This is a genomic window from Streptomyces tyrfis (assembly GCF_037034285.1).
GTDB lineage: Bacteria > Actinomycetota > Actinomycetes > Streptomycetales > Streptomycetaceae > Streptomyces.
In genome coordinates, this window is the sequence record NZ_JBAGJZ010000031.1 from 1 (window position 1) to 103,144 (window position 103,144).

The window sequence follows — 103,144 nt, forward strand, 5'->3', positions numbered from 1 at the left end:
CTGGATGTGCGGTTCGTAGAACCGACGATATGGCACTCAGTACCCTCTGTAAAGGAACGCGGTGCCAGAAGAGGGGTTTTGGTGCTACGTTCCCCGCATGACTGACGCACGCAGACCCGCGAAGAAGGCCCCGATGCGGGAGGTGCTCGCCGAGGCCGCCTTCCAGCTGTTCCTGGAGCGGGGCTTCGAGCGGACCACGGTGGACGACATCGTGAGCCGGGCCGGGGTCGGGCGACGGTCGTTCTTCCGCTACTTCCCCTCGAAGGAGGACGCGGTCTTCCCGGACCACGAGCGCTGCCTCGCGGACATGACCGCGTTCCTGGCGGCGGTCGGGGACGCGGATCCGGTCGACGCGGTGTGCGACGCGGCCCGGTTGGTGCTGCGCATGTACGCGGCCAACCCCGAGTTTTCCGTCCAGCGCTACCGGCTCACCCGGGAGGTGCCCGGACTGCGCACCTATGAACTGTCCGTGGTGCGCCGGTACGAGCAGACGCTGGCCGGCTACCTCCGCGGCCGTTACGGCGAGGCGGAGGACGGCGCGCTCCGCGCCGAGGTGATCGCCGCGTCCGTGGTCGCCGCGCACAACAACGGGCTGCGGACCTGGCTGCGTTCGGGCGGCGAGGGGGACGCGGAGACGGCGGTGGACCACGCCCTCGGCCTGGTGCGACGGGTATGGGGGGGCGCGGCGGCCCCGGGCGCGTCGACCGCCCCGCCCGACGACGACGTGGTGGTGATGGTCGCCGCGAGGAGCACCCCGATGTGGCGCGTGGTGCAGCAGATCGAATCGGCCATCGGCCAGGCCTGACCGAACCGGCCTCGGGCCGGGGCCGACCGGGCCGGCCCGCGAGCCGGGGTGACGGCGCTCGCCGGCCGCGCCTCGGGCGCCCGCCGGGCGGGATCATGCCGGAGAAGACTCTTCTGGCACTGAGTGCCTTTACGGTTCTGCACTCAGTGCCTTATGGTGCGGACGCGCCGACGCGCACGCATGGCGCATCCGAGCCGAGCGCAAGGGGTCGAAGTGTCCCAGTCGTCGAATGACACCGTGCAGACGGAGCGTGAGGAAGCCGGCCTGCACTACCACCGCTGCCGCTGGTGCGGCACGGCCTCCTTCCGGAGGCTGCTGTGCCCGGTGTGCGCGTCGAGTGATCTGGAACCCGAACACAGCGCCGGTCTCGGCGTCGTCGTACGGTCCGCGGTCGTGCACCGCTACACGGACGACGCGCGCAATGAGTCCCTCGTCAGGCTCCCCGAAGGATTCGTCTTCCGCTGCCGTGTCGTGGGGGCCGCCCCGGAGCGGGTGCAGGTGGGCGCCAGGGTGCGCCCGCTGTCCGGGGGCGGACCGGACACCGGCGAGGTGGTCTTCGAACTCTGCGAACCGCCGAGGAACGACGACTGGCTCTGAGCGGCCCGTCCGACGGCGGCCGCGGCGCGGGCCGGCGGAAGCGTGCGCACGCCGCCGTGCGCCGGCGTACACCGAGCGGCCACCTTCTCGCCATGACCGGTTGGCCGGTTCCGCGGCGGATCGTGATTGGCTGGGGCCATGATGGATGAACTTCTCACCGGTATCACCGGAATCGCGGGAACCTCCGGAATCGCCGGGGACACCGGAATCGCGGGGGACATCGGCAGCGCCGGGCTCGCCGGACGGCTCACCGCCGTGGACGCGGCGATACGGGCGGCGGCGGCCGCCGAGATCATGCCTCGCCACCGGCAGCTCGCCGCCCACGAGATCGTCGAGAAGAACGGCCCGCACGACCTCGTCACCACCGCCGACCGCCTGGCCGAGGAACACCTCACCGCCTCCCTGACCGGCATCCTGCCCGGCTCCGTGGTGGTCGGGGAGGAGGCGGTCCACGCCGATCCCGCGGTGTACGACGCGCTGCGCGGCGACGCGCCGGTGTGGATCGTCGACCCGGTCGACGGCACCCGCCAGTTCGTGCACGGCGAGCCGGGGTTCTGCACCCTGGTCGCCCTGGCCCACCACGGTGAGCTCCTCGCCTCCTGGACCTACGCCCCGGCCCTGGACCAGATGGCCGTCGCGGTCCGCGGCGGGGGCGCGGCACTGAACGGGGAGCCGATACGGTCCGGCGCGCCCGCGACCGGCGCCGTCCTGACCGTGGCCACGTCGCACCCCGACTTCACCACCGACGCGCAGAAGCGGACGCTGCTGGGGCTGCGCACCGACGGCTTCGCCGCCCGGCCCTGTGGTTCGGCCGGCCTCGAATACCTCGCCGTCGCACGCGGCGAACTGGACGCCGTCGCCTTCACCTGGGAGTACGCCTGGGACCACGCGGCCGGTCTGCTGCTGGTCACCGAGGCGGGCGGCGCCCAGGCCACCGTCGCCGGCGCCCCGTTCCGCGTCGCCGGGGGCAACGCCCTGCCGTTCACGGCGGCCCGTGACGCCGCGACCGCCGAGCGGGTCCTGGAGGCCCTGCGGAACGGGGCCTGACCGGGATCGCCACCGGCCGCACCCGCCCGGCGCGGCCGTGGCCCCGGGGCCCGCGGTCCGTCGCCGGACAGCACCCGCGAGGGGGCGGCCCCGGCCGCCGGGCGGCGGCCGTCAGGTCCCCGGGCCCCGCGGACGTCACGCCCCGTCGCCGCCGTCGCCCGCCGCGAGGACCGACCGGACGTCGCGCACCAGCTCCGCGGCCCGCTCCACCGCCGCCGCGTCCAGGAGTCTCAGCGCCTCGCCGGCCCGCGCGGCGAATCCCTCGGGCGTGTCCGGCAGGGCGTCCGCCGCGGCCAGCGCGCCCTTCTCGTTCAGGCACCACACGCGGTGGTGGGCGTGGAGCGACTGGGCGAGGACGCCGAACGCGCGCGACAGGCACAGGGAGACGTGGAGCGCGTCCCCGCCGGACGCCGACTTGCGGGCGTTCGCCACCAGGAACTCGGCCTCCCACGAGGCTTCCGCCAACGCCGTGCGCAAGGGCTCCGGATAGACGGCGGTCTCCCGCTGAAGCCCCGTCAGCTCCCCTTGCGGATCGGCGAGTACGTGACAGAGCGCGACCTCGCCCGGGTAGGCGGGGGACCAGAAACCGAGCGGATGCCCCGCCTGCACTCCCACCTCGTACCGGCCGGCGCGGCAGTCCGACCACACCGCCTCCACCCGGTCCAGATCGCGCAGGATCCAGTCCACCGGCGCGTCGTCCACCCGCAGCCAGGCCCCGCCGTTCACCCAGGGCCCCCAGCCGCCGGGCCCCGCGACCTCCGCGGGCGCGCCCTGGACCTCGGCGGCCAGCGCGGTCAGCGCGGCCGTGTCGGGGACGCCGCGGTAGTAGAGGCCCAGATCCCAGTCCGAGTCCGGGCGGTGCGTGCCGCGGGCCCGGCTGCCGCCCAGGGAGACCGCCCGGATGCCGGGCACCGAGACGAGCCGGGAGGCCAGGTCCGCGATCCGGGCGGGCACGGCCGGGGCGGTCCGCGCCGTCGGAGCCCGCCGGGCGGGGGAGTTCGGTGTGTTCATGGTGCCGTGACCCTACCCACGGCCGCGCCGTCGGCGCCTCGGAATATCCTGGTGTCCTGGCCGTCGGCTGACAAAGGAGTCCGAAGGTGACGTCGATGCTCGATGCCGTCGTCGTGGGGGCGGGGCCCAATGGACTGACCGCCGCGGCCGAACTGGCCCGGAGAGGCCTCGCCGTGGAGGTCTTCGAGGCGGCCGGCACCGTCGGAGGCGGCGCCCGCACGGAAGAGCTCACCCTGCCGGGCTTTCGCCACGATCCCTGTTCCGCCGTCCATCCGCTGGGCATCGGCTCGCCCGCGTTCACCGCCATGCCGCTCGCCCGGCACGGCCTGGAGTGGCTCCAGCCCGAGCTGGCGCTCGCCCACCCGTTCCCGGACGGGACGGCCGCGCTGCTCACCCGGTCGGTGGGGGAGAGCGCCATGTCGCTGGGCGCCCAGGACGCCGGGGCGTACCGCAGGCTCGTCGCCCCGTACCTCGGCCACTGGGACACCCTCGCCGCGGACTTCCTGCGCACCCCGTGGGACGGGCTGCCGCGCGACCCGTACCGCTGGGTGCGTTTCGGCCTCGACGCGCTCCAGCCCGCGACGCTGCTCGCCCGCCGCTTCCGGGGCGCGAAGGCGCGGGGGCTGATCGCCGGGCTCGCCGCCCACGCCATCGCGCCCGTCAGCGGGGTCGCCACCGGCGGAATCGCGCTGCTCTTCGCCCTCGCCGCGCACGAGAAGGGCTGGCCGGTGCCGCGCGGCGGATCACAGGCCATCTCCGACGCCCTGGCCTCGTACGTCACCGAACAGGGCGGCACGATCCGCACCGGCATCGAGGTCAGGCGCCTCGACGAGCTCCCGCCCGCCCGGGCGTACGTCTTCGACACCTCGCCCACCGCCCTCGCCCGCATCGCCGGGCTGGGCCGCGCCTACAGCGGTTACCGCTACGGCGCCTCCTGCTTCAAGATCGACTACGCGCTGTCCGGGCCGGTGCCGTGGACCGCGCCGGAGGCCCGCCGGGCCGGCACGGTCCACCTCGGCCCCACGGCCGGCGAGATCGACGCCGCGCTGAGCGCCGCCGTCGAGGGCCGCGATCCCGGTGTGCCGTTCCTGATCACCGCGCAGCCCAGCCTGATCGACCCCTCGCGCGCGCCCGAGGGGCAGCACGTCTTCTGGGCGTACGGGCACGTCCCGGCGGGCTGGGAGGGCGACGCCACGGAGGTCATCGAGCGCCAACTGGAGCGCTTCGCCCCGGGGTTCCGCGATCTGGTGCTGGCCCGGGCGGTGGCCGGCCCGCCCCGGCTCGCGGCCCGCAACGCCAACTACGTCGGCGGTGACATCGCCTGCGGCGCGTTCGCCGGACTCCAGACGGTGATCCGGCCCAGACTCGCCCGCGTCCCCTACGCCACCGCGCATCCGGCCGTCTTCCTGTGCTCCTCGGCGACCCCGCCCGGCCCGGGAGTGCACGGCATGTCCGGCCACCACGCGGCGAAGGCGGTCTGGCGGCGGCTGCGGTCGGCGTCCTGACCGGCCGTCGGTCCCGGGCGCGGGTCCTCGCGGCGGGCCGGCGGTTCGCGCGTCAGGCCGGGGAGTGCGGCAGGGCGAGGAAGCGGTTCTCCTCCACGACTCGGTAGCCCGCGCTCGTGTACAGGTTCATCGCCACCTCGTTGCCGCCCCACACGGTGAACATCAACGCCGCGTCGCCGGCCGCGAGCGCGGCCCGTTCGCCGGCCGTCATCGCCGCCCGGCCGTACCCCTTGCCGCGCTGCCGCTCCTCGATGTGCAGCGAATAGCCGTAGGTGACCCCGGGGAGGTGACCGTGCCTCAGCCAGCCGGTGCCGATCGGCTCACCGCCCGCCTCCAGCACCAGGAACGTGTTCTCGGGCGTCGTCAGGCCCTCGGGCAGCAGCTTCGCGAAGTCGTGGTCGGACTTGCGCGCGGCCTCCTCTGCGCCCAGCGCCCCGGCCCGGACGATGCCCTGTGCGTAGGAGTCCTTCTCCGAGGCGAGCCATTCCGGGTACTCGTCCCGCGTCATGGGTCGCGCGGTGACGCCGTCGAGCGGTTTTGGCGGGGAGGCGACCGGCCGCGCCCTGACCTGGCCCTGCACGGTGTAGTCGTCGAAGGTTCCGGCGGCGGGCCCGGTGAGCCGCACGTCGACGCGGCGCGCGCCGCGCTCCGCGCACCACCTCTCGGCCCAGTCCCGGGCGGCCCGTTCGTGCCCCCGTCCGGTGTGGGGCGCGTCGACGTGGAGGTCGCCGACGCGGCCCGCCGATGTACCGTGGTCGTCGGTCATGACCACGGCGACGTACCCGATCCGGCTCCCGCCGTCCGCGATCTCGGCGACGGCCCAGCCGCCGAAGCCGGCGCGGGCGTCCTCGACCATGCGCCGCGTCGCGGCCTCCCCGAGCCCGGCGGCCGTGTACGAGGCCCGCAGGCGCTCCTCGAAGTGCCGCTGCCATTCCGCGCTGTCGTCCAGGGTGCTGAATTCCGTCATCCGGCCACACTGCCACGCCGCTCGGGACCCGGGCGCGTGAATACGCGCCGTCGGTCCGCTCCCGGCCCGGGGGCCGTGCCCCGGGCGCGGCATCATGGGCGTATGAGCACACCTGGGCCCGGGGCCGTCACCGTCACGCTGGTACGCGGCGACATCACTCAGCAGTCCGTCGACGTCATCGTCAACGCGGCGAACTCCTCGCTGCTGGGCGGGGGCGGGGTCGACGGAGCGATCCACCGGCGAGGCGGCCCGGACATCCTGGCCGCCTGCCGCGCGTTGCGGGCCTCGCACTACGGGAAGGGCCTGCCCACCGGCCGGGCCGTGGCCACCACGGCGGGGAGGCTGGACGCCCGGTGGGTGGTGCACACGGTGGGGCCGGTCTGGAGCGGATCCGAGGACCGGTCCGCGCTCCTCGCCTCCTGCTACCGCGAATCGCTGCGTGTGGCGGCGGAGTTGGGGGCGCGGACGGTGGCGTTCCCCGCGATCTCCACGGGCGTCTACGGCTGGCCCATGGACGACGGGGCGCGCATCGCCGTCCGCACGGTCCTGGCGGAGGCCGTCGCGCCGGTCGAGGAGGTGCGGTTCGTGCTGTTCGACGCGCACGCGTACGCGCGGTTCGAAGAGGTGCTGTCCGCGCACGGCTGACCGGGGCGCCGGGCCCCGGGACCGGCCGTGCGCGGTCCGCGCTCCCGGCCCCGGGGACGTGCGCCCGGCGGCGGTCAGGGGACCGGGTCGAGGAACGAGTCGAACGGGGCCGGGAGCCGCTTCCACGCCTCCGGGCCCGCCGCGTACTCGGCGTCGGTCAGCAGGCACGAGTCGAGGAGCCCGGTCATCCCGTCCCGGTCGAGGCCGGGCGAGGTGAAGACGAGGTGCTGGCAGCGGTCGCCGTGCTCGGGGTGCCAGTCGAGCGCGGCCGCGGCCCTGCGGGCCGGGGGCACCAGGTCCCAGGCGGCGTCCGGCAGCGACGCCAGCCAGGGGCCGGCGGTCTCCACGCAGAGCGCACCCCCGGCCGAGTCCCAGGCCAGCAGGGTGTCGGGCCGGTCGGCGAGCCAGAACCGGCCCCGGCCGCGCATCGCCGCGCAGCACAGATCCTCCAGCGCCCGGTACAGCCGCTCGGGGTGGAAGGGACGACGGCGACGCCAGACGAGTGTGCCGACGCCGGCCTCGTCCGCGTCCTGCGGCAGCAGCGCACAGGCGGGATGCTGGGCGGCCGCGGCCGACTCCGCGTCGAAACCGGCGAAGGCCAGACGGGCGAGTTCCACCGACCCCGCCGTTCCCTGACGCGCCGTCGGGTGGAGCTGGGAGAGGAGCGCCCGGTCGGCCGCGTCGGCGGTTCCGTCACCGGCCAGGGCGAGCACCGGCGCGTACTCCAGCTGGCGCGCCCAGGTGTCGCCGACGGTCCGCCGGTCGTTCGCGGCCGCGGCGAGCCCGGCTTCCGCCAGGTCGTCACCGTTCCCGAGATACGCCGACACCAGCGCGGGGTCCACGGCGGTGACCACCTGGGCGAGTTCGAGCGTCCGACCGCCGTGCGCGACGACGGCCTCGGCCATCGCCCGGGGCTCGACGGAGTCCCACAGCTCGACGACCGCCGTCCCGGCGAGCCCGCCGGAGGCCAGCCGTTCCAGCTCGGGGACCAGGTCCGCCCGCAGCGCGCAGCAGGCGCAGCCGTCGACCAGCGGAAGGGCGGTGCGGGACAGTTCGCCCGACGCGTCCCGGAGGACGCGCCACACCCGGCCGTCGGCGGCGTCGGACAGATCGTGGTGCAGGGCGACGCTGCCGGGGACGGCGCGCAGCAGCCCGTCCACCGCCTCCCTGCGGGCGTCGGAGTGCAGCCCGGCGACGATCACGACGGGCAACCGGGCCTGGTTCGGCATCACTTCGCCTCGCGTCGGCCGTAACGGCGCTCGAACCGCTCGACGCGGCCGGCGGTGTCCAGCACCCGGGCGGTGCCGGTGTAGAAGGGGTGGCTCGCGGAGGAGATCTCGACGTCGACCACGGGGTAGGTGCGGCCGTCCTCCCATTCGACCGTCCGGTCCGAGGTCATGGTGGAGCGGGTGAGGAAGGCGGCGCCGGCCGCCTTGTCGCGGAAGACGACGGGGCCGTACGGGGGATGGATTCCCGGCTTCATGAGATGCCTTTCCGAGGCGGGGGAGTCGAGGGGAGTCGGAGGGATCGGAGGATCGGGTGGTCAGCGCTCTTCGCGGAAGTCGACGTGGGCGCGGGCGACCGGGTCGTACTTGCGCAGGACCATGCGTTCGGGGTCGTTCCGCCGGTTCTTGCGGGTGATGTAGGTGTAGCCGGTCCCCGCGGTGGACCGGAGCTTGACGACGGGGCGCAGTTCGTTGCGTGCCATGCCGCTACTATATGGCAATGATTCCCATGTTCATCAAGCGGCTCCGCCGCGGAAAGCAGGTGCCCCCGTGTCCGCCCACTGCCAGCTGACCGGCGCCCGGCCGGGCTTCGGCAACCACATCTCCCACTCGCACCGGCGCACCTCGCGCCGCTTCGACCCCAACATCCAGCGCAAGCGGTACTGGCTGCCGAGCGAGGGCCGGCACATCCGGCTGACGCTCAGCGCCAAGGCGATCAGGACCATCGACGGCATCGGCATCGAGGCCGCCGTCGCCCGCATCCGGGCCAGGGGAGAGAGGATCTGATGGCGAAGAAGAGCAAGATCGCGAAAAACGAGAGGCGCAAGGCGGTCGTCGCGCGCCACGCCGCCCGCCGGGCCGAACTGAAGGAGATCCTCCGGCGGCCGTCCAGCACGGACGCCGAACGCCGCGCGGCGGCGGACGAGTTGCGGCGCCAGCCGCGTGACGCGAGCGCCACCCGGGTGCGCAACCGCGACGCGGTGGACGGACGTCCGCGCGGCCATCTGCGGAAGTTCGGGCTCTCCCGCGTACGCCTCCGCGAGCAGGCGCACGCCGGGCTGCTGCCCGGGGTCACCAAGTCCTCGTGGTGAGCGGGTAGTCCACGCGGCGGCGGCCGGACGTCCGGGGCCGGAGGCGGGACGGTCCCGCCCGGCGCGGGACGACGCGGTACGCGCTCCGGCCGCCGCCCGGGCCGGACGCGGGCCGGTTCCCCGCCGGCCCGACGCGCTCCGACGCCGCCGCGTACCGTCCCGCCTCCGGGCTGACAGGATCTGCGGGTGCTTCGAAACCGTGGTGGTGTCGTCCTCTCCGTCGTGGGGGCGTTGTACGGACTGTCGGCGACGGGGGACCAGTTGGCGCTCGTCGCGCTGACGCTCCGGCTGCACGACCAGGGGCGGTCGGGCCTCGCGATATCGGCCCTCGTCGTCGCGGGCGTGCTGCCGCTCGTGGTGGTCGGCCCGCTGGCCGCGCCCCTGGTCGACCGGGTGGAGAGCGGCCGTCTGATCGTCGTGGTGACGGCCCTCCAGGCCGTGACCGCCCTGGGGCTGGCAGTCGTCACCGATGTGGCCGCCACCCTCGGGCTGCTGGTGCTGCTCGGCGCGGGACTGGCCGTGGTCTCTCCCGCGCTGCTGCTCCTGGTCCCGGAGATCGTCGGCGAGGAGCACACCGCCCGGGGCTATGCCCGGCTGGAGGCGTTCCGCTCGGCCGGGAACGTGGTGGGGCCCGCGCTCGCCGGCGTTCTCGTCGCGGCCTTCGACGACCGCGTCGCCCTGGCGTGCGACGCGGCGACGTTCGCCGTCATGGCAGCCGCCTTCCTCGCGCTGCGGGTCCGGCGTCGCCCCCTGGCCGGCGCCCGCGCCGACTGGATGGCCCAGGTGCGCGAGGGGGCCGGCGTGCTGGGTGCGGACCGGCTGCTGCGCGCCGCGATCCCGGCGCTCTGCGCGGCCATCCTGTTCACCGCCGTGCTGAGCGTGGCACGGGTGTTCTTCGTCCGTGACGAGCTCGGGGCGTCCGACACGGGGTACGGCGTCCTCGTCACCGCGCACACCGCCGGCATGCTCCTCACCGCCGCGCTGATCGCTCCCCGGATCCCTCTGAGATGGCAGCCGCGCGTCCTCGTGGGGTCCGGGACGCTCATGGGACTGGCGCTCACCGTGAGCGCGGGCGTTCCGGTGTTCGCGGTCTCCCTGGCGGCCTTCGTGTTCACCGGCGTCGCCAACTCCCTTCAGGGGCTGGCCATCCGCAACCTGATCCACGCCCGGGTGCCGGCCCGGGTGCGCGGCCGGGCCTTCGCGTCCTCCGGGGCCGCGCTCAACGGCGCCAACCTCGCCGGAACCGCGCTCGGCGGTCCGGCGGTGACCCTGCTCGGCGGGGCCGGGGCGCTGGCCCTGGCGGGCGTCGGCACCCTGCTCGTGAGCGTGGCCGGGGCCCCGGCGCTCTGGCGCGGGCGCGGCGAGTCCGCCAGGCGCCTCGCCGCCGATCCGGCGCGGCCCGTCGGACCCGCGCCCGACTGACCCCGAGCGCCGGGGCCCCGAGCGCCGGGGAGCGGGACGGCGCTTGGGAGGGGAGCAACGTGGGGAGCAGAGACCGGGGGCAGAAGAGACCGGAGCGGGAGGGAGGGCAGGGCGCGTGCGAGGGACGTGCGACCCTCTCCGGTTCCCCGCGCCACGGCTCCCGCTCCGGGCTCCCGCATTCCCGGCTCCCGCACTCCCACGGTCCGGCTCCAGCTCCCGGAACCCATGGACAGCTCCCGGAACCCATGGACAAGGGACGCGGAGAAGCCCAGGCAGTGCGAGGTCGATGTCGGATTCTCGCCAGCCCGGCAGCATCCAGTGGCCCATGCTGGAGACATGCATACCGACACCGAGCGCTGCGTGCGGGCCGTGCGGTCGAAGGACGCACGCTTCGACGGCTGGTTCTTCACGGCGGTTCTCACCACCCGGATCTACTGCCGCCCCAGCTGCCCCGTCGTGCCGCCCAAGGTCGAGAACATGACCTTCTACCCCAGCGCGGCCGCCTGCCAGCAGGCCGGGTTCCGGGCCTGCAAGCGATGCCGGCCCGACACCAGCCCGGGCTCACCGGAGTGGAACGCCCGCGCCGACTCCGTCGCCCGTGCGATGCGCCTGATCCGGGACGGCGTCGTCGACCGCGAGGGCGTCCCCGGGCTCGCGGCCCGGCTGGGCTACTCCGCCCGGCAGATCGAACGCCAGCTGCTGGCCGAACTGGGGGCGGGGCCGCTCGCCCTGGCCCGCGCCCAGCGCGCCCAGACCGCACGCCTGCTCATCGAGACCACCGCGCTGCCGCTGGCCGAAGTCGCCTTCGCCGCCGGATTCTCCTCGATCCGCACCTTCAACGACACCGTGCGCGAGGTCTTCGCGCTGGCCCCGGGCGAGCTGCGCGCCCGTGCCGGCCGGTCCCCGGCGCCGGCGCCCGTCCCCGGCGCGATCGCGCTGCGTCTGCCGTACCGGGCCCCGCTCAACCCCTCCAACCTCTTCGGGCACCTCGCCGCGACCGCGGTCCCCGGCGTCGAGGAGTGGCGCGACGGCGCCTACCGCCGCACGCTCGCCCTCCCGCACGGGCACGGCGTCGTCTCCCTCGCCCCGCGCCCCGACCACATCGCCTGCCGACTGCACCTCACCGACCCGCGCGACCTCACCCTCGCCATCAGCCGCTGCCGCTGGCTGCTCGACCTGGACGCCGACCCGGTCGCCGTCGACGGACAACTGCGCGCCGACCCGCTGCTGGCGCCCCTGGTCGACACGGCTCCGGGACGCCGGGTGCCGCGAACCGTCGACGGCTCGGAGTTCGCCGTACGCGCGGTGCTCGGCCAGCAGGTGTCGACGGCGGCCGCCCGCACCCACGCGGCCCGTCTCGTCTCCGCGCACGGCGTCCCCGTCGACGACCCGGAGGGCGGCGGTCTCACCCACCTGTTCCCGACCCCGGACGCGCTCGCCGGACTCGACCCCGAGCGGCTCGCCCTGCCCCGCAGTCGCCGCACCACGCTCACCACCCTCGTCGGCGCGCTCGCGGACGGTACGCTCGGGCTCGGCACCGACGCCGACTGGGAGCGGACCCGGAGCGAACTCGCCGCCCTCCCCGGCTTCGGCCCCTGGACCGTAGAGGTGATCGCGATGCGCGCGCTCGGCGACCCGGACGCCTTCCTCCCCACCGACCTCGGCGTCCGCCGCGCCGCCGCGGAACTCGGCCTCCCGTCGACGCCCGCCGCGCTCACCGCCCGCGCGGCGGCCTGGCGGCCCTGGCGGGCGTACGCGGTCCAGTACCTGTGGACCGTCGACGACCACCCCATCAACCACCTGCCCGCATGAACCAGTTGGGACGTTCCCCCATGAGCACCACAGACACACGGGACACACTGCGGCGGCACACCGTCGTCGACAGTCCGTACGGTCCGCTGACCCTCGTCGCCACCGACGGCGTCCTGTCGGGCCTCTACATGACCGGCCAGCGCCACCGCCCGCCCGAGGAGACCTTCGGCGAGCCGGACCCACGCCCCTTCGCGGCGGCGATCCGCCAGCTGGAGGCGTACTTCGCAGGCGAACTGCGCGAGTTCGACCTGCCGTTGCGCCTGGACGGCACCCCGTTCCAGCGCAGCGTCTGGGCGCAGCTCCAGCGGATCCCGTACGGCGAGACCCGTTCGTACGGCGAACTGGCCGAGAACCTCGGGAAGCCGGGGGCCTCGCGCGCGGTGGGCCTCGCCAACGGCAAGAACCCGGTGGGCATCATCGTCCCCTGCCATCGCGTGATCGGCGCCTCCGGAAGCCTCACGGGCTACGGCGGCGGGCTCGACCGCAAGCAGCGGCTGCTGGCCTTCGAAAGGGGCGGGCGCGAGGACGCCCCGGCACTGTTCTGACATCTGACACCCGACACCTGGCGTCCGACCCTGACCTCGTCGGCACGGACGACGGGTGGCGGACGACGGGTCGCGGGGCGCGGGCGCCGGGCCGGGCCGGGAACGGTACGGGCCCGGACCCGACGCGACGCCGGGCGCCGATCAGAGCAGGATCTCCACCACGGTCCAGACCGCCAGCCCCAGCATGCAGAGGCCGCCGATCCGCTGCACCGTCTTGAGCGGCACCCGCTTCGCGATGAACTGCCCGGCCAGCAGGGCCAGCGCCGAGACCGACATCAGCGCGGCCGCGGAACCGATCGCCGTGGACCAGGTGCCGTTGCTCGCGGCGAGGTTGGCCGTGGTGATCTGCGTCAGGTCGCCCCACTCGCTGATGAAGACCGCCATGAACGCGGTCGAGTACACCGGCCAGAACCCGGTCACGGTCCTGCTGCCGGCCTCCTCCTCGTCGTCTCCGCCACCGGCGCGCAGCAGCATGAACGCCCCGAACGCGAACAGGGCGGCCGAGACGATCTTGACGATCCAGCCCGGCAGCAGCCCGATCAGGCTGCCCGCTCCGACGGCGATCGCGACATGCACGATGAACGCCGACGACGTACCGAACCAGACGTACAGCGGACGCATGCGGGTGCCCATGGCGAGGGACGCGAACATCGTCTTGTCGGGCAGTTCGGCGAGGAAGATCAGCCCGAAGGCGGTGATGATCGCCAGGGGGTCGAGGTGCATTCCGGGTGGCTTTCTGTGAGAGCCGGGCCCCGGGCCTTCGCGAAGCGCCACGCGGGCTTTCCGGAGACCACTCGGCCCGGCACGACGTCGGCACCCGCGGGGCGCGGGCGCGTCATACCTGACCGAAGGTCTCGCCCGCCCGTGGAATCCACGGGCCCGGCCACCGGGAATCCGAGGATTCCAGTGTGTCGACGACCGGTTCGCGGGGCTACTCCCCTTCGCAGCCGCCCACTGTACCCCACCGGCCGTCGGGGAGCACGGGTGTTCGATCGGACGGTGGCGCCGGTACAGTCCCCGTTGATCACCGAGTCGTCCCCGGAGGCGTCCCCGCATGAGCCCGCGCACCCGCGAGCCCGTCCCCGGCCGGGGCGCGCCCCGGCCCACCGTCAGCGTCTGCCGCGGCTGCTGCTGCGGTACGCCGAAGATCCCGGACGTGGACCACGCCGGCCAGCTCGCCGGGCTGCGCCGGGAGCTCGCGGAGGCGGCCGCGGTCCGCGTCGTGGACTGCCTGGACGCCTGCGAACAGGCCGATGTCGTCGTCGTGCAGCCCTCGGCGCGCGGGCGCGCGGCCGGCGGACGCCCGGTCTGGCTCGGGCTCGTCAACGACCCGGACGCGGTGTCCGACATCGCCGCCTGGGTGAGGGCGGGCGGGCCGGGACTGGCGGACCCGCCCGAGATCCTCGACCTGTACGCGTTCCGCCCCTCGCGCCGGGTGCGGCGGGAGCTGGAGGGCTGAGCCCCGCCGGGGGAGGACCGGGGCCGCGGGCGCGGCCGGTCAGTCCCGGGGACGCGCGTCCCCGTCCGCTCCCGGCCCCGGGGCCAGCCGGCGCAGCAGCGCGGGGAGCGCCGTTCCGATCGGTTCGCGGATGATCTCCTCGGCCAGCTCGTCGTACGGCGTGGGCTCGGCGTTCACCACGATCAGCCGCGCCCCGTGATCCACCGCGATCCCGGCCAGCGAGGCGGCGGGCTGCACCTGGAGCGTCGTGCCGACCGCGATGAACACCTCGCACGCCTTGGCGACCGCCATCGCCTGGCCCAGCACCACCGGGTCGAGCCGCTCGCCGAACATGATCGTGGCCGACTTCAGGATGCCGCCGCAGACCGCGCACGGCGGATCGGCCTCGCCCGCCTCGACCCGGGCCAGGGCGTCGGCCATCGGGGAGCGCGCGTGGCAGCGGGTGCAGACCACCTCGCGCGCCGTCCCGTGCAGCTCCAGGACCTTGCGGGCGGGGAGGCCGGCCGACTGGTGCAGCCCGTCGACGTTCTGCGTGATCACGCGCACCGGTGTGCCGGAACGTTCCAGCTCCGCGACCGCCCGGTGGGCCGCGTTCGGCTCGGCGTTCCAGGTCGCGCTGGTGCGGCGCATCTGCCAGGAACGCCGGCGGATGTCCGGGTCCGCCATGTAGAAGTCGTAGGTGACGAGCTTCTCGGCCTCCGGGTCCTTGCGCCAGAGGCCCTGGGGCCCGCGGTAGTCGGGAATGCCGGAATCCGTGGAAATGCCGGCGCCGCTCAGGATCGCGACGAGAGTCATGGTCACGAGCGTAGGCGCGGCCCGGCGACCCCCGCGAGGCCATTTCGCCCGGCGCCCCGGTCCTCGGACGGGGCGCCGGACCGCGACGCGCGCCCGGCGGGGTCCACCGGGCTGAACGGCGACGGGACGCGGCCCGTCCAGGTGTTCAGCCCGGCGCGGGCGGTCTGCCGGATGACGCCGCCGTCCTGAACGGCGCCGCTCCGCGCGACGTAGAACCGTCCGTCGTCCAGCGACACCAGCCCGTACTGGCCGTACTGTCCCGGCGCAGGCCAGCCGTACGTGCCGGTCGCCGCGTCGTGCGCGCCCGCGCGCAGCAGGGGGAGCAGCAGCCCGCGTTCCGGGGCCCGTTGGCCGCGCACCAGGCCGAGCACCGGCTTGCGCGCGCCGTCGACGGCGAACAGCGAATAGTGGGGGAAGCCGGGCTTGGCGCCCCGGTAGACGGCCATCAGCCAGTTGCCGCTGTGCCCGTCGTACTCCAGGTTCTGCACGCCGTACGTGGTGTTGCCGGTGTACGCGAAGAACTTGCCGTCGACCCGGTCCGGGCCGCTGGTGTGCGGGGCCGATTCGGACAGCGGGCGCTCATGGCTCTTCCACCGGGCGACGTCGTACTGGAGCAGCACCTGGTGGTCGTTGTCCGTGCGGCTGTCGTCGGCGTACACGCCGTAGGCGACCGTCAGCCTCCGCTCGGCCCCCGCGCCGCTCCGGTCGCCGAAGGCCGGACCGAACGCGACGCCGTCGATGCCGCTGCAGCCGTAGCGGTGGTCGGGGGTGTCGGCGGTGTCGCCGTCGAACACGCCGTCGCCGTTCATGTCGGCGGTGAAGTCCTTCACGACCTCCTTGAGGTAGACGGTCGAGACGACCCCCGTCGACTGGGCGTCCATCCCCATCCGGGTGATGCGGTCCGCGTCGAGGATCGCGATGTAGAAGGAGTTCGCCTGCTTGTACTCCAGCGAGCCGTACACCCGGCCGTCCCGCTCGTCGAAGTCCAGATCGCCGAGGTGGCCGGTGAACCCGGTGACCGAGCCGACCGGGTTGCCCCGGAGGTCGGTCTTGACCAGCAGATCGGTCATCGAGAAGTACATGAAGCCCTTGCGGCGGTCGATGGCCATGCCCTGGACATGGCCCGACTCCCAGGCCCCGCCGTCGACCGAGACCGGCAGGTCGTGTCCTTCGGCCGGAGCCGGAGCCGGAGCCGGAGCCGGAGTCGGAGCCATAGCCGGAGCCGAGGCCGCGGCCGGCCGTGCGGTCGCCGTCGGAGCCGTCATGACGACCGCCGTACAGGCGGCCACCGCGACGACCCACGCCGGCAGCCCGTCGAACCGTCCCGTGCGCTTGTGCATACGTCCCTCCGCTGTCGTGGAGTTCGGATGATGCAGGCCGAGGGCGCACCGGAGGCGACGCACACGTGAAGAGACAGATGTGCGAAGGGGCGGGGCCGGTCCGCCGACGGGCGCGAGGGGCGCGGGCGACGCGCGTGCGCACCGCGCGACGGACTCAGCAGGAAGACGCGGGAGTCACGGTGACGGACGGATGGGCTTCGCCGGAGCCGGGGACGGACCGGGTGATCCGGTAGCACTGGCCGACCGTTCCGTCGTGGCTGGAGATCAGGACGGAGACCGCCGCCGTGCCGTCTTCCCGCACCACGCTCCTGACGGTGAAGGTACGAAGCGTTCCGGTGGGGTCGAGGGCCTGCTGCACTCCGGCGCGGGTCAGCTGGCGCACACCGATCCCCTCGATCCGCTTCCCGGCCAGCCGGGACAGGGAACCGACCTCCGTGGCAGGCCTGCACGCGTCGCCGTCCCGCGCGGTCACCCGGGGCGTCCACGCGTGGCCGTGCGGGCGGCTGTAGGTGAAGTCGAGGCACCGGCTCACCGCGTCGCTCCCTCCCCCGGGAAGGACCCCCACCGTCTCGTACACGACCCGCTTGGGCAGCCGGGCCGTGAACGCGTCGCGGGACGCGTCGTAGGCGATCAGCGGGGATCCGGTGTGCTCCCATATCACGCCGGTCAGCTCGTCCACATCGCTCGTGCGGCTCGCGTCGAGCGAACGGGCCGTGTCGTCCGCCGCGTCGCGGCCTTGCCGGAGGATCGACGACACGGCTTCTTGCCTGCGTTCGCCGTTGACCTTCCCGGCGTGCCAATCGGCGTAGCCCAGCCAGGAGAGGCCGGCCGCGAGGACGAGGACCAGCGCGATCAGCATGGTCAGGCAGCCGGTGGTCATGGAGCGGTTGATCCGCTCCATGACCACCGAACCGTCCTGGTCATCGTGTGGCACTAGGAGCCCTTGTATCCGATGTCGGCCAGTTTCTGGTCCATCACGGCGGCGTAGCCCGTGGTCCCGGCGTTCTTCGGGTGGAAGGACTCGAGGCTGAGGCAGATGTCGTCTCCCGGCGCGGGGATGCAGGGCAGCTGGTTGGCCGGGTCTCCGGAGTGGAAGTCGCCGTCGCCGTTGGGGCCTGCCACGATGCGATTGATCCACTCGGCGCTGTCACAGATCCCGTGGCCCTTGAACGAGGGGATCGGGTCGGCGAAGTCCACCTTGATGCCGCTCTTCTTCAGCTCGTCGACCTTGGCCTTCTGCTTGTCCCGCATGTAGTCGGCCAGGTAGTTCAGGGAGTCGAAGTCAGCTGTCAGACAAGGCTGGTCGCTGACGATGTGAGGGTAGCCCATGAGGACGATCTGCGCGTTCGGAGCGGCGAACCGGATCTGGCCGATCAGGTCTCCCGTGTCGGTGACCGCCTGGTCGGCGTTGCCCGTGTAGTCCTTCCTGTCGCACACCCCGATCACGTAGCAGTTCTTGACGGCATTGGTGAAGTTGTCGCCGTCGTTTCCGCCGATGGTCAGCATGACCAGGGTCGTGTCCGCACTGAGCACGCCCGAGTCGATCTGAGTCTTCTCGTGATAGTTCCCCATCAGGCCCCACGCCGTCGGGTTCCCCTCGGTCAGCTGCCATGTCTTCGCGCCGGAGCAGGTGACGTTCTGCAGGTCGGCGACCATGGAGTGGTTGTCGGAGAGCTGACCGAGGGGGGTCGCCTGGAACGGCAGGAGGACCTTGCGGGCCCATGAGTTGGCGCTGCGGCGGCAGGCGTTCCAGCGGCTGGTGCCGTGCGAGGTGTCGGACTCGGGCGAGTAGCTTCCCGATCCTTCCCCGGAGGAGTAGGAGTCGCCCATGGCGACCACCATGTGCTGCGGCTTGCCCGGCAGCTTCTGGAAGGCGACCGCGGTGTAGGCCACGTCCTCGTCGGCGGTGCCGTCGTCGGTGGTGTTGGTGAGTTCCACCCGGGGCGTCCCGGTGAAGTGGTAGACGCCGAGTTCGGCCCAGGTGTTCTTGCTGTAGTGGGTGTTGAGATAGCGCTCCCGGTCACCGCCGGCCACGCCGCGGATGGTGTAGTGGGCCTGCTGGGTGTGGGCGCCGGTGTCGGGCAGGTGCACGAACACCCGGGCCCAGCCGTCCAGGTTCTGGCCGAGGGTCCAGGTTCCCTTGACCGTCATGGGCCCCTGGTCGCCGCCGAGATGGGCGGAGTCGCGGGTGTGCGCGTACCAGAAGTGGCCGTCGTATCCGCCGCCTATCTGGTACAGGTCGCCCTTCGCCTCGTACTGCCCGAGACCGGGGCCGACCGAGCCGTCGGAGTAGAACGTGAACTCGAAGCTCCCGTCGTCCGTGCCGGTCGAACCGCACGAGCCGTAGGTGCTCGTGTTGTCGGGCACGGAGTGCACGACCAGCGCGCCATCGGGGAGCCCGCTGCTGTCGCAGACCGGGGTCCCGTACTGGAGCCTGGTGCCGCGGCCCGGTTCGGCGACCAGGGTCTGGTACTTGATGTTCTCGAAGCCGCAGGCGGTGGCGCAGTCGCTCTTCCAGGTGGCGTTGGACTCGTGCCACCAGTACTGGGTGTAGCAGGCCGCGTCGGGGCAGTCGGGCGGGTTGGCGGCGTCGCAGCCGTTCTTGCTGTTGCAGAACGTGTCGAGCGACGGCGAGACGTGGGCCCGGTTGTACGTCGCGCTGCCCGGGATCGTGTAGGGGTCGACCGTGCCGTTCCAGTAGGCGGGGCGGAAGCCGGCGGAGGAGAAGCCGGACTCGCCGGGCCAGTCCTGGCGGCCGGAGGTGGCGTAGGAGTGGCCGGTGTCGATGGACCAGGCGGCCCAGCCCATCACCTTCTCCTCGTACGGCCACTTCTGAGGCTGGGCGGCGTCCTTGGCGGCGTTCGGGTTGACGTCGGTGTTCATGAAGCTCGACCGGGAGGCGGGATACGCGGGGTTGGCGGGGTTGTTGTACCAGCCGAGACCCCAGTTCCCGTTGGCGCCCGCGTCCGCCTTCTTGTTGAAGCCGAGGTTGTAGTTCCACAGAGCGGCGAACCAGTTCTCGACCCGGGACGGATCGTCGTTGTTGACGGTGATGGTCTGTCCCGACTCGTGGATCTCGTTCCACTTGTCCGCGAGGATGTACAGGGAGGCGGCGACGTTCACGGAGTAGTCCAGGGCGACCGCGCGCTGGGTGGCCGGGGGCAGGGCCGTCTCGCCCTCCTTCTCGTGCCCCGCGAGCCGCATCCCGTCGGTGACCTGCCCCACGCCGTAACCGCAGTCGGAGTTCGCCCAGTGGATCTTCCAGTACGCGGCCGGGTCGTCGCCCTTGTGGCCGTAGAAACCGGCGTAGGAGGCCAGCGGGCTGCCCATCTGGCCGGGGATCGCTCCCGGTTCGGCTTGCCACAGGTTCGACTCCTGCGCCATCACGCCGAGCAGCACGTTCGCCGGGATGCGGCCGCCGCCGGTCAGCGACGGGCGGGGGAAGAGGCCCTGCGGGTCGATGGTGCCGAGCCCGATCTGGCCGCGCCAGTCGCCCTGTGTGATCCAGTTCGAGCGCAGTTCACCGCGTACGGCCATGTCGACCGCCCACTCGACCTGGTTCGGGGTGGGCTGCAGGGCCTGGGAGCCCACGTCGTTGCGGGGCACCGAGCACCAGCGGTCGGTGTCGACCGGGTCGTGGGCCCGGGAATCGGCGTCGGCGCCGGTGAGGGCGGCGGGTGCGGCGTCGGTGAGCGCGGGGGAGACGGAGGCGCTTCCCGCATCGGCCGTGGCCGGTGCCACCGACTGGGTGAGCTTCTCCCCGGTGGTGGTGGCGGTGGACGTCACCGTGGTCGGCTCGTCGCCGGCCACGGTGTCCGGCGCGCCCGCCACGGTGTCCTCCGGTCCCGGGCCGCTCTTCGTGAAGTTCTGGCCCGCGTCCTTGATCCGGGACAGGCCGCGGCGGACGCCGGGGGTGAGCACGGGGTCGACCGCGAGGCGTCCCAGGGTGGACACATCCGTCTCCGCGGGGGCGTCGAGACGCGTGACCCCCGTGTCCTTGAGGCGCGTGGTGGACGGTTCGCCGGTGAGGAACACCCGCCCCTCGACTCCTTGACGCAGGCCGAGGTCGCCGAGCTCGCCGGAGACGATCACGGACGGCTTGCCGTGCCCGCGCCACAGCTTGGCGTGCGCGGTGGAGCCGCCCTGGTGGTCGAGGAAGGCGATGTGCCCGCCGGCAGTGGGCCGGATGTCGAACGGGGCACTGTCGGCGGTGGCGAGCGCCGTCGTCCTGCCGGCCTTGTCGATGTGGACCAGGTCGCGGCCGAGCCCGCCGATCGCGCCGTCCTCGACCGGTACCGCGCTGGTGATCTCGCCCGCGCTCACCGCCGAACCGGTCGTCCTGCCCGCCGTGTCGACGGTGACCACCCGGGTCTTCGTCCTCGCCGGGTCGTTCATGTCACGGAAGGCGGTGAACGCGGCCGTGTGCGTGACCGTGTTGCAGGACGGGTCGAAGTAGGCGAGCGACGCGGTGAACGGCAGCTTCACCACATGGCCGGTGGCGGTGTTGACGACGGCGGCGAACGCGCCGCCCTGCATCAGGTCGGGCTTGTTGGTGAACGCGCGCGGCGCGTACACGGCGGCGATGTGATCGGCGTCCATCACGCACTGGTTGCCGATCCAGGTGTCCGCGGGCACCGTCGGCTCCGACAGCGTGGCGACGGTCTTCCAGGCGTACGCCTTCGCCGAGTCGGCCACCAGGATCCTCAAGCCGTCGGCGTCGGCCGCGCCCGTCACCGCCCGGTCCTTGGACGACTTCCAGCCCGTGCCCAGTTTCTTGCCCGGGCTCTCGACCCGGGCGGGCGGCGCGGACGGCGCGGACGGTTCGGGGGACGGGTTCGGTCTCGCCTCGGCGGCGAGCGCCGGCGCGGCGGCCGGTGTCAGGCCGGTGACCACCAGTGCGGCGGTCGCCAACGCGATGGGTACGCATGCTCTGCGTCTGAGCCTCAAGTGTTCTCCAAGGTCCGAAAGAGCTGTTTGTCTGCGCGGGCTCCACGACCGCACCGGTGCGGGGGACGTCGGATCGGCGGGCCGGGGCCGTCGGGGCGCGCGTCCTGCGCCCCCTGCCTCGTCGCCCGTACGCACGACGCCGTCGGCGAATCCGCGAGCGGCACGGCCCCATGCGTCAAGGCCCGTCCACCGCCGGAATCGCCGGCGGTCATCCCCCGCGGCGTTCCTCACGCACGACCCGCTCCGCGTCCCGGTCGGCGGGAACCCCGGAAGAGGCCCCGCGGAACAGGGAAACCGAACGAGGGACGGCAGCCGGTCGGGAACACCGGCCCCGCGACGCGTTCTCGTTCCTCACGCGGGCGGCCGTCGACCCCGCACCGTTCCGCCGAGGACGCGGACGACGGACAGGACGGTGCGGCTGTCGAGCACGCCGCCGAACGACGACGCGGCACCGCCGAATTCGGTGTCGCGGTACGGGGCCGCCGTCTCCCGGGTGTCACACCACCCGGACGCCGTGCGGACACACGAGCCGTGCCCGTACGCGACCGGTGTCGGCCGTTTCGTCGGCCATGACGACCGCGGTGGCCCCGGCCGCCCTCGCGACCGGCGCCCGTCTCACGACTTTCCCGCTCACAGAAATCGCCCCCCACTGTGTCGAGTCGTCCCCGGCGAGTACCGGGATACGTGTGCGCCACGTGTGCACCGGACTTGACGGTGCGCAGACACAGGGAACGCCTCGCCGATCACCACGTCAACGGTGGCCACAGGTGGCCACAGTCGGACCATCTGCCCCATCGGCGATGAACCGGCCCGAATCGATCGCCCTCCCATTGGGGTCGGAACGGTGCGTTCGTCGCAATTGCAGTAGGTAAAGGTTGCTTAAACCTCGCTCCGGTCGGGGCGTCCCGGAACACGGCGGCCGCCGCGGCGATCGCTCGGCTGCGCGGCCGGGGAGCGGGCATGAGACGGCCCTGGGCAGCGGGTATGCGCTGCGGATAGGGTCGGTGCGGCGCGACTGCCTGTTCGAAAGCAAGGGGTTCAAGGTGGCGGACGGAGCAGTGATGGAGACCGCACGCGTGCTCGTCGCGGCGGACAAGTTCAAGGGATCGCTCACGGCCGTGCAGGTCGCGGAGCGGGTGACGGCCGGGCTGCGGCGCGTCGTCCCCGGGGTGAGGGTCGAGACCCTGCCGGTGGCGGACGGCGGCGACGGCACGGTGGCGGCCGCGGTGGCCGCCGGGTTCGAGCGCCGCGAGGCGCGGGTGACCGGGCCGCTCGGGGGTCCGGTGACCGCGGCGTACGCGGTGCGCGGCACCACGGCGGTGGTGGAGATGGCCGAGGCGTCCGGCCTCCAGCATCTTCCCGCGGGCGTGTTCGCCCCGCTCACGGCCACCACGTACGGCTCCGGCGAACTGCTGGCGGCGGCGCTCGACGCGGGCGCCCGGACGATCGTGTTCGGGGTGGGCGGCAGCGCGACCACGGACGGCGGCGCGGGCATGCTGTCCGCGCTCGGAGCCCGTTTCCTGGACGCGGACGGCAAGCCCGTCGGCCCCGGGGGCGGCGGCCTCGCCGACCTCGCCGAGGCGGACCTGTCCGGCTTGGACCCGCGTATGGCGGACGTGGACCTGATCCTCGCCAGCGACGTGGACAATCCGCTGACCGGGCCCACGGGCGCCCCCGAGGTCTACGGCCGGCAGAAGGGCGCCACCGAGGAGGACATCGCGGTCCTCGACGCCGCCCTCGCCCACTACGCGTCCGTCCTCGGCCCGGAGCACGCCCGGCTTCCCGGGGCGGGCGCGGCGGGCGGCATCGGCTACGGGGCGCTGGTCGCGCTCGGGGCCCGCTTCCGTCCCGGCATCGAGGTCATGCTCGACGTCCTCGGCTTCGCACCCGCGCTGGCCCGGGCCGACCTGGTGATCACCGGTGAGGGCTCGCTCGACGGACAGACCCTGCACGGCAAGGCCCCGGCCGGTGTGGCCACGGCGGCCCGCGCGGCGGGCGTCGAGGTCGTGGCGGTCTGCGGCCGGCTCGCCCTGACGCCGGAGGCGCTGAGCGGCGCGGGCATCAGCCGCGCCTACGCGCTCGCGGACCTGGAACCGGACCCCGCCGTCTCCATGGCCCAGGCCGGACCGCTGCTGGAGCGGGCGGCCGAGGCGATCGCGCGCGACTTCCTGCGGTAGCCCGTCCGGGGCGTGCCGTACCGCTTCGGTCCGGGGGAGCGGGTCAGGCGTCGACGCCCGGTCGACCCCCGGAAGAGGCCGTCGGCCGGTCCGCCTCACCCCTGGGCGGGCGCCGTGTCCTGCCCGTCCCCGGTGCCCGCGTCGGACTGCTCGTCGTCCGTGAGCAGATCCGCCAGGCACCGCAGCTCCACCGGCAGGTCACGGCGCCAGGCCATGGTCACGAACGGGGCGAGGACGATCATGCCGCCGTCCAGATGGGGTTTCACCGACGCCTGGACCACCGTGCCCTCCCCGCTCGGACGCAGCCGGAACTCCAGCTCCGGCGAGTGCCGGCCCAGCGGTGTCCACATCCGAGCGCCGCGGAACGCCAGATACTCGACCGGCGTGCTCGCGGTACAGGTGAGGCGGTGCGCCCGACGCCTGCCGGGGAACTTGCAGAGGTACTCGTCACCGAGTTCCGTGGCGACCGGGCCGTCGAGCACCTGATCTATGCTCGACGACCACACGGCCAGGTTCCGTGGATCCCGGAGGAAGAAGAAGATCTCCTCGGCAGGCCGGGAGACATGGACATGCGAAGACACACGGGGCATGGCTCCACCTCTTACGGCGCCCGGCCGCCCGAGGTTCGGCGTCCGGGCGCCCTCGTCGCGGTGCCGTCGCCCCTCAGCCTGCTGCTCGTCGCGAGCGGGCGCACGCTTCGGGCGACCGAAGGAGTGAATCCCGGGTTCCGGATCGCCGTCAGCCCGGAGCGCTGCCGCCGAAGTCGCCCGGACATCTGATATATGCCCCGCCGGGATCGGGAGCCCGGGCCGTGCCATGCGCCTGCCGGGGCCGGGCCCGGCTACGCGCCTGCCGGGGCCGGGCCCGGGCCGGAGACGCCGGACCCGGGCGCACGGGCCGGCGCGGGTTGCCCGCCCGCCGGGGCCGCCGCAGGCTGGAGACGTGGCTGTTCCCGCGCCCTCCTCGGCCGAGCAGTTCGGCTGGGCCGTCCGGACACCCGGTCCGATCGGCACCGGGCCGCTGGCGCGTGTGCGCCGGGCCGTGCCGGAGCCCGGGCCGGGGGAGCTGCTGCTGACCGTGGAGGCGTGCGGCGTCTGCCGTACGGATCTCCACCTGGCGGAGGGCGACCTTCCGCCGCATCGCCCGGGCGCCGTCCCCGGACACGAGATCGTCGGCCGGGTCGCGGCCCTCGGCGACGGGGCCGGACGGTTCCGGATCGGTGACCGGGCGGGCGGGGCATGGCTCCGCGGCACCTGCGGGAGCTGCCGGTACTGCCGGGCGGGCCGGGAGAACCTCTGCCCGCGCTCCGTCTACACCGGCTGGGACGCCGACGGCGGCTTCGCGGAGACGGCGGTGGTCCCGGAGGACTTCGCCTACCCGCTCCCCGAGGACCAGGACGCCGCCCATCTCGCGCCGCTGCTCTGCGCGGGCATCATCGGCTACCGCGCCCTGCGGCGCAGCGCGCTCCCGGAGGGCGGGCGGCTGGGCATCTACGGCTTCGGCGCGTCGGCCCACCTCGCGGCCCAGGTGGCCCTGGCCGAGGGCGCCACCGTGCATGTGCTGACGCGCTCGGAGAGCGCCCGCGCGCTGGCCCTGGAGCTGGGGGCCGCCTCGGCGGGCGGCGCGTACGACAGCCCGCCGGAACCGCTGGACTCGGCCATCCTGTTCGCGCCCGTCGGAGACCTGGTGCCGGTGGCCCTGGCGGCGCTGGACCGCTCGGGCACACTCGCGGTCGCCGGAATCCATCTGACCGACATCCCCGTGCTGAACTACCAGCGCCACCTCTTCCAGGAACGCGACCTGCGCAGCGTCACCTCCAACACCCGCGAGGACGGCCGCGAGTTCCTCGCCACGGCCCGGCGCGTCGGCATCCGGGTCACGGTGAGCCCGTACCCGCTGAGCGGGGCCGACCGGGCGCTGGCCGACCTGGCCGCCGACCGCGTGCACGGCGCAGCGGTGCTCGTGCCCGACTGACAGTGAGGGGCGGGGACGAGGGCGGCGGGCCCGGGCGACGATTCGCCTCAGTCCGCGTCCGGCGCGAGAGGGGCCAGCCCGGCCGCGGAGCCACGCCCGGGCGAGTTCCGGGCCGTCCGCGGCCGCCGTCGGGCAGCCCCAGACCTTCGTACCCGACCTGAGCATCTTCGCGTGCAGGCTCTGCTCCTCCGCGGAGAGGAGGAACACCAGGCCGCGACAGCGCTCGGCCAGCTCCGGGCGCAGCTGCCGCACCGACCGGACCTGATCGACCGCGCCGCGGGCGTCCCGGACCTCCGGGACCGCGGGCGGCATCCGCACCATGGCGGCGAACGGCTCGCCCCGGTCGAGCGCCTCGCCCAGCGCGCGCACGACCAGCGCGCGGGCATCGTCCCGGGGCAGGTCCCCGGCCCGGATCTCCAACAGAGGCCAGCCCGACCAGTCGACAGTCATGATTCCCCTCCACATCCGTCCAACCATCTACTTTGGTTAGGCTAACCTAATTATTGCGGACGGGTGTCCACAAGCAGAGGCGGCGACCCCCGCCCAGTACGGTTCTCCGCATGAGTTCTTCCGGTGACGAAGCAGACGACGCGCCGCGCCGCCGCGCCTGGGGCAGCCTCAGCCGCGCGCAGATCGTTGCCGCCGGCCGGGAGATCGCGCGCAGGGAGGGCATGCGGGCCCTGACGATCCGGCGGCTCGCGTCCGAGCTCGGCGCCTCGCGGATGGCGCTGTACCGGCATGTGCCGGACAAGGACACGCTGGTCGGACTCGTCATGGACGCCATCGCCGAACACGACGTCGTGTCGCCGGACCTCGGAGAGGGCCCCTGGCAGGACCGGCTGAGGCGGATCGCCGACGCCATGCGCCGGGAGCTCACCGCCTGGCCGGGGCTGCTGGACCTCCACATGACCCGCGCGCACACCGGCCCCGGCGCCCTGTACCTGGTCGAGAGCGTCCTGGACATCCTGGCCGACGCCGGTCTCGACGACGAGCAGTCCGCCCGCCACTACCTGGTCTTCGCCGACCTGGTCCTGGGCCGGCTCCACCGCGAGCTGCGCGGAGATCCCGTGGACCCGCACCGCACGGCCGCTCTCCTGGACCTCGCCGAGAAGTCCGGCGCGCATCCGAGGCTCGCCGCCGTCGCCCCGCACCTGCGCGACGCCGCGCCCCGACAGGTCTTCGAGGACGAGCTGTCCGTGCTCATCCTCGCCATCGAGGCCGCCGCCCGCTCGTCGTCCTGAGCCGCGCCCCGGCGCGGCGCGCCGGGCCGGGGCGCACCGGGCCTCGCACGCACGCGGACTTGCGAGCGGCCCCGCGCACACGCCCCGCGTACGCACGAGAGGGCCCCGGGTGCTGGGGAGCACCCGGGGCCCTCTCTCGCTGTGCGCCGACGCGCCGTGCCGTTACGGCAGCTGGGCCGCCCGCGCGTCACGGCGGTTGCCGCGGAAGGTGTTCACCCGGCGGGCCGTGGCGAAGAGCGGGATGACCGCACCCAGGACCACCTGGAGCGCGCAGCCCGTCTGGAGGAGCAGCTGGCCGCCGGGGGCGTCCAGCGCCCACGCGGCGAGCAGCCCCATCGCGGAGACGATCCAGCTGAGCATCGCCACCGCGAGGACGCCCCGCGGCTTCGGGTACTCGACCCGGCTGACCATCAGCCACGCCACCCCGACGATCGCGAGCAGCGTCGGCACGAAGGGCAGCTCCAGGAGCACGATCGAGACGACCGTGAGCGCTCCGAAGGGGCTCGGCATGCCCTGGAACATGCCGTCCTTCATGGTCACGCAGGAGAATCTGGCCAGTCTGAGCACCACCGCCAGCAGCACCACGATCGCCGCCAGCGCCGACACCCGCTGATGCGCGTCGTCCGCGACCATGCCGTACACGAGGACGAAGTACGCCGGGGCGAGCCCGAAGCTGATGAGGTCCGAGAGGTTGTCCAGCTCGGCGCCCATCGGCGAGGAGCGCAGCTTGCGCGCCACGAGCCCGTCGAAGAGGTCGAAGACCGCGGCCAGCAGCATCAGGATCACGGCCGTGGCCGCGGAGTGCCGGGCCATGCCCGTCTCGTCGCCGCCCGTGAGGTGCGGGATGAGGATCCCGGTGGTGGTGAAGTACACCGCCATGAACCCGCAGGTGGCGTTGCCGAGGGTGAGGGTGTCCGCTATCGACAGCCGCAGAGAGAGCGGCATGTCCTCGCCGGCGTCCTCCTCGGACTCCGACTCCGGCACCCAGTCGGTGCGTGTCTCCGGATCAATCACGGTCAATTCGAGTCACCCCCGCGGTAGTGGCCTGGCCGACCTCGACCGCGACCTCGACGCCCTCCGGGAGGTAGAGGTCGACCCGGGAGCCGAAGCGGATCAGGCCGATGCGCTCGCCCTGCTCCACCTTGGTGCCCTGCGGGACATAGGGGACGATGCGACGTGCGACCGCGCCCGCGATCTGCACCATCTCGATGTCGCCGAGCTCGGTGTCGAAGTGCCAGACGACGCGCTCGTTGTTCTCGCTCTCCTTGTTGAACGCGGGAACGAATCCTCCGGGGACGTGCTCGACGGAGGTCACGGTCCCGGCCAGGGGCGCACGGTTCACGTGGACGTTCAGCGGGCTCATGAAGATCGCGACGCGGGTACGTCCGTCCTTCCACGGCATGATGCTCTGCACCACGCCGTCGGCCGGGGAGATGACCCGGCCCTGCGTGATCTCGCGCTCGGGGTCCCGGAAGAACCACAGCATGCCCGCCGCGAGCGCGGTGGTGGGCACGGCCACCGCGGCCCAGCGTCCGGACCTGCGGGCCCGGGTGAGGCTGAGTGCCGCGGTGGCGACGGTCGGGAGGAGCCACGGCGAAGCTCCGCGCGCAAGGCGGACACCGCCGCGCGGTGCAGAGGTTTGGCTGTCGGGCATGGATGACCTTCGTAGCGGATGATGCCGCGCTGGCAACGGGGGACGGCGGCTTTTCCGGCGATGTTATCGGTTGCGAGCCGCAACTGGGCAAGCCAGCAGCCGAGTCGGACGGCGGGAAGGCACCGGCTGAGGATGACAGGGTGTGATCTTCTTCGCTGCCAAATCGGCTTTAAAGGGACAATCAACCCTGGAACCGGTACTCCTCGAGGAGTCGGCGCCCGATGATCATTTTCTGGATCTCGGCGGTACCTTCGCCGATCAGCAGCATCGGCGCCTCCCGGTAGAGGCGCTCGATCTCGTACTCCTTGGAGAAGCCGTAGCCGCCGTGGATCCGGAAGGCGTCCTCGACGACTTCCTTGCAGTACTCGGAGGCGAGGTACTTCGCCATCCCTGCCTCCAGGTCGTTTCGCTCCCCGGAGTCCTTTTTGCGTGCCGCATTCACCATCATGGCATGTGCGGCCTCGACTTTGGTGGCCATTTCGGCCAGCTTGAACTGGATCGCCTGGTGCTGCGCGATCGGCTTTCCGAATGTCCGGCGCTGCTGGGCGTACGAAATACCCAGTTCGAAAGCACGCTGTGCGACGCCGCAGCCACGCGCGGCCACATTCACCCGTCCCACCTCGACGCCGTCCATCATTTGGTAAAAACCTCGGCCGGTGACGCCCCCCAGAACCCGATTGGCCGGAATGCGCAGTCCGTCCATGATGAGTTCGGTGGTGTCGACGCCCCTATAGCCCATTTTGTCGATTTTGCCGGGAATGGTGAGTCCGGGGCGCACCTCGCCGAATCCGGGTTCCTTCTCGACCAGGAAGGTCGTCATCGACTTGTGCGGAGCGGCGCCCTCGGGGTGGCCTTCGTCACTCCGGCACAGGACGGCCACCAGTGAGGACGTGCCGCCGTTCGTCAGCCACATCTTCTGGCCGTTCAGGACGTAGTCCTCGCCGTCTCTGACAGCCTTGGAGGTGATCGCCGCGACGTCCGAGCCCAGACCCGGCTCGGACATCGAGAACGCGCCCCTGACCTCGCCCAGGGCCATCCGCGGCAGGAACGCGTCCTTCTGCTCCCGGGTGCCGTGCTGCTTGAGCATGTAGGCCACGATGAAATGAGTGTTGATGATGCCCGACACGCTCATCCAGCCGCGCGCGATCTCCTCGACGCACAGCGCGTAGGTGAGAAGGGACTCGCCCAGACCGCCGTACTCCTCGGGAATCATCAGCCCGAACAGACCGAGTTCCTTGAGGCCCTCGACGATGTCGGCCGGATATTCGTCGCGGTGTTCCAGCCCGGTCGCGACCGGAAGGATCTCCTTGTCGACGAAATCCCGCACGGTGGAGACGATTTCCTGCTGGACATCGGTGAGGCCGGTGGTCCGGGCGAGTCGGGTCATGACTGCTTCTCCGCGTTCTTCTGCGAGGGCTTCGGGGACTGCTGCGGGGCCGGGGCCGGCTCGGGGCGGCCGGGCTGCTCTCCGCCGCGCTCCTTGGTGTACGTCTCGGTGGGGACCATCACCTTGCGGCGGAATACGCAGATCAGCGTCCCGTCCTGCTTGTAGCCCCGGGTCTCCACGTACACGATTCCGCGGTCGCTCCGGGACTTCGAGGGGGTCTTGTCCAGAACGGTCGTCTCGCCGTAGACGGTGTCGCCGTGGAAGGTCGGCGCGACGTGCTTCAGCGACTCGACCTCCAGGTTGGCGATCGCCTTTCCGGACACGTCCGGGACCGACATGCCCAGCAGCAGCGAGTAGACGTAATTGCCGACGACGACGTTCTTCCCGAAATCCGTCGTCCGTTCCGCGTAATTGCTGTCCATGTGCAAAGGGTGGTGATTCATGGTCAGCAGACAGAACAGATGGTCGTCGTACTCGGTGACCGTCTTCCCGGGCCAGTGCTTGTAGACCGCGCCGACCTCGAACTCCTCGAAGGTGCGTCCGAACTGCATCTCAGGCCTCCGGAGCCTCGAACTCGGAGGTGCGCCGCATTCCGGCCGCGCGCCCCTTGCCGGCGATGACCAGGGCCATCTTGCGGCTGGCCTCGTCGATCATCTCGTCGCCGAGCATCGCCGAACCCTTCTTGCCGCCCTCCTCGGAGGTGCACCACTCGTACGCGTCGAGGATCAGCTCGGCGTGGTCGTAGTCCTCCTGCGACGGCGAGAACACCTCGTTGGCCGCCTCGACCTGACCGGGGTGGAGCACCCACTTGCCGTCGAAGCCCAGCGCCGCGGCACGGCCCGCGACCTCGCGGTACGCGTCCACGTCGCGGATCTGGAGGAACGGGCCGTCGATCGCCTGGAGGTCGTGCGCGCGGGCCGCCATCAGAATGCGCATCAGGATGTAGTGGTACGCGTCCGCGTCGTACCCCGGCGGCTGCTGTCCGACCACCAGGGTCTTCATGTTGATCGACGCCATGAAGTCGGCCGGGCCGAAGATCAGGGTCTCCAGGCGGGGCGAGGCGGCGGCGATCTCGTCGATGTTCACCAGGCCCCTGGCGTTCTCGATCTGCGCCTCGATGCCGATCCGCCCGACCTCGAAGCCCATCGTCTTCTCGATCTGGGTCAGCAGCAGGTCCAGGGCGACCACCTGCTGGGCGTCCTGGACCTTCGGCAGCATGAGGCAGTCGAGGTTCTGGCCGGCGCCCTCGACGACCGTGACGACGTCGCGGTACGTCCAGTGCGTGGTCCAGTCGTTGACCCGCACGACCCGGGTCTTGCCCGTCCAGTCGCCCTTGTTCAGCGCGTCGACGACGGTGTGCCGGGCGCCCTCCTTGGCGAGCGGCGCGCAGGCGTCCTCCAGGTCCAGGAAGACCTGGTCGGCCGGCAGGCCCTGGGCCTTCTCCAGGAACCGCGGGTTCGAACCGGGCACGGCCAGGCACGAGCGGCGCGGACGCAGACGGGAGGTGCCGTCCCGCTGGGACGTCGCCTGAGGGTGGTGGTGGGAGACGGGCGGGCGGTTGACGGCAGTCATGCGGGAACCTCCAGAGGGTCGAGCTTGTTCGCTTTCCGGATCTCGTCGACGATACGGCCGATGATCTCGGTGATGCCGAAGTCCTTCGGGGTGAAGACGGCGGCGACGCCGGCCCCCAGCAGGGCCGCGGCGTCGGCGGGCGGAATGATCCCGCCCGCGATGACCGGGATGTCCGCGGCGCCGGCCTCGCGCAGCCGGGTCAGCACGTCCGGGACGAGCTCGGCGTGCGAACCGGACAGGATCGACAGGCCGACGCAGTGCACGTCCTCCGCGAGCGCGGCCGAGACGATCTGCTCGGGCGTCAGCCGGATCCCCTGGTAGACCACCTCGAACCCGGCGTCACGGGCCCGTACGGCGATCTGCTCGGCGCCGTTGGAGTGGCCGTCCAGCCCCGGCTTGCCCACCAGCAGCCGCAGCCGCCCGCCGCCCAGGTCGGCGGCGGTCCGGGCGGCCTTCTCCCGGACCAGGGCGAGCGGCGTGCCGGCCTCCGCGGTCACCGCGACCGGGGCCGACGAGACGCCCGTCGGGGCCCGGAACTCGCCGAAGACATCGCGCAGCGCCCAGGCCCACTCCCCGGTGGTGACGCCCGCCCGGGCGCACTCCACGGTCGCCTCCATCAGGTTCTCGGCACCCGCGGCGGCCTTCTTCAGCGCCGTCAGCGCCTCGGCGGCTCGCGGCTCGTCGCGGTTCTCGCGCCAGGCGTGCAGGGCGGCGACCACCCGGGCCTCGTTGGCCGGGTCGACCGTCATGATCGCCCCGTCGAGGTCGGCGGTGAGCGGGTTCGGCTCCGTGGTCTCGTGGACGTTGACGCCGACGATCTTCTCCTCGCCGCTCTCGATCCGGGCCCGGCGGGCGGCGTGCGAGGCGACCAGCTCGGACTTCAGATAGCCGGACTCGACGGCCGCCATCGCGCCGCCCATCCGCTCGATCCGCTCCATCTCGGCCAGCGACGCGGCGACCAGCTCGTCCACCTTCGCCTCGACGACGTGCGACCCGGCGAAGATGTCCTCGTACTCCAGCAGATCGCTCTCGTGCGCGAGCACCTGCTGGATGCGCAGCGACCACTGCTGGTCCCAGGGCCGGGGCAGCCCCAGCGCCTCGTTCCAGGCGGGCAGCTGCACGGCTCGGGCGCGGGCGTCCTTGGACAGGGTCACGGCCAGCATCTCCAGCACGATGCGCTGGACGTTGTTCTCCGGCTGCGCCTCGGTCAGCCCCAGCGAGTTGACCTGCACGCCGTAGCGGAAGCGGCGCTGCCTGGGGTTCTCCACGCCGTAGCGCTCGCGGGTGACGCGGTCCCAGATGCGGCCGAAGGCGCGCATCTTGCACATCTCCTCGATGAAGCGGACGCCCGCGTTCACGAAGAACGAGATCCGGGCGACCACCTCGCCGAACCGCTCCTCGGGCACCTGGCCGGAGTCGCGCACCGCGTCCAGCACCGCGATCGCCGTGGACATGGCGTACGCGATCTCCTGGACCGGGGTGGCGCCCGCCTCCTGGAGGTGGTAGCTGCAGATGTTGATCGGGTTCCACTTCGGGATGCGGCCGACCGTGTACGCGATCATGTCGGTGGTCAGCCGCAGCGAGGGGCCGGGCGGGAAGACGTGCGTCCCGCGCGAGAGGTACTCCTTCACGATGTCGTTCTGCGTGGTGCCCTGGAGTTCGGTGACGTCGGCGCCCTGCTCCTCCGCGACGACCTGGTACAGCGCCAGCAGCCACATCGCGGTGGCGTTGATCGTCATCGAGGTGTTCATCCGCTCCAGCGGGATGTCCTGGAACAGCCGCCGCATGTCGCCCAGGTGCGACACGGGCACGCCGACCCGGCCGACCTCGCCGCGCGCGAGCACGTGGTCGGGGTCGTAGCCGGTCTGCGTGGGCAGGTCGAAGGCGACCGACAGGCCGGTCTGGCCCTTGGCGAGATTGCGCCGGTAGAGCTCGTTGGACGCCTCGGCCGTGGAGTGGCCGGCGTACGTCCGCATGAGCCACGGGCGGTCCTTCGGACGCCCGCTCATCGGCCGGCCCCGGCCACTCCGGCGGGCTCCCCGGCCCGCCGGGCCGACGCGCCCCGGCCGAGGCCGCCGGCCCGTTCCGCCGGCGTGTCCGCGCCGGGCCCGCCGGGCCGCCCCGCCGGGGCGTTCCGGAACAGGTTGATGGCGTCGAGGTGCTTCTCGCGCAGCTCGTGGTCGCGGACGCCCAGGCCCTCGCGGGGGGCCAGCGCCAGCACGCCGACCTTGCCCTGGTGGAGGTTGCGGTGCACGTCGTACGCGGCCTGGCCGGTCTGCTCCAGCGGGTAGACCTTCGACAGCGTCGGGTGGATCCTCCCCTTGGCCACCAGCCGGTTGGCCTCCCACGCCTCGCGGTAGTTGGCGAAGTGCGAGCCGACGATCCGCTTCAGCGACATCCACAGATAGCGGTTGTCGTACTCGTGCTGGTAGCCGGAGGTCGAGGCGCAGGTGACGATCGTGCCGCCCTTGCGGGTCACGTACACGCTCGCGCCGAAGGTCTCGCGGCCCGGGTGCTCGAAGACGATGTCCACGTCCTCACCGCCGGTCAGCTCGCGGATGCGCTTGCCGAACCGCTTCCACTCGCGCGGGTCCTGCTCGTGCTCGTCCTTCCAGAACCGGTAGCCCTCGGCGTCGCGGTCGATGATCGCCTCGGCGCCCATCCGCCGGCAGATGTCCGCCTTCTGCTCGCTGGAGACGACGCAGATCGGGGTGGCCCCGCCCGCCAGGGCGAACTGCGTGGCGTAGGAGCCGAGGCCGCCGCTGGCGCCCCAGATCAGCACGTTGTCGCCCTGCTTCATGCCCGCGCCGTTGCGCGAGACCAGCTGCCGGTACGCGGTCGAGTTCACCAGACCGGGCGCCGCGGCCTCCTCCCAGGTGAGGTGGGCCGGCTTCGGCATCAGCTGGTTGGACTTCACGAGCGCCAGCTCGGCCAGTCCGCCGAAGTTGGTCTCGAAGCCCCAGATGCGCTGCTCGGGGTCGAGCATCGTGTCGTTGTGGCCGTCGCTCGACTCCAGCTCCACCGACAGGCAGTGCGCGACGACCTCGTCGCCCGGATGCCAGGCGTTGACGCCGGGACCGGTGCGCAGGACCACCCCGGCGAGGTCGGAGCCGATGACGTGGTACGGCAGGTCATGGCGCCGGGCGAGCTCGCTGAGCCGACCGTAGCGCTCCAGGAAGCCGAAGGTCGGCAGCGGTTCGAAGATCGAGGTCCAGACGGAGTTGTAGTTCACCGAACTGGCCATGACGGCGACCAGGGCCTCGCCGGGCCCGAGTTCGGGCACCGGGACCTCGTCCACGTGGAGCGAGCGGCGGGGGTCCTTGTCGCGGGTGGCGAGTCCGGCGAACATCTCCGTCTCGTCCTTGCGCACGGTCACCGCGCGGTACGACTCGGGCACGGGCAGGGCCGCGAACTCGGCGGCCCGGCCCGCCGCGGAATCGTCCGACGATTCCGAGCGCGCTTGGATCGCGTCCAGGATTTCCTTCACGGTGTGCCTCCGGCGGATGCGGTGCTCAGGGAACGCGTGGGGGTCCCCGCGAGCTGAGGGGAGCTGGGTGTGGAGGTGGTGCCGTCGGTTCGGCGGGTGGGGCGGGCTCGCTCGGTGGAGCGGAAGGCTGTGCCTGTGACGCAGGCGTCCGGGCGTACGGACGTGAGGTCCGCGGGGACAGCCGGCGTACGCGAGATCCCGGTACGCCGACCGCCCGGACAACTTCAACGTATGGCACCCCGTGACAGGTGGCAAGGCACTCGGTGCCAAGAATTTCACTCACTTGTCGTGCGCCGGGCACGCATGAGCGAAATGAGGGATGTTTCGTGCGGATATGCCCGGTGAATGATCGATCAACGAGCGCCGTACAGCTGCGATCAGCGAGCGCGGTACAGGTACGGAGTCGTGGTGCTCAGGGCCACGAATCCGAGGCGCTGGAGGATCGGGCGGCTCAGCGCCGAGGCGTCGACCTGGAGGTAGTCGTAACCGCGCTCCGCCGCGATCCGGGCGCGGTGGGCGACCAGCGCCCGGTAGACGCCCCTGCCGCGCCACTCCGGGGCCGTGCCGCCGCCCCACAGCCCCGCGAAGCGGGTCCCCGGGTACAGCTCCATCCGGGCCGCGCTCACCGGCTCGTCGCCCGCCATGGCGACGACGGCGACGAGGTGGCCGGGGTCCTCGGCCAGCCTGGTCAGCACCTGATGCCGCAGCCGCGTCCCGTCCGTGCCGAACGCCCGGTCATGGGCGCGGACCATCAGCTCCACGTCGTCCGCGTCGCGCACGGGATGCAGCCGGACGCCCTCCGGGAGCTCCGCCGCCGTCGGGAGGTCCGCGACCGGGGCGACCATCAGGGTCTCCGGCTCCTCCGCCTCGAAACCCGCCGCGAGCAGCCGCTCCGCCAGGTCCGCCGGCCGGTCGTGCGCGTACAGCTTCCACTCGAACTCGTCGAGCCCGACCGCCGCGCAGTGCGCCGCCTGCGCGGCGATCGCGGCGTCCGCCCGTCCGGCGTCGAGGTCCGGAGCCGACCAGACGACGGTGCCCCAGCCCTCGGCCGGGTCGGTCATCCGTACGACGTCATCGGTGCGCTCTACGCGGACACCGGGGCCGTCGGGGCGGGCGTGCTCGCGCATCTCGCGGTCGAAAAGGGTCAGAAGTGCATCACGATCAAGGTTCATCCGCACACCACAGCACCGGGAGACGGGCGCGGCAACCCAATTCGGCGGGGCGGAGGAGCGGGGCCCGGCCCCGGCGGGCGACGGCCTGGGTCCCGGTCCCCTCCGCCGCGCCCTCAGCGGTCCTGGAGCGCCTGCTGGATCGTGCGCATCACCTCGTCGAGCGGCGCGTCGGTCCGCGCCACCGCGACCAGCACCTCGCCCTCGGCGGACACCGAGGCGGCGGGCTGCCCGGCCGGCTCGCCGCCAGCGATCCGGCCCGCCCCGATGCCGGTGCCGAACGTCTCGCGGACGATCGCGAACGCGTGGTCGAGCTGGGCCTCCACGTCGCCCTCGCCGCCCGCCCGCAGCCAGCGCCGCAGCACATGGTTGTGCGCGGTGACCACGGCGGACGCCGCGACCTCGGCGAGCAGCGGGTCGTCGCTGCCCACCTCGTGGTCGCGCTCGTCGAAATGGCCCAGCAGATAGCGCGTGAACAGCCGCTCGTACCGGGCCACCGAGGCGATCTCGGCCTCGCGCAGGGTCGGCACCTCCCGGGTCAGCTTGTAACGGGCCACGGAGACCGCGGGCTTCGCCGCGTACATCTTCATGACCTCCTTGATGCCGCGGCAGACGGTGTCGAGCGGGTGCTCGTGCGCGGGGGCGGCGTTGAGGACGGCCTCGGCCCTGACGAGGGTGTCGTCATGGTCCGGGAAGATCGCCTCCTCCTTGGAGCGGAAGTGCCGGAAGAAGGTGCGCCGGGCGACTCCCGCGGCCCCGGCGATCTCGTCGACCGTCGTGGCCTCGTATCCCTTCGTCGCGAAGAGTTCCATCGCCGCGGCGGCCAGCTCGCGGCGCATCTTGAGCCGTTGGGCGGCGGCGCGGGTGCCGGCGGCGCTCTCCTGCGGATCGGGTGCGGCGGAGACGCGGGGGGACCTGACGGGCTGGGACATGGTGTGAACGTACTGCATCGACGCGGGTGGGCGCGCCCGCGGGGGCGGACCGCCCGGAGGATCGAGCAGTCCGCCCCACCCGGCGTCCGGCCCGGCGGGCCCGCCGGGCTTCGCGGCGCCGCGCATGGCCGGGTCCGCTCAGCGCCGGGCGTGTTCGCGGAAGCCGCGCCCCGACTTGCGGCCGAGACAGCCCGCGGCCACCAGGTGTTCGAGCAGCGGCGCCGGGGCCAGCCCCGGGTCGCGGAACTCGTTGTGCAGCACCTTCTCGATGGCGAGCGACACATCGAGCCCGACGACGTCGAGGAGCTCGAACGGGCCCATCGGGTAGCCGCCGCCCAGCTTCATCGCGGCGTCGATGTCGTCGAGGCTGGCGTAGTGCTCCTCGACCATCTTGATCGCGTTGTTGAGGTACGGGAACAGCAGCGCGTTCACGATGAACCCGGCCCGGTCCCCGCAGTCCACCGGGTGCTTGCCGATCGCGCCGCACACCTCGCGGACGGTGGCGCGGACGTCGTCCGCGGTCAGCACCGTGCGGACCACCTCGACCAGCTTCATCGCGGGCGCCGGGTTGAAGAAGTGCATGCCGACGACGTCCTGCGGGCGCGCGGTGGCCCGCGCGATCGCCACGACGGGCAGCGAGGAGGTGGTGGTGGCGAGCACCGCGCCCGGCCGGCAGACCTTGTCCAGCGTCCGGAACAGCTCCTGCTTGACCGCGAGGTCCTCGGCGACCGCCTCGACCACGAGATCGGCCTCGGCCAGGGCGTCCGGCGAGCCCGCCGGCGCGATCCGGGCCAGCGCAGCGTCCCGCGCCCCGGCGGTCAGCCGCCCCCGGGACACGGAACGCTCCAGGGAAGCGGCGACGCGGGCCTTCGCCGCCTCGGCCTTCGCCTCGCCCCGGGCGACGAGCACCACGTCGTGGCCGGCCTTCGCGAAGACCTCCGCGATGCCCGAGGCCATCGTCCCCGAGCCCGCGACGCCCACCGACCGCACCGGCCGCCCGGCGACCGCCGCCCCGCCCTCCCCGGGGGTCAGCGCGTCCGGCACCGCCGTCCGGCTGCCGGGACCCGCGTACGTGTAGAAGCCGCGCCCCGCCTTGCGGCCGGTCAGCCCCGCCTCGCCGAGCTGCCTCAGCACGGGGGCCGGGGCGTGCAGCCGGTCGTGCGAGGAGGCGTACATGGCCTCCAGCACGGTGCGCGCGGTGTCGATCCCGATCAGGTCGAGCAGGGCCAGCGGGCCCATCGGCAGGCCGCAGCCCAGCCGCATCGCCGCGTCGATGTCCTCGCGGGAGGCGTAGTTCGCCTCGTACATCGCCGCGGCCTGGTTGAGGTAGCCGAACAACAGCCCGTCGGCGACGAAACCCGGCCGGTCGCCGACCGCGACCGGCTCCTTGCCCAGGCTGCGGGCGAGCGCGGTGACCGCCTCGACGGCCGGGGGCGCGGTCAGCACCGAGGAGACCACCTCGACCAGCCTCATCGCCGGGGCCGGGTTGAAGAAGTGCAGCCCGAGCACGCGCTCGGGGCGCAGCGACTCGGCGGCCAGCCGCGTCACCGACAGCGCGTTGGTCCCGGTGGCGAGGATCGCGGTCGGGGAGACGATCGCGTCCAGCTCCCGGAACACCTCCTGCTTGATCTCGTACGACTCCGGCACGACCTCGACGACCAGCTCCGCGCCGGCGGCGGCCCGCAGGTCGTCGTGTGTGCGGAACCGGGCGAGGATCGCGCCCCGTTCCTGCTCCGTGATCCGGCCGCGCCGCACCGCGCGCCCGGTCGCGTCCTCCAGCGCGGCGACGGCCCGGCGGGCGGCCGCCGCGTCGATGTCGATGCCGATGACCTGATGGCCGGCGCGGGTCAGGACCTCGGCGATTCCGGTGCCCATGGTGCCGAGGCCGACGACGGCGATGGTGTTGAGCGGGATGTCCATCACGGGACTCCAGGGGGTGAGTGACGACTGAGAGAGGGCACGGGAGCGCAGGGGAGGAACCGAACCGGCGCACGGCGTGCGGGAATTGCGTGTCGTGGTGTCCGGGCCGAGGCGAAGGGCGCGCCCGGACCGGGAGGCGACGGACTCTGTCCCGGAGTCGCGTCTGGAAACCGCCGAACCGACGAGCACTCCGGGTGGCTGCGTCACCAGGCCACCGGAGCCGACGGGATCGTGTCCCGCTCATCTGAGATTAACTCGTGGGTAACGAGCGCGCCAGACCCCTCCCGTCGTGCGTCACGTCACATGCGCCCGACCCCTCGATACGGAGAGTCCCCGCCGATACGCTGACGGTCATGGACGAGGAATACCGGTCGCTGACGGACCGGTCGGCGGACGAGGCGGACGCGGCGGGGGAGTCGGCGGCGTTTCGGCGACTGCTGGCCACGGACGACGACGAGGAACTGGCCCGCGTCCTGGTGGAGCCCGAACGCCCGCTCTGGGCGCGGGAGATCGCGGCGTTCCGGCTGGGCTGCGCCGGAGACCGACGGGCGTTCGAGACACTGGTCCTGCTGCTCAACCACCGCGACCCGGAACGCTGCGTCTGCGCCGCCCACGCCCTGGCGCGCCTGGGCGACCCCCGCACGCCCCGGGCGGCCGCGGCCCTGGCGACCAACGCCCTGCGCACCGCCTACGCCCTCCACCCGGTGCGGCTGCTCACCGAGCTCCGGGCGCCGGAGTCCGTGCCGGCGCTGATGACCGCCCTGGAGCGCCTGCTGGCCCCCGGCGACCCGCACTGGCGGGTGGCGCTGGCCTGCGTGGAGGGACTGGGGCAGCTGGCCGACGAACGGGCCCGCCCGCTCCTGGAGGCGGCGCGGGCGCACCCGAGGCTCGGCGCCGCCGCCCGGGAGGCGCTGGGCCGGCTGCGCGCGGACTGAACGCGCGGCGCGCGCCGCCGGTCGTGGCCGTCCGCCCCGGCCCGGCGCGCTGTGCCGGGCCGGGCCGCGCGGGCTCGCGGCACGGGGCCGCCGGGGGCGGGCGCGTGCCGCGAGCCGGGAGTCCGCAGGTCCGGAGTCCGCGGGCCGGGAGTCCGTCGGGTCGTGGGCGCGTCAGCCCCGGAAGCCGAGCAGGCGGTGCAGGACGCCGCCCCTGGTCCCGGCCGCGGAGGCCGCCTTCGCCGCGAGCCCGGTCACCGGCGTCGGGTCGGGGGACTTGGCGCAGACCGCGTCCACCCCGGGCCGGCCGCCCCGGCCGCGCGGGACGGCGCCCTTGGCCAGGTAGTCGGCGAGATAGGTGTCCAGGCAGTCGTTGTCGCTCAGGGTGATGCCGTGGTTGCCGCCGCCCTGCTCGACGACCAGGCTGGAACCGCGCAGCATGCGGTGCATGGTGACCCCGCCCTGGTAGGGGGTCGCCGCGTCCTCGGTGGCCTGGAAGAGCAGCACCGGCGGCAGGCTCCGGTTGGACACCCGTACCGGATTCAGCGGCTCCACCGGCCAGTCGGCGCACGGCGCGTTGTACCAGGTGTTATTCCAGGTGAAGAACGGCGCCTTGGCGCCCACCCGCAGGCTGTCGTTGCGCCAGGTGTTCCACCGGCGGGGCCAGGAGGTGTCGCGGCACTGCACGGCCGTGTAGACCGAGTAGCCGTTGTCGCCCTCCGCGTCGACCGCGCCGAACCTCTGGTAAGCCTTCACGAGCGCCTTCTCGTCGTGGTCGTGCGTGTAGGCGGCGAACGCCTCGGCCAGGCGCGGCCAGTAGCCGTTGTAGTAGCCGCCGGGCAGGAAGGCGTCCTCCAGCTCGCTCGCCCCGACCTTCCCGCCGGCGGGGCGCCGCGCGACCGCGGCGCGCATCGCGTACCAGGCGCGCTCCACCCGTGCCGGGTCGTCGCCCAGCCCGTAGGCGCTGTCGTGCTTCGCCACCCACGCGGCGAACGCCTTGTGGCGGGCGTCGAAGGCGTAGTTCTGCCCGATGTTGTCCTCGTACCACACGCCCTCGGGGTCGACGTTCGAGTCGAGCACCATGCGCCGCACCCGCTCCGGGAACAGCTTGGCGTACACCGCGCCCAGGTACGTCCCGTACGAGTAGCCGAAGTAGTTGAGCCGGGACGCGCCGACGGCCCGGCGGATCACGTCGAGGTCCCTGGCGGCGCCGACCGTGTCCATGTGGGGCAGCAGATCCGGGTACTTCTCCCCGCACGCCTCGGCGAAGGAGCGGGCGCGGTCCCGGTTGGCCCGCTCGACGCCGGGCGCGCCGGGCACCGAGTCGGGGCGCGTCGGCGCGAAGAACCCGGGCACGCAGTCCAGGGCCGGCCGGCTCTTCCCGACGCCGCGCGGATCGAAGCCGATCACGTCGTACTGCGCGGCGACCGCCTTCGGCAGCGACGCGGCGACGAAGCCGGCCATCGACAGGCCGCTGCCGCCGGGGCCGCCCGGATTGACGAGCAGGGGGCCCTGGAAGGTCTTCGCGGTGTGCGGGATCCGGGACAGGGCCAGGGTGATGCGCCGGCCCGACGGGTCGTCATGGTCCAGCGGCGTGCTGACCGAGGCGCACTCCAGTCGCGGATACGCGTCGGTGCCGCAGGCGGTCCAGCGGAGCGGGGCGGTGGCGGGCCGGGGCCCGGCGTCGGCGGTCGCCGGGGGCGGGGCGGCGGTCACCAGACCGGCGACCGTCGCGCCCACGGCGAAGAGAATTCCCGGACGTTTCGTCATATGGCCTCCCGAGGTGGGGGAACACGGATGCGCGGGACGCAGTCCCCGCCGCATGCTCCCCGTATTCACGCCCGGAAGGACATGGTGTGACGAGAGTTGACCCGTTTGCCCTGTGGCGGTGTGTCTGGTATCGCCGTTTCGGGGTCGTCGCCCGGCGCGGCGCCGTCAGAGGAGGGTCAGCTGGGTCGGCTCGGAGGCGTCGGAGGCATCGGGGACGCCGGGGGCGCCGGGATGCGCGGAGTCCTTCCGGCGCACCGGCAGTCCGCGGGCCGTGCCCCGGTGCGAGGGCCCGATGCCGAACTCGGCCGCCAGCTCGTGGACATGACGGGTGATGCGCCGCTGGTACCACTTGGGGGCATAGGGGCCCTCGGCGTACAGCCGCTCGTACCGGCGCACCAGATGCGGGTGGTGCTGCCCGAGCCACCGCATGTACCACTCCCGCGCGCCGGGGCGCAGATGGAGCACGAGCGGGGTCACCGACGTCGCCCCGGCGGCGGCGATCGCCCGGACGGTGGCCCGCAGCTGGTCCGGATGGTCGCCGAGGAACGGGATCACCGGCGCCATGAGCACCCCGCAGCCGATGCCGCGCTCGCTCAGGGCGCGCACCACGTCCAGCCGCCGGGCGGGGGAGGGGGTGCCGGGCTCCACGGTGCGCCACAGCCCCTCGTCCATGAAACCGACCGACACGGAGACGCCGACGTCGGTGACCTCGGACGCCTGTCGCAGCAGGTCCAGGTCGCGCAGGATCAGCGTTCCCTTGGTCAGGATCGAGAACGGGTTCGCGTGGTCGCGCAGGGCGGCCAGGATCCCGGGCATCAGCCGGTAGCGGCCCTCCGCCCGCTGGTAGCAGTCGACGTTGGTCCCCATGGCGATGTGCGCGCCGTGCCAGCGGCCGGACGCGAGATGTCCGCGCAGCAGCTCGGGGGCGTTGACCTTGACGACGATCTGCGTGTCGAACCCGATGCCGGTGTCCAGGTCCAGATAGCCGTGGGTCCGGCGGGCGAAGCAGTACACGCACGCGTGCGTGCAGCCCCGGTACGGGTTCACCGTCCATTCGAACGGCATGCGCGAGGCGCCGGGCACCCGGTTCACGATCGAGCGGGCCCGGATCTCGTGGAAGGTGACGCCCCGGAATTCAGGGGTGTCGAAGGTGCGCGTGGTCACCGCGTCCGCGGCGAAGAGCGCGCTGTTCCCGGCCGCGGCCGGCTGCTCGGCCAGATGGTTCCAGCGCATGGACGCCTCCCTCGGTAGTACTGGCCGAGAGAATAGAACATTTGTTCCCTTGATCGTTTTCTCCCCTTCGTCCGGGAGTGCGCGCGGGCCGAGACCGGCCGCGTCCAGCCGTGGACCGAACGGGTTCCGGCCGGGTCCCGGCCGGGAACCACACCTGGTCCGGCCACGATTTTGAGCGGCGCGCCGAAGGTGATTGGCTCGGCCCACCCCCGTAAACCGAGTGCTGGAGGAACAGCCATGGCGCAGGTCGAGGCCACCACGGAGCGAGTCATCGCGGCGGACGCGGAGACGGTGTTCGACGCGCTGGCCGACTACGAGCGGACCCGGGGCAAGGTGCTGCCCGGGCAGTTCAGCGAGTACGAGGTGCGCGAGGGCGGCGACGGCGAGGGCACCCTCGTCCACTGGAAGCTCCAGGCCACCAGCAAGCGGGTGCGCGACTGCCTGCTGGAGGTCACCGAGCCCACCGACGGGCAGCTCGTGGAGAAGGACCGCAACTCCTCGATGGTCACCACCTGGACCGTCACCCCGGCCGGCGAGGGTCGGTCGAAGGCCGTCGTGACCACCGTCTGGAACGGGGCCGGCGGGATCGGCGGCTTCTTCGAGCGGACCTTCGCTCCCAAGGGCCTCGCGCGGATCTACGACGAACTGCTGAGCAATCTCGCCACCGAGGTCGAAAAGTAGCCCTCGGGCAGTACGGTCCGCCTCACCGGTTCGAGTGGTTTTACCGTCCCGTCGGTGGTGCGCCGTAGTACCCCTCACCACCTCTCACCGGGGATGACGCCCCTCGTGCGCCGTCCACGCCCCCTCGCCGCTGTTTGCCCTCCCTCGTCGCGCGGTGCGACAAAAGGTCGGCGCGGACGCGACGAGGGGAGCGGGACGTGGTGGGCGGGACGAGTCTGCTGGGGGACGACCAGGGCGGTGCGGAGACCGCCGGAGCGGTGGCGGCCGCGCCGCCCCCGCCCCCGGTCTCCGGAACGGCGGGAGGCGCGCCGGGGCCGGCCGGGGAGGGGCCGCCGGCGGGAGCGACGCCGGATCCGGCGGGGGCGGAGCGGGCCGGTGTTCCCACCGACCCGGCCGGTGTTCCCACCGACCCGTCCGGCTCGTACGGGACCAGCCCCCGCCGCATCCGGCTGATCTTCATCGGGCTGATGCTGACGCTGCTGCTCGCGGCGCTCGACCAGATGATCGTCGCCACCGCGCTGCCGAAGATCGTCGGGGAGCTGCACGGCCTGGAGAAGATGTCCTGGGCCGTCACGGCGTATCTGCTCGCCTCCACCATCGGGCTGCCGATCTACGGGAAGCTCGGCGACCTCTTCGGCCGCAAGAGCGTCTTCCAGTTCGCCATCGTCGTCTTCGTCGTCGGCTCCGCGCTGGCCGGCTGGTCCCGCAGCATGGACGAGCTGATCGCCTTCCGCGCCGTCCAGGGCATCGGCGGCGGCGGGCTCATGATCGGCGTCCAGGCCATCATCGCGGACGTCGTGCCGCCCCGGGAGCGCGGCAGGTTCATGGGGCTCATCGGCGCCGCCTTCGGTCTCGCCTCGGTCGCCGGCCCTCTGCTCGGCGGCTTCTTCACCGACCACGCCTCCTGGCGCTGGTGTTTCTACGTCAACGTCCCGTTCGGCCTGGTCACCCTGGCCGTGATCACCGTCGTGCTGAAGCTGCCCCGGCCCGCCGTGCGGCCCCGGCTCGACATCCCGGGGGCGCTGCTGCTCGCCGCGTTCTCCACCTGCCTGGTGCTGCTGACCAGCTGGGGCGGCACGGAGTACGCCTGGGGGTCCGGCGTGATCCTCGGACTCGGCGCCGGGGCCGTCGGAACGGCCCTGCTGTTCCTGGTCGTCGAGCACCGGGCGGCCGAACCGGTCATCCCGTTGCGGCTGTTCCGCGACCCGGTCTTCAACGTCACCGCGCTGGCCGGAGCGGTCGTCGGGGTCGCGCTGTTCGGGGCCGCCAGCTACCTGCCGACCTTTCTGCAGATGGTCGACGGCGCCACGGCGACCGAGTCCGGGCTGTTGATGCTCCCCATGACGGGCGGTGTCGTCGTGGCCTCCGTCGTCTCCGGGCAGCTGATCTCCCGTACCGGTCGCTACCGCCTCTATCCGATCCTCGGCGGGGCCTTCTCGGTCGTGGGGATGTGGCTGCTCTCCCGGATCGACGCCGGCACCGGGCCGTTCGGACACGGCGTCGCGCAGGCCGTGCTGGGCATCGGGATCGGGTTCGTCATGCCGGTGCTGGTGCTCGCCGTGCAGAACTCCGTACGCCCCGCCGACCTCGGCACCGCCACCAGCGCCAACAACTACTTCCGGCAGATCGGCGGCAGCGTCGGCGCCGCCGTCTTCGGCACGCTCTTCGCGGGACGCCTCGCGGACGAGCTGGCCGTCCGACTGCCGTCCGGCGCCGCGCTGCCCGATCCCCAGTCGATCACCCCGCAGCTGGTGCACGCCATGCCGCCCGCGCTGCGCGACGGCTACATCCGGGCGTACGCCGAGGCGATGCCCCGGATCTTCCTCTACCTCGTGCCGGTGCTCGCGCTCGGCCTGATCCTCGCCTTATTCCTCAAGGAGAAACCGCTGGTGTCCCACAACAGCCCCGAAACCGCCGCCGAACCGGCCGCCGGGACCGCCCCGGTCCCCGCCGCCCGCGCCGCGGACCCCGGCCCGTCCCCGGCCGTCCGCCTCCCGGGCGTGCCGGTGCGCGGCGGCGTCCAGCACCCGGACGGCACGAAGGTCCCGCGCGCGGCCCTCACCCTCATCGACGTCCAGGGCCGCCAGGTCGGACGGGGCGCGAGCGGCGCCGACGGGCGGTACGAGCTGAGCGTGCCCGGCGCCGGAAGCTACGTCCTGATCGCGGCGGCCGGCGGCCACCAGCCGCAGGCGGTCGGCGTCACCGTGGGGGAGCGGCCGGTCGAACTCGACGTGGTGCTCGGCGGGGCGGGGCGGCTCGCCGGGACCGTCGTCACCGCCGACGGCCTCCCGGTGCGCGACGCCGCCGTCACCCTCACCGATGTGCGCGGCGAGGTCGTCGCCTCCACCCGCAGCGGACGCGAGGGCGGCTATGTGATCAAGGAACTGGTGGCCGGCGAGTACACCCTCGCCGCCAGCGCCCCCGCCTTCCGGCCCGCCGCGCTGCCGGTGAGCGTGCAGGCCGCCCGGGAGACCCGGCAGGACATCGAACTCGCCGGCGGCGCGGTGCTGCGCGGTGTCGTCCGGGCGAGCGGCGGCCGGCCCGTCGAGGACGCCCGGGTCACCCTGCTGGACGCGGCGGGCAACGTCGTCGACACGCTCACCACCGGGCCGGACGGGGCGTTCCGCTTCGTGGACCTGTCCACCGGGGAGTACACGGTGATCGCCGCCGGGTACCCGCCGGTCGCCACCGTCCTGCAGGTCGCGGGCGGCGGGCGCACCGAACGCGACCTCCAGCTGGGGCACGAGGACTGACGGCCCCTTTGTCGGGGGCCTCCCCGGCGGCGGCCGTCCCCTGCAGGCCGTTCGCCGGGGCCGTTCCGCCCGGTCAGGCGTCGCCCTCGGCGGGAAACACCGCCGCGTACGCCGTCCGGAAGAGGGCGGTGACCTCCTGGCCGCTGAGCCCCTGGGACCGCGCCTCGTCGAGCCACGCGGCCAGCGAGGTCCGCAGCGGGGAGTCGGGACCCTCCTGGGGCGGGGCGAGGGTGCGGGTGATGAAGGTTCCCGCCCCCTGCCTCACCTCGGCGAGACCCGCGCGCTCCAGCTCGCGGTACGCCTTGAGCGTCGTGTTCGGATTGACCTTGGTGTCCGCCGCGACCTGCGCGGCCGTCGGCAGCCGGTCACCCGCTTCCAGCGCGCCCATCCGCAGCGCCTGTTCGACCTGCCGCACGATCTGCAGGTACGTGGCGACCCCGCTGCGCCGGTCGATGCGGAACACGACCACCGTCCTCACCCCCTTCGCACTGCCGCAACGATACGTACCGGCGCGCGTGTCATCGGAGAGGACTCCGGGACACCCGCCACACCGTGAACGCCGTGAGCGCGAGGGCGGCCGCGAGCAGGATGCCCGCCCCCGTCCACTGCATCGCCGGCATCTGGTCGAAACCGAGGTACTCCATCACATTGTTGACGATGCCGTGCTCCTTCACGCAGGCGTTCGAGGCGGCCTCGGTCTCCTCGGCGCACAGCCCCCAGCCGTAGAGACGGCCGTCGGCGGAGCCGACCCAGCGGTCCAGCTCGTACGACTCGTTGAGTCGCGCGGGCAGGTCGGCGTCGAGCGGGTAGGTGAGCATGCGGGAGGGCGCCAGCGAGGAGCGCAGCCGGTCCCAGACCAGTTCGAGGAAGAAGGAGAGGACGAAGGTGACCGCCATGGCCGGCAGGACCCGGCGCAGCAGCAGGCCGACGGTGACCCCGACAGCGGTCAGGAAGAGGCACAGGGCGGGCAGCACCGGGCCGGTGTTGTCGAAGATCGTTCCCTCCGACCACTGGCTGGGGAACACCGAGCGGTAGGGCTTCCACCACCAGGTGAAGAGCGCCGACAGCAGCGCACCCGTGACGAGCACGGCCCCGTAGCACCAGGCGAGCTTGGCCGTGACCCAGCGGCCCCGGGAGAGGGACTGGGTGGTGACCAGCCGTGCCGTGCCGTGCTCCTGGTCCGCCGCGATCAGCGGGGCCCCGAGGAAGACGGCGAGGATCACGGGCAGTGTGCCCAGGACGGTGAGGGTGAGGCTGACGCCGTCCGAGGCGAACATCGGCTGCGCCGCGTTCCCGTCCGGCCAGCCGGCCGCGTCGAGGGTCCGGGCCATCCGGCCGTGCTGGTAGACGATCCAGGCGCCGCCGAGGACGCACACCGCGGCCAGGGAGCCCAGCGCGGCCCGGTGCTGGCGCACGACGAGCCAGTTGAGTCCGGTCAGCAGGCGGCGGCCGGACGAGCGTGCGGTCCGGGAGTCGTCGGTCAGGGTGGCGCTCATGAGCGGTGGGTTCCTTCGGCCTCGAAACGGGCGCTGGGCGTGAACAGCGGGGGCGCGTCCGGCGAGCGGAGATGTGCCAGCAGCACTTCCTCCAGGCTGGGTTCGGCGACGACCCAGTCGGCCGGCAGCGGGCCGTTCGGCCGCACCAGCGCCTGGAACTGCCGTCCCTGCACGCGGTGTTCGATGACCGTGTGGGGCGCCAGCGCGGCGGCCGGGTCGCCGTCGACGGCGAGCCCCGTCACCAGCGCGTGTGCCGGAACGAGTGCGTCCGCGTCGCCGGCCATCCGGATCCTGCCCCCGGCGAGGACCAGCAGGTAGTCGCACATGTCCTCCAGTTCGGAGACCAGGTGCGAGGACATCAGCACGGTCGTGCCGCGTTCCGCGGCCTCGGACATCAGCAGGCTGCTCATGTCGTGGCGGGCCAGCGGGTCCAGATCGGCCATCGGCTCGTCGAGCAGCAGCAGGTCGGGCCGCTTGCCGAAGGCGAGCGCGAACGCCACGCGGGTGCGCTGGCCGCCGGAGAGGGTGCCGACCCGGGCCTCCATCGGGACCTGACCCGACCGCACGATCCGCTCGGCCACGGCCATGTCCCAGGCCGGGTTGAGCTCGGCGCCCATGCGCAGCGTCTCGGCCACGGTGAACCCCTTGAACAGCGGCTTGTCCTGGCCCAGGAACGCCAGCCTCGGCATCACCGCCGGATCGTCCGCCGGCACGCCGAAGACGCGCAGTTCGCCCGCCGTCGGCTGCACCTGCCGGGTGGCGATCCCCATCAGGGTGCTCTTGCCAGCCCCGTTGGGGCCGACGAGACCGCAGATGCGCCCGGCCGGCAGCCGGAACGAGCAGTCCCGCAGCGCCCAGCCGCGGTGGTAGCGCCGCCCCAGGCCGCGAGCCTCCAGCGCCCACCCGCCGGACGGGTCGTCCGAAGTGAATGCGTCTGCCATGCACTTCCCTCAATTCAACTAGTCAATTAATGGAATCATGATCTTGGCGGGGGAAGGGTGTCAAGGCGGGTCCGGAGCCGCGCGGCGACCCGCGAGATATGCCAGGAATGCGGGGCGCGCGGAGCGAAGGTCGGGGGACTCTTCGGAGGACTGGACCTCTGAACGTTGATGTGCCTCTGGTCCGGCGGTTCCGCGACGCGTAGCGTGAGCCCGCATGAAGATCTTGATCAGCGCGGACATGGAGGGCGCCACCGGTGTGACCTGGCCGGCCGATGTGCTGCCCGGCAGTCCCCAGTGGGAGCGGTGCCGGGCCATGTTCACCTCGGACGTGAACGCGGCGGCCCTCGGGTTCTTCGACGGGGGCGCCGACGAGGTGCTCGTCAACGAGGCCCACTGGTCGATGCGCAACCTCCTGCTGGAGCGGCTCGACGACCGTGTCCAGATGCTCACCGGCCGGCACAAGTCCCTCTCCATGGTGGAAGGCGTCCAGCACGGCGACGTCGACGCCATCGCCTTCGTCGGCTACCACACCGGCGCCGGTACGGAGGGCGTCCTCGCCCACACCTATCTCGCGAACTCCCTCACCGGCGTCTGGCTCAACGGCGCCAGGGCGAGCGAGGGGCTGCTCAACGCGCACGTGGCGGCGGAGTACGGGGTTCCCGTCATCCTCGTCACCGGCGACGATCTGACCTGCGCGGACGCGGAGGACTACGCGCCCCGGGCGCGCAAGGTCGCGGTGAAGGACTACGTGTCGCGGTACGCGGCGGTCTGCCGTACCCCGGCCCGCACCGCCGCGGACATCCGCGCCGCCGCCCGGGAGGCGACCGCGCTGGCCGTGCGGCACGCGCCGGCGGAGGCCGGCCCGTTCACCGTCGAGATGGAGTTCGACGCCGAGCACCTGGCGGGCGCGGCCACCGTCGTCCCCGGCGTGGCGCCCAGCGGCGAACGCCGCGTCGCCTACACCAGCGGCACCATGTACGAAGGCATTCGCACGTTCAAGGCGGTGACCACGGTCGTGTCGTCCGCCGTGGAGGAACAGTATGGCTGAGCAGGACGGACCCGGGCAGGCCGTGGACCAGCGGGCGCTCGACGAGGTGGTGACGTTCACCTCCGAACTGATCCGGATCGACACCACCAACCGCGGCGGCGGCGACTGCCGCGAGCGCCCGGCCGCCGAGTACGTCGCGGAGCGGCTGGCGGCCGCCGGACTGGAACCCGCCCTGCTGGAACGCACCCCGGGGCGCACCAACGTGGTGGCCCGGATCGAGGGCGCCGACCCCTCCGCCGACGCGCTCCTCGTCCACGGCCACCTCGACGTGGTCCCCGCCGAGGCCGCCGACTGGAGCGTGCACCCCTTCTCCGGCGAGATCCGCGACGGCGTCGTCTGGGGACGCGGCGCCATCGACATGAAGAACATGGACGCGATGGTCCTGGCCGTCGTCCGCGCCTGGGCCCGGACCGGGGTCCGGCCCCGCCGCGACATCGTGATCGCGTACACCGCCGACGAGGAGGCCAGCGCCGACGACGGCTCCGGCTTCCTCGCGGACCGCCACGCCGCGCTCTTCGAGGGCTGCACCGAGGGCATCAGCGAATCCGGCGCCTTCACCTTCCACGCCACCCCCGATCTGGCGCTCTACCCGATCGCCGCCGGGGAGCGCGGCACCGCCTGGCTGAAGCTCACCGCGCACGGCCGCGCCGGGCACGGCTCCAAGGTCAACCGGTCCAACGCGGTCACCGCGCTGGCCGCGGCCGTCGCCCGCATCGGCGAGCACACCTGGCCCGTCCGCCTCACCCCGACCGTGCGCGCCGCGCTCACCGAGATCGCCGCGCTGCACGGCATCCACCCCGACCTCGACGCCCCCGGCTTCGACGTCGACGAACTGCTCGGCAAGCTCGGACCGGCCGCCGCCCTGGTGGCGCCGACCGTCCGCAACAGCTCCAACCCGACGATGCTGGAGGCCGGTTACAAGGTCAACGTGATCCCCGGCCAGGCCGTGGCCTACATCGACGGCCGGATGCTGCCCGGCGGCGAGGACGAGTTCCGCACGACGATGGACCGGCTGACCGGGCCCGACGTCGAGTGGGAGTTCCACCACCGCGAGGTGCCGTTGCAGGCGCCGGTCGACTCCCCGACCTTCGCGAAACTCCGCGCCGCCATCGAGCGCTTCGACCCGGACGGCCACACCGTGCCGTACTGCATGTCGGGCGGCACCGACGCCAAGCAGTTCTCCCGGCTCGGCATCACCGGCTACGGATTCTCGCCGCTGAAGCTGCCCGCCGGCTTCGACTACCAGGCGCTCTTCCACGGCGTCGACGAACGCGTCCCGGTCGAGGCGCTGCACTTCGGCGTCCGCGTCCTCGACCACTATCTGCGCACCGCCTGACCCATCACCGCCCGACCCGCTACAGGGGGATGTGAACATGCTGCCCACAGGGGCTCACGGAACATGGCCGTCACCGATCGACGCCGCCCTCGCCGCTTCCCGCGACGGCCGTCCGGACCACGTCGGCGCCGTCGGCGACGAGGTGTGGTGGACGGAGCCGCGCCCCGCCGAGGCGGGCCGCCGCACCCTGGTCCGCCACCGCGCGGACGGAACGACCCGGAGCGTGCTGCCCGCCCCGTGGAACGTACGGAGCCGGGTCCTCGAGTACGGCGGCCAGCCCTGGGCCGGAGCCGCCCGCGCCGAGGGCGGCCCGCTCGTCGTCTTCGTCGACTTCGCCGACCAGCGGCTGTACGCGTACGCTCCCGACGAGCCCGGCGGCCCCCGGCCGCTCACCCCGGTCTCCGCCGTCGGCGGCGGACTGCGCTGGGTCGACCCGACCGTCCACCTCGACCGGGGCGAAGTGTGGTGCGTGCTGGAGGAGTTCACCGGCGAGTCGCCCACCGATCTGCGCCGTGTGATCGCCGCCGTGCCCCTGGATGGCTCGGCCGCCGTCGACCGCTCGGCCGTCCGCGAACTCACCGACGACAGCCACCGGTTCGTCACCGGGGCGAAGCTCTCGCCGGACGGGCGGCGGGCCGCCTGGATCGCCTGGGACCACCCGCGCATGCCGTGGGACGGCACGGAGCTGAAGCTCGCCGACGTCACCGAGGACGGCGCGTTCCACACCACCCGGACCTGCGCGGGAGGCCCCGAGGAGTCGATCCCGCAGATCGAGTGGCTCGCCGACGGATCGCTCCTGTTCGCCGGTGACCTCAGCGGATGGTGGAACCTGTACCGCGCCGACCCGCAGCGGGGCGCCGTCCCGCTGTGCGCCCGGGAGGAGGAGTTCGCCGGGCCGCTCTGGTCGATCGGCCGCAGCTGGTTCCGGCCGCTGGACAACGGTCTCGTCGCCACCCTCCACGGCAGGGGGACCACGACACTCGGCATCCTCGACCCGCGGACCGGCGAACTCACCGACGTCGCCGGGCCCTGGACCGCCTGGGCCGAGACGCTGGCCGTGCACGGCAGCCGCATCATCGGCATCGCCGCGAGCCCGTACAGCGCCTACGAGGTCGTCGAGCTGGACACCGCGACCGGCCGCACCCGGGTCATCGGCTCCCCCCACGAGGACGCCGTCGACCCCGCCTACTACCCGCGCCCCGAGGCCCGCACCTTCACCGGACCCGACGGCCGGGAGATCCACGCCCAGGTCTACCCGCCCCGCAACCCCGAGCGAACCGGGCCCGACGGCGAACTGCCGCCCTACGTCGTCTGGGCGCACGGCGGCCCGACCGGACACGCCCCGCTCGTACTCGACCTGGAGGTCGCCTACTTCACCTCGCGCGGCATCGGCGTCGCCGAGGTCAACTACGGCGGCTCCACCGGCTACGGCAGGGAGTACCGCAACCGTCTGCGCGAACAGTGGGGCGTCGTCGACGTCGAGGACTGCGCGGCCGTCGCCCGGGCCCTGGCCGCCGAGGGCACGGCCGACGGCCGGCGCCTCGCCATCCGCGGCGGCAGCGCCGGCGGCTGGACCAGCGCCGCCTCGCTGACCAGCACCGACGTCTACGCCTGCGGCACGATCATCTACCCCATCCTCGATCTGACCGGCTGGGGCACGGACGAGACCCACGACTTCGAGTCCCGCTATCTGGAGTCGCTGGTCGGCCCGCTCGCCGAGGTCCCCGAGCGCTACCGCGAACGGTCGCCGGTCAGCCACACCAACCGGCTGAGCACCCCGTTCCTGCTGCTCCAGGGGCTCGCCGACCCCATCTGCCCGCCGGTCCAGTGCGAGCGCTTCCTGGCCGCGATCGAGGGACGCGGCGTGCCGCACGCCTATCTCGCCTTCGAGGGGGAGGGACACGGCTTCCGCCGCGCCGACACCATGATCCGCGCCCTGGAGGCCGAACTCTCCCTCTATGCACAGACGTTCGGCTTCGACTGTCCCGACGTGCCGGAACTGGAGCTGAAGCCGTGACCCTCGTACCCCTGACCCGCCCCGCCCGGCTGCGGCCCGGCGCCCGGATCGCCGTGGTGTCACCGAGCGGCCCGGTGCCCGCCGACCGCCTGGACGCCGGGCTCGACATCCTGCGCCGCTGGGGCCTCGAACCGGTCGAGGCGCCCCATGCGCGCGCCGTCCATCCGGAGCTGGAGTACCTGGCCGGCTCCGACGAGGACCGGGCCCGGGACCTGGAGGAGGCGTGGTGCGATCCGGCGGTCGACGCGGTGATCTGCGCCCGCGGCGGCTACGGCGCGCACCGCATGGTCGACCTCGTGGACTGGGCGGCGATGCGCGCCGCCGGGCCCAAGGTGTTCGTCGGCTACAGCGACATCACCGTGCTCCACGAGGCGTTCGCCCAGCGCGTGGGGCTCGCCACCCTGCACGGCCCGATGGTGGGCACCGAGACCTTCCTGAAGGACCCGGACACCCAGGAGTCCCTGCGGGCCACCCTGTTCGAGCCGGAGACGGTGCGGACCCTCGGACTGCCCGGAGCCCGGGCGCTGGTGCCCGGCACGGCGCGCGGCGTCACCTTCGGCGGCTGCGTGAGCCTGCTCGCGGCCGGCATCGGGACCCCGCACGCCCGTTCGTCCGCCCGGGGCGGGCTGCTGGTGATCGAGGACACCACCGAGGACCCGTACAGCGTCGACCGCGTCCTCACCCATCTGCTGCGGTCCGGGGCGCTCGCCGGGCTCGCCGGGGTGGCCTGCGGCTCCTGGGCCGACTGCGGCCCGTACGAGCGGGTGCGCACGGTGCTCGCCGACCGGCTCGGCGGGTTGGGGGTGCCCGTCGTCGAGGAGCTCGGCTTCGGGCACGGGCCGACGGCGCTGACGATTCCGCTCGGGGTGCCCGCCGTGCTGGAGGCGCCCGCCGACGGCGGCCCCGCCACGCTCACGGTCGAGGTGCCCGCCCTGGTCTGACGCCCCCCCGCAGCCCGGCCGGGCCGGGCGCGGTGGCACAGGCCGTACCGGGCCGGGGCGGTGCAGGCCCGTACCCGGGGCCGCACCGGACCGCTTCGCAGCGGATGCCGGTGCGGCCCTTCGTCGTTCCGCGCGGCCGGACGCGGTCGCGCGGTCCCGCGCGCTGCGGGGCGCCGGACGGAGTCCGTGAGCGCCGCCGGCGACAGCGCCCGCCTGGGCAACCGGAGCATCAAACCGGTCGCGGTGGTCGGCGCCCCCGAGGACACCGGCGTCCTGGAACTCCCAGTGGCCGGGGCCGGGGCCGGGGCCGGGACTGGGGAGCGGTAGGCGCCGCCCAGGCCGTACTCTCGTCCGCCGGTCCGTCCGTCTTCCTTCCATCCGGTCATGGGCCGTCGTTCGCACGGCTGTCCCGTACTCTGGCCGGATGCCTGAGACCGACTACCTGGCCCGCGGGCGCCGCGCGGCGATCCGCTCCTACGGCCGGGCGGACGCCGAGGAGTTCACCGCCCGTGCGAGGGAGAGCCGCGACCTGCACCGGCCCTGGCTCTTCCCGCCCGTCGACGTCGCCGGGTACGCCGCCTACGCGGGCCGGCTGATCGAGGACCCCACGAAGGCCGGATTCCTGGTCTGCGAGCACGGACCGAGCGGGCACGGTGGTCCCGGCGGCCGCGACGGGGGCGGCGAGGCGGCGGCCGACGGCGGGATCGCCGGATTCATCAACGTCAACAACATCGTCCACGGCGGATTCCGCTGCGGCGCCCTCGGCTACGGCGTCTTCGCCCACGCGGCGGGGCGCGGCCTGATGACCGAGGGGCTGGAACTGGTCCTGCGCCACGCCTTCGGCCCGCTCGGACTGCACCGTCTCGAAGCCAATGTCCAGCCCGGCAACGAGGGGTCGCTGGCCCTCGTCCGGCGGGCCGGATTCCGCCTTGAGGGGTTCTCGCCGGACTTCCTCTTCATCGACGGGGCCTGGCGCGACCACGAGCGCTGGGCGATCACCGCCGAGATGCCGAGGCCCGGAATGCCCGGCCCCGGAATGCCCGGCCCCGGAACGCCGGGGGCCGGAACGCGGGGAGGGGCGGCCGGCTGACCGGGGCGCCGCCGCCCGTGCGCGACGCCCGGTCGAACCGGCCCGGAGACGCCCGGCTTCGGACCGCCCGCGCGCCGGGTTCGCACCGGGTCCACGCCGGACTCGTTCCGGGTTGAAGAAGTCTTTGCCCATGGCCGGATCGAAGCGTCTCCATGACCCGCGTGGCCGTCTCCAACGGGCACGGGGCACCGGTCCGCGTATAGGAAGGGGAAAATGGCGGCCGAAAGCATGAGGGGATGGCCGCCGTCGACGCGATGCCCGTGTTGACCGTACGCGAGCTCAGGCAGAGCCTCGTCATATAGCTGCCCAATACAACTGGTTCCGCCGGGCCCTCGCCCGCGCCACGCCGTCCCACCGGGGCGAAACCGTGCGAACGACCGTCTTCCCGGCAGGGGCCGAATCGGGAGGACGCGTATGTGTGGCATCACCGGATGGGTCTCCTTCGACCGTGATCTCCGGGCGGCCGACGAGGTCGCGACGCTGGACGCGATGACGGAGACCATGGCCTGCCGGGGTCCCGACGACCGCGGCACCTGGATCGCCCCGCACGCCGGGCTCGGGCACCGCAGGCTCGCGATCATCGACCTGCCGGGCGGACGCCAGCCGATGTCCGTCGCCACGCCCGAGGGGGACGTGGTCCTCGTCTACTCCGGCGAGGCGTACAACTACACCGAGCTGCGCACCGAGCTGGCCGGCCGCGGCCACCGGTTCGTCACCGACTCGGACACCGAGGTCGTGCTGCACGGCTACCTGGAGTGGGGCGAGTCCGTGGCCGAGCGGCTCAACGGCATGTACGCCTTCGCCGTCTGGGACAGCCGCCACGACGAGCTCGTCATGATCCGCGACCGGATGGGCGTCAAGCCGTTCTACTACTGGCCGACGTCCGACGGAGTGCTCTTCGGCTCGGAGCCCAAGGCCATCCTCGCCAATCCGCTGGCCAGGCCCCGGGTGACCCTCGACGGGCTCCGGGAGCTGTTCAGCCTCGTCAAGACCCCCGGCCACGCGGTGTGGGACGGCATGTACGAGGTGGAGCCCGGCACCGTCGTCACCGTGGACCGCGACGGACCGCGCCGACGCGTCTACTGGCGGCTGGAGACCCGGCGGCACACCGACGACCGGGACACCACCGTCGCCACCGTGCGGTCGCTGCTCGACGACATCGTGCGCCGCCAGCTGGTCTCCGACGTGCCCCGTTGCGTCCTGCTCTCCGGCGGCCTCGACTCGTCGGCGGTCACCGCGCTCGCCGCCCGGCGGCTCGCGGAGAGCGGAGAGAAGGTCCGCACCTTCGCCGTGGACTTCGTCGGACGGACCGAGAACTTCGTCGCCGACGAGCTGCGCACCACCCCCGATACCCCGTTCGTGCACGACGTGGCCCGCGGCTCGGGCACCGTCCACCGCGACATCGTCCTCGACCCGGACATCCTGGCCGACCCCGAGGTGCGCGCCCGGATGATCCGCGCCCGGGACATCCCCATGGGCCTCGGTGACATGGACACCTCGCTCTACCTGCTCTTCCGGGCCATCCGCGAGCACTCGACCGTCGCCCTGTCCGGCGAGTCGGCCGACGAGGTCTTCGGCGGCTACCTCCAGTTCTTCGACGAGGAGGCCCGCCGCGCCGACACCTTCCCCTGGCTGGTCCGCTTCGACGAGCACTTCGGCGAGGACTCGCGCATGCTCCGCGAGGACGTCGCCCGGGCCCTCGATCTCAGGTCGTACATCCGGGGCGGCTACGACTCCGCCGTCGCCGGCGTCGAACGCCTCGACGGCGAGAGCGACTTCGAGTACCGCATGCGCCGGATCTGCTACCTGCACCTGACCCGGTTCGTGCGCGTCCTGCTCGACCGCAAGGACCGGGCCAGCATGGCGGTCGGCCTGGAGGTCCGGGTGCCGTTCTGCGACCACCGGCTCGTCGAGTACGTCTACAACACTCCCTGGGCCCTGAAGTCCTTCGACGGCAGGGAGAAGAGCCTGCTGCGCGAGGCCGTCGCGGACGTGCTGCCCCGGTCCGTGTACGAGCGGACCAAGACCCCCTACCCGTCGACCCAGGACCCGAAGTACGCCGTCGCGCTCCAGGAGCACGCCCGCGCCCTGCTCGCGCGCCCGGACCACCGGGTCTTCGAGCTCATCGACCGCGACCGGCTGCTGAAGGCCGTCGAGTCCGAGGCGCCCCAGATCACCTCGGCCTCCCGGCGGGGCCTGGAACGCACCCTGGACCTCGCGGTCTGGCTGGACATGTACGAGCCCGAGGTGATCCTCGGCTGATCCCCTCCCGGCGGCGGGGCGGCCCGTCCCCCCGGAGGCGGCATGGCCCGTCCGCCCCCGCCGCCCGTCGGAGACGTCGAGTTCATGGCATGATCGTGAAAATCGTGTCGGGCATATGAAAGAAGTGTGCTGTTGCGGCAGCGGGCGGGGGCGGGCGCGTGCGTGTACGTGTGCACGAGGTGAACAGGATCGTGCGAAGAATGCTCGTGTCCGTCCTGGTAATGGTGTTGACGGCGCTGTGGTGCGCTCCGGCCCGGGCGGACGGCGAGCGGGGCGCCGACACCGTCACCCGCACCACCCTGGCGGCCGACACGGAGATTCCCCAGGGCGCCACGGTCGAACTGCTGCGGCGGACCATGGCCCTCGACGCCGGGGAGAAGCGCCACCTTCGAGGCCGGCTCGAAACCACCAGCAGCACGACCGGCATCATCGGTCTGACCCAGCGCATCAGGTGCCTGAACGCCTCCGGAAGCACGGTCTCCGTCATCGCGGCCTCGGCACGCAACCACGAGGGTGCCGACACCGCCACCTACGCGGTCCCGGGGCACCTGCCGATCTACGCGGACCTGCTCTTCACCGCCCCGGCCGCCGGCGTCTACAACTGCGTGCTCCAGGGCTCGGCCTACTCGACCCTGGCGGGCTCCAACCATCTGACCGCGGTCGCCGGCAACACCTGGCTGGAGGCGGACGACGGCGACCGGCCGGGTGCGCACTGGTGGCAGAACCCTGCCTGCGAGAGCGCCGACGCGGCGGGCGCGTGCACCTACGTCGGCGGCGGAGCGGCCCGCCGGGACGCCTGGATCTTCTACGACGACGGGACCCCGGTCCACCAGTGGCAGGCGCACCCGGACGCGGTCGGCGTGTCGGCCAGGGCGAACGTCGAACTGACCACGTGCTACCAGGGAACCGCGTCCTGCGCCCCGACCATGCAGGCCTACCCGCGCGGCCGGAACGCGGTGGTGGACACCCGCTTCGAGTTCATCCAGCTCGACACGACAGGGCACGCCTGCCGAACCCATGGCGCGCCGGCCCGGCGGACCATCACCGACGACGCGCACCACGCGGTCGGCTACTTCGCGATCTCCGGCATCCCCATCGACGCCGCCTGCGGCACCCGCACGTTTCTTATGCGCGTGTACGTGAAACACGTATCGGGACAGACCGTGAAGATCGACGGGGTGCAGGGCGGAGTCACCTCCCTGACCAACGGCATCGCCGTCAACGACTTCGGCTGATGCCGATCGCCGCCTCGCCCGAGGAACTGAGGGCGGGGCACCGCCGACGCGCGCCCCCTCGGCGGCCGGCCGTTTTTCCGGGCTTCTTTCCGGGGTTCGGCGGCGAAGCCCTGGCCGGGCCACTGCTCAGCGTGTTCCATGGTCATCGGGGGGCGCCCGTACCCGTGGCGGCCCGTGTGAGGGAACGAGGTTGCCTTGGCCACGACCGTACGACGTGCCGTACTGACCCTGCCCGCCGCGCCGCTGGGCCCGGAGAACCCGCTGCCGGCCCTTCGCCCGCTCGGCGGGACGCACCTCCTCGACGACCGCGACCGGGCCCGGCTGCCCCGCGACATGGCCCGCCAGATCGGCAGCGCGCCCCTGGCCACCGTGCTGCCGGTGCGCCTCCTCGACGGGTACGGGCGCGAGCGCGTTCCCACCGAGCTGGACGCGATCGTCATCGAGAACGACCGGCTGCGGGCCACCGTCCTGCCCGGGCTCGGCGGTCGCGTCCACTCCCTGCACCACAAGCCGACCGGACGCGAACTCCTCTACTCCAACCCGGTGTTGCAGCCCGCCGACTTCGCGCTCAACGGCGCCTGGTTCTCCGGCGGCATCGAGTGGAACATCGGCGCCACCGGCCACACCACCCTCTCCTGCGCCCCCCTGCACGCGGCCCGGGTGACCGCGCCCGACGGCGGCGACATGCTCCGCCTCTGGGAGTGGGAGCGGCTGCGCGACCTGCCGTTCCAGGTGGACCTCTGGCTGCCCGAGGACTCCGACTTCCTCCACGTCGGCGTGCGGATACGCAACCCGCACGAGCACACCGCACCCGTCTACTGGTGGTCCAACACCGCCGTGCCCGAGGGGGAGCGCACCCGTGTCCTGGCCCCCGCCGACGAAGCCTGGCACTTCGGCTACGCACGCACCCTGACCCGCGTCCCGGTCCCCGGGCACGACTCCGTCGACCGCACGTACCCGCTGCGCGGCGACTTCCCCGCCGACTACTTCTACGAGCTCCCCGACGGCGCGCGCCGCTGGATCGCCGCCCTCGACGAGGACGGGCACGGACTCGTCCAGACGTCGACCGACCTGCTGCGGGGACGGAAGCTGTTCCTCTGGGGGACCGGCCCCGGCGGGCGCCGCTGGCAGGAATGGCTCACCGAGCCCGGTGCCCCGGGCTACGCCGAGATACAGGCCGGACTCGCCCGGACCCAGCTGGAGCACGTGCCCCTCGAACCGGGCGCGGAGTTCAGCTGGCTGGAGTCCTACGGGCCGCTGTCCGCCGACGCCGGGGCCGTGCACGGCGACGACTGGGCCCGGGCCCGCGCCGAGACCGAACGACGGCTCGACGAGGCGCTGCCGCGTGCCGACGTCGACGCCGCGTACGCCGCCTGGCGGAGCCGCGCCGACGACGAGCCCGGCGAGTCGCTGGCCACCGGCTCCGGGTGGGGCGCGCTGGAGGTGCGGCGTGGCGGTCACCGGCTGCCCGGGACGCCGTTCGGCGAGTCGACCCTCGGTGAACAGCAGGAACCCTGGCTGGAGTTGCTGGACCGGGGCGGCTTCCCCGAGCCCCGCCGGGCCGTGCCGCCCGGTCCCTCCCTGGTCTCGCCGCACTGGCGCGACATGCTGGAGACGGCCCCCGCCGAACCGCTCACCGAGTACCACCTCGGCGTCGCCCAGTGGCACGCCGGCGACCGCGCCCAGGCGGTCCGCAGCTGGGAACGCGGGCTGGCCCGGGCCGCGTCCCGCTGGCCCCTGCTGCGCTGCCTCGCCGTCGCGGCGGAGGAGAGCGGCCAGCCGGACCGGGCCGCCGATCTCCACGCCGAGGCGTTCGACGAGCTGAGCGCGGAACGCACCGGCCCCGGCGGCGGCGAACAGGGCGACGGCGGGCCCGGCCGGGACAGGGCCGACGGCGGCGACGGGCGTGAGGGGGCCGGCGACGACGTTCGCGCGGGTGCGGGCGGGGACGCCCTGGCCGCCGCCGTGGCGGCGCTGGGCCGTGAGGCGATCGAGGCGCTGCTCGCGGCGGGACGTCCCGAAGCGGCCCGGGCGGTGTGGTCCGGACTGTCCCCGGAGGTCCGGCGGCGGGGCCGCTTCCGGCTGCTGGAGGCACGGATGCTGATCGCCGAGGGCGACCGGGGCGCCGCCCGGGCGGTCTTCGACGAGGGTTTCGAGGTCGCCGATCTGCGCGAGGGCGAGGAAGTGCTCGACGAGGTGTGGGGCGCGCTCACCGATGAGCCGATTCCGCCCCGGTACAACTACCGGATGCGCCCCGGCGACTGACGCGACCGGTCACCGGGCCGGGCCGCGAGGCCGGGCGGCGAGGCCCAGGCCGGCAGTCGGGGCGGCGGTCGGCCGCCGCTCGGACGCCCGGAGGTCGGGTCCAGGCGTCCGGGGCGTTCGGGCCGGCAGCACGCGGTCCGTCGGGTGTCGAGCGCCGACGGGTGTCCGGGGCCGACGGGAGCACGAGGTGCTTCAGGCGTCCGGGGCCGACGGGAGCACGGGGTCTCTCCCGGCCCCGGACCGGCGGGCCGCCGGGTTCGTCAGACGCCCGGGTTGCGGTCGACGTACTCGAAGACGGAGCCGTCGGGATGCAGGGCGATCAGGTTGCGGCCCGCCGGCGTCGGCACCGGACCCGCGAGGATCCGGGCGCCGACCCGGGTGAGCGAGGCATGGGCCGCGTCGACATCCTTGACCGCGATCGTCGCCGTGACCTTGCGCAGGATCTCCAGTTCCGCCGCCGGCCCGCTCATCAGCAGAAAGCAGCTGATCGCGGCGACCGACACCCCGCCGCGTTCGAAGCGCAGCGCGGAACTGCCCGTGAGATCCTCGTAGAAGGCCACCGCGGCCTCCAGGTCGTCGACGCAGATACGCAGCGTGGTTCCCAGAATGTCCATGCGGGACAGCGTAGTTGGCGGAGATCAGACCCGGCACAGAATCTCGCCGTGCGGGACCGTGAACCACGCGTCCTCGCACGATCCCCACGCGCGCCAGGCCGCGGCGATCGCGGACAGCCGCCCGGCGTCGGCGTGGCCGCCCGCCACGGCCTGCTCCGCGTAGGCGGAGCCGACTGTGCGGTCCGCCCACAACCCGCTCCACCAGGCGCGGCTCTCCGGGGTGGCGAAGCACCAGGCGGCGGCGGTCGGGGTGATGTCGGTGAACCCCGCGCGGCGGGCCCATGAGAGCAACCGGCGGCCCGCGTCCGGCTCCCCGCCGTTGGCGCGGGCGACCCGGCCGTACAGCTCCCGCCAGTCGTCCAGGCCGGGCGTCTCGGGGTACCAGGCCATCGCCGCGTAGTCGCTGTCGCGGGCGGCCACGATGCCGCCGGGCCGGCAGACCCGCCGCATCTCGCGCAGGGCGGCCACCGGGTCGGTCACGTGCTGGAGCACCTGATGGGCGTGGACGACGTCGAAGGAGTCGTCGGGGAACTCCAGCGCGTGCACATCGGCGGTGGCGAACTCCACGTTGTCCAGGCCGCGTTCGGCCGTCGCCCGGCCCGCCCGGACCAGGACCTCCCGGCTGGTGTCGACGGCGGTCACCCGGCCGGGGGCGACCAGTGCGGCCAGATCCGCGGTGATGGTGCCCGGTCCGCAGCCGACGTCCAACACGGCCATGCCGGGACGGAGTTCGTCGATCAGATACGCCGCGGAGTTCGCGGCCGTGCGCCAACTGTGCGACCGGAGGACCGACTCGTGGTGGCCGTGCGTGTAGACGGCGTCGGGCTGCTTCGGCATGACGGGTTCCTTCCTCGGGGCGCGGCGGCCCGGTCCGGGCCGCCGCGCGGAGCTGACCGGTGCGGACACCGTACGCGCCGATGCCGCATTCTGAGATGCCCGTCTTGCTATATGGGCGTTCGGGTGCGGTATGGGGCGCGCCTGCGGGGGGAGGGGCGGGAGGCGGGCACACTGGGGCGGAGAGGGAGACGGACAGGCGGGGCGAGCGGCCGTCCGGGTCCGTCCGATTCCGTTCGGGTCTCGTCCGGGCTTGTCTCCGTTGCCGCGATACGTAGGGATGATTACTCTGTGGTCATGATTCCGGCCGTTGGCCGGACTCTCCGTGACCGAACCCGCGATCCGCCGGGCCGGGCGCGCGGGACCGGCGAGGCCCGGGATCCGGCGCCCCGGACCTCCGGCGCGGTCGGACTCCAGCAAGGGGCAGACATGAGTTCCGCAGGCCTGGACGTGGCCGTGGCCGAAAACGCCGAGCTGGGCGAGGGCCCGACCTGGGACCCGGTCGCCCGTCGGCTGATCTGGGTCGACATCGACGCCGCCCGGGTGCACACCTATGACCCGGCCAGCGGTCGGCGTACGGTGCAGGACACCGAGCAGCACGTCGGAGCGGCCAAACCGCGCGAGGGCGGGGGGCTCGTTGTCAACCTGCGCGACGGCATCGGCCTGTACGACCCGGACGGCGCGTTCCGCTGGCTCGTCCACGACCCCCGGCCCGGCCGCCGGGGCAACGACGCGGCGGTCGCCCCGGACGGGGCGCTGTGGGCGGGCACCATGCGCTACGACGGCGCCGAGGCCGGCGGCGACCTCACCCGGGTCGCGCCCGACGGCGGGGTCACCCCCGTACTGCCCGAGGTGACGTGCAGCAACGGCATCGGGTGGAGCCCGGACGAGCGGCTGATGTACTACGTCGACACGCCCACGGGCCGCGTCGACGTCTTCGACTTCGACGGCGAGCGCGCCGTGAACCGCCGCCCGTTCGCCGTCGTCGAGGAGGGCGCGGGATTCCCCGACGGGCTGACCGTCGACGCCGACGGAGCGGTCTGGGTGGCCCTCTGGGACGGCGCGGCCGTGCGCCGTTACGCGCCCGACGGCTCCCTGGACCGGATCGTCGAGCTGCCGGTCCAGCGCCCGACGGCCTGCGCCTTCGGCGGCGCGGACCTGCGCGACCTCTACATCTCCACGGCCCGCGTCGGGCTGGCCGCCCCGCACCCGCTGTCCGGATCGCTGCTGGTGCTGCCGGGGGCCGGGCAGGGGATGGCGGGCACGCCCTTCGCCGGCTGACCCCGTCCGGTTCCGTCCGGAGACCGGCCGGCCGCCGTCCACTCCGCGCCGTCCGGGGTTCGCCGGGCGGGCGCGGCCCGGCGAACCCCCGTATAAAGGGCCTGGGCGCGCAACGGGGCACAGGGCGCGAGCGACGACGGGGCACGGCGACGGCGGCGAAGGAGACCCGGATGGCGCGGGAGCACACCGAGCGGACCGAGCGGACCGGACCCGGCGCACGGACCCGGCGGGCGGCGCGCGCGGGCGGCGGCCGCCGGGTCCGGGAGGACCACGGCCCTGTCCGGTACGGGCCGCCCGCCCCCGACCCCGGACTGCCGGTGCTGCCCGAACTCGCCGAGGTGCTCGCCGCCGCGGCCGGCCGCGCCGTCCCCGAACCGACCGGCGGCGGCGCCTCCCTGCGCCGGGCCGCGACCGCCTACTGGGCCCGGCGCGGTCTGCACGGCGACCCCGAGCGGGTCGCCGCCGCCCCGGGCGCCTCGCCGCTGCTGCTCGCGCTGATCGCCGCGCACGGCGGCGACGTGCTGATGCCGCGCCCCTGCGCCGCCGCCTGGATCCCGCAGGCCCGGCTGCTGGGAAGGCCCGCCTACCAGGTGCCGACGCCGGCCGAGTGCGGCGGCGTGCCCGATCCGTACGCTCTGCTGGAGACCGTCCGCCGGGTGCGCGCCGAGGGCGGCAGCCCCCGGCTGCTGCTGATCTCCGTCGTCGACGACCCGACCGCGACCGTGGCCCCGCCGGAACTCGTGCGCGAGGCGTGCGAGGCGGCGGTCGCCGAGGGGCTGCACATCGTCAGCGACGAGACCTGGCGCGACACCCTGCACCGGCCGCAGGACACGGTGCTGCTCAGCCCGGCGGAGATGTGCCCGGACGACGTCACGGTCGTCTGCGATCTCGCCGGGGCGCTGACCCCGGCGGCCTGGCCGGTGGCGGTCGCCCGGTTCCCGGACACCGGGCGGGCGGCGGTCGACCACGCCCGTACGCTCGACGTCCTCACCGCGCTCGGCGCGCTCGTCGCGGGCCCGGTGGCCGCGGCCGCCGCCCACGCGCTGCACGGACCGGACCCCGTCGTGGACCGGACCCGGCGGTCCGCCGTGCTCCACGCGTGGGTCGCGGCGGCGGCCCATCGCGCGGTCCTCGTCTCGGGCGCGCTCGCCAGGCCCCCGCAGGCGGGACGGCATCTCTACGCAGACCTGGAACCGCTGAGGTCCCGGCTGGCCGACCGGGGGGTCACCGACTCACTGGAGCTGGAGGAGTACCTGACGGAGCGTCTCGGCACACCGACCCCGGGCGGCCACCGTTTCGGCGACGAGCTGGGGGCCCTGCGGGTGCGGCTGGGCACCGGGGCGCTGGTCGGGACGACCCCGGAACAGCGGACGGAGGCCCTCCGCGCGGAGCGCCCGCTGGAACTGCCCCATGTGGCCGACGCCCTCGGCCGTCTCGAAGCGGTCCTCACCGACCTCCGCTGACGTGCTCGGGCGGCTCCGACGCACCCGACACAACCGACGCACCCGGCGCACCCGGCGCACCTGGACGTCCCGCTCGGGCGCCGGGGCCGCCCCCCGGACGCCGTAGTGGTCCCTCGCCCGGACGCGGCCGGACCCGGCCCCGTACGCCCCGCATCCGCGGGCCCCGACACCCCGGCGCCCCGACCTCTCACACCCGCCCGGCGGTCAGTGGCCGAACCGCGTCCGCATCCTGCGCCATACCACCGGGCCGCCGCTGACCAGCAGCGTCAGCCCCACCGCCGCCGCCACGCCCTGCCACGGCTCGGGAAACAGCGAGCCGCCCAGCACGCCGATCAGCTGGTACGTCGCGGCCCACGCCAGACAGGCCGGCACATCCCCCCGGGCGAACCGGTGGGACGGCATCCGCCCCAGCAGACAGGCCAGCATCACCGGAATCCGCCCCGCCGGAATCAGCCGCGACAGCACGAGCACCATCACCCCGTGCTCGTCCAGCTTCCGCCGCGCCTGTTCCAGCCGCTCCGGAGCCGCCTGCTCGCTGATGGTCCGCAGCCATCGCGAGCCGTTCTTCGACCGCACCCCGCGCTGCCCCAGCCGGAAGAGGCAGATGTCACCGAGGAACGCCGCGGCCGACGCCACCACGAAGACGATCAGCAGCGAGAACGGCGACGACTGGTGCAGGGCCACCACCGCCGCCGAACTGACCAGCGCGCCCGTCGGCACCACCGGCACCAGTGAGCCCAGGGACACCAGCAGAAACAGGGACGGGTAGCCCACCGCCTGTTGCGTCGACTCCGGGGGAAGCTGCCGCACGACCTCCTGGATCACCTGGCGGCCTCCGGCCGCATCCGCTCGCCGTGGCCCAGCCGGTGCGTGGCCACGTCCGGCGCCAGCAGCGCCGCTTTGCGGACGAACTCGTCACCCGGCGAGTGGAACTCGTGCGGCCGGACGCCGTCCATGCCGATCGGCCAGTACGTGCCGTAGTGCACCGGCACCGCGGCCCGGGGCGCCAGCCGGGCCAGCGCCTGCGCCGCCCGTCCCGCGTCCAGATGGCCGCGGCCCAGGTACGGGCCCCAGCCGCCCACCGGCAGCAGGGCCACGTCCACCGGCCCGACGACCCGGGCCATGTCGTCGAAGAGCCCGGTGTCGCCCGCGAAGTACGTCCGCTCCTCGCCCTCGACCACGTAACCGAGCGCCGGGGAGCGTCGCGGCCCCATCGGCAGACGCCTGCCGTCATGCAGGGACGGGACCGCGCGGATCCGTACGCCGTCCGTCCCGCCGAAGCGGAGCTCGTCGCCCGGGACCACCTCGCTGATCAGCAGCCCGCGCGCCGCGCACAGCCGCCGGAGCCCCGGCACGGCGCGCGCCGCGCCCGCCGGCGCCACCAGCCGGGTGCCCGCCGCGAGCCGGGCCAGCGACGGCAGATGCAGATGGTCCGAGTGCAGATGCGAGACGAGCACGACATCCGCGACCGCGGCCTCCGGTCCGGGCAGCTCGCCCCGCCGCCTGCGCAGATGGGCCAGTCGCCGGGCGAACAGCGGATCGGTCAGGACGCGCACCCCGGAGTCCTCGATCGTGCAGGTGGCATGACCCCACCAGGTGACTTCCACCGGCACGTCGCCTCCTCGTTCCCGGCCTCCTCGTCCGGCCCCGGCCTCGGGCCCCGGGTGTGCTTCGGCGGACCCGGCCGGCCGCGACTTCCAGAACACACACTAATGCCGTTACCGGATCGGGTGACCCCGCTTTCGTCGGTTGACGCTTCCTCCGGGCGGTGCCGCGCGTCCGTGCCGTTCCCGCGGGTCCCATGGGCAGGGCCGCGCGATCCCGCCGGCGTGCCCGGCGCCGGTGCGTGCGCCGCGGCGCACACGTCCGGACCGTCCGCCCCGCGTGCGCCCGCCGCGGCGGCGTCCCGTCCGAGGACGGGACGCCACGCACGGGGCCACCCCGCCGCCCCGCGTGCGCCCACGCCGCCCCTCCCGCTCCGGCGCGCGCGGGCGCACCGCCGTCCGGCCCGCGGCCACGCGCTCCTGCCGTCCCGACACGCGCCTTCTTGCTCGGGGGCCGTGGGGGTAGGGTCGCCGTTGCGCCCAGGGCCCGACGTCGACACGGCGTCCGGCCGCGAGCGGTGTCCGGTGCGGTGCGTCGCGAGGCGGAGGACCGCTCCCGTACGCGTACGGGAGATGCGCGGGACGTACGCGAGCGGCCCCCGGTCGCGCGGCGGGACGCCCGGCGGGCCGCCGGGAGCAGGGCGCCGATCGACGACAGGCCCCGGCACGAGGGGACGGCCTTGGGGGACGCAGTGGACGTACGGGTGGCGGCCATCGCCAGTCTCACACCGCTCGAGGAGCTCGACAGCGACCCGTTCCTGGTGGACACCCGCAGCCAGCACGACATGTGCGCCCGCTGGGCCGCCGACCAGGGATACGTCGTCACCCGGCAGCTGCGTTTCTACGGGCTGCGCCCCGACCACCACGCGCTGTGGGCGGATGTGGAGAGCGGCGACGTCGAGCTGTTCGTCGCCGCCAACGACCGGGTGCTGGCCCGAGCCCTCACCTCGGTCCCGGAGTTCGCCGCGGAGTGCGCCCGGCGCGGGGTGCGCCTGGAGCTCGCGGGGCTCGACGAGCCGCCGTACAACGCCCGGGCGAAGGCGAGCGTGCACCGCAGGCTCTCCATGCCGACCGCCGGCTACGACGGCCGCTGACCGCCCCGGCCCGACGAGCATGGCGGCGGTCCCGCCGTCATGCTGCGCAAGGCTGCCGCCGCGCTGTGAAAAGCTGGGGCGCGGGGCCGGAACGGCGAGGCCCGGACATGAGGTGGATGAGGCGTGGGCGACGGGCGATGGCGAACGGCCGGAAGCGCCCTGCTGCGGGTGGTCGTGGTGTGGGCGGCGTCGACGCTCACGATGCTGGTGCTCGCCGGCATCCTCCCGGACTTCCGGCTCCAGTCGGCCGACGGCGACAGCATCACCAGGACCGCGTTCGCCGCGGCCTGGGGCGCCGGGGCGTTCGGCCTGCTGTCCGCGCTCGTCTGGCCGGTGCTGGTACGGGCCCTGCTGATCGTCCCCGCACTCGTCCTCGGACTGCTCGTCTTCTTCCTGAACGGGTCGCTGCTGCTCCTCGCCCTGCGGCTCATACCGGACGGGCGGGGCGCCGCCGACCCGCGGACCGCGGTGGTGGTCGCGGCCCTGATGTCCGCCGTGGCCTCCGCCACCTCCACGGCCCTCGCCGTCCGCGACGACAACGCCTACCGGCGGCGGCTGTCCCGCCTCGCCGACCGCAGACGCCGCCGCAGCGGAGCCGGTGACGGCCGCTGCGGGCCGCCGGGCGTCGTCTTCGTCCAGCTCGACGGAGTCGGCCACGACGTGCTGGCCCGGGCGGCGGCCACCGGCGTGATGCCGACCGTCGCGCGGTGGCTCGCGGACGACGGGAGCCACCGGCTCGCCCCCTGGCGCACCGACTGGTCCAGCCAGACCGGCGCCAGCCAGCTCGGCATCCTGCACGGCAGCAATCACGACGTCCCCGCCTTCCGCTGGTACGAGAAGGAGACCGGCGACGTCATGGTCTCCAGCCGGCCCGCCAGCGCCCTGGAACTCCAGCGCAGGGCGGTCGCCCGCACCCGTGACGACGGGCTGCTCGCGGTGGACGGCGCCAGCCGCGGCAACCTCTTCAGCGGCGGCGCCGACCAGCTCGCGCTGGTCCTGTCGATGGCGGCCCGGCGCGGCAAGGGCCGCCGTTCCCGGGCCGGGTACTTCGCCTACTTCTCCGACCCGGCCAACGCCGTGCGCACGGCGGTGTCGTTCGTCGCGGAGGTCTGCCGCGAGATCTGCCAGTCGACCCGGGCCCGCCTGCGCAAGGAGACCCCGAGGATCGGGCGCGGCGGGTTCTACCCCTGCATCCGGGCGTTCGCGACCGTCGTCGAACGCGATGTGGTGGTCGCCGCCGTCATCGGTGACATGTTCGCCGGACGCACCGCGGTCTACGCCGACCTCGTCGCCTACGACGAGGTGGCGCACCACTCCGGGCCGCACAGCCGCGACGCGGAGAAGCTGCTCGCCCGGCTGGACCGGTCGCTGGCGCTGATCGCCAAGGTCGCCGAGCACACCCCGCGCCGGTACCGGATCGTGCTGCTCTCCGACCACGGCCAGAGCCCCGGCGAGACCTTCGCGGGCGCGTACGGGCTGACGCTCAAGGACCTGGTGCGGGCGGGCTGCGGGCTGCCCGTGCCCCGCCGGGCGCAGCGCACCCGCAGCGGTTCGGAGGCGCGCGACGCGGTACGGATCGCGCTGCACCGGCGGCCGGCCGGGGAGGGGGAGGCGGAGCACCGCGCGAAGCCGTCCGACCCGGTCGTGCTCGCCTCCGGCAACCTCGGGCTGATCTCCTTCCCCGACATCCCCGGACGCGCCACGCGCGAAGAGCTCGACCGGACCCGCCCGGCACTGCTCGGCACCCTCGCCAACCACCCCGGCATCGGCTTCCTGCTGGTCCGCGACGAGCGCCACGGATCGGTGGTGATGGGCGGCGCGGGCGCCGAGATCCCGGTGTCGGAGCTGCGGGACGGGGAGGGGCCGCTGGCCCCGTTCGGACCGGGGGCGGCGGACGCGATCCGCCGTACCGACACCTTCCCGCACGCCGCGGACATCATGGTGAACTCGATGCACGACCCGGCCACCGGCGCCGTGCACGCCTTCGAGGAGCAGATCGGCTCGCACGGCGGCCTGGGCGGCGAGCAGTCCCGGCCGTTCCTGCTGTGGCCGTCGGAGCTTTCGGCCCCGGTGGCCGACGGCACGGAACTCGTGGGGGCCGAGCAGGTGCACCGGGTGCTGCGGCGCTGGCTGCGGGAGTGCGCGGAGCCGCGGACGCCCGGGGCGGCGGGGAGCGCTTCCGGAGCGGGAGACGGCGCGGCGGACGGCGGGCCCGCACGCGGCGTCGATGACGCGGACGGGACGGTTCCGGCTACCGGCTGAGGGGGGCGTCCTCGCTGGTGGGAGGCGTTGTCAGTGGGGGACGGCAGGATGGGGGCCATGACGAACTCAGCTGTTGTGCTCGCCGATGCCGCCGCCTACGCCGCCGCGGTCGAGGAGGCGTCGCAGGCCGCCGCCGCGTACTACGCCGCGGGCGAGAGCGCGCTCGACGACGACGCGTACGACCGGCTGGTCCGGGGGATCGCCGCATACGAGCGGGAGCACCCGCAGGAGGTGCTGGACGCCTCTCCGACCGGCAAGGTGGCCGGCGGCGCCGTGAGCGGGGACGTCCCGCACACGGTGCCCATGCTCTCCCTGGACAACGTCTTCTCCGCCGAGCAGTTCGCCACCTGGACGGCCTCGCTGGAGCGCCGCATAGGCAGGCCCGTCGCGGCGTGGAGCGTGGAGCCGAAGCTCGACGGTCTGGCCGTCGCCGCCCGCTACCGCCAGGGCCGCCTGGAGCGGCTGATCACCCGGGGCGACGGCGCCGCGGGCGAGGACGTGTCGCACGCCATCGGCACCGTGGCCGGACTGCCCGCCCGGCTCGCCGAGCCGGTCACGATCGAGCTGCGCGGCGAGATCCTCATGACGAACGAGCAGTTCGAGCACGCCAACGTTGTGCGCGCGGAGCACGGCGGCGCCCCCTTCGCCAACCCGAGGAACGGCGCCGCGGGCACCCTGCGCGCCAAGGACCGTGCGTACACGGTGGAGATGACGTTCTTCGCCTACGGCGCCCTGCCGCTGCCCGAGTCCGGAGCGCCGTCCGACACCCTCCAGGACCTCCCGCACAGCGAGGTCCTGGCGTACGTCGCCGGCCTCGGCGTCCACACCGCGGCGGCCACGGACGCGGCCCCGCGCACCGTCACCGCCGTCGAGGAGGCGCAGGCGCGGATCGAGGAGGTCGCGGCGCTGCGCGCCTCGCTGCCGTTCGGCATCGACGGCGTCGTGATCAAGGCCGATCTCGCGGCCGACCAGCGTGCGGCCGGTTCCGGCAGCCGGGCGCCGCGCTGGGCCATCGCGTACAAGCTCCCGGCGGTCGAGAAGGTCACCCGCCTCCTCGGCGTCGAATGGAACGTGGGCAGGACCGGCATCATCGCCCCCCGTGCCGTCCTGGAACCAGTCGAGATCGACGGATCGACCGTCGGCTACGCCACCCTGCACAACCCGGCCGACATCACCCGCCGCGACCTCCGGGTGGGCGACCGGGTGATGGTCTACAAGGCGGGCGACATCATCCCCCGCATCGAGGCCCCCGTCGCCCATCTGCGGACCGGCGACGAGCAGCCCGTCGTCTTCCCCGAGGAGTGCCCGCAGTGCGGGTCCGAGATCGACACCAGCGAGCAGCGCTGGCGCTGCGTCCGGGGCCGTGACTGCCGCATCGTCGCCTCCGTCTCGTACGCGGCGGGCCGCGACCAGCTCGACATCGAGGGGCTCGGCGCGACCCGGGTCGTCCAGCTCGTCGACGCCGGACTGGTGACCGACTTCGCGGATCTCTTCACCCTCGGCCGGGAGCAGCTGCTGGGCCTGGAGCGGATGGGCGAGACCAGCACGGACAACCTCCTCGCGGCCATCGGCCAGGCGCGGACCCAGCCGCTCTCCCGCGTGTTCTGCGCGCTGGGCGTGCGCGGCACCGGCCGCTCCATGTCGCGCAGGATCGCCCGCTACTTCGCGGACATGGACCGGATCAGGGCGGCTGACGCCGAGGAGCTCCAGCGGGTCGACGGCATCGGCAAGGAGAAGGCGACGGCCGTCGTCGCGGAACTGGCGGAGCTGGCCCCGCTGATCGAGAAGCTGGTGGCCGCCGGGGTCAACATGACGGAGCCGGGCGCGACGCCGCCGCCCGAGCCGGGCTCGGAACCGGCGGAGGCCGCCCCGGACGGCGACGTGGACGGACAGAGCGGTGCGGACGGGGCCGCCGGGCTCCCGCTGCACGGCATGACCGTGGTGGTCACCGGCGCCATGACCGGGGTGCTGGAGAAGCTCTCCCGCAACGAGATGAACGAACTCGTCGAACGGGCCGGCGGGAAGTCGTCGTCCAGCGTCTCCAAGCGCACCACGCTCCTGGTCGCAGGCGAGAAGGCCGGTTCCAAGCGCACCAAGGCGGAGGACCTCGGCGTCCGAATCGCCACGCCCGACGAGTTCGCCGGACTGATAGCCGGCTTCCTGCCCTCGGAGGCGTGAACCCCGCGCGCCGACGCACGGGAGACACGGCTCCCCGGCGTGCCTCGCCGGTCCGGAGCGGCTCGGCCTGACGCCCTCGCGGAGCGTGGCCGCGGTGTCACGGAGACGTGGACGCGGTGCCCGGGCGGGCGACGACGCACGAGCCCTTCGATTTTGCCCGAGAGTGGCTTTCTTTGCCTCCCTATTGCATAGTGAGGGCTCGACCATGCCTTGCTGTCAGCGGGTCCATGGGTGGAGGCGACGGTTGCTCCGGCAGACCGGGGGAGGGACGATGCGTGCGCTGCACGACGGACCGCGAATCGACCGGTCCGCCCACCAGGAGTACCGGGGCGCCACCCGTGGCCTCGCCCTCGACCTCGGCAGCTCCCGGACCCGCGCCTGGGTGCCCGGGCGCGGCGTCGTCGCCGACACCGTCGCCTGCGGCGCGGGCGGCGACGGGACGGGGCACGGACGCCCGGTGCGGCGGGGGCGCGTCGTCGACCCGGCGTCCTGCGGGCGGATGCTCGGCCGCATCGCCGACACGGCCCTGGGCGCCGATCTCAGCGCCACCGTGATCGTGGTCAGCCACCCCGTCCTCGCCGGCGCCGAGCACCGCGCGGCGGCGCGGGAGGCCGTCGCCGCCCTCGGGCCCGCCGGCGTCATCGTCCTGGACAGCGCCAGGGCCGCCGCCGCGTCCGCCGGGCCGCACGACGGCGGGCCGCTGCTCGTCGTCGACGTCGGCGCCGAGCTGACCGAGGCGACGCTGCTGGTCGGCGGGCAGATCCGCGACGCCCGGCAGGCCGAGACGGGACTCAGCGACCTCGACCCCGCGGAGCCGCCCACCGCCGTCGTCCGCACCGTCCTGGACATGGTGACGGAGATGTGGAAGCAGGACCGGCACGGCGCCGTCCTGGGCGCGCTGCGCAAGGGCCCGCTGCTCGTCGGCGGCGGCGCCGCGCGCCCGGACGTCACCGACCGGATCTCGGCGCGCCTCGGCGCCCCGATACGTCTTGCCGACGACCCGGCGACCACGGTCGTGCGGGGCGCCGGGCTGGTTCTCAGCTCGGTGCTCGGCCGCGCGGCCGGCGCACCGGCGCTGTCCGGACGAGAGAGGTGACCCCCCTCCCGGGGCCGCCCCCGGGGAGCGTGCCCCCCGGGGCCCAGCCGGTCACTCCGGCGCACCGGGACCGCGCGCGAGCCGCCCGCCGGCTCCTCGCGGCGCTCCTGCTCGCCGTCCTCACCACGGTCGGCGGGGCGCCCGCCGTGGCCGGGGCCCTGTCGGCGGGGGGCCCGTTCGCCGGCGCGCCGCCCCCGGCCGCGGAGGCTCCCGACGCCCATCAGCCGATCCCGCACACCGACCGGACCGTCCGCCCCGGGACCGTCCTCGACTCCCGCCGGGCCCGTACGCACACGGCGACCGACGGCCACCGGCCCACGCCCACGAGCGGCCCCCGGCCCGACCCCCGGGCCGCGGCCGAACACGTCCGCGCCCCGCAGCAGCTTCCGCAGCCGGGCCCCGACGTCCTGCTGCCCGGCACGCCCGGCATCCGCACTCCGCACCCCCGGCCACGGCGCGTGCCCCCCGCGTCCACGCACATCGTCGACCGCTTCCGCGCGGCGCTCCCCGCCGTGCGCGGGCCTCCGAGGACGGCCGTCCACCGGCCACCGGCCCCGGTACGGGTTCCCGACCCCGCCCGGCAGCCGGTTCCGTCCCACTGAACCGCCGTCCCGCCCTCGCCCCGCCGAGGCGCACGGCGTCTCCTCGGAGGAAACCCCATGACTCGCGCCACCACGGTGCGAGCGGTTCTGGCTGCCGCCGTGCTGCTCGTCTCCGTGCTCATCACGCTGAACATGTCGCCCAGACTCGGCCTCGACCTCCAGGGCGGCACCCGCATGGTGCTCCAGGCCAAGGACTCGGACACCGCGAAGGCGGACCGGGAGAGCACCGACCGCACCCTGGAGGTGCTCCGCCAGCGGATCGACTCCCTCGGCGTCTCCGAACCCACCCTGACCCGCTCGGGCGAGGACCGGATCATCGTCGAACTGCCGGACGTCCAGGACCCGCGCAAGGCCGCCGAGGTCATCGGCAAGACCGCCCAGCTCAGCTTCCACGCCGTCCAGGGCCCCGGCACCCCGGCCGACGAGGGAACGGCCGGCGACGGCAAGAAGGGCGACGGCAAGAAGAACGACGACACGAAGGACGACGGCAAGGACGGCAGCGGGAAGGGAGGCGACGGCGCCGACGAGAAAGCCGGACCCGGGAAGCAGACCGGCGACAAGCCCGGCACCAAGGCCGACGCCGAGCCCGGCGACAAGCCCGACGCCCAAGCCGGCGACAAGCCCGACGCCCAGGCAGGCGACAAGCCCGGCGACAAGCCCGACGGTGGGCTGACGCTCCCCGACGAGCAGGGCCGTCTCCTCGACCTCGGCCCGTCCCGGCTGTCCGGCGCGGGCGTCAAGGCGGCCACCGCCTCGTTCGACGCGCAGCAGGGCGCGGGCTGGACCGTCTCCCTCGACTTCCACAAGAAGGCGGGAGGGGAATGGACCAAGCTGACCGGCGAAGCCGCCTGCAACCCCGTCCAGGACGACCGCCGACGCGTCGCCATCGTCCTCGACCAGCAGATCATCTCCTCGCCGCAGGTGGCGCCGTCGGTCGGCTGCGGGGTCGGCCTGCCGTCCGGATCCACCCAGATCACCGGTTCCTTCAGCGCCGACGAGGCCCGCGAACTGGCCCTCCTCATCGAGGGCGGCGCCCTGCCGCTGCCCGTCGAGATCGTCGAGCAGCGCACCGTCGGCCCGACCCTCGGCGCCGCCGCCATCGACGCCAGCGCCCGCGCCGCCCTGATCGGCGCCGCCGCCACCGCGCTCTTCATCACGATCGTCTACCGGCTCTTCGGCGCCCTCGCCGCCCTCGCGCTCGTCGCCTACGGGCTGATCTCCTACGCGGCCCTGGTCGCCCTCGGCGTCACCCTCACCCTGCCCGGCCTCGCCGGGTTCGTCCTGGCCATCGGCATGGCGGTCGACGCCAACGTACTCGTCTTCGAACGAGCCAGGGAGGAACACGAACTACGACCGAGCCGCGGACTGCGCTCCTCGCTGACCGCCGGATTCCGCGGCGCCTGGAGCGCCGTCGCGGACTCCAACGTGACGACGCTGATCGCGGCCGGCCTGCTCTTCTTCCTCGGTTCCGGTCCGGTGAAGGGCTTCGGCGTCACGCTCGCCATCGGTGTGATCGCCTCCATGTTCTCCGCGCTCGTCATCGCCCGCGCGCTCACCGAGATCGCCGCGCAGTCGCGCTTCGTCGGCAGCCGTGCCGGGGTCAACGGCATCGCCAACCCCGGCCGGGTGCGCATCTGGCTGACCCGTCGCAATCCCCAGCTGATGCGCGCCCCGCGCCGCTGGCTGCTGGTCTCCGCCGCGCTGGTCGCCGTCGCGGTCCTCGGCATCGTCGTACGCGGCGTCAACCTGGGCGTCGAGTTCACCGGCGGCCGGCTCATGGAGTACTCGACGAGCCGGCCCGTGGACGTGGAGCACGCCCGGTCCCTCCTGACCGACGCCGGGTTCCCCGACGCCGAGGTCACCACGGCGGGCTCCGGCGACCTCTCCGTACGCACCGGCAAGCTCGACGACGAGGGCGAGCACACCGTGCGCGCCGCCCTCGCCAAGGAGGGCGGCGAGACCACCAAGGTCCGCGACGAGCTCATCGGTCCCAGCCTCGGCGACGAACTCCGGCGCAATGCCCTGATCGCGCTCGCCATCGCCGTCCTGGTGCAGCTGGCCTATCTGGTGGTCCGGTTCCGCTGGACGTTCGCCGTTGCGTCCGTCGGCGCGCTGGTCCACGACGTCGTGATCCTGGTCGGTGCGTTCGCCTGGCTCGGGCGGACCGTGGACGGCATCTTCCTCGCCTCGCTCCTCACCGTGATCGGATACTCCGTCAACGACTCCGTGGTGGTCTTCGACCGGGTGCGGGAACTCTGGGCGAAGGCCCGCCGCACTCCGGTCGCCGACATCGCCAACCAGGCGGTGCTGCAGACCGTCCCCCGGACCGTCAACACGGGCATGGGCGCCCTCTTCATCCTGACCGCCCTCGCCGTGCTCGGCGGCGACTCGCTCGAGGACTTCGCGCTCGCCCTGCTGATCGGCATCTGCGTCGGAACGTACTCCTCGGTGATGACCGCCGTCCCGGCCGCGCTGCTGCTGGAACGGAGCAGCAAGGCCCCGCCGCCCGCCCGGAAGCGGGCCCCGGGCCGCCGTTCGGGCACCCGGACACAGCACCGGGACCCGCTCGACAACGGGGCACGCGTATAGGCGCGGAAAAGCAGAAGCACGCGCGTACGAAGAACGTACGGAGCGGGCGCGCCACGCCGCCGGGGAACGGAGTACCCGCCCGGCCCCGGCGGCGGGGCGTCGCGCCCGACGGGACTCGCCCGGAGCGGTCCCGACGCCCCGGCCTGCCTCCCGGGTTCCGGCCGCCCACCCGCGGGTCCCGCGCGGGAACCGGCCGGAACCAGGTCCCGGCGCCCGCGCGGGTGACCGGTGTGGCGTCGACGGCCGGGAGCGGCGCCGTCGTGCGCGTCGTCATCGGGTCACGGCGCCACGGACCCGAACGCCGCGCTCCAGGCGGCGGTGAGCACGGCGGCGGGCCGGCCCCTGACGAGACGTGGCGCGCCGAAGGCCATGGCCGCGTCGAGCAGCGCGTCACGGGCCGTACACCATGGTTCCGCCAGCACCTCGTCGCCGTGCTCGTCGGCGTCACGGGCTCCCGCGCCGCCGCGAAGCCCGGCGCTCTCGCGGACCGTGTGGGCCAGGGCGGAGAGCCCGTGCCCGACCGGCGACGGGGACGGCCCCGCTCCGGGGATCTCCACCACCCGCTCGTGCCCCGTGCCCCGGTAGACGACGCCCATGGGCTGTTCGGCGAGCCACCGGTCCCACGCCGCGCTGTAGGCGCGGTCGGCCTCGGGATGACGGGCGGCCGCGAGCCGACACGCACCCTCCTCGTCCAGCGCGCCCCCGGCGTCGAGCACACGGCGCACGGCATCGCCGTGCGGGCCGAAGAGCGTCGCCGGGGAGATCTCCTCCAGCAGGTCGATGGAGTGGGCGCGGGTGTAGCCGGCGTCGGAGCGCAGGTTCTCGGCCGCACGGGTCATGGCGGCCCGTTCCTCGTCCGTCGCCGGCGGCACGATCTCGGCCCGGAACAGTCGCCCCGGCCACCGGACGACGAGAACTCGCTCCAGCGAGTGGGCCACCACGAGCCACGGAGGCTCGAACGACGGCAGCGTCACCCGCGCCCCGGACACCGCCCTCCTGAGGTAGTCGGGGGCCTCCTGATCAACGAAGACGAAGCCGGACACCACTGCCTCCGATCACTCCGCCCCCGCTCGCCATGGACCCACTGGCCGCCGACCCGCCGTCACCACGACCGGCGGCCGACGACACCGAGACCGTGCCCGGCACTCCCGGACCCCGCCCCGCGACTCCGGGGCCGCGTCCGGCGCCGGGCGCCGGGGGCGCGCCGGCGATCACGGGGCGGCCTCCAGGGACCGGAGGTGCTCGGCGGTCGCCCGGTCGGCGGGCAGCAGCGTCTCGATGGCCAGCTCGGCGACCGTCACGTCCATCGGAGTGTTGAACGTGGCGATGGACGCGATGAACGAGAGCACCCGCCCGGCGTGCTCGATCCGCAACGGCAACGCGAAGGGCGCGGACGGCGCGGAGCCGGCCCCGGCCCGCGCCACGCCGTCGCTCCCGTCCGCGCCCGGTCCTCCGGACCGGTCGTCGCACCGCGGGGCCGGGTAGGCGGCGACCTCCTCGTACAGCGAGCGCAGCCGGGTCGACCGGGCCAGGGCCAGCTGACGCCGCATCTGCGCGAGCAGATCGGCCCGCCACTCCGGAAGGTTGCGGATGCGCGGGGCCAGGCCCTCCGGGTGGAGGGTGATCCGCATCGCGTTGAGCGGCGGCTCCAGCAGATGCCCGGCCACCCCCTCCAGCAGCGACCGCATCCCCCGATTGGCCGCCACCACGTCGTACGCCCCGTCGACGACGAACGCCGGATACGGGTCGTACCCCTGGAGCAGCCGCTCCAGCGCCTCGCGCACCGGGCCCAGCGCGGGGTCGTCCAGCGGGGTCTGCGCGTAGCGCGGCGCGTAACCGGCCACCACCAGAAGGGCGTTGCGCTCCCTGACGGGGATGTCGAGATGCTCCGCCAGCCGCAGGACCATCTCCTCGCTCGGGCGGGACCGGCCGGTCTCGATGAAGGAGATGTGCCGGGCGGACGAGTCGGCGCGGAGCGCCAGCTCCAACTGGCTGATCCGTCGCTGCTCCCGCCAGCCCCGCAGCAGCGACCCCACCCCCGTGTCAATCGCGACAGTTGTCATACCCAGACCGTAACGTCACCGGCACCGCCGACCGGAACCGGTCAGATGTGAGGGAGAGCCAGCATGTCCGCCGAACCACTGTCGCAGCAGGAGATCGAGGAACGTCTGGGCGACCTGCCCGGCTGGTCGCTGGAGGGCGGCCGGATCACCCGCACGTACCGTCTGCACACGCATTTCGCCGCCGTCGGACTGACCGTGCACGTGGCGCAGATCCAGGACGAACTGAACCACCACTCCGACCTGACCCTCGGATACAACACCGTCACCCTGTCCGTGAACACCCATGACGCGGGCAACGTGGTGACCGGGCTCGACCTCAACCTGGCCGCGCGCGTGGAGGCCATCGCGGGCGGGCACGGCGTGCGGTGACCGGTCCGGACGTCCCCGCGTCCGGCGCGCCGTCCGCGCCGGCGCCGCAGTGCCGGACACGGAGACGGACGACGGCCCGCCGAGGAGGCGGCGGGCGTCACCCCGCCGGACCGAACCCCGGGTGCGTGGTCAGCCAGCGTGCGTAGCTCTCGCTGCGTTCCACCGCGTCCGCGTACGCCGAGAGGGTGTGCCCGGCCACCTCGCCGGACGCCGCGGCGGCGGCCGCCGACCGCGGGTGCCAGCCCAGCAGGTGGCGCCAGCTCAGCGGCGCACCCGCGAGCGGCCGGGTCACCAGCCCCGGAGTCGGGGGGAAGGACGCCCGGCACAGCCCGACCGCGCGTCCCACCTGCACCAGATGGACGACGGAGACCGTGTCCGTCTCGTACACCGAGGCCGGACTGAAGCCCGCCCGCGCGCAGGCGCTGACGAAGCAGTCCGCGAAGCAGCCCTCGCCCGGGACGTCCGCCCAGCACTCGTCCGCGAGCGCCGCCAGGTCGAGCTCCGGTTCGGCCGCCAGCGGGTGGGTCTCCGGCAGCATCACGAAGACCGGGTCGATGCCGACCACCTGCCACGTCAGCCGGTCGCCGGCCGGCGGGGCACTCTCGCCGCATGCCCCGATGAGCGCGAAGTCGAGTCGCCCGTCCACCAGTTGGGCCGATATCTCCGCGACCGACCACGAGGTGTACGTCGACACGGGGGCGGTCGGGTGCGCGGCCACCAGGCGGTCGACGAGGCCGCCCAGCAACGGGCCGTGGGTGCCGCCCAGCCGGAAGCGGGCCATGGGGCCCCGGGCGTTGGCGAACCGCACCGCCTCCTGCTGGAGCTCGCTCACGGCGGGCAGCACCACCCGGGCCCGTTCGAGGACCAGTTCACCGAGCGGCGTGGGCCGGGCGCCGGTGTGGTCGCGGTCGAAGAGCGGACCGCCCAGCGCCTTCTCGATCCGCCGCAGCTGCGCGCTGAGCGCGGGCTGGGCGAGCCCGAGGGTCGCGGCGGCCTTCGTCAGGCTCCCGGTTTCGGCAATGGCACGTACGGTTCGCAGATGGCGCAACTCCAGCTCCATAAACGCAAGTTATGGGCCCGGTGGCGTACCGGCAATATGTTGTTGGCCAATCGGTGCCCACCGGCTCGGCGGCGGCCCGGTCCCGGTACCTTGGGGGCGGCCCGTCCCTGCGGGCGGACACGCCCCGCGCGGGCCGCGCGGGCGTCGTACGGCTGGTTCGCGACGAAGCCGTGACTTGCCGGACCGGCAACGAAACTTGCCGCGCACCGGGCGGGGTGGGAAGGCTGGCTCCATGAGTCAGGACAACGGACACGTGAGTCAGGACAACGGACACGACCGCCGGAAGGACACCGCTCCGGGCCCCCGGCCGCACACCGCCCCCGGCGCGCACGGGGGACAGGCCGGCCACGGCGGGCACCACGGCCCCGCGCACGGGCACCGGCACGGCGCCGCCCCGGGCCACGCGCACGGCCACACCCACGGGGACACCGAGTTCGACTGGGACGCCATGGGCCCGCTGCTGGAGCAGGAGGCCGAACTGGGCCGCCCGCAGTACGAGGAGGCGGCCCGCTGGATCGCCGGCCTGCCCACGGCGCCCGAGGTGCGCCGGGTCCTCGACATCGGCAGCGGCCCCGGCGTGGTCACATGTCTGCTCGCCGAAATGTTCCCCGAGGCGGAGGTCGTCGCCGTCGACGGCACCCCGGCCCTGCTGGAACGCGCCCTGGCCCGCGCCGGACGGCTCGGCCTCGGCGACCGCGTCCGCACGCTCCGGGCCGATTTCCCCGAGGACCTCGGCCGGCTGGGCGAGGCGGACCTGATCTGGGCGAGCAACTCCCTGCACCATGTGGGCGACCAGCGCGCCGCCCTGGCCGGGTTCGCCGCACTGCTGCGCCCGGGCGGAACCGTCGCCCTGGTCGAGGGCGGACTGCCGACGCGCCGGCTGCCCCGCGACATCGGGATGGGGCGGCCCGGGCTGGAGGCCAGGATCGACGCGATCACGGCGGACTGGTTCGAGGCCATGCGGGCGTCGCTTCCCGGGGCCCGGCGCGAGACCGAGGACTGGAGCGCCCTGTTCACCGCGGTGGGCCTGGTGCCGCACGGCACCCGGAGCTTCCTGCTCGACCTTCCGGCGCCGCTGCCCGAGCCCGCCCGCGACCAGGTCATCGCGGAGTTCGCCCGGCGGCGCGAGATGTACGAAGACGCCCTCGACGCCGAGGACGTCACGGTGCTCGACCGGCTCCTCGACCCCGAGGACCCGGCCGGACTCCGCCTGCGCTCCGACGTCTTCCTGCTCACGGCCCGCACCGTGCACCTCGGGCGCAAGGACGCGCCCCGCGGCCCGGAACACTGATCCGCCCGGGGCGACGGCGGGCCGGTGGGCCGCCGCGCACGCCCACCGGCTCGCGCCCAGCCCGCCCGGCCCACTCCGCCCGTCCACCCCTCGCACCATGGGCGACGCCCGCCGGGCCCGGTGGGCGCGGCGGTGAACGCGGGCGTCGGCCGGGAGCCGGCCGGCCATCCGCCCCGGAGCCGACCCGCCGCCCCGCCCGAGAACTGACCCGGCGTCCGCCCCCGAGCTGACCGGGCGTCCGCCCGTCGGCTGACCCGGCGTCCGCTCACGGGTCGGCCGGTCGTCCGCCGGCGGGGGTCGGCGGGGCCGGAGGCCGGAGACCGGTGTCCCGGCCGCCGGGGCCCCGGCGGAGCCGCCCGGCGACCGGCCCGGGGCGACCGTCAGATGCGGCCGTGCGACCGGGCGTTGTCGCTGGTCCGGACGGTCTCAGGGGGTGTCAAGAGGAGACACGCCTCCGCCAGGGTGAGCAGGCATCAGAAAGTCCCCTGGACAGGCTAAAAACGCATCAATTCACCCGTGAACAAGGGGAATTAGCTGCCCATCTAATTATATGAAAAAAGCATATGGCGTACCTTCTGTACCCCGATCGGATTTCCACCGCCAAGCCCTCATGTGTCCGATATGACAGGTATGACAATCCGTAAGTACTTTCATATCGGGTCGACTGCTCGGCCGACCTCTCTGAGACAGGAGAAGCGACATGGTTACCCGATCAACCATCGTTACCGCCGCCGTCGCGGCTGCCGCGGCCATGGCCGCCACCGGTATCACGTACGCCTCGGCTGCCACCTCCGTACAGGCTCTGGCAGCGTCGGCCGTTCAGCAGGCCGCTCCCGTTTCGGCTCTCGAAGGCGGCGACGCCGGCAAGGGCAACGAGGGTAAGGGCGAGGAGGGCAGACGTGGTGGCCGGCACGAGGACCGTGGCTACGGCGAGGAGCGCGGCCACCGCCACCACCGCGAGGGCCGCATCCACATCAACGAGCGGACCTACTCCGCCCGCCCGGGCGGTTGTGTCACCGTGATCAGCGGTCTCGGCTCGACGAGCCTCAACATCCGCAACGACAGCCACCGGTCCATCGAGGTCTTCCGCGGGGTCACCTGCGACAACGGCGCGCCCATCGCCACTGTCGGACCGTGGAGCTCCAGCGACGGCGTCCACCCGGGCCGCGTCAAGGGCGGCCTGTGCGTGGAGAACGGCGTGGTCGGCAGCTTCCGCGTGATCGAGCACCACCACTTCCGCGGCCACGACGACGAGGACGAGGGCTACTCCGAGGACTGGTGACGTGAGTCGCAGGTCCGACGCAGAACCCCGGCCCGCCGGAATCGGGCCGGGGTTCCAGTCAGGGCATCCGAACGCCGTGACCCCGGCGCCGGATACCCACACCTGATAACGCCTGACTGATACATTCACCTGCCCCGCCATACTAAAGCCGGACGGCGAGGCACTGCCAGCCGACCACAGCGGCCGCGCCGCGCGTGGCCCCCGGCTCATGGCACTTGGCAGCGGACCCGGGCGGGGTCCGCTGCCGGGGTGGCCGAGCATGGTGCCGGCGCGGCAGACGCCGCCCACCTCCCGGCCGCCAGGACCCGGTCGATCGTGTACGGCCGGGCCCCGCGGATGCCGGACCCCTCCCGGCCGTTCGTGCGCCGGAGGAGTGACGTCCGGGCGGCGCGGCCTTGGATTCCCCATCCGACCCGCCGCACCGGTCCGCGGACGCCCGTTGTGGCGCCGCGCGTCTCCAGGGGCGGGCCGTCGCCCAGTCGGGCGACGGCCCGCGCGGCCGTGCTCACGGCGGTCCGCGGAGCCGACACCGCCGCGGCACCGCTCAGGCGCCGACGTTGAACTCCGCCGGGTTCGGGCCGAGGCGCTTGCCCTCGTCCAGTGCTGCGACGGCGGCGAGGTCGTCGGCGTCCAGCTCAAAATCGAACACGTTGAAGTTCTCCACGATCCGCGACGGCGTCACGGACTTCGGGATCACCACGTTGCCCGTCTGGAGGTGCCAGCGGAGCACCACCTGAGCGGGCGTGCGGCCGTGCTTGCGGGCGATCGCGACGATGGTCGGGACCTCCAGGAGGCCCTTGCCCTGGCCCAGCGGGGACCACGCCTCGGTCGCGATGCCGTGCGCGGCGTGGAAGGCGCGCGACTCCGTCTGCTGGAGCTGCGGGTGGAGCTCGATCTGGTTGACCGCCGGCACCACGGACGTCTCGCCCAGCAACCGCTCCAGGTGCTCCGGCAGGAAGTTCGACACGCCGATCGCCTTCGCGCGGCCCTCCGAGAGGATCTTCTCGAACGCCTTGTACGTGTCGACGTACGCGTCCCTCGCCGGCAGCGGCCAGTGGATGAGGTACAGGTCGACATAGTCCAGGCCGAGCTTCTCCAGCGAGGCGTCGAAGGCCCGGAGCGTGGAGTCGTACCCCTGCTCGGTGTTCCACAGCTTCGTCGTGACGAAGAGCTCCTCGCGGGCGACACCGGAGGCCGCGACGGCCTGGCCGGTGCCCCTCTCGTTCTCGTAGATCGCGGCGGTGTCGATGCTCCGGTACCCGGACTCGATGGCCGTCGCGACCGCCTTCGCGGCCTCGTCGTCCGGCACCTGCCAGACGCCGAAACCGAGCTGCGGCATCTCGACGCCGTTGTTGAGGGTGATGGAGGGGACCTTGCTCACGAGCGGTCGATCCTTACGTCGTCGGTTGGGATTCTCATGGTCAACGATCACGGCGCGCCATACATTCCCCACCGGTCCGATATCCGCGAGGCGACCTGTCCGGTCCGCGGGCGACGCGCCCGCCGGGCCCCCTCCCCGCCGGGCCCGCCATCCCGCGGCCGGATCCCGCGAACACATCCGGGGCGGAACTCGCCGCCGACTCGCTCCCGCGCGCTCGGCAGGGCCGATTCAGCCGCTTTCGAGACGGTCTGTTCGTCGAGGGGTTCGGTGATCCTTGCATTTCGCACATCTGTTCAGGTATTAGCTCGTTCGGTTTTCGGCTGTCGTGATCCGTGTCCGAGCTGTCCGGAATCCTGCGAACTGGCGTACGGGATCTGAAATTTGGGCCCGCGAGGGGCATTGACAGATCTCCTTCCAGGGAATCCCATGCAGTGATGGTTAGGAACCTTTCCTAACCCGGACCTGGAAGGGAGCATCCGTGCGCGCAGACCGACCCCCACGCCGCGGCGCGGCCGTAGTCGCCGGCCTCAGCTGTCTGCTTCTGCCCCTGCTGGCCCACGTTCCGAGGGCGACCGCGGCCGACGGGTCCGCCGGACCGGCCGCCGCACCCGCCTCCGCCGCCACGACGGCCGCCGGGCCCGGGGCGATGGCCGCGGCCCCGTACGAGTACCTGGGCTGGGGGAACCCGCAGAAGCCGACCGACGTGATGGCGGCGACCGGAGCGAAGTGGTTCACGCTCGCCTTCGTCCTCTCGGACGGCACCTGCAATCCGAAGTGGGACGGCGACCGTGCGCTGACCGGCGGCAAGGACCAGGCCGCCATCGACTCCATCCGGGCCGCGGGCGGCGACGTCGTCGTGTCGGTCGGCGGCTGGAGCGGGGCCAAGCTCGGGGAGAAGTGCTCCAGCGCCTCGGCGCTGGCCGGCGCGTACCAGAAGGTGATCGACGCCTACCGCCTCAAGGCGCTGGACATCGACATCGAGGACACCGAGTTCTCCAAGGCCGCCGTCCGGCAGCGGGTGGTCGACGCCCTGAAGATCGTCAAGGGCAGGAACCCGGGCCTCGTGACCTACGTGACCATGGGCACCACGCCGAACGGTCCCGACGCCACCGGCAAGGACCTGATCAAGCGGGGCGCCGCGGCGGGGCTCGACAACGACGGCTGGGTGATCATGCCGTTCGACTTCGGCGGGCACAGCGGCACGATGGGCTCGGCCACGCTCAGCGCGCTCGACGGACTGAAGGCCGCCGTCAAGAGCGCCTACGGATACGGCGACGACGCCGCCTACCGGCACATCGGGGTCTCCTCGATGAACGGGAAGACCGACGAGGCGGGCGAGACCGTCACCACCGCCGACTTCAAGCAGATTCTCGACTACGCGCGCCGCCACCACCTCGCGCGCTTCGCCTTCTGGTCCGTCAACCGCGACCGCGCCTGCGGCTCGGGCGCCGACGCGGACGCCTGCAGCGGGGTCAAGCAGTCCCCGTACGAATTCACCAAGATCGTCGTCCAGTACCAGGGTTGAGGAGACCTCATGCGTATCACCTCGAAGAAGCCGGCCACCGGCGGAGCGGCGCTCGTCGCCGCCGGACTGCTGATGCCCCTGCTCGCCACGCCGTCCGCCGCCGCCGGTCCCGCGGTGCCCTTCGGCAGCCACACCTACTCGTACGCGGCGGGAACCCTGAAGCCGTCCGGGTCCCAGTCCTCGCTCGACCAGGCCGTGGTCAAGACGTACAACGCCTGGAAGTCCGCGTTCGTCAAGAAGAACTGCGGCAACGGCTGGTACGAGGTCATCTCGCCGGACGCCGACCACCCCTACGTCGCCGAGGCCCAGGGCTACGGCATGGTCATCACCGCGACCATGGCCGGGGCCGACCCGGACGCCAAGACCGTCTTCGACGGCATGGTGAAGTACGTGCTCGCGCACCCCTCGGTCAACAACTCCAACCTCCTCGCCGCCGAGCAGAACTCCTCCTGCAAGAGCGTCGACGGATCCGACTCCGCGACCGACGGCGACCTCGACGTCGCCTTCGGCCTGCTCCTCGCCGACAAGCAGTGGGGCTCGTCCGGCACGTACAACTACAAGGACCTCGCGGTCAAGCGCATCAACGCCATCAAGAAGAGCGAGGTCAACCCGACCACGCACCTCATGCTGCTGGGCGACTGGTCGGACTCCGGGGAGTCCCACTACTGGATGACCCGCTCCTCGGACTGGATGCTCGACCACTTCCGCGCCTTCAAGAAGGCCACCGGCGACAGCACCTGGGACACCGTGCGCACCGCGCACCAGAAGCTGATTACCGATCAGCAGTCCAAGTACGCCTCCGGCACCGGCCTGCTGGCGGACTTCGTGGTCAACACCAACGGCACGGCCAAGCCCGCCTCGGGCGAGGTGCTCGAAGGCCCCAACGACGGCGACTACGCCTGGAACGCCTGCCGCGACCCGTGGCGCATCGGCGCCGACGCCGTCACCAGCGGCGACTCCGCCTCGCTCGCCTCGGCGCGCAAGCTCAACTCCTGGATCAAGTCCAAGACCGGCGGCGACCCCGGCAAGATCGTCACGGGCTACCGCCTCAACGGCGCCGCCTTCGACAGCGGCCACGACATGGCCTTCACCGCCCCGTTCGTCGTGACGGCGCTGACCGACTCCGGCTCCCAGGCATGGCTCGACGCCCTCTGGAAGAAGATCTCGGGCACCGCGATCGACCCGGACCTCTATTACGGCGGAAGCGTCCAGCTCCAGTCGATGATCGTCGCGTCCGGCAACTACTGGGTTCCGTGACAGGGGCGGGGATGCAGATCGCAACCCTCGCCATGACACGGTGCGGAGCGGCGGCACTCGCGGTGGCGCTGCTCTGCGCCGGTCCGGCGCAGGCCGTGCCCCGCGCCGCGCCGGGGACCGCCGCGGCGCCCGTCCGCTACGAGGCGGAGTCCGCGGTGATCGTCCGCGGCGCCGCCGAGTCCAACCACTCCGGCTACTCCGGGATCGGATTCGTCAACGGCGACAACGTCGCGGGCAGCTATGTGGAGTTCACCGTCGACGCGGCCGCGGCGGGCACCGCGCGGATCGCCGTGCGGTACGCCAACGGCACGTCCGCCGCCCGGCCCGCGGACATCGCCGTCGGCGGGACCGTGGTCGCGGCCGCCCGCGCCTTCCCCGCCACCGCCGACTGGAACACCTGGGCCACCGTCACCGTCACCGCCCCGGTCCGGGCGGGCCGCAACACGGTCCGGCTCACCTCCACGACCGCCGACGGACTGCCCAACCTCGACTGCGTCGACGTCACCGTGGGCGCGCCGGACACCCGGCCGCCCACCGCGCCCGGCACCCCCGTCACGTCCGGCCTCACCGCACACGGCGTCACCCTCGCCTGGGGCGCGGCGACGGACGACACGGGCGTCACCGCCTACGAGGTGCGCAGCGGGAACACCGTCCACACGACCGTGACCGGCGCCCCGCCCGCCACCACGACGACCCTCACCGGGCTCGCCTGCGCCGGCGCGTACACCCTGGACGTCGTCGCGAAGGACGCGGCGGGCAACGTCTCGCCGACGAGCGGCGCCGTCTCCTTCACCACCCCGGCCTGCGCCGGCGACGGAGGAGCGCCGTCGGACATCACCACCCTCTCCAGCGGCTGGACCATCCCCTGGGGCACGTACTGGATGCCGGACGGCAAGACCGCGCTGGTGACCGAACGGGACAGCTTCAAGGTCTTCAAGGTCACCCCGGACGGCGCCAGGACCCAGATCGGCAGCGTGCCCGAGGCCGTCACGACCGGCGGCGAGGGCGGGCTCCTCGGCGTCGCCGTCGACCCCGACTGGGCCGCCGACCACTACGTGTACTTCATGCACACCGCGTCCGAGGGCAACCGCGTCGCCCGCATGACGTACGACGGCGACAAGCTCGGCGGATACAAGGTCCTGGTCAAGGGGATCAAGAAGAACAAGTACCACAACGGCGGACGCCTGGCCTTCGGACCCGACGGCTATCTGTACGCGTCGACCGGCGAGGCCCAGGACCGCGGCCTCGCACAGGACAAGAACTCGCTGAACGGCAAGGTGCTGCGGATGACCAGGGACGGCGCCGCCGCCCCCGGCAACCCCTTCGGCAACTACGTCTACAGCCTCGGACACCGCAACCCCCAGGGCCTGGCCTTCGACGGCGACGGACGCCTGTGGGAGGCCGAGTTCGGGGACAGCTCCCAGGACGAGCTGAACCTCGTGGAAGCCGGGAAGAACTACGGCTGGCCCGTCTGCGAGGGCAGTTGCACCACCCCCGGGATGACCGATCCGAAGAAGACCTGGAAGGTCTCCGAGGCGTCGCCCAGCGGCATCGCCGTCGTCCGCGACGTCATCTACATGGCCGCGCTGCGGGGCGAGCGGCTGTGGCGCGTGCCCATCGACGGCGACACCGGCGACCTCGGCACGCCCACCGCGTACTACGTCGGCACGTACGGCAGGCTGCGCACCGTCACGGCGGTGCCCGGCCGGGACCAGCTGTGGCTCACCACCACCAACTGCGACAGCAAGGGAGGGGAACCGGCCGGCTCGGACCAGCTGCTCCGCGTCTCGATCGGCTGAGAGCCGCCCTCGAAGACCGCCGTCCGGCCGGGGGAGGACACCGGCGACGCGCCGTACCGCTGGGGCAGTGCGCCGCGCCTCAGCGGTACAGCGCGTCGATCTCCGCCGCGTACGCCGTCTCGATCGCCCTGCGCTTCAGCTTGAGCGAGGGAGTGAGCAGGCCGTGCTCCTCGGTGAACGGGCGCGCGAGTATCCGGAACGTACGGACCGACTCGGCCTGGGACACCGCCGTGTTGGCGGCCACCACCGCGCGCCGCACCTCCGTCTCCAGGTCCGGGTCGCGCACCAGCTCCTCCGGCCGGAGCGGCGGCCGGCCCCGCATGGCGAGCCAGTGCTCCACCGCCTCCGGGTCGACCGTGACCAGGGCGGCGACATACGGGCGGTCGTTGCCGACCACGATGCACTGCGCGACCAGCGGATGGGCCCGCACCCGTTCCTCCAGACCGGCCGGGGAGACGCTCTTGCCGCCCGACGTCACCAGGATCTCCTTCTTCCGCCCGGTGATCGTCAGATAGCCGTCCTCGTCGAGCGAGCCCAGGTCGCCGGTGGCCAGCCAGCCGTCGCGCAGCACCCGCGCGGTGGCCTCCGGGTCGCCGAGATAGCCCGTGAACACCTGGGCGCCGTGCACCCAGACCTCGCCGTCCTCCGCCAGATGCACCGTGGTGCCGGGAATCGGCTGCCCGACCGTGCCGTACCGGGGGCGTTCGGGCGGGTTGGCGGTGGCCGCCGCGGTCGACTCGGTCAGCCCGTACCCCTCGTACACGGTGACACCCGCGCCCGCGAAGAACAGGCCGAGCCGCCGTTCCATCCCGGAGCCGCCGGACATGGCGTGCCGGATCCGGCCGCCCATCGCCTCGCGCACCTTCCGGTACACGACCTTGTCGAAGAACTGGTGCTGCACCCGCAGCCCGGCCGACGGGCCGGGACCGGTGCCGAACGCCCGCGCCTCCAGGGCCTCCGCGTAGGCGACGGCGACGTCCACGGCCTTGTCGAACGGCCCGGCCCGGTTCTCGGCCTCCGCCTTGCGCCGGGCGGTGTGGAAGATCTTCTCGAAGACGTACGGCACCGCGAGGACGAACGTCGGACGGAACGAGACCAGGTCCGGCATCAGGGCCTTCGCGGACAGCTCCGGCTGGTGGCCCAGCTTCACCCGGCCGCGGACCGCCGCGACCTCTACCATGCGGCCGAAGACGTGCGCCAGCGGCAGGAAGAGCAGCGTGGCCGCCTCGTCGCCGGGCTTCGAGCGGAACACCGGCTTCCAGCGGGCGGCCATGGTGTCCGTCTCGAACATGAAGTTGGCGTGCGTGAGCACACAGCCCTTCGGGCGTCCCGTCGTTCCCGAGGTGTAGATGACGGTCGCCACCGATTCGGGTGTCACCGCGCGCCGGTGGCGGTGCACGACCTCGTCCTCGATCCGGCCGCCCGCGTCGGTCAGTTCGGCCACCGCGCCGGCGTCGAGCTGCCAGAGCCGCTTGACCCCGGGCAGCCGGTCGATCACCGAGGCGACCGTCATCGCGTGGTCCTCGTGCTCGACCATGACGGCGGAGACGGCGGCGTCGTGCAGCATCCAGTGGACCTGCTCGACCGAGGACGTCGGATACACGGGCACGGACTGCGCGCCGACGGACCACAGCGCGAAGTCGAAGAGCGTCCACTCGTAGCGGGTACGGGACATCAGGGCCACCCGGTCGCCGAACCTGACACCGTGCGCGATCAGCCCCCTGGCCAGCGCCAGCACCTCGTCGCGGAACATCGCGGCGGTGACATCCCGCCAGTTTCCGTCCGCGTCCTTGCGGCCGAGCACGACCCGGTCGGGCTCTTCCTCCGCGTAGTCGAACACCACGTCGGCCAGCCCACCCACGAGGGGAGCGGCCGCCATGGGTGGGACAGTGAAATCGCGCAATGACCTGCTCCTCGTGGCGCTCCGCACAGCGCCGCGACGGTACCCCAACGGGCGGCGCGACGGGAGGGGGTCCGAGACGGCGCCATGGGGAGGCGCAGGCGGGCCGGCCACCGAAATCCGGCCAGATGGGCAAGGGCCGGGCGAGGCTGAGACCGCGGAGTGAGCGGCCGGGGCCGGAATCTCCACCTCATCCGTACGCGGCGATCACTCACGTCCGGGACGGGTGCGGCGGATCGCGGGTGGCCGCGGGGGCGTGGCCCGCGCGGTCAGACGGCATCCTCGTCCCGGGACGAGCCGCCGGTCCCGCCGCCGACCGGGCCGACGGCGTCCGCGTTGCGGATCAGCCGGTCGGCGCCCGCCAGGACCGCCGAGGCCAGCGCGTCGGCGGCCTCCTGCGCCCGGCCCCGCCGACGGCCGTGCAGCAGAACGAAGTCCACCCCGCCCAGATCGGGCAGGCCGGCTCGGGCGGGCAACGGCACCAGGCCGGGCGGGATCAGGCCGCGGGTGTGGGCCATCACGCCGAGCCCGGCACGGGCCGCCGCGATCAGCCCGCTCAGACTGCCGCTCGTGCAGGCGATCCGCCAGGGCCTGCCGTGCTCCTCCAGAACCTCCAGGGCGCGGGTCCGGGTGATGCCCGGCGGCGGGAAGAGCACCAGCGGAACCGGACGGTCCGGGTCGATCCGCAGGCGCGGCGCGCCGATCCAGGTCAGCGCGTCCCGCCAGACCAGCTCCCCGTGCGCGTCGCCCACCCGCCGCTTGGCGAGCACCAGATCGAGCCGGCCCGCCGCCAGTCGCTGGTGCAGCGTCCCGGAGAGCTCCACCGTGAGCTCCAGATCGACCTCCGGGTGGTCGCGGCGGAAGGATTCCAGGATCTCCGGCAGCCGGGTCAGCACGAAGTCCTCGGAGGCCCCGAACCGCAGCCGCCCCCGCAGCCGGGTCCCGGTGAAGAAGGCCGCGGCCCGCTCGTGGGCCTCCAGGATCGTCCGGGCGAAACCGAGCATCGCCTCGCCGTCCGGGGTGAGGTCCACCCGGTGGGTGTCACGGGTGAACAACTGCCGCCCCGTCGCGTCCTCCAGACGCCGCACATGCTGGCTCACCGTGGACTGCCGCACCCCCAGCCGCCGGGCGGCCTGGGTGAAGCTCAGCGTCTGGGCGACGGCGAGAAAGGTCCTGAGCTGTGCGGGTTCGTACATGAGGGCCCAGGCTATCGCGAAACGTGATGGCAGTGAGAGCGGTGTACGGGATTCCCGATCGCCCGGGGCGTCAGCAGGATGAGGGGAGAGCAGCCGGTTCCGGAGCGGAACCCGAGAGAACGCGTGGAGCACATGAGCCGCCGCACCCCGAGGCCGCCGTCCTGGCTGCCGGTCGACCCGTACATCCTGGCCCTGATCGGTACGGTCGCCTTCGCGGCGATACTGCCCGCGTCGGGGACCGTCGCGAGGGTGGAGAGCGGCGCCTCCACCGGGGCGATCGCCCTGCTGTTCTTCCTCTACGGGGCGCGGCTCTCCACCGCCGAGGCCGTCGACGGCCTCAAACACTGGCGGCTCCACCTCACCGTGCTGGCCTGCACCTTCGTGGCGTTCCCGCTGCTCGGACTCGCGGCCCGGGGGCTGGTTCCGTACGTCCTGACGCCGCAGCTCCACAGCGGGCTCCTCTTTCTCTGCCTCGTCCCCTCGACCATCCAGTCGTCGATCGCCTTCACCTCGATGGCCCGGGGCAATGTGCCCGCGGCGATCTGCGCGGGCTCGTTCTCGTCGATCGCCGGGATCTTCCTCACCCCGCTGCTCGCCGCGGCGCTGCTCGGCAACAGCGGCGGCGGGTTCTCGGCGGACGCCCTGGTGAAGATCGGGGTCCAGCTGCTGCTGCCGTTCGTGGCCGGGCAACTGCTGCGCCGCTGGATCGGCGCATTCATCACCCGCCACAAGAGGCTGCTGGGCCATGTCGACCGGGCCTCGATCCTGCTGGTCGTCCACACCGCGTTCAGCGAGGGCATGGTCGCGGGCATCTGGCACCAGGTCACCCCGGCCCGGCTGGGTGCGCTGCTGGGCGCCGAGGCGTTGCTGCTCGCCGTGATGCTCGCGCTGACCTGGTACGGGGCGAAGCGGCTCGGCTTCGACCGCGAGGACCGGATCGCCATCCAGTTCGCCGGGTCGAAGAAGAGCCTGGCCTCCGGGCTGCCGATGGCGAGCGTGCTGTTCGGGGCTCAGGCGTCCCTCGCCGTGCTGCCGCTGATGCTCTTCCACCAGATGCAGCTGATGGTGTGCGCGGTGATCGCCAAGCGCCGCTCGCGCGATGTGGTGGAGGCGGACGCGGCCCGCCCGGAGACCGCCGCCGCGACACCGAGCAACCACGGGGAGACGGACGGCCCGGACGGCCCGGACGGCCCGGACGGTACGGGCGTCGTTGCGGCGAAGGGCACGGAGGGGGCCGAAGGAGGCGAGGGGGCCGTCGCGGTGGGCTGAGGCGCCCGGCGGACCGCCCCGGCGGGCGCGCGGTGCGGCAGCGCGCGCCCGGCCCTCGGCGTACGGCGCCCGGCGTACGGCGCCCGGCACCCGGCATACGGCGCCCATCCCCGCCCCCGATCCCGGTGCAGGCCTCGCCCCGGCTCCCGAGGGCATCCGCGCGCTGTCCAGTCGGCCGCTCGGAACTGCCGCGCCGCTTTCCGCCGCCGAACGCGAAGGGCTCCTGGCGCTGCCCGACCGGATCGCGGACCCCGCCGCGGGCTGCGGCCGAGGGGGCGCTTCCGGCCGAGGGCCTTCCCGGGGGAGGGGGCGTTTCCGGCCGAGGGCGTCGCCCCTCCCGCGGGCCGGGGCCGGTCAGGTCTGGGCGGCCGGGGCTTCCAGGGCGATGCGGTGCTCGCCCGCGTACACGTTCATGGAGGGGCCACGGAGGAAGCCGACCAGGGTGAGCCCGCTCTCGGCGGCCAGATCGACCGCGAGGGAGGACGGCGCCGAGACCGCCGCGAGCATCGGGATCCCGGCCATCACCGCCTTCTGGGCCAGCTCGAACGAGGCCCGCCCCGACACCAGCAGGATCGCCCGGGAGAGCGGCAGCCGCCCTTCGGTCAGGGCCCGGCCGACCAGCTTGTCGACGGCGTTGTGCCGGCCCACGTCCTCTCGGACGTCGAGGAGCTCGCCGGTCTCGGAGAACAGCGCCGCCGCGTGCAGGCCGCCGGTGCGGTCGAAGACCCGCTGCGCGGCGCGCAGCCGGTCGGGCAGGGCCGCGAGCAGGGACGGCCGGACCAGGACCGGGGGAGCGTCGCCGATGGCGTGCCGGGTCGCGGTGCGGACCGCGTCCAGGCTCGCCTTGCCGCACAGGCCGCAGGACGACGTGGTGTACACATGGCGTTCGAGCGTGATGTCGGGGACCGGTACGCCGGGGGCGAGCCGCACGTCCACCACGTTGTACGCGTTCGTGCCGTCCGCCGCGGCCCCGGCGCAGTAGACGATCGACCGCACGTCGGAGGCGTGGGCGACGACGCCCTCGCTCACCAGGAAGCCCGCGGCCAGGGCGAAGTCGTCGCCCGGGGTGCGCATGGTGATGGCCAGCGGCCTGCCGTTCAGCCGGATCTCCAGGGGCTCCTCGGCGACGAGCGTGTCCGGGCGCGCGGAGACCGCCCCGTCCCGGATGCGGATGGTGCGGCGGCGCTCGGTGACCCGTCCCATGTCCGTTGCCCCGATCTCTTCTCTCGTCGTCTCGTGGCGGTGAGCGGCCCCGGGAAGGGGCGCGGTTCACCGTCCTGCTCATGGATTGTCCTGCACATGGAGTGTGGCATCGCGGGGGACGGCGCGTTCGCGTGCCCGGCGCCGGGCGCCGGCACCGGCGTCGCGCGGGCGGCGGTGCCGTACGCGTACGGCCGGGTGGCGAGCGCCTCCGGTGGGCGGGGCAGGTCCGTACGGCCGCAGTGGGCGGGCGTGCCGGGATGCGCGGAGGGCATGCCGGGGACGCATGGCGCGGAGGGTGTTGATCCGCTTTTGGTTCGTGCGGGCCGCCCGGCGGCGGGTCCGTCGAGGCCCGGGGCGGCCGCCGGCCGGGGGTTCTCGCAGGTGGCGACGGGGGGCGTGGGGAAGCGGCCCTGTTGCCAAACCTCCAAGGACCGGGCTCCATTCCTGTGGGAACACGTGTCCTCTTACCCAGCGGTAGCAGCCAAGACTGGATGACTCCTGCCATACGTAGCGAGGGGAACCCGCACATGACCGGCTCACGTGTCGTTGCGCTCGGCCACTATCAGCCCGCCAGGGTGCTCACCAACGAGGACCTGGCGGCCATGGTCGACACCAGCGACGAGTGGATCACCAGCCGTGTCGGCATCAGGACCCGCCATGTCGGAGGCCCTGACGAGCCGGTGGACGAGCTGGCCGCGCACGCGGCCGCCAAGGCGCTCGCCTCGGCCGGGCTGCTGCCCGACGAGATCGACATGGTGCTGGTCGCCACCTCCACCGCGATCGACCGGTCGCCGAGCATGTCGGCGCGGGTCGCCGCCCGGCTCGGCATGGGTTCCCCGGCGGTGATGGACATCAACGTGGTGTGCTCCGGCTTCACCCACGCCCTCGCCACCGCAGACCACGCCATCCGCGCCGGTGCGGCGGAACGCGTCCTGGTCATCGGCGCCGACAAGATGGGGGACGTCGCGGACTGGACCGACCGCAGCACCTGCGTCCTGGTCGGCGACGGGGCCGGCGCCGCGGTCGTCGTCGCGGACCCGGACGGCGGGGACCGGCCCGGGATCGGCCCGGTGCTGTGGGGCTCGGTGCCGCAGATGGGGAACGCGGTCCGCATCGAGGGGACGCCGCCGCGCTTCGCGCAGGAGGGCCAGTCCGTGTACCGGTGGGCCACCACCCAACTGCCCCCCATCGCCCGCCGGGTGTGCGAGAAGGCCGGCGTCACCCCCGAGGAACTGGCCGGGGTGGTGCTGCACCAGGCGAATCTCAGGATCATCGAGCCCGTCGCGAAGCGGATCGGCGCGGTCAACGCGGTCGTCGCCCGGGACGTGGTGGACTCCGGCAACACCTCCGCCGCCTCCGTCCCGATGGCCCTGTCCAAGCTGGTCGAACGCGGCGAGATCCACACCGGCGCCCCGGTGCTGCTGTTCGCCTTCGGCGGCAACCTCTCGTACGCGGGCCAGGTGATCCGCTGCCCCTGAGACCCGCGCCGCACCGGGACCGGCCGGACGCATGGGACGCACCGGCCGTATCGGCTCCGGCCTCGCGGCGGACGCCACACCGCTCAAGTCGACACACTGCGTGCGCCGACGGGGACGCACCGTGACGACGGCGTCATCCGATCCCGCCATGAACGCAGGCGCCCGCCACACCGCACTGACCACCGGAAACGTGGGTGAGAGGCACCCCGAACCCCTGGTATTGTTTTCCATGTCGCCGCGGGAAACCGGGGCCGACCACCTGGTCCGGGTGGCGGAATGGCAGACGCGCTAGCTTGAGGTGCTAGTGCCCTTTATCGGGCGTGGGGGTTCAAGTCCCCCCTCGGACACCACGGTCAACCGACCAAATAGAGCCGGTCAATGCGACGCTTTGTCGCTTTGACCGGCTCTGTTGTTGTGGTGGATGCAGTCTGGCCCTCTGCGGGTTCGCAGAGGGCCAGATGTGTTTGTGCTGTTCAGATGGGGTGTGTGGGGTGGGATGGGTCAGGATTCGGTGGTGATGTCCGGGAGGTATCCGCTTGGGGTCCAGCGGTTGGGGTTTTTGAGTGTGTGGCGGTTGGAAGGGCGGCGGCGGGCGGGTTGGTTGTGGGTCTGGAGGGTGTCGAGCCAGTGGGAGAGTTTGCGGTGGTTGGCGTGGGCGATCTGGAAGGCGAGGAGGAGGGACTGGGCTGCGATGCCGCGGATGCGGCGGGTGCGGGAGCGTTCGATGGCTTCGTGGTCCTTGGCGTAGCCGTTGACGTGCTCGACGCGGTTGCGGAGGCGGAAGTAGTGGTGGACCCAGGGGGCGCGGCCGTGATCGAGTTCCTGCCAGTGGCGGATGCCGATGTCCCGGGCGAAGGTGAGTGATTCTCGGCGGCAGATTTCTGGTGGGCCTGCTGGGGTAGGGGTGATGTCGATGAGGGGCAGGCGGGGGTCGCGGCCGAGGCTGCGGCGTTTGGCTGGGCAGGCGACGGTGGGGTGGGTGCCTGCTGCGGGGCAGAGCATGCGTCGGGCGCCGCGGTGGTCTGGGGCGGCTTTGGGGCGCAGGCGGTAGGCGGCGCGGGCGTCAATGCGGGCACGCCAGGTGTTCTTGTCGATCTTTTTGTTGAGGAGGTCGGCGGTGGTGGTGGTGAGGGCTTCGGGGAGGTTGGGGCAGTACCAGGTGCCGTCGATGAGGAGGGCGCCGGCGTGGGTGTCCTGGATGCCGAGTTGGTCGAGGCGGTAGTCCCAGACGGGGCGGTAGCCGAGGTCGCGGACGGGGATGTGGAAGTTCTCGGGCAGGGCGGCGTTGTAGGCGCGGTCGGCGGCGAGCCAGCCGACGGGGTAGTTGCGGCGCCGCATGTCGCGCAGTGCGGTGATGGCGTTGCCGGCGGGGTCGTGTCCGGGTTTGTGGACGGTGAAGGCGAGGACGAGTGCGGGCAGGGGCGGCCGGTGGCCGCGCGTGGTGGTGCCGGGCGGGGCGGTGGATGTGTCGCCGGTGACGACGAGGGTCGCCTCGAAACCGAAGAGGTAGCGCTTGGCCTTGCGGGTCTTGCCGCCGCTTCGGGTGTTGCGTGTATGCGGGGTGGTTGCGGAGTCGCGGTGGTTGCCCTCGCGGACGTACCAGGCGGCATCGGGGTCGGTGGCGGTATCCGGGCCGGTCGCGCTGACGCCGCGTGAGAAGGTCCGGATCGGTGTGGCGTCGACGGCGGCCGAGCCGTCCCAGAATTCCTCGATCACTGGCCTGGCCGGTGCGAGGGAGGCTTCGACGATGCGGTTGGTGATCTCGACGAGCAGCTGGCGGCGGGCGGCGAGCTGTTCCTGGTCGGCGTTCTGTTCCAGGCGCTGGGCTTCGGCGCGCGGGAGGCGGTGCTTGGGGAGCGGGGAGGGGTCCATGACGGCCTCGGCGGCGTGGAAGGTACGCCGTACGGCGAGGTAGGCGGCTTCGAAGCCGTCGGCGTTGTCCGGCCACGTGGGCAGGGCGAGTTGGGTGCGTGCGGAGGGGGTGAGCTGCTGGGCGAGGATGTCGGCGGCCTCGGCCAGGACGACGCGTCCCTGGTTGCGCCAGGAGTCCAGGGTCATGGCGATGAACAGGGCTTTGAGGCTGACGGTGCGGGTGCGTCCGGCGTTCGACTTGCGGGCGTTTTGCTGTGCTTGGTGGAGCAGGGAAATGATGCCGGAGCGTTCGACGAGCTGGCGGGCGCGGGTGAAGTCGGCGGCTTTGACGCTCTGGCGGCGTTCGCGCAGCTGGTGCAGCCATGGGGGTGTGCCGGTGTGGTCGTTCGGGAGCGGGTTGTGGGTGGGTGTCACGGCATCTCCCTGAGGGTGGTGTGGGCCTGCTCGGCGCTGGTGCCTTTGAGGTAGGGCAGGAGGCGGGAGAGGGCGTGGAGTGAGTCGAGGCCTGCTGCGGCGAGCAGGACGGGCAGCGGGATGGGGATGTTCATGCGCTCGACCAGCCAGGTGGCGCGGCAGCGGCCCATGACCAGGCGGGGTACGCGCGGGTCGCGGGTGGCGCGGTAGACGAGGTCGGTGACGGTGTTGCTGGGCCGGGCGAAGCAGGCGGGGCGGAAGAGGTAGCCGGTGCCTGTGTGTTTGGCGGCCTGGGCCAGGGTGTGTTCGTAGGGGCGGGCGCAGATGACCGGGCGGGCCCGGTTTCCCCGGACCGCGAGGACGCAGGAGCCGTCTGACAGGACGCGTACGTCGGGGCCGCGCAGGGGGATGATTTCGGTGGTGTCGAGGCCGCAGCCCAGGCCGAGGGCCAGCAGCAGCCGCAGTCCGCGGCGGAGTTCGGCAGTGGGCTGGCCGCCGGCCCAGGCCCACAGGCCGGCTTTGTCGTTCAGGCTGTATGGCTGGGAGGAGTCGGAAGCGGAGAGCGGGACAGGGCGTCCGCCGGGCAGGTCGGGTCCCAGGATGGCGGTCCTGAGGGCGGTGAGGCAGGCGCGGTAGTTCGCCCGGGTGGCCTGGCTCACTTCGGGGCAGCCTGCGGCTGCGAACTGCTCGACCATCGCGGGGGCCAGCCAGAGGCGGGCGTCGGGGCGGTGGCCCTGCTGGTCGGCGTATACGGCGATCCGGGTCAGGGCGGTCAGGAGGTCCCGGGCGCGGTGGGTGGTGGTGGGGGTGGCGCGGGCGACGGTGGTGCGGACCTCGTCGGCTACGCGTTCCCAGGCGGGTGGTCTGTTCGAGGGTTGGTACTGCGCGATCCGGCGCTCCATCAGCATCCTCCAGACGAACACCCCCGGCGGGGTGCCATTGGAATAACATGCTGCGTGCTGGGGGATGCCGTGCGACCCGGGAGATCCGGATGGGTGAGACTGGGGCACGTGCCCCGAGGAGACAGCCGTTCCGTTTGCCCGCGTGGATTCGTCCATGGCGGGCTCTGGCCAAGAGCTGTGTTGACTGACCATCACGGGGCCAAAGTCGCCCAGGCTTTGGCCTTCGCGCTCGCTTCGGCACTGGAAAGTACCGGCTGGTCGATGGCCGAGCTGTCCCGCCGTAGCGGGGTCAGCCGGCTGACCATCGCCAACGTTCTGGAGGGGCGGGTCTGGCCGGACCTGCTGACCGTCGCCAGCCTGGAGAAGGCCCTGGACCGCGACCTGTGGCCGGGCCGGGAGGTGTGAAGCGCCGCGGATACGCGGCGCCGGGGAACGTGGTGGCATCGTGACCGTCCTCGACACGGTGGCCCGCTGGCGGCGGGCCACCCGATGGAATGAGGGCACGGCCGTACCAGGCACCTTGGCGCGCCTGTCGCGCTAAAGTGCCGTCGACGACCGGGCCGCACTTGCCTGTCCTGTCCTGCCGCCCGAGGGCGGCAGGACAGGACACTGAGGTGGCTTGCTGGGGTCCGGGGCGTTCAGGGCCGCCGCTGATGTGAGAGTTGGCGGCGGCCCGTCCCGATGGGTCGTGAACTGGGGCGGGATCAGAACATGGTCGCCTCCTTCACCGGTCCTTCGCCCTCCGGGCGGTGGTAGACCACGGCTCGCGGGTGGAGTTCGGTCTTCACTAGCAGCCCCCGCACCGCCATCCGGTCCAGAACGGGCCGCAGGCTCCGCAGGTTCGCATGGCCGACCATCTCGGCGATGCCCCGGGCGGTCTGGGGAGCGCCGGGCGGCAGCCCCTGCAGGAGAACCTCGACACGCTCATACAGTGTCGGCTGCTGGCCACCGGGCGGTACCGGCTCCTGGCCGGTGCGGGGTGCCGACGCTGCGCCCGGAGCGTTGCTCGGGCCGTTTCCCGCCTCCCGGTGCTCGGCCGCTTCGCGCTGGGGCGGAACCCCCCCGCCCGCGCAGCCGCGGCCCTCGTGCGGCCGGGACGGAGGTTCCTCCTCGGAGGGCGGGGAGGAGGGTTCCCCGGTGCAACGGTTCCGGGCTCCGCCCTGCGACCGCGGCCCCTCAACCGTACTTGACATATCGTCAGTCCCGGTTTCAGGGACTGGAGTTCGGAGTCCGTGAGCGTCCGGTCCGGCGGTGGACGCAGAGGTCTCCATCACGGTGAGCGGCGGCACGCTCTCCAGCCACTGGCGCACCGTGCGTGAGCGGACGATGTAGTCCTCGGCCTCTTCTTCGCACTTCCTGAGCAGCACGGCGGCGGCGGACGGATCAGCCAGCGCGTCTTCCCAGGTCAGGGTGATCCTGTCCATGCGTGCCACCTTAGGGCTGCGGCCACAGCGTGCGGCCGCCCAATGACCTGCGTCCACTCTGACGAGTGACCGGGCCTTCACCGGGGCGACGGCCGCAGCCCACAAGGGTGCCACGGCCCTGGCGCACCGGCCTCAGGAGCCCGCACCCCACCCCCACCCAGAAGGCCCTCCCGAGATGCCATTGCAATGGCATGCAGGCAGTATGGCCGGCATGGAACCGTCCTCACCGCGGCCGCATGCTGTGGCAGCCCTGGCCCTGGTGGACCGCTCATGCGCACACGTGCTGCTGTGCGACCACACACTCTTCTGGCAGCCGCCGCACACCTCGGTACGCACCGGCCAGTCCTGCCACCTGGCCGTGCGCGATGCCGCCCGCCGCTGGTGGGGACTGCGGCACGTGCAGATCGCCGGCACCGTGGGCATTCCCTGGACCCAGCCGCCCGCGCCCGCGGATCACTGTCACACGGTGGACCGGCGCCTGCTGCTCGTCCTGCTGCCGCCCACAACCCCGCGCCCTCGTCCCGGGCCCGGAACGAGGCGGATGTCCTGGTGGTCCGTCGAACAGCTCCTCGCGGGCGAGGCGGCCACCCGGCCGGCCGAGCTCGCGGCCTTCCTCGACGGCTACCTGCAGGGGTGGCTGCCCGACGGGCAGCACGGCCTTGCCTGGTAGCGGCCTCGTGCGGACTTTCACCAGTACGGGGGACAGCGGCGGCGGACGGCTCCGGACGACCCGGCCCCAGGACTACGGTGCCGGACGTGGAAACTTTCCGGTCCTGGAGCGATGTGAAGACCCCGGCCGACGCAGAGGCCCTGCGCGCGGAGTTCGACCGCCGCGCAAGGACGGCGGCGGCCGAAGCCCGCATGTACGAACGCCTTCGCGACACCGCGGCCGGCATCCTGCGCATGGGGAAGCTGTGGAACGAACTGCGCGCCTGCCCGCCGGACTTGTCACCGGTCCTGCCGGGCACCGCCCAGGCCGCCGCTCCCCCTCCGCCTCACCCGTCCGCACCCGGGCAGGAGCTGGATGTCTCGGTGATCCTGGCGCTCATGGGGCAGGCATCCCAGCGGCTGTGGTCAGCCGAAGACGTCCGCGTAGCCATCGGCGCCTCCTCACGCCGGGACGTGCGCCAGGCCCTGCGCGACATGGCCAGCCAGGGCCTGCTCGAGGAAGTCCAGCGCAAGGCCCGCCATATCCTCTTCCGCCTGGTCACCGTCCCGGCACAGGACGCGAACTGAAAACCCGCCGCGTGATCGCGGCCGCCCCCGGTGCCACAAGACATACGCGGGCGGCCTGCCAGGTCGCGGTCAGTGTCCACGCCGCCACCGACACCGCGTCGTGTCCGACGGACCGGCAGTTGTACCTGCCCTAACTTGATCTTTAACCTGTGCGGCGGGGCTTCGGGGTGGTTGACCTCTTCTTTTGTCCCTGCGCTCGCTGTGTCTTGGGTGTGTGCACGTCGTGGCAGGGTGCAGGACGGGTGTTTTAGGCTCCACGCCGACAAGGCATACGACATCCCTGACGTGCGGAGATGGCTCCGCGGGAAACGGATCGGCGTCCGCATCGCCCGCAAGGGAATCGAATCCAGCGAACGGCTCGGACACCGAAGGTGGGTCATTGAACGCCATCCCCGCAATTACCTGGCCTTTCTCGGACTCGCCGCCGCCCTCTGCTGCTACAAACGGCTGGTCCGACTCACCACATAGGACACGGTCTTAGTCAGCCGGACAGAGGCGATGCACGTCGGCATACACCCGTGCCCGGACCTCGGCCTGGCCCGGCAGACGTCGCACTGGTGTGATCCCGGAGGTTGCCCACTGCCGCTGAAGGCCGTCCATCACCGCGCGGACGGTGTCTTCGTCCGCGGCGGTGATGTCCAGGACCACGAGCCCGGGCTCGGAGATGTGTTGCTGATCGATCTGCATGCCCTCGCCGACGGCGCCAGCCATGCCTGCGGTTCACCGACCGGACAGGAAGCATCCGTACGAGGGAGCCCGGTCACCGACTCGCCCGGCGCCGGTCGCACGATCCGCCCCCGGCCCGTAGACATGAAGGGCAGCCGCGCCCGCCGACAGGACCGGGCCGGCTGCACCACTGCCCGGGAGCCACGCCAATGCTCCAGCGAGCGGCCAGGACCCCCGTAAGGCTGCACGCGGGCCTGCGGTCTTCGGGGCGGGGGCGGGTACATGTACCCGCATGGCACGTGAACGGATCCAGTGGCGGGCCGTCGTGGACCGGGCCCGGCAGATTGTGGAGAGCTACGAAGGCGGCGTCGCGCTGCGCCAGGTCATGTACCGGCTCGTCTCCGAGGGGATGCTGCCGCCCACCCCGTCGATGTACCGGCACCTGTTCTCCCCCCTCGCCCAGGCCCGCCGCGAGGGCCGTTTCCCGGACCTGATCGACACCCTGCGCGAGGCCGTGGACTGGTTCGCCCTCGACCGCACCGAAGGCCAGCACCCGGTATACGTCGCGGCGGAGAAGAACACTCTCCGGCAGCTCCTCACCGGCTGGCTGGCCGAGTACGGCATCCGGTCCCGGTCGTCCGCGGCTTCGCCTCCCAGCCCTACGCCGACGTCGTACGCGGCCGCACCGCCCGGCACGGCCCGCCACGCTGCTCTGGTGCGACTTCGACGCGAGCGGCGCGGATATGGAACGGGACTGGGTCCGGCGCACCGCAGACTGCTGGGACGAGGTCCGCCGGGTGCTCCTGACCGAGCAGACCATCGAGTACGAGCTGCCCTCGGCCGAGGAAAAGCACGCGCCCGTCAGATCACCCGCGAAGAAGAACAACGCCGCGCCCTGGCCGCCTTCCTGAATGGCTGGGACGCAGCGGGCGGGGAGGACCGTCGTAGCGCTGTACGGGCACCGACAGGCTCAGGCGGGCGCCGATGCCGGGGCGCAGCGGCGCGAGCGGAGAGCGCCGGCCTTTCCCCACCGCGTGCAGTTGCCTCCGGTTGACCTCGGGGTGGGCTGGGATGGTCGCGTCGCTTGGCAACGCTGGTCAAGGCGCGCGTACGAGCTGTGTGCAAGGCTGGCCGGGCTCTGGGTGTACCGGGCCGTGCTACGTCGCGTGGGGAGACCTTGAAGGGGTGTCCGTGACTGGCTGTCACGGACACC

Annotated in this window: 87 protein-coding genes, 1 tRNA gene and 1 pseudogene; 48 read left to right on the top strand and 41 right to left on the bottom strand. The window is 73.2% G+C overall.

All coding sequences use genetic code 11. The annotated features are described in order from the left end of the window. Positions 1-97 precede the first annotated feature (97 nt). The 3 genes from WA762_RS22765 to WA762_RS22775 all read left to right on the top strand — a co-directional run bounded on the left by WA762_RS22765 (position 98) and on the right by WA762_RS22775 (position 2,449). Positions 98-805 (top strand): TetR family transcriptional regulator, encoded by a 708-nt coding sequence (locus WA762_RS22765; RefSeq protein ID WP_335937923.1) that lies wholly within the window; start codon positions 98-100, stop codon positions 803-805. A gap of 180 nt (positions 806-985) precedes the next feature. Continuing rightward, positions 986-1,402 carry a Zn-ribbon domain-containing OB-fold protein gene (locus tag WA762_RS22770; protein ID WP_443080651.1) on the top strand — a complete coding sequence of 139 codons (417 nt, stop codon included), beginning with the start codon at positions 986-988 and terminating at the stop codon, positions 1,400-1,402. Between the two features lie 138 nt (positions 1,403-1,540). Continuing rightward, the gene (locus tag WA762_RS22775; protein ID WP_335937925.1) at positions 1,541-2,449 is read left to right on the top strand and encodes an inositol monophosphatase family protein; all 909 of its coding nucleotides are present in this window, start codon (positions 1,541-1,543) and stop codon (positions 2,447-2,449) included. Between the two features lie 135 nt (positions 2,450-2,584). On the opposite strand, the gene WA762_RS22780 is transcribed toward WA762_RS22775, so the two are convergent. Next, a complete protein-coding gene (locus WA762_RS22780; protein ID WP_335937926.1) occupies positions 2,585-3,460 on the bottom strand; it encodes a nucleotidyltransferase domain-containing protein in 876 nt (291 codons plus the stop codon). An 86-nt stretch (positions 3,461-3,546) separates the two neighbouring features. Here WA762_RS22780 and WA762_RS22785 point away from each other — a divergent pair, with 86 nt between their 5' ends. After that, positions 3,547-4,965 carry a phytoene desaturase family protein gene (locus tag WA762_RS22785; RefSeq protein ID WP_335937927.1) on the top strand — a complete coding sequence of 473 codons (1,419 nt, stop codon included), beginning with the start codon at positions 3,547-3,549 and terminating at the stop codon, positions 4,963-4,965. A gap of 52 nt (positions 4,966-5,017) precedes the next feature. Here the strand turns inward: WA762_RS22785 and WA762_RS22790 are convergent, their stop codons facing one another. After that, complete coding sequence (locus tag WA762_RS22790) at positions 5,018-5,932, bottom strand: GNAT family N-acetyltransferase (RefSeq protein WP_335937929.1); 915 nt, start codon at positions 5,930-5,932, stop codon at positions 5,018-5,020. Between the two features lie 102 nt (positions 5,933-6,034). Between WA762_RS22790 and WA762_RS22795 the strand changes: the two genes are divergently transcribed. After that, complete coding sequence (locus WA762_RS22795; protein ID WP_335937931.1) at positions 6,035-6,577, top strand: O-acetyl-ADP-ribose deacetylase; 543 nt, start codon at positions 6,035-6,037, stop codon at positions 6,575-6,577. Between the two features lie 74 nt (positions 6,578-6,651). Here the strand turns inward: WA762_RS22795 and WA762_RS22800 are convergent, their stop codons facing one another. Genes WA762_RS22800 through rpmG form a run of 3 tightly spaced genes read right to left on the bottom strand, consistent with a single transcriptional unit; the run spans position 6,652 to position 8,285 of the window. Continuing rightward, on the bottom strand, positions 6,652-7,806 hold the full coding sequence (locus WA762_RS22800; RefSeq protein ID WP_335937932.1) for a CobW family GTP-binding protein: 1,155 nt from the start codon (positions 7,804-7,806) through the stop codon (positions 6,652-6,654). Beyond that, a complete protein-coding gene (locus WA762_RS22805) occupies positions 7,806-8,060 on the bottom strand; it encodes a type B 50S ribosomal protein L31 (RefSeq protein ID WP_335937934.1) in 255 nt (84 codons plus the stop codon). The genes WA762_RS22800 and WA762_RS22805 overlap by 1 nt, the downstream gene beginning before the upstream one ends. Before the next feature lie 60 nt (positions 8,061-8,120). Continuing rightward, entirely contained in the window at positions 8,121-8,285 is a 165-nt protein-coding gene (rpmG, locus tag WA762_RS22810) for a 50S ribosomal protein L33 (RefSeq protein ID WP_335937935.1), read from the bottom strand. A gap of 67 nt (positions 8,286-8,352) precedes the next feature. On the opposite strand from rpmG, the gene rpmB reads away from it, so the two are divergent. From rpmB to WA762_RS22835, 5 genes are all read left to right on the top strand, one after another. After that, positions 8,353-8,589 carry a 50S ribosomal protein L28 gene (gene rpmB / locus WA762_RS22815; protein ID WP_335937936.1) on the top strand — a complete coding sequence of 79 codons (237 nt, stop codon included), beginning with the start codon at positions 8,353-8,355 and terminating at the stop codon, positions 8,587-8,589. Next, positions 8,589-8,894, top strand: a complete 306-nt coding sequence (rpsN, locus tag WA762_RS22820) for a 30S ribosomal protein S14 (protein WP_335937937.1) — start codon at positions 8,589-8,591, stop codon at positions 8,892-8,894. The genes rpmB and rpsN overlap by 1 nt, the downstream gene beginning before the upstream one ends. A 186-nt stretch (positions 8,895-9,080) precedes the next feature. Then, complete coding sequence (locus WA762_RS22825; RefSeq protein WP_335937938.1) at positions 9,081-10,316, top strand: MFS transporter; 1,236 nt, start codon at positions 9,081-9,083, stop codon at positions 10,314-10,316. Positions 10,317-10,652: 336 nt separating this feature from the next. Continuing rightward, positions 10,653-12,128 carry an AlkA N-terminal domain-containing protein gene (locus tag WA762_RS22830; RefSeq protein ID WP_335937939.1) on the top strand — a complete coding sequence of 492 codons (1,476 nt, stop codon included), beginning with the start codon at positions 10,653-10,655 and terminating at the stop codon, positions 12,126-12,128. Positions 12,129-12,148: 20 nt separating this feature from the next. Beyond that, positions 12,149-12,673: a methylated-DNA--[protein]-cysteine S-methyltransferase gene (locus WA762_RS22835; RefSeq protein ID WP_335937941.1), complete on the top strand. Its 525-nt coding sequence runs from the start codon at positions 12,149-12,151 to the stop codon at positions 12,671-12,673. Positions 12,674-12,814: 141 nt separating this feature from the next. On the opposite strand, the gene WA762_RS22840 is transcribed toward WA762_RS22835, so the two are convergent. After that, the gene (locus tag WA762_RS22840; RefSeq protein ID WP_335937943.1) at positions 12,815-13,396 is read right to left on the bottom strand and encodes a TMEM165/GDT1 family protein; all 582 of its coding nucleotides are present in this window, start codon (positions 13,394-13,396) and stop codon (positions 12,815-12,817) included. A gap of 331 nt (positions 13,397-13,727) precedes the next feature. Between WA762_RS22840 and WA762_RS22845 the strand changes: the two genes are divergently transcribed. Then, the gene (locus WA762_RS22845) at positions 13,728-14,132 is read left to right on the top strand and encodes a (2Fe-2S) ferredoxin domain-containing protein (protein ID WP_335937944.1); all 405 of its coding nucleotides are present in this window, start codon (positions 13,728-13,730) and stop codon (positions 14,130-14,132) included. A gap of 39 nt (positions 14,133-14,171) precedes the next feature. On the opposite strand, the gene WA762_RS22850 is transcribed toward WA762_RS22845, so the two are convergent. From WA762_RS22850 to WA762_RS22865, 4 genes are all read right to left on the bottom strand, one after another. Next, positions 14,172-14,927, bottom strand: a complete 756-nt coding sequence (locus WA762_RS22850) for an SIR2 family NAD-dependent protein deacylase (RefSeq protein ID WP_335937945.1) — start codon at positions 14,925-14,927, stop codon at positions 14,172-14,174. Between the two features lie 2 nt (positions 14,928-14,929). Continuing rightward, positions 14,930-16,267 carry a hypothetical protein gene (locus WA762_RS22855; protein ID WP_443080653.1) on the bottom strand — a complete coding sequence of 446 codons (1,338 nt, stop codon included), beginning with the start codon at positions 16,265-16,267 and terminating at the stop codon, positions 14,930-14,932. A gap of 154 nt (positions 16,268-16,421) precedes the next feature. Further along, on the bottom strand, positions 16,422-17,201 hold the full coding sequence (locus tag WA762_RS22860) for a hypothetical protein (protein ID WP_335937947.1): 780 nt from the start codon (positions 17,199-17,201) through the stop codon (positions 16,422-16,424). Further along, positions 17,201-21,178 (bottom strand): SGNH/GDSL hydrolase family protein, encoded by a 3,978-nt coding sequence (locus tag WA762_RS22865; RefSeq protein WP_335937948.1) that lies wholly within the window; start codon positions 21,176-21,178, stop codon positions 17,201-17,203. The genes WA762_RS22860 and WA762_RS22865 overlap by 1 nt, the downstream gene beginning before the upstream one ends. Positions 21,179-22,275: 1,097 nt before the next feature. Between WA762_RS22865 and WA762_RS22870 the strand changes: the two genes are divergently transcribed. Next, the gene (locus tag WA762_RS22870; protein ID WP_335937949.1) at positions 22,276-23,391 is read left to right on the top strand and encodes a glycerate kinase; all 1,116 of its coding nucleotides are present in this window, start codon (positions 22,276-22,278) and stop codon (positions 23,389-23,391) included. A 95-nt stretch (positions 23,392-23,486) separates the two neighbouring features. Here WA762_RS22870 and WA762_RS22875 read toward each other — a convergent pair whose 3' ends face one another. After that, entirely contained in the window at positions 23,487-23,981 is a 495-nt protein-coding gene (locus WA762_RS22875; RefSeq protein WP_335937950.1) for an SRPBCC family protein, read from the bottom strand. Between the two features lie 352 nt (positions 23,982-24,333). Here WA762_RS22875 and WA762_RS22880 point away from each other — a divergent pair, with 352 nt between their 5' ends. Further along, a complete protein-coding gene (locus tag WA762_RS22880; RefSeq protein ID WP_335937952.1) occupies positions 24,334-25,365 on the top strand; it encodes a zinc-dependent alcohol dehydrogenase family protein in 1,032 nt (343 codons plus the stop codon). Positions 25,366-25,925: 560 nt separating this feature from the next. Further along, entirely contained in the window at positions 25,926-26,606 is a 681-nt protein-coding gene (locus WA762_RS22885; protein WP_335937953.1) for a TetR/AcrR family transcriptional regulator, read from the top strand. 162 nt (positions 26,607-26,768) lie between these two features. On the opposite strand, the gene pssA is transcribed toward WA762_RS22885, so the two are convergent. The 10 genes from pssA to WA762_RS22935 form a co-directional block, all read right to left on the bottom strand. Further along, positions 26,769-27,590: a CDP-diacylglycerol--serine O-phosphatidyltransferase gene (gene pssA, locus WA762_RS22890; protein ID WP_335938029.1), complete on the bottom strand. Its 822-nt coding sequence runs from the start codon at positions 27,588-27,590 to the stop codon at positions 26,769-26,771. 22 nt (positions 27,591-27,612) lie between these two features. Then, entirely contained in the window at positions 27,613-28,260 is a 648-nt protein-coding gene (locus tag WA762_RS22895) for a phosphatidylserine decarboxylase (RefSeq protein ID WP_335937954.1), read from the bottom strand. Positions 28,261-28,441: 181 nt separating this feature from the next. Then, positions 28,442-29,647 (bottom strand): acyl-CoA dehydrogenase family protein, encoded by a 1,206-nt coding sequence (locus WA762_RS22900; RefSeq protein ID WP_335937955.1) that lies wholly within the window; start codon positions 29,645-29,647, stop codon positions 28,442-28,444. Next, the gene (locus WA762_RS22905; protein WP_335937956.1) at positions 29,644-30,198 is read right to left on the bottom strand and encodes a MaoC family dehydratase; all 555 of its coding nucleotides are present in this window, start codon (positions 30,196-30,198) and stop codon (positions 29,644-29,646) included. The genes WA762_RS22900 and WA762_RS22905 overlap by 4 nt, the downstream gene beginning before the upstream one ends. 1 nt (position 30,199) lies before the next feature. Next, positions 30,200-31,219 carry an HpcH/HpaI aldolase/citrate lyase family protein gene (locus WA762_RS22910; RefSeq protein ID WP_335937957.1) on the bottom strand — a complete coding sequence of 340 codons (1,020 nt, stop codon included), beginning with the start codon at positions 31,217-31,219 and terminating at the stop codon, positions 30,200-30,202. Further along, entirely contained in the window at positions 31,216-33,228 is a 2,013-nt protein-coding gene (locus tag WA762_RS22915; protein WP_335937958.1) for a protein meaA, read from the bottom strand. The genes WA762_RS22910 and WA762_RS22915 overlap by 4 nt, the downstream gene beginning before the upstream one ends. After that, the gene (gene ccrA, locus WA762_RS22920) at positions 33,225-34,706 is read right to left on the bottom strand and encodes a crotonyl-CoA carboxylase/reductase (RefSeq protein WP_335937960.1); all 1,482 of its coding nucleotides are present in this window, start codon (positions 34,704-34,706) and stop codon (positions 33,225-33,227) included. The genes WA762_RS22915 and ccrA overlap by 4 nt, the downstream gene beginning before the upstream one ends. Before the next feature lie 377 nt (positions 34,707-35,083). Continuing rightward, entirely contained in the window at positions 35,084-35,878 is a 795-nt protein-coding gene (locus tag WA762_RS22925; RefSeq protein ID WP_335937961.1) for a GNAT family N-acetyltransferase, read from the bottom strand. 113 nt (positions 35,879-35,991) lie between these two features. Further along, positions 35,992-36,807, bottom strand: a complete 816-nt coding sequence (locus WA762_RS22930) for a TetR family transcriptional regulator (RefSeq protein WP_335937962.1) — start codon at positions 36,805-36,807, stop codon at positions 35,992-35,994. Positions 36,808-36,945: 138 nt separating this feature from the next. Then, positions 36,946-38,727, bottom strand: a complete 1,782-nt coding sequence (locus WA762_RS22935) for a 3-hydroxyacyl-CoA dehydrogenase family protein (RefSeq protein WP_335937963.1) — start codon at positions 38,725-38,727, stop codon at positions 36,946-36,948. A gap of 353 nt (positions 38,728-39,080) precedes the next feature. On the opposite strand from WA762_RS22935, the gene WA762_RS22940 reads away from it, so the two are divergent. Then, positions 39,081-39,662: an adenylosuccinate lyase gene (locus WA762_RS22940; RefSeq protein ID WP_335937964.1), complete on the top strand. Its 582-nt coding sequence runs from the start codon at positions 39,081-39,083 to the stop codon at positions 39,660-39,662. Between the two features lie 171 nt (positions 39,663-39,833). Here WA762_RS22940 and WA762_RS22945 read toward each other — a convergent pair whose 3' ends face one another. Beyond that, a complete protein-coding gene (locus tag WA762_RS22945; RefSeq protein WP_335937965.1) occupies positions 39,834-41,429 on the bottom strand; it encodes an alpha/beta hydrolase in 1,596 nt (531 codons plus the stop codon). A 165-nt stretch (positions 41,430-41,594) separates the two neighbouring features. Beyond that, positions 41,595-42,662 carry an Rv2578c family radical SAM protein gene (locus tag WA762_RS22950; protein WP_335937967.1) on the bottom strand — a complete coding sequence of 356 codons (1,068 nt, stop codon included), beginning with the start codon at positions 42,660-42,662 and terminating at the stop codon, positions 41,595-41,597. A 237-nt stretch (positions 42,663-42,899) separates the two neighbouring features. On the opposite strand from WA762_RS22950, the gene WA762_RS22955 reads away from it, so the two are divergent. Both WA762_RS22955 and WA762_RS22960 read left to right on the top strand, forming a co-directional pair. Continuing rightward, entirely contained in the window at positions 42,900-43,343 is a 444-nt protein-coding gene (locus WA762_RS22955) for an SRPBCC family protein (RefSeq protein ID WP_335937968.1), read from the top strand. 197 nt (positions 43,344-43,540) lie between these two features. After that, positions 43,541-46,096 (top strand): MFS transporter, encoded by a 2,556-nt coding sequence (locus WA762_RS22960; protein ID WP_335937969.1) that lies wholly within the window; start codon positions 43,541-43,543, stop codon positions 46,094-46,096. 73 nt (positions 46,097-46,169) lie between these two features. On the opposite strand, the gene WA762_RS22965 is transcribed toward WA762_RS22960, so the two are convergent. The 3 genes from WA762_RS22965 to WA762_RS22975 are packed head-to-tail and all read right to left on the bottom strand — an operon-like array spanning position 46,170 to position 48,533. Further along, complete coding sequence (locus WA762_RS22965) at positions 46,170-46,574, bottom strand: GntR family transcriptional regulator (RefSeq protein WP_335937970.1); 405 nt, start codon at positions 46,572-46,574, stop codon at positions 46,170-46,172. 40 nt (positions 46,575-46,614) lie between these two features. Next, the gene (locus tag WA762_RS22970) at positions 46,615-47,592 is read right to left on the bottom strand and encodes an ABC transporter permease (protein ID WP_335937971.1); all 978 of its coding nucleotides are present in this window, start codon (positions 47,590-47,592) and stop codon (positions 46,615-46,617) included. Further along, a complete protein-coding gene (locus tag WA762_RS22975) occupies positions 47,589-48,533 on the bottom strand; it encodes an ABC transporter ATP-binding protein (RefSeq protein ID WP_335937972.1) in 945 nt (314 codons plus the stop codon). The genes WA762_RS22970 and WA762_RS22975 overlap by 4 nt, the downstream gene beginning before the upstream one ends. Positions 48,534-48,747: 214 nt before the next feature. On the opposite strand from WA762_RS22975, the gene WA762_RS22980 reads away from it, so the two are divergent. The 9 genes from WA762_RS22980 to WA762_RS23020 all read left to right on the top strand — a co-directional run bounded on the left by WA762_RS22980 (position 48,748) and on the right by WA762_RS23020 (position 60,727). Then, a complete protein-coding gene (locus WA762_RS22980) occupies positions 48,748-49,581 on the top strand; it encodes a M55 family metallopeptidase (RefSeq protein WP_335937973.1) in 834 nt (277 codons plus the stop codon). Continuing rightward, on the top strand, positions 49,574-50,917 hold the full coding sequence (locus WA762_RS22985) for a M20/M25/M40 family metallo-hydrolase (protein WP_335937975.1): 1,344 nt from the start codon (positions 49,574-49,576) through the stop codon (positions 50,915-50,917). The genes WA762_RS22980 and WA762_RS22985 overlap by 8 nt, the downstream gene beginning before the upstream one ends. 37 nt (positions 50,918-50,954) lie before the next feature. Further along, on the top strand, positions 50,955-52,934 hold the full coding sequence (locus WA762_RS22990) for an LpqB family beta-propeller domain-containing protein (RefSeq protein WP_335937977.1): 1,980 nt from the start codon (positions 50,955-50,957) through the stop codon (positions 52,932-52,934). Next, the gene (locus WA762_RS22995) at positions 52,931-53,875 is read left to right on the top strand and encodes a S66 peptidase family protein (RefSeq protein WP_335937978.1); all 945 of its coding nucleotides are present in this window, start codon (positions 52,931-52,933) and stop codon (positions 53,873-53,875) included. Before WA762_RS22990 ends, WA762_RS22995 begins: the two co-directional genes overlap by 4 nt. 186 nt (positions 53,876-54,061) lie before the next feature. Beyond that, positions 54,062-54,202, top strand: coding sequence for a hypothetical protein (locus WA762_RS23000; RefSeq protein ID WP_335938030.1), 141 nt, complete (start codon positions 54,062-54,064; stop codon positions 54,200-54,202). 97 nt (positions 54,203-54,299) lie between these two features. Further along, a complete protein-coding gene (locus WA762_RS23005) occupies positions 54,300-54,965 on the top strand; it encodes a GNAT family N-acetyltransferase (protein ID WP_335937980.1) in 666 nt (221 codons plus the stop codon). A gap of 414 nt (positions 54,966-55,379) precedes the next feature. After that, positions 55,380-57,227 (top strand): asparagine synthase (glutamine-hydrolyzing), encoded by a 1,848-nt coding sequence (gene asnB / locus WA762_RS23010; RefSeq protein ID WP_335937981.1) that lies wholly within the window; start codon positions 55,380-55,382, stop codon positions 57,225-57,227. A gap of 206 nt (positions 57,228-57,433) precedes the next feature. Then, complete coding sequence (locus WA762_RS23015; RefSeq protein ID WP_443080654.1) at positions 57,434-58,462, top strand: hypothetical protein; 1,029 nt, start codon at positions 57,434-57,436, stop codon at positions 58,460-58,462. A gap of 195 nt (positions 58,463-58,657) precedes the next feature. Continuing rightward, positions 58,658-60,727 (top strand): DUF5107 domain-containing protein, encoded by a 2,070-nt coding sequence (locus WA762_RS23020; protein WP_335937983.1) that lies wholly within the window; start codon positions 58,658-58,660, stop codon positions 60,725-60,727. A gap of 260 nt (positions 60,728-60,987) precedes the next feature. Here WA762_RS23020 and WA762_RS23025 read toward each other — a convergent pair whose 3' ends face one another. Together WA762_RS23025 and WA762_RS23030 are read right to left on the bottom strand one after the other, a co-directional pair. Next, positions 60,988-61,341, bottom strand: coding sequence for a VOC family protein (locus tag WA762_RS23025; RefSeq protein ID WP_335937984.1), 354 nt, complete (start codon positions 61,339-61,341; stop codon positions 60,988-60,990). Between the two features lie 24 nt (positions 61,342-61,365). After that, the gene (locus WA762_RS23030; protein WP_335937985.1) at positions 61,366-62,178 is read right to left on the bottom strand and encodes a class I SAM-dependent methyltransferase; all 813 of its coding nucleotides are present in this window, start codon (positions 62,176-62,178) and stop codon (positions 61,366-61,368) included. A gap of 426 nt (positions 62,179-62,604) precedes the next feature. On the opposite strand from WA762_RS23030, the gene WA762_RS23035 reads away from it, so the two are divergent. Then, entirely contained in the window at positions 62,605-63,456 is an 852-nt protein-coding gene (locus WA762_RS23035; protein ID WP_335937986.1) for an SMP-30/gluconolactonase/LRE family protein, read from the top strand. Positions 63,457-63,626: 170 nt separating this feature from the next. Continuing rightward, a complete protein-coding gene (locus tag WA762_RS23040) occupies positions 63,627-64,919 on the top strand; it encodes an aminotransferase class I/II-fold pyridoxal phosphate-dependent enzyme (RefSeq protein WP_335937987.1) in 1,293 nt (430 codons plus the stop codon). 204 nt (positions 64,920-65,123) lie between these two features. Here the strand turns inward: WA762_RS23040 and WA762_RS23045 are convergent, their stop codons facing one another. Together WA762_RS23045 and WA762_RS23050 are read right to left on the bottom strand one after the other, a co-directional pair. Beyond that, positions 65,124-65,744: a DedA family protein gene (locus WA762_RS23045; RefSeq protein WP_335937988.1), complete on the bottom strand. Its 621-nt coding sequence runs from the start codon at positions 65,742-65,744 to the stop codon at positions 65,124-65,126. Further along, positions 65,741-66,532 (bottom strand): MBL fold metallo-hydrolase, encoded by a 792-nt coding sequence (locus WA762_RS23050; RefSeq protein ID WP_335937989.1) that lies wholly within the window; start codon positions 66,530-66,532, stop codon positions 65,741-65,743. Before WA762_RS23050 ends, WA762_RS23045 begins: the two co-directional genes overlap by 4 nt. A gap of 671 nt (positions 66,533-67,203) precedes the next feature. Between WA762_RS23050 and WA762_RS23055 the strand changes: the two genes are divergently transcribed. The 6 genes from WA762_RS23055 to secD all read left to right on the top strand — a co-directional run bounded on the left by WA762_RS23055 (position 67,204) and on the right by secD (position 76,344). Then, positions 67,204-67,617, top strand: coding sequence for a hypothetical protein (locus WA762_RS23055; RefSeq protein ID WP_335937991.1), 414 nt, complete (start codon positions 67,204-67,206; stop codon positions 67,615-67,617). 123 nt (positions 67,618-67,740) lie between these two features. Further along, positions 67,741-69,879 (top strand): alkaline phosphatase family protein, encoded by a 2,139-nt coding sequence (locus WA762_RS23060; protein ID WP_335937992.1) that lies wholly within the window; start codon positions 67,741-67,743, stop codon positions 69,877-69,879. A gap of 48 nt (positions 69,880-69,927) precedes the next feature. Next, the gene (gene ligA, locus WA762_RS23065; RefSeq protein WP_335937993.1) at positions 69,928-72,057 is read left to right on the top strand and encodes an NAD-dependent DNA ligase LigA; all 2,130 of its coding nucleotides are present in this window, start codon (positions 69,928-69,930) and stop codon (positions 72,055-72,057) included. Positions 72,058-72,328: 271 nt separating this feature from the next. Further along, the gene (locus tag WA762_RS23070) at positions 72,329-73,153 is read left to right on the top strand and encodes a rod shape-determining protein MreC (protein WP_335937994.1); all 825 of its coding nucleotides are present in this window, start codon (positions 72,329-72,331) and stop codon (positions 73,151-73,153) included. Between the two features lie 29 nt (positions 73,154-73,182). Then, on the top strand, positions 73,183-73,755 hold the full coding sequence (locus WA762_RS23075; protein ID WP_335937995.1) for a hypothetical protein: 573 nt from the start codon (positions 73,183-73,185) through the stop codon (positions 73,753-73,755). 57 nt (positions 73,756-73,812) lie between these two features. After that, a complete protein-coding gene (gene secD, locus WA762_RS23080) occupies positions 73,813-76,344 on the top strand; it encodes a protein translocase subunit SecD (protein ID WP_335937997.1) in 2,532 nt (843 codons plus the stop codon). Positions 76,345-76,622: 278 nt separating this feature from the next. On the opposite strand, the gene WA762_RS23085 is transcribed toward secD, so the two are convergent. Continuing rightward, positions 76,623-77,387, bottom strand: coding sequence for a hypothetical protein (locus WA762_RS23085; RefSeq protein ID WP_335937998.1), 765 nt, complete (start codon positions 77,385-77,387; stop codon positions 76,623-76,625). 168 nt (positions 77,388-77,555) lie between these two features. After that, positions 77,556-78,407 (bottom strand): helix-turn-helix domain-containing protein, encoded by an 852-nt coding sequence (locus WA762_RS23090; protein ID WP_335937999.1) that lies wholly within the window; start codon positions 78,405-78,407, stop codon positions 77,556-77,558. Positions 78,408-78,470: 63 nt separating this feature from the next. On the opposite strand from WA762_RS23090, the gene WA762_RS23095 reads away from it, so the two are divergent. Beyond that, complete coding sequence (locus WA762_RS23095; RefSeq protein WP_335938000.1) at positions 78,471-78,776, top strand: 4a-hydroxytetrahydrobiopterin dehydratase; 306 nt, start codon at positions 78,471-78,473, stop codon at positions 78,774-78,776. 97 nt (positions 78,777-78,873) lie between these two features. Here the strand turns inward: WA762_RS23095 and WA762_RS23100 are convergent, their stop codons facing one another. Further along, positions 78,874-79,836 (bottom strand): LysR family transcriptional regulator, encoded by a 963-nt coding sequence (locus WA762_RS23100; protein ID WP_335938001.1) that lies wholly within the window; start codon positions 79,834-79,836, stop codon positions 78,874-78,876. 232 nt (positions 79,837-80,068) lie between these two features. Here WA762_RS23100 and WA762_RS23105 point away from each other — a divergent pair, with 232 nt between their 5' ends. Further along, positions 80,069-81,127 carry a class I SAM-dependent methyltransferase gene (locus tag WA762_RS23105; protein ID WP_335938002.1) on the top strand — a complete coding sequence of 353 codons (1,059 nt, stop codon included), beginning with the start codon at positions 80,069-80,071 and terminating at the stop codon, positions 81,125-81,127. 700 nt (positions 81,128-81,827) lie between these two features. Then, the gene (locus tag WA762_RS23110; RefSeq protein ID WP_335938003.1) at positions 81,828-82,409 is read left to right on the top strand and encodes a hypothetical protein; all 582 of its coding nucleotides are present in this window, start codon (positions 81,828-81,830) and stop codon (positions 82,407-82,409) included. A 544-nt stretch (positions 82,410-82,953) separates the two neighbouring features. Here the strand turns inward: WA762_RS23110 and WA762_RS23115 are convergent. Then, positions 82,954-83,790, bottom strand: a complete 837-nt coding sequence (locus WA762_RS23115) for an aldo/keto reductase (protein ID WP_335938005.1) — start codon at positions 83,788-83,790, stop codon at positions 82,954-82,956. Between the two features lie 478 nt (positions 83,791-84,268). Here WA762_RS23115 and WA762_RS23120 point away from each other — a divergent pair, with 478 nt between their 5' ends. From WA762_RS23120 to WA762_RS23130, 3 genes are read left to right on the top strand one after another with little or no spacing between them, the layout of a single operon-like run. Then, the gene (locus WA762_RS23120; RefSeq protein ID WP_335938006.1) at positions 84,269-85,315 is read left to right on the top strand and encodes a chitinase; all 1,047 of its coding nucleotides are present in this window, start codon (positions 84,269-84,271) and stop codon (positions 85,313-85,315) included. 9 nt (positions 85,316-85,324) lie between these two features. Beyond that, positions 85,325-86,572, top strand: a complete 1,248-nt coding sequence (locus WA762_RS23125) for a family 8 glycosyl hydrolase (RefSeq protein WP_335938007.1) — start codon at positions 85,325-85,327, stop codon at positions 86,570-86,572. A gap of 11 nt (positions 86,573-86,583) precedes the next feature. Beyond that, a complete protein-coding gene (locus WA762_RS23130; protein WP_335938008.1) occupies positions 86,584-88,371 on the top strand; it encodes a PQQ-dependent sugar dehydrogenase in 1,788 nt (595 codons plus the stop codon). 79 nt (positions 88,372-88,450) lie between these two features. On the opposite strand, the gene WA762_RS23135 is transcribed toward WA762_RS23130, so the two are convergent. Further along, positions 88,451-90,250 (bottom strand): AMP-dependent synthetase/ligase, encoded by a 1,800-nt coding sequence (locus tag WA762_RS23135; protein ID WP_335938009.1) that lies wholly within the window; start codon positions 90,248-90,250, stop codon positions 88,451-88,453. A 290-nt stretch (positions 90,251-90,540) separates the two neighbouring features. Further along, positions 90,541-91,467 (bottom strand): LysR substrate-binding domain-containing protein, encoded by a 927-nt coding sequence (locus WA762_RS23140; RefSeq protein ID WP_335938010.1) that lies wholly within the window; start codon positions 91,465-91,467, stop codon positions 90,541-90,543. 132 nt (positions 91,468-91,599) lie between these two features. Here WA762_RS23140 and WA762_RS23145 point away from each other — a divergent pair, with 132 nt between their 5' ends. Further along, positions 91,600-92,736, top strand: a complete 1,137-nt coding sequence (locus WA762_RS23145) for a bile acid:sodium symporter family protein (protein WP_335938011.1) — start codon at positions 91,600-91,602, stop codon at positions 92,734-92,736. 354 nt (positions 92,737-93,090) lie between these two features. Here the strand turns inward: WA762_RS23145 and fdhD are convergent, their stop codons facing one another. Beyond that, positions 93,091-93,939 carry a formate dehydrogenase accessory sulfurtransferase FdhD gene (gene fdhD / locus WA762_RS23150; protein WP_335938012.1) on the bottom strand — a complete coding sequence of 283 codons (849 nt, stop codon included), beginning with the start codon at positions 93,937-93,939 and terminating at the stop codon, positions 93,091-93,093. Between the two features lie 527 nt (positions 93,940-94,466). Between fdhD and WA762_RS23155 the strand changes: the two genes are divergently transcribed. Beyond that, on the top strand, positions 94,467-95,417 hold the full coding sequence (locus WA762_RS23155; protein WP_335938013.1) for a beta-ketoacyl-ACP synthase III: 951 nt from the start codon (positions 94,467-94,469) through the stop codon (positions 95,415-95,417). A gap of 262 nt (positions 95,418-95,679) precedes the next feature. Then, positions 95,680-95,767: transfer RNA gene (locus tag WA762_RS23160), tRNA-Leu, on the top strand. A 151-nt stretch (positions 95,768-95,918) separates the two neighbouring features. Here the strand turns inward: WA762_RS23160 and WA762_RS23165 are convergent. Together WA762_RS23165 and WA762_RS23170 are read right to left on the bottom strand one after the other, a co-directional pair. Continuing rightward, complete coding sequence (locus tag WA762_RS23165) at positions 95,919-97,703, bottom strand: hypothetical protein (RefSeq protein ID WP_335938014.1); 1,785 nt, start codon at positions 97,701-97,703, stop codon at positions 95,919-95,921. Continuing rightward, the gene (locus tag WA762_RS23170) at positions 97,700-98,605 is read right to left on the bottom strand and encodes a hypothetical protein (protein WP_335938015.1); all 906 of its coding nucleotides are present in this window, start codon (positions 98,603-98,605) and stop codon (positions 97,700-97,702) included. The genes WA762_RS23165 and WA762_RS23170 overlap by 4 nt, the downstream gene beginning before the upstream one ends. A 177-nt stretch (positions 98,606-98,782) precedes the next feature. On the opposite strand from WA762_RS23170, the gene WA762_RS23175 reads away from it, so the two are divergent. Continuing rightward, positions 98,783-99,010: a helix-turn-helix domain-containing protein gene (locus WA762_RS23175; protein ID WP_335938016.1), complete on the top strand. Its 228-nt coding sequence runs from the start codon at positions 98,783-98,785 to the stop codon at positions 99,008-99,010. Positions 99,011-99,309: 299 nt separating this feature from the next. On the opposite strand, the gene WA762_RS23180 is transcribed toward WA762_RS23175, so the two are convergent. After that, a complete protein-coding gene (locus tag WA762_RS23180; protein WP_335938018.1) occupies positions 99,310-100,029 on the bottom strand; it encodes a hypothetical protein in 720 nt (239 codons plus the stop codon). A gap of 211 nt (positions 100,030-100,240) precedes the next feature. Between WA762_RS23180 and WA762_RS23185 the strand changes: the two genes are divergently transcribed. From WA762_RS23185 to WA762_RS23195, 3 genes and pseudogenes are all read left to right on the top strand, one after another. Continuing rightward, positions 100,241-100,699: a hypothetical protein gene (locus tag WA762_RS23185; protein ID WP_335938020.1), complete on the top strand. Its 459-nt coding sequence runs from the start codon at positions 100,241-100,243 to the stop codon at positions 100,697-100,699. 86 nt (positions 100,700-100,785) lie between these two features. Further along, positions 100,786-101,265 (top strand): hypothetical protein, encoded by a 480-nt coding sequence (locus WA762_RS23190; protein WP_335938022.1) that lies wholly within the window; start codon positions 100,786-100,788, stop codon positions 101,263-101,265. 219 nt (positions 101,266-101,484) lie between these two features. Then, positions 101,485-101,733: pseudogene (locus WA762_RS23195) on the top strand (IS5/IS1182 family transposase); the annotation flags it as partial. Positions 101,734-101,742: 9 nt separating this feature from the next. Here WA762_RS23195 and WA762_RS23200 read toward each other — a convergent pair. Then, positions 101,743-101,976: a DUF6207 family protein gene (locus WA762_RS23200; protein ID WP_335938023.1), complete on the bottom strand. Its 234-nt coding sequence runs from the start codon at positions 101,974-101,976 to the stop codon at positions 101,743-101,745. Positions 101,977-102,223: 247 nt separating this feature from the next. On the opposite strand from WA762_RS23200, the gene WA762_RS23205 reads away from it, so the two are divergent. Continuing rightward, entirely contained in the window at positions 102,224-102,985 is a 762-nt protein-coding gene (locus WA762_RS23205) for a hypothetical protein (RefSeq protein WP_335938025.1), read from the top strand. Positions 102,986-103,144 lie beyond the last annotated feature (159 nt).

What these genes read in the sequence shown, in the direction of transcription:
- WA762_RS22765 (WP_335937923.1), top strand. Translation starts at nt 98, where the DNA reads ATGACTGACGCACGCAGACCCGCGAAGAAGGCCCCGATGCGGGAGGTG.
- WA762_RS22770 (WP_443080651.1), top strand. Translation starts at nt 986, where the DNA reads ATGGCGCATCCGAGCCGAGCGCAAGGGGTCGAAGTGTCCCAGTCGTCG.
- WA762_RS22775 (WP_335937925.1), top strand. Translation starts at nt 1,541, where the DNA reads ATGATGGATGAACTTCTCACCGGTATCACCGGAATCGCGGGAACCTCC.
- WA762_RS22780 (WP_335937926.1), bottom strand. Translation starts at nt 3,460, where the DNA reads ATGAACACACCGAACTCCCCCGCCCGGCGGGCTCCGACGGCGCGGACC.
- WA762_RS22790 (WP_335937929.1), bottom strand. Translation starts at nt 5,932, where the DNA reads ATGACGGAATTCAGCACCCTGGACGACAGCGCGGAATGGCAGCGGCAC.
- WA762_RS22795 (WP_335937931.1), top strand. Translation starts at nt 6,035, where the DNA reads ATGAGCACACCTGGGCCCGGGGCCGTCACCGTCACGCTGGTACGCGGC.
- WA762_RS22800 (WP_335937932.1), bottom strand. Translation starts at nt 7,806, where the DNA reads ATGCCGAACCAGGCCCGGTTGCCCGTCGTGATCGTCGCCGGGCTGCAC.
- WA762_RS22805 (WP_335937934.1), bottom strand. Translation starts at nt 8,060, where the DNA reads ATGAAGCCGGGAATCCATCCCCCGTACGGCCCCGTCGTCTTCCGCGAC.
- rpmG (WP_335937935.1), bottom strand. Translation starts at nt 8,285, where the DNA reads ATGGCACGCAACGAACTGCGCCCCGTCGTCAAGCTCCGGTCCACCGCG.
- rpsN (WP_335937937.1), top strand. Translation starts at nt 8,589, where the DNA reads ATGGCGAAGAAGAGCAAGATCGCGAAAAACGAGAGGCGCAAGGCGGTC.
- WA762_RS22830 (WP_335937939.1), top strand. Translation starts at nt 10,653, where the DNA reads ATGCATACCGACACCGAGCGCTGCGTGCGGGCCGTGCGGTCGAAGGAC.
- WA762_RS22835 (WP_335937941.1), top strand. Translation starts at nt 12,149, where the DNA reads ATGAGCACCACAGACACACGGGACACACTGCGGCGGCACACCGTCGTC.
- WA762_RS22840 (WP_335937943.1), bottom strand. Translation starts at nt 13,396, where the DNA reads ATGCACCTCGACCCCCTGGCGATCATCACCGCCTTCGGGCTGATCTTC.
- WA762_RS22845 (WP_335937944.1), top strand. Translation starts at nt 13,728, where the DNA reads ATGAGCCCGCGCACCCGCGAGCCCGTCCCCGGCCGGGGCGCGCCCCGG.
- WA762_RS22850 (WP_335937945.1), bottom strand. Translation starts at nt 14,927, where the DNA reads ATGACTCTCGTCGCGATCCTGAGCGGCGCCGGCATTTCCACGGATTCC.
- WA762_RS22855 (WP_443080653.1), bottom strand. Translation starts at nt 16,267, where the DNA reads ATGCACAAGCGCACGGGACGGTTCGACGGGCTGCCGGCGTGGGTCGTC.
- WA762_RS22870 (WP_335937949.1), top strand. Translation starts at nt 22,276, where the DNA reads ATGGAGACCGCACGCGTGCTCGTCGCGGCGGACAAGTTCAAGGGATCG.
- WA762_RS22875 (WP_335937950.1), bottom strand. Translation starts at nt 23,981, where the DNA reads ATGCCCCGTGTGTCTTCGCATGTCCATGTCTCCCGGCCTGCCGAGGAG.
- WA762_RS22885 (WP_335937953.1), top strand. Translation starts at nt 25,926, where the DNA reads ATGAGTTCTTCCGGTGACGAAGCAGACGACGCGCCGCGCCGCCGCGCC.
- WA762_RS22895 (WP_335937954.1), bottom strand. Translation starts at nt 28,260, where the DNA reads ATGCCCGACAGCCAAACCTCTGCACCGCGCGGCGGTGTCCGCCTTGCG.
- WA762_RS22900 (WP_335937955.1), bottom strand. Translation starts at nt 29,647, where the DNA reads ATGACCCGACTCGCCCGGACCACCGGCCTCACCGATGTCCAGCAGGAA.
- WA762_RS22905 (WP_335937956.1), bottom strand. Translation starts at nt 30,198, where the DNA reads ATGCAGTTCGGACGCACCTTCGAGGAGTTCGAGGTCGGCGCGGTCTAC.
- WA762_RS22910 (WP_335937957.1), bottom strand. Translation starts at nt 31,219, where the DNA reads ATGACTGCCGTCAACCGCCCGCCCGTCTCCCACCACCACCCTCAGGCG.
- WA762_RS22915 (WP_335937958.1), bottom strand. Translation starts at nt 33,228, where the DNA reads ATGAGCGGGCGTCCGAAGGACCGCCCGTGGCTCATGCGGACGTACGCC.
- WA762_RS22925 (WP_335937961.1), bottom strand. Translation starts at nt 35,878, where the DNA reads ATGAACCTTGATCGTGATGCACTTCTGACCCTTTTCGACCGCGAGATG.
- WA762_RS22930 (WP_335937962.1), bottom strand. Translation starts at nt 36,807, where the DNA reads ATGTCCCAGCCCGTCAGGTCCCCCCGCGTCTCCGCCGCACCCGATCCG.
- WA762_RS22935 (WP_335937963.1), bottom strand. Translation starts at nt 38,727, where the DNA reads ATGGACATCCCGCTCAACACCATCGCCGTCGTCGGCCTCGGCACCATG.
- WA762_RS22940 (WP_335937964.1), top strand. Translation starts at nt 39,081, where the DNA reads ATGGACGAGGAATACCGGTCGCTGACGGACCGGTCGGCGGACGAGGCG.
- WA762_RS22945 (WP_335937965.1), bottom strand. Translation starts at nt 41,429, where the DNA reads ATGACGAAACGTCCGGGAATTCTCTTCGCCGTGGGCGCGACGGTCGCC.
- WA762_RS22950 (WP_335937967.1), bottom strand. Translation starts at nt 42,662, where the DNA reads ATGCGCTGGAACCATCTGGCCGAGCAGCCGGCCGCGGCCGGGAACAGC.
- WA762_RS22955 (WP_335937968.1), top strand. Translation starts at nt 42,900, where the DNA reads ATGGCGCAGGTCGAGGCCACCACGGAGCGAGTCATCGCGGCGGACGCG.
- WA762_RS22970 (WP_335937971.1), bottom strand. Translation starts at nt 47,592, where the DNA reads ATGAGCGCCACCCTGACCGACGACTCCCGGACCGCACGCTCGTCCGGC.
- WA762_RS22975 (WP_335937972.1), bottom strand. Translation starts at nt 48,533, where the DNA reads ATGGCAGACGCATTCACTTCGGACGACCCGTCCGGCGGGTGGGCGCTG.
- WA762_RS22980 (WP_335937973.1), top strand. Translation starts at nt 48,748, where the DNA reads ATGAAGATCTTGATCAGCGCGGACATGGAGGGCGCCACCGGTGTGACC.
- WA762_RS22985 (WP_335937975.1), top strand. Translation starts at nt 49,574, where the DNA reads ATGGCTGAGCAGGACGGACCCGGGCAGGCCGTGGACCAGCGGGCGCTC.
- WA762_RS22990 (WP_335937977.1), top strand. Translation starts at nt 50,955, where the DNA reads ATGCTGCCCACAGGGGCTCACGGAACATGGCCGTCACCGATCGACGCC.
- WA762_RS23005 (WP_335937980.1), top strand. Translation starts at nt 54,300, where the DNA reads ATGCCTGAGACCGACTACCTGGCCCGCGGGCGCCGCGCGGCGATCCGC.
- asnB (WP_335937981.1), top strand. Translation starts at nt 55,380, where the DNA reads ATGTGTGGCATCACCGGATGGGTCTCCTTCGACCGTGATCTCCGGGCG.
- WA762_RS23025 (WP_335937984.1), bottom strand. Translation starts at nt 61,341, where the DNA reads ATGGACATTCTGGGAACCACGCTGCGTATCTGCGTCGACGACCTGGAG.
- WA762_RS23030 (WP_335937985.1), bottom strand. Translation starts at nt 62,178, where the DNA reads ATGCCGAAGCAGCCCGACGCCGTCTACACGCACGGCCACCACGAGTCG.
- WA762_RS23035 (WP_335937986.1), top strand. Translation starts at nt 62,605, where the DNA reads ATGAGTTCCGCAGGCCTGGACGTGGCCGTGGCCGAAAACGCCGAGCTG.
- WA762_RS23040 (WP_335937987.1), top strand. Translation starts at nt 63,627, where the DNA reads ATGGCGCGGGAGCACACCGAGCGGACCGAGCGGACCGGACCCGGCGCA.
- ligA (WP_335937993.1), top strand. Translation starts at nt 69,928, where the DNA reads ATGGGGGCCATGACGAACTCAGCTGTTGTGCTCGCCGATGCCGCCGCC.
- WA762_RS23070 (WP_335937994.1), top strand. Translation starts at nt 72,329, where the DNA reads ATGCGTGCGCTGCACGACGGACCGCGAATCGACCGGTCCGCCCACCAG.
- secD (WP_335937997.1), top strand. Translation starts at nt 73,813, where the DNA reads ATGACTCGCGCCACCACGGTGCGAGCGGTTCTGGCTGCCGCCGTGCTG.
- WA762_RS23090 (WP_335937999.1), bottom strand. Translation starts at nt 78,407, where the DNA reads ATGACAACTGTCGCGATTGACACGGGGGTGGGGTCGCTGCTGCGGGGC.
- WA762_RS23095 (WP_335938000.1), top strand. Translation starts at nt 78,471, where the DNA reads ATGTCCGCCGAACCACTGTCGCAGCAGGAGATCGAGGAACGTCTGGGC.
- WA762_RS23100 (WP_335938001.1), bottom strand. Translation starts at nt 79,836, where the DNA reads ATGGAGCTGGAGTTGCGCCATCTGCGAACCGTACGTGCCATTGCCGAA.
- WA762_RS23105 (WP_335938002.1), top strand. Translation starts at nt 80,069, where the DNA reads ATGAGTCAGGACAACGGACACGTGAGTCAGGACAACGGACACGACCGC.
- WA762_RS23110 (WP_335938003.1), top strand. Translation starts at nt 81,828, where the DNA reads ATGGTTACCCGATCAACCATCGTTACCGCCGCCGTCGCGGCTGCCGCG.
- WA762_RS23125 (WP_335938007.1), top strand. Translation starts at nt 85,325, where the DNA reads ATGCGTATCACCTCGAAGAAGCCGGCCACCGGCGGAGCGGCGCTCGTC.
- WA762_RS23130 (WP_335938008.1), top strand. Translation starts at nt 86,584, where the DNA reads ATGCAGATCGCAACCCTCGCCATGACACGGTGCGGAGCGGCGGCACTC.
- WA762_RS23135 (WP_335938009.1), bottom strand. Translation starts at nt 90,250, where the DNA reads ATGGCGGCCGCTCCCCTCGTGGGTGGGCTGGCCGACGTGGTGTTCGAC.
- WA762_RS23140 (WP_335938010.1), bottom strand. Translation starts at nt 91,467, where the DNA reads ATGTACGAACCCGCACAGCTCAGGACCTTTCTCGCCGTCGCCCAGACG.
- WA762_RS23145 (WP_335938011.1), top strand. Translation starts at nt 91,600, where the DNA reads ATGAGCCGCCGCACCCCGAGGCCGCCGTCCTGGCTGCCGGTCGACCCG.
- fdhD (WP_335938012.1), bottom strand. Translation starts at nt 93,939, where the DNA reads ATGGGACGGGTCACCGAGCGCCGCCGCACCATCCGCATCCGGGACGGG.
- WA762_RS23155 (WP_335938013.1), top strand. Translation starts at nt 94,467, where the DNA reads ATGACCGGCTCACGTGTCGTTGCGCTCGGCCACTATCAGCCCGCCAGG.
- WA762_RS23170 (WP_335938015.1), bottom strand. Translation starts at nt 98,605, where the DNA reads ATGGAGCGCCGGATCGCGCAGTACCAACCCTCGAACAGACCACCCGCC.
- WA762_RS23180 (WP_335938018.1), bottom strand. Translation starts at nt 100,029, where the DNA reads ATGGACAGGATCACCCTGACCTGGGAAGACGCGCTGGCTGATCCGTCC.
- WA762_RS23185 (WP_335938020.1), top strand. Translation starts at nt 100,241, where the DNA reads ATGGAACCGTCCTCACCGCGGCCGCATGCTGTGGCAGCCCTGGCCCTG.
- WA762_RS23200 (WP_335938023.1), bottom strand. Translation starts at nt 101,976, where the DNA reads ATGGCTGGCGCCGTCGGCGAGGGCATGCAGATCGATCAGCAACACATC.
- WA762_RS23205 (WP_335938025.1), top strand. Translation starts at nt 102,224, where the DNA reads ATGGCACGTGAACGGATCCAGTGGCGGGCCGTCGTGGACCGGGCCCGG.